Annotated in this window: 60 protein-coding genes (2 of these 60 cut by a window edge); 54 read left to right on the top strand and 6 right to left on the bottom strand. The window is 32.3% G+C overall.

Annotation, left to right across the window (positions count from 1 at the left end; all coding sequences use genetic code 11):
- From DIS07_RS02555 to DIS07_RS02505, 11 genes are all read left to right on the top strand, one after another.
- Nucleotides 1-2,319: the 3' portion of a hybrid sensor histidine kinase/response regulator transcription factor gene (locus DIS07_RS02555; protein ID WP_109403645.1), read on the top strand. The gene continues 1,746 nt to the left of window position 1, outside the view; the window shows 2,319 of its 4,065 coding nt (coding positions 1,747-4,065); the start codon falls outside the window, past its left edge; its stop codon occupies nt 2,317-2,319.
- A gap of 127 nt (nt 2,320-2,446) precedes the next feature.
- Entirely contained in the window at nt 2,447-3,412 is a 966-nt protein-coding gene (locus tag DIS07_RS02550) for a T9SS type A sorting domain-containing protein (protein WP_109403644.1), read from the top strand.
- A gap of 137 nt (nt 3,413-3,549) precedes the next feature.
- On the top strand, nt 3,550-5,115 hold the full coding sequence (locus DIS07_RS02545; RefSeq protein ID WP_109403643.1) for a T9SS type A sorting domain-containing protein: 1,566 nt from the start codon (nt 3,550-3,552) through the stop codon (nt 5,113-5,115).
- Nucleotides 5,116-5,302: 187 nt separating this feature from the next.
- The gene (locus DIS07_RS02540) at nt 5,303-7,489 is read left to right on the top strand and encodes a beta-xylosidase (protein WP_109403642.1); all 2,187 of its coding nucleotides are present in this window, start codon (nt 5,303-5,305) and stop codon (nt 7,487-7,489) included.
- A gap of 136 nt (nt 7,490-7,625) precedes the next feature.
- The gene (locus DIS07_RS02535; RefSeq protein ID WP_109403641.1) at nt 7,626-10,094 is read left to right on the top strand and encodes a T9SS type A sorting domain-containing protein; all 2,469 of its coding nucleotides are present in this window, start codon (nt 7,626-7,628) and stop codon (nt 10,092-10,094) included.
- Between the two features lie 181 nt (nt 10,095-10,275).
- Nucleotides 10,276-13,662: a T9SS type A sorting domain-containing protein gene (locus tag DIS07_RS02530; RefSeq protein WP_109403640.1), complete on the top strand. Its 3,387-nt coding sequence runs from the start codon at nt 10,276-10,278 to the stop codon at nt 13,660-13,662.
- Nucleotides 13,663-13,682: 20 nt separating this feature from the next.
- Entirely contained in the window at nt 13,683-14,174 is a 492-nt protein-coding gene (locus DIS07_RS02525; protein WP_109403639.1) for a hypothetical protein, read from the top strand.
- Nucleotides 14,175-14,202: 28 nt separating this feature from the next.
- A complete protein-coding gene (locus tag DIS07_RS02520) occupies nt 14,203-17,661 on the top strand; it encodes a glycosyl hydrolase (RefSeq protein ID WP_109403851.1) in 3,459 nt (1,152 codons plus the stop codon).
- A 109-nt stretch (nt 17,662-17,770) separates the two neighbouring features.
- The gene (locus DIS07_RS02515; RefSeq protein WP_109403638.1) at nt 17,771-19,771 is read left to right on the top strand and encodes an RICIN domain-containing protein; all 2,001 of its coding nucleotides are present in this window, start codon (nt 17,771-17,773) and stop codon (nt 19,769-19,771) included.
- A gap of 150 nt (nt 19,772-19,921) precedes the next feature.
- Nucleotides 19,922-23,119, top strand: a complete 3,198-nt coding sequence (locus tag DIS07_RS02510; protein WP_109403637.1) for a BNR-4 repeat-containing protein — start codon at nt 19,922-19,924, stop codon at nt 23,117-23,119.
- Between the two features lie 131 nt (nt 23,120-23,250).
- Nucleotides 23,251-25,167, top strand: a complete 1,917-nt coding sequence (locus tag DIS07_RS02505; protein WP_109403636.1) for a hypothetical protein — start codon at nt 23,251-23,253, stop codon at nt 25,165-25,167.
- Here DIS07_RS02505 and DIS07_RS02500 read toward each other — a convergent pair.
- Nucleotides 25,160-26,044: an AraC family transcriptional regulator gene (locus tag DIS07_RS02500; RefSeq protein WP_109403635.1), complete on the bottom strand. Its 885-nt coding sequence runs from the start codon at nt 26,042-26,044 to the stop codon at nt 25,160-25,162. The two genes, DIS07_RS02505 and DIS07_RS02500, sit on opposite strands and share 8 nt — an antisense overlap.
- A gap of 193 nt (nt 26,045-26,237) precedes the next feature.
- Between DIS07_RS02500 and DIS07_RS02495 the strand changes: the two genes are divergently transcribed.
- The 24 genes from DIS07_RS02495 to DIS07_RS02380 all read left to right on the top strand — a co-directional run bounded on the left by DIS07_RS02495 (nt 26,238) and on the right by DIS07_RS02380 (nt 73,392).
- Nucleotides 26,238-29,507 carry a family 78 glycoside hydrolase catalytic domain gene (locus DIS07_RS02495; protein WP_181374514.1) on the top strand — a complete coding sequence of 1,090 codons (3,270 nt, stop codon included), beginning with the start codon at nt 26,238-26,240 and terminating at the stop codon, nt 29,505-29,507.
- Nucleotides 29,508-29,537: 30 nt separating this feature from the next.
- On the top strand, nt 29,538-32,009 hold the full coding sequence (locus DIS07_RS02490; protein WP_109403633.1) for a family 78 glycoside hydrolase catalytic domain: 2,472 nt from the start codon (nt 29,538-29,540) through the stop codon (nt 32,007-32,009).
- A gap of 3 nt (nt 32,010-32,012) precedes the next feature.
- Entirely contained in the window at nt 32,013-34,343 is a 2,331-nt protein-coding gene (locus DIS07_RS02485; RefSeq protein ID WP_109403632.1) for a glycoside hydrolase family 78 protein, read from the top strand.
- A gap of 52 nt (nt 34,344-34,395) precedes the next feature.
- Entirely contained in the window at nt 34,396-37,632 is a 3,237-nt protein-coding gene (locus DIS07_RS02480) for a family 78 glycoside hydrolase catalytic domain (protein WP_109403631.1), read from the top strand.
- A gap of 26 nt (nt 37,633-37,658) precedes the next feature.
- Nucleotides 37,659-40,031 carry an alpha-L-rhamnosidase-related protein gene (locus DIS07_RS02475; protein ID WP_109403630.1) on the top strand — a complete coding sequence of 791 codons (2,373 nt, stop codon included), beginning with the start codon at nt 37,659-37,661 and terminating at the stop codon, nt 40,029-40,031.
- Nucleotides 40,032-40,054: 23 nt separating this feature from the next.
- On the top strand, nt 40,055-40,759 hold the full coding sequence (locus DIS07_RS02470; protein WP_109403629.1) for a 3-keto-disaccharide hydrolase: 705 nt from the start codon (nt 40,055-40,057) through the stop codon (nt 40,757-40,759).
- 98 nt (nt 40,760-40,857) lie between these two features.
- Entirely contained in the window at nt 40,858-42,408 is a 1,551-nt protein-coding gene (locus tag DIS07_RS02465; RefSeq protein ID WP_109403628.1) for a sulfatase, read from the top strand.
- 2 nt (nt 42,409-42,410) lie between these two features.
- Nucleotides 42,411-43,499 carry a PKD domain-containing protein gene (locus tag DIS07_RS02460; RefSeq protein WP_109403627.1) on the top strand — a complete coding sequence of 363 codons (1,089 nt, stop codon included), beginning with the start codon at nt 42,411-42,413 and terminating at the stop codon, nt 43,497-43,499.
- 18 nt (nt 43,500-43,517) lie between these two features.
- Nucleotides 43,518-44,474, top strand: coding sequence for a hypothetical protein (locus tag DIS07_RS02455; RefSeq protein ID WP_109403626.1), 957 nt, complete (start codon nt 43,518-43,520; stop codon nt 44,472-44,474).
- Nucleotides 44,475-44,538: 64 nt separating this feature from the next.
- Nucleotides 44,539-47,781: a glycosyl hydrolase gene (locus tag DIS07_RS02450; protein ID WP_235869079.1), complete on the top strand. Its 3,243-nt coding sequence runs from the start codon at nt 44,539-44,541 to the stop codon at nt 47,779-47,781.
- A 28-nt stretch (nt 47,782-47,809) separates the two neighbouring features.
- Nucleotides 47,810-50,575, top strand: coding sequence for a glycoside hydrolase family 78 protein (locus DIS07_RS02445; RefSeq protein ID WP_109403624.1), 2,766 nt, complete (start codon nt 47,810-47,812; stop codon nt 50,573-50,575).
- A gap of 225 nt (nt 50,576-50,800) precedes the next feature.
- The gene (locus DIS07_RS02440) at nt 50,801-52,288 is read left to right on the top strand and encodes a sulfatase family protein (RefSeq protein WP_109403623.1); all 1,488 of its coding nucleotides are present in this window, start codon (nt 50,801-50,803) and stop codon (nt 52,286-52,288) included.
- Nucleotides 52,275-53,519, top strand: a complete 1,245-nt coding sequence (locus tag DIS07_RS02435; RefSeq protein WP_109403622.1) for a mandelate racemase/muconate lactonizing enzyme family protein — start codon at nt 52,275-52,277, stop codon at nt 53,517-53,519. The genes DIS07_RS02440 and DIS07_RS02435 overlap by 14 nt, the downstream gene beginning before the upstream one ends.
- A 54-nt stretch (nt 53,520-53,573) precedes the next feature.
- A complete protein-coding gene (locus DIS07_RS02430; protein WP_109403621.1) occupies nt 53,574-55,922 on the top strand; it encodes an alpha-L-rhamnosidase-related protein in 2,349 nt (782 codons plus the stop codon).
- A 65-nt stretch (nt 55,923-55,987) separates the two neighbouring features.
- Nucleotides 55,988-56,704 (top strand): SGNH/GDSL hydrolase family protein, encoded by a 717-nt coding sequence (locus DIS07_RS02425; RefSeq protein WP_109403620.1) that lies wholly within the window; start codon nt 55,988-55,990, stop codon nt 56,702-56,704.
- A 430-nt stretch (nt 56,705-57,134) separates the two neighbouring features.
- Nucleotides 57,135-58,571 (top strand): sulfatase, encoded by a 1,437-nt coding sequence (locus DIS07_RS02420; RefSeq protein ID WP_109403619.1) that lies wholly within the window; start codon nt 57,135-57,137, stop codon nt 58,569-58,571.
- 34 nt (nt 58,572-58,605) lie between these two features.
- Nucleotides 58,606-60,018: an L-fucose/L-arabinose isomerase family protein gene (locus DIS07_RS02415; RefSeq protein WP_109403618.1), complete on the top strand. Its 1,413-nt coding sequence runs from the start codon at nt 58,606-58,608 to the stop codon at nt 60,016-60,018.
- An 11-nt stretch (nt 60,019-60,029) separates the two neighbouring features.
- Entirely contained in the window at nt 60,030-63,512 is a 3,483-nt protein-coding gene (locus DIS07_RS02410) for a glycosyl hydrolase (RefSeq protein ID WP_109403617.1), read from the top strand.
- Nucleotides 63,513-63,576: 64 nt separating this feature from the next.
- Nucleotides 63,577-64,965: a sulfatase gene (locus DIS07_RS02405; protein WP_109403616.1), complete on the top strand. Its 1,389-nt coding sequence runs from the start codon at nt 63,577-63,579 to the stop codon at nt 64,963-64,965.
- A 24-nt stretch (nt 64,966-64,989) separates the two neighbouring features.
- Nucleotides 64,990-66,042, top strand: a complete 1,053-nt coding sequence (rhaT, locus tag DIS07_RS02400; protein WP_109403615.1) for an L-rhamnose/proton symporter RhaT — start codon at nt 64,990-64,992, stop codon at nt 66,040-66,042.
- Between the two features lie 79 nt (nt 66,043-66,121).
- Nucleotides 66,122-68,959 carry a DUF1549 domain-containing protein gene (locus DIS07_RS02395; RefSeq protein WP_109403614.1) on the top strand — a complete coding sequence of 946 codons (2,838 nt, stop codon included), beginning with the start codon at nt 66,122-66,124 and terminating at the stop codon, nt 68,957-68,959.
- Between the two features lie 11 nt (nt 68,960-68,970).
- The gene (locus DIS07_RS02390; protein ID WP_109403613.1) at nt 68,971-70,434 is read left to right on the top strand and encodes a DUF1501 domain-containing protein; all 1,464 of its coding nucleotides are present in this window, start codon (nt 68,971-68,973) and stop codon (nt 70,432-70,434) included.
- A gap of 14 nt (nt 70,435-70,448) precedes the next feature.
- Nucleotides 70,449-71,552: a 6-bladed beta-propeller gene (locus DIS07_RS02385; protein ID WP_235869078.1), complete on the top strand. Its 1,104-nt coding sequence runs from the start codon at nt 70,449-70,451 to the stop codon at nt 71,550-71,552.
- A gap of 76 nt (nt 71,553-71,628) precedes the next feature.
- Nucleotides 71,629-73,392 carry a T9SS type A sorting domain-containing protein gene (locus DIS07_RS02380; protein WP_109403611.1) on the top strand — a complete coding sequence of 588 codons (1,764 nt, stop codon included), beginning with the start codon at nt 71,629-71,631 and terminating at the stop codon, nt 73,390-73,392.
- A gap of 58 nt (nt 73,393-73,450) precedes the next feature.
- Here DIS07_RS02380 and DIS07_RS02375 read toward each other — a convergent pair whose 3' ends face one another.
- Together DIS07_RS02375 and DIS07_RS02370 are read right to left on the bottom strand one after the other, a co-directional pair.
- Entirely contained in the window at nt 73,451-74,617 is a 1,167-nt protein-coding gene (locus DIS07_RS02375) for a sensor histidine kinase (protein WP_181374513.1), read from the bottom strand.
- 192 nt (nt 74,618-74,809) lie between these two features.
- Nucleotides 74,810-76,177 (bottom strand): sigma-54-dependent transcriptional regulator, encoded by a 1,368-nt coding sequence (locus DIS07_RS02370; protein WP_235869077.1) that lies wholly within the window; start codon nt 76,175-76,177, stop codon nt 74,810-74,812.
- Nucleotides 76,178-76,362: 185 nt separating this feature from the next.
- Between DIS07_RS02370 and DIS07_RS02365 the strand changes: the two genes are divergently transcribed.
- The 8 genes from DIS07_RS02365 (at nt 76,363) to DIS07_RS02330 (ending at nt 90,689) form a co-directional block, all read left to right on the top strand.
- Nucleotides 76,363-77,694: a TolC family protein gene (locus DIS07_RS02365; protein ID WP_109403609.1), complete on the top strand. Its 1,332-nt coding sequence runs from the start codon at nt 76,363-76,365 to the stop codon at nt 77,692-77,694.
- Between the two features lie 9 nt (nt 77,695-77,703).
- Complete coding sequence (locus DIS07_RS02360) at nt 77,704-78,954, top strand: efflux RND transporter periplasmic adaptor subunit (protein ID WP_109403608.1); 1,251 nt, start codon at nt 77,704-77,706, stop codon at nt 78,952-78,954.
- Nucleotides 78,955-78,959: 5 nt separating this feature from the next.
- Nucleotides 78,960-79,634: an ABC transporter ATP-binding protein gene (locus DIS07_RS02355; protein WP_109403607.1), complete on the top strand. Its 675-nt coding sequence runs from the start codon at nt 78,960-78,962 to the stop codon at nt 79,632-79,634.
- Between the two features lie 34 nt (nt 79,635-79,668).
- On the top strand, nt 79,669-82,098 hold the full coding sequence (locus DIS07_RS02350) for an ABC transporter permease (protein ID WP_109403606.1): 2,430 nt from the start codon (nt 79,669-79,671) through the stop codon (nt 82,096-82,098).
- Nucleotides 82,099-82,235: 137 nt separating this feature from the next.
- Nucleotides 82,236-85,088 (top strand): glycosyl hydrolase, encoded by a 2,853-nt coding sequence (locus DIS07_RS02345; protein WP_109403605.1) that lies wholly within the window; start codon nt 82,236-82,238, stop codon nt 85,086-85,088.
- A 112-nt stretch (nt 85,089-85,200) separates the two neighbouring features.
- Nucleotides 85,201-88,068, top strand: coding sequence for an alpha-L-rhamnosidase (locus DIS07_RS02340; RefSeq protein ID WP_109403604.1), 2,868 nt, complete (start codon nt 85,201-85,203; stop codon nt 88,066-88,068).
- Nucleotides 88,069-88,141: 73 nt separating this feature from the next.
- On the top strand, nt 88,142-89,086 hold the full coding sequence (locus tag DIS07_RS02335; RefSeq protein WP_109403603.1) for a T9SS type A sorting domain-containing protein: 945 nt from the start codon (nt 88,142-88,144) through the stop codon (nt 89,084-89,086).
- Nucleotides 89,040-90,689, top strand: coding sequence for a sulfatase (locus DIS07_RS02330; RefSeq protein WP_235869076.1), 1,650 nt, complete (start codon nt 89,040-89,042; stop codon nt 90,687-90,689). The genes DIS07_RS02335 and DIS07_RS02330 overlap by 47 nt, the downstream gene beginning before the upstream one ends.
- A gap of 46 nt (nt 90,690-90,735) precedes the next feature.
- Here the strand turns inward: DIS07_RS02330 and DIS07_RS02325 are convergent, their stop codons facing one another.
- Nucleotides 90,736-92,049, bottom strand: a complete 1,314-nt coding sequence (locus DIS07_RS02325) for an FG-GAP repeat domain-containing protein (protein WP_109403849.1) — start codon at nt 92,047-92,049, stop codon at nt 90,736-90,738.
- Nucleotides 92,050-92,087: 38 nt separating this feature from the next.
- Nucleotides 92,088-92,501: a c-type cytochrome gene (locus DIS07_RS02320; RefSeq protein ID WP_181374512.1), complete on the bottom strand. Its 414-nt coding sequence runs from the start codon at nt 92,499-92,501 to the stop codon at nt 92,088-92,090.
- A 128-nt stretch (nt 92,502-92,629) separates the two neighbouring features.
- Between DIS07_RS02320 and DIS07_RS02315 the strand changes: the two genes are divergently transcribed.
- The 3 genes from DIS07_RS02315 (at nt 92,630) to DIS07_RS02305 (ending at nt 97,083) form a co-directional block, all read left to right on the top strand.
- Entirely contained in the window at nt 92,630-94,453 is a 1,824-nt protein-coding gene (locus tag DIS07_RS02315) for a tetratricopeptide repeat protein (protein ID WP_109403600.1), read from the top strand.
- Nucleotides 94,454-94,479: 26 nt separating this feature from the next.
- Entirely contained in the window at nt 94,480-95,241 is a 762-nt protein-coding gene (locus DIS07_RS02310) for a 3-keto-disaccharide hydrolase (protein WP_235869075.1), read from the top strand.
- A 156-nt stretch (nt 95,242-95,397) separates the two neighbouring features.
- Nucleotides 95,398-97,083, top strand: a complete 1,686-nt coding sequence (locus DIS07_RS02305; protein WP_109403598.1) for a GH39 family glycosyl hydrolase — start codon at nt 95,398-95,400, stop codon at nt 97,081-97,083.
- 63 nt (nt 97,084-97,146) lie between these two features.
- Here the strand turns inward: DIS07_RS02305 and DIS07_RS02300 are convergent, their stop codons facing one another.
- Complete coding sequence (locus DIS07_RS02300) at nt 97,147-98,025, bottom strand: hypothetical protein (RefSeq protein ID WP_109403597.1); 879 nt, start codon at nt 98,023-98,025, stop codon at nt 97,147-97,149.
- 172 nt (nt 98,026-98,197) lie between these two features.
- Between DIS07_RS02300 and DIS07_RS02295 the strand changes: the two genes are divergently transcribed.
- The 8 genes from DIS07_RS02295 to DIS07_RS02260 form a co-directional block, all read left to right on the top strand.
- Nucleotides 98,198-99,928: a sulfatase family protein gene (locus DIS07_RS02295; protein ID WP_109403596.1), complete on the top strand. Its 1,731-nt coding sequence runs from the start codon at nt 98,198-98,200 to the stop codon at nt 99,926-99,928.
- Nucleotides 99,929-100,248: 320 nt separating this feature from the next.
- Nucleotides 100,249-103,299: a SusC/RagA family TonB-linked outer membrane protein gene (locus tag DIS07_RS02290; RefSeq protein WP_109403595.1), complete on the top strand. Its 3,051-nt coding sequence runs from the start codon at nt 100,249-100,251 to the stop codon at nt 103,297-103,299.
- Nucleotides 103,300-103,311: 12 nt separating this feature from the next.
- Nucleotides 103,312-104,886 (top strand): RagB/SusD family nutrient uptake outer membrane protein, encoded by a 1,575-nt coding sequence (locus DIS07_RS02285; RefSeq protein ID WP_109403594.1) that lies wholly within the window; start codon nt 103,312-103,314, stop codon nt 104,884-104,886.
- Nucleotides 104,887-105,024: 138 nt separating this feature from the next.
- The gene (locus DIS07_RS02280) at nt 105,025-106,428 is read left to right on the top strand and encodes a cellulase family glycosylhydrolase (RefSeq protein ID WP_235869074.1); all 1,404 of its coding nucleotides are present in this window, start codon (nt 105,025-105,027) and stop codon (nt 106,426-106,428) included.
- 19 nt (nt 106,429-106,447) lie between these two features.
- The gene (locus DIS07_RS02275; RefSeq protein ID WP_109403593.1) at nt 106,448-109,048 is read left to right on the top strand and encodes a glycoside hydrolase family 2 TIM barrel-domain containing protein; all 2,601 of its coding nucleotides are present in this window, start codon (nt 106,448-106,450) and stop codon (nt 109,046-109,048) included.
- An 11-nt stretch (nt 109,049-109,059) separates the two neighbouring features.
- Nucleotides 109,060-111,807, top strand: coding sequence for a family 78 glycoside hydrolase catalytic domain (locus tag DIS07_RS02270; RefSeq protein ID WP_109403592.1), 2,748 nt, complete (start codon nt 109,060-109,062; stop codon nt 111,805-111,807).
- 259 nt (nt 111,808-112,066) lie between these two features.
- Entirely contained in the window at nt 112,067-112,939 is an 873-nt protein-coding gene (locus DIS07_RS02265; RefSeq protein WP_109403591.1) for a T9SS type A sorting domain-containing protein, read from the top strand.
- Between the two features lie 224 nt (nt 112,940-113,163).
- Nucleotides 113,164-115,343, top strand: the 5' portion of a protein-coding gene (locus DIS07_RS02260; protein ID WP_109403590.1) for a BNR-4 repeat-containing protein. Its footprint extends 13 nt past the window's final position; the window shows 2,180 of its 2,193 coding nt (coding positions 1-2,180); the start codon lies at nt 113,164-113,166; its stop codon lies off the right edge, out of view.

The raw sequence follows: 115,343 nt of genomic DNA, 5'->3' as shown, positions 1-115,343 counted from the left end.
GTTGAAGCTGAAAACAATACATTTTGGATAAGTACTTACACACAGGGGCTCTTAAAGTACAACCATCATCAAAATAAAATCGTTTCTTATTATACGAATAAAGAAGGTTTAATTAGTAACCAATTTAACCGAGATGCTAGTTTACGAGTTGGTACATCAGAATATTATTTTGGAGGTCCGTCTGGTGTAACCTACTTTAATGAAAACAATTTAGTTGAAAACACCTATACGCCTCAGGTAATTATTACAGATTTTAAAGTAAATAATCAATCTATTTCTGTTGATAAGCAAAAAAGTGTACTTAAAAACACCATTTCTTACACTAAAGAAATCGAATTGAATTACAATCAAGGAAACTTCAATTTATCTTTTGCCATACCAAATTTTATTAATCCAGAAAGTAATAGTTATGTATATCGTTTAAAAGGTTTAGATACAGATTGGATTAAAACTACTAACAATTATGCATCTTATACAATTCAAAAACCTGGAAATTATACATTTGAAGTAAAAGGCATTAATAGTGATGGGTTTATAAACAACACTCCAACATTATTACAAATAAAAGTAAACCCTGCCCCTTGGTTTAGCTATTGGGCATATACTTTTTATGCATTAATTATTGGTATAACATTGTATTTTTTGTTTAGGATTTTAAAATCAAAAACAAAACTAAAATATCAACTAGAGTTAGAGCAAATTAAAGCAGAAGAAATTGAGAAAATAAACAATTCTAAAATTGAGTTTTTTACAAATTTATCACACGAATTTAGAACTCCATTAACATTGATTACTGGTCCTTTACAACAAATATTAGATAATTATAGAGGTGGTAGTCAAATGTTTAAAAAGCTAAAAGTTATCGAAAATAATTCCAATCAGCTACTAAATTTGATCAGTAGATTAATGGATTTTAGAAAATACGAAAAGAAATTAATGACTTTGCAAGCATCAGAAAATAATATTGTAGAGTTTGTTAAAGAAATATATTTGTCGTTTTCTGAGTATGCAAAAAGTAAAAACTATGAGTATACGTTTCATACTTCTTCAGAAAATATTAAGATATATTTTGATAGTGTAAAACTAGAAAGTGTGTTTTTTAATTTAATTTCTAATGCATTTAAATATACTCCAGAAGAAGGTGTCATAGGTATTAGTATTATTGAAAAAAATGACAAAGTAATTATAAGTATTTCAGATACTGGCATTGGAATACCTGAAGATTATAGAAATAAAATTTTTGATCGCTTTTTTGAAATTTCAAATAAAAAAGTGAAAAATGATTACAAAAAAGGAACTGGTATTGGATTGTCAATTGTAAAAAACATCCTCAATTTACATAAAGGAAAGATACATTTAACCAGTAATACAGAAGAAGAAAACTCAGGTTCTGTTTTTTCAGTCGAATTTTTAAAAGGAAAAGCACATTTAAGTAGTAAAGATATTGCCAAAGATAATTTTTCTAATCACGATATCTCATTTTATGAAAATCAGTTAAAAGAAAATCATTCTATTGAAAAAAATGAGAATTATTTTGAAGAAGTTTTTTCAGAACAAAAAGCATCTATACTTTTAGTAGAAGATAATGAAGAACTACGAACTTTTATGCGTAATTTTTTGATTGAAACGTATAATGTCTTTGAAGCAGAAAATGGAAAGATAGCCTATAAAATAGCCAAAAACGAACCTATAGATATTATTGTTAGTGATGTTGTAATGCCCATTACAAGTGGTACAGAATTATGTACTTTAATTAAAGAAGATATCAGAACAAGCCATATTCCAGTAGTTTTATTAACTACCAGATCTTTATTAATGTATAAACTAGAAGGTTTAGAATATGGTGCAGACGATTACATTAGTAAACCTTTTAATATTAAAGAATTCAAATTACGAATATCTAATATGTTAAAATCAATAACTCGTTTAAAGAGAAAAGTAATAAATCATCCTATAACACTGCCCGATGATTTGATAATGTCTTCTTTGGATGAAAAATTGTATAAGAAAGCGCTTAATATTATTGAGAAGAATATTAGTAATGAACAATTTGATATTCTATTTTTTTGTGAAGAATTGGGCGTAAGTAAAACTGTATTATTTACAAAAGTAAAAGCTTGGACAGATTTTACACCTAAACAATTTATACAGTATATCAGGTTAAATCGTGCAGCCATATTATTAGAACAGGGAAAAATGAATATTACTCAAGTTAGTACTAAAGTAGGGTTTAGAGATCGTAAATATTTTAGTAGAATTTTTAAGAGTAAGTTTGGTAAAACGCCGAAAGAATATGCAGAATCTTTTTTAGAGTATTAATTTCCTTTTCATCCATTTAAATTTACTACTTAAGCTGTTAAAAAGAAGTTTTATCCACCTTTTTAGGAGTTTTCTACCCTGTTTTCACAGTAATTTTGATGTATAATTAATTACTAAACACATAGTCATGAAAACAAAATTACTTTTTTATAAAGCAACAGCAGTTGTTTTTCTTATTGCTAGCCAAGTAGGATTAGCCCAAACAGGAGGGTCATTTGCAGGTGCCACACCACCTAATATTGTTAATGGTACAATAATTCAATTTGAAAACTTTGACATAGGTGGCAATGCAGATACTAATGTTGGAGGCACAGCTCCTTTTGGATATAGAGATACTACTTCTGGAAACGGAGTAAATACTGACTCTAGTTGGGAAAAAAATGATACTTATAGAGCTGGTACAGATGTTGATTTAGCTACTCATATTAAAAATCTTGCACCTTGGGATGCATATAATGGTGATATTACATTAAATTCGAATTCTGCTAACGAATTCCAGTATTACACTGTTACTGTTGGAGAAACATCAAGTGATTATTATATTAGAATAAATTATGGACACGGAAGTGGTACTCCAAAAAGATTTTTAATTGAGAAATTAGACTTGAATTTAGAAAACAAAGTAACATTAGTTGATGGAACAGATAGAGATAGTGAAGATTTTACAGCATTGCCTAAAACTGGTAGTAGTTGGAAATTAGAAACTAATGACGCAGGTCCAGTTAATAGTGGTCCAACTAAATTTACTTTGACTGCTGGAGAGACTTTCGTGATAAAATTTTCGCATAAAGATGGGGGGCCTGCATTTAATTGGTTTCAATTTGTGAATGACGCTAGCACTCTTAATACTGAAAAATTTGATTTAGGCGCTTTCTCTCTGCTTAATCCTGTAAATCAAGAATTAACGATTAAAGGCCTTCCTTCGAATGTTAATAATATTTCAGTTTATTCTTTATTAGGTCAAAAATTATTAAGCAGAGAGGCTAAAACAGAATCATTAAGTATTAATGTAAGTTCTTTAAAAAGTGGAATGTATATTGTAACTTTTTCAGGAGAAAATGGAAAATTTACGAGGAGAATAATTAAAAAATAGAAAGTAAAATATTTTAATTTAATTCCAATTTGAAAGCAGTTTGATTCTTAAGAATCAAACTTCTTTCTTTGTTTTTAATTCAAATTTAAATTGTAAAACAGTCAATCATATTTATTTTATTAGATAAAGCAAAAAAAATGAACATAATTACAAAATTTTTAATATTAAGTATTTTTATTTTTTTATTTGGTTCAGCATCAAATGCACAAGTTTTGTGGTATGGAGATCCAGATTTATCTGTAAATGATAACTTTAGAAGATTAGATCCAAATGGCAATTCTAATCCTACAGGAAATAGTTGTGTAGACGACCCAAATAATAAACCTTTTGTGACTACTCCAATAGACAATGTCCATGGTAAGTTTTGGAGAATTACAAAACCTACTTCTCGCAAAAGAGCTGAATTTGCTAGAACCACAGGAGACCGCAATTCTTTTACACCCCAAAAAGGAGGAACATATTATTATGGTTGGAGATGGCGTATTAATAGTACACCAAATATTAATGATGATGTAACTGTATTTCAATGGAAAACAGATCAAGGAAGTGATATCAATACAAACAAACAGCACTATCCATTTAATATGGAATACGATGGAACGTTTTTAAGTTTACATGCTTTTGGTCCTGCTGAACCTAATTTTAATAGACCTGGTTCAATTACTCAAAGAAGGACGACGTTGTGGAAACAAGCAATTCCAGAAAATCAATGGGTAAGTTTTGTTATTAAAGTAAATTTAGACAGTGCCTATGATAATGCTAATAATCGATATCAAGGTTATGTAGAGTTTTGGTTTAATGGTGAACAGCAAACATTGTCTAATAGAGATTTTAATCAATATCAAGTAGTCCTCGCAAATTCTAATACAAGAGCCTATCATAGAACTTATGATGGTATAGAGGTGTATCCTAAGTGGGGTGCTTATAATGAAAACGCTTGTGATCTTGAGATAATCACCGATTTTGATGAAATGAGAGTGGCCACTACTTTTGAAGCTGCCTTGCCAGAAAATTCCACAGATGATAATCATGAAGAAGAATTAGAGGGTACTTATAAAATTAAACATAATTTAACAGGTAAATATTGGACTGTAGAGAATGCAAACATTATAACTGCAGATGAGACATCATCAAATAACGCAGCACAAATTTTTGAATTCAAATCTGTGGGTTCAACAGGTTACTACAATATTTCATCCACAATCGATAATTGGGATGCTATCAGATTCCATGAGGGAAATGTTTATCCTACTGCAGTTTCAACACCAACTGCAGACACAAATAATACAAGAATTTTTCAATTTATCGCAAACGGTTCTGGTGCCTATGATATTCATACTCCACAAACAACAACAGGTAGATACGCAACAGAAAGTTCTGGAGATGTTACATATTCAACTTCACCAAATGATCAAACAAAATGGATTTTAGAAAATCAAACTTTATCAGTAAATGATAATAAATCAATAAACAAGTTCAAGTTATGTCCAAATCCAGTAAAAAACATGTTAAAGATTAAGACAAATCATATAAAACTAGATAAAATAGAAGTTTTTAATCTTTTAGGAAAAAAAATGATAGTTGAACAGATTAATAATGAAAAAGAAATTATAATAAATGTATCTTCTTTAGTTGTCGGAGTTTATTTTGTAAGACTTTATAATGCTGGTAATGTTATTACAAAAAAACTGATAAAAGAGTAGAATTTAATTTAATTAAAATGAATTAAATCTCTTTGCTTAAAAAAATTAAGTGAAGACTTTTTTTAATATTAAAATCTGAATTTACAGGATATTGCAGGATGCTAATTCATAAAGTGAAACATAGTTTTGTTAGTAACAGCTTTTAGTAAAGGCTAGAACTTCATAATTTAACTAATTATAACTTAATATGAATACTATAAAAAAAGGAAAAATAGTTTTAGCGCTGTTTTTAGTCAATCTATTTTTTGCATGTAACTCATCTGATAACAATAATTTCAAGAGTTCAAAAGACAAAGAAATTGCAGATAAAGTTCAGAGCTTAATCAGTAAAATGACCTTAGAGGAAAAAATTGCTGAAATGATGCAAGATGCTCCTGCAAATGAGCGATTAGGAATTCCGTATATGAAGTATGCAGAGGCATTACATGGAATGTGGCTTGTTCTTGATTATTATGGTAATACAACTGTGTATCCTCAGGCTATTGCAGCAGCTTCTACTTGGGAACCCGAGCTTGTTAAAAAAATGGCTTCTCAAACAGCAATCGAAGCACGTGCTTTAGGAGTTACACATTGTTATTCGCCAAATTTAGATGTAATTTCTGGTGATCCAAGATATGGGCGTGTAGAAGAATCTTATGGAGAAGATCCTTATTTGGTATCTAGAATGGGTGTTGCATTTATTCAAGGTTTGCAAGGTATGGGTGATAAGCAATTTGATGAAAACCATGTAATGGCTACAGCAAAACATTTTATTGGATATCCTGAAAACAGACGTGGAATTAACGGAGGTTTTAGTGATATGTCAGAACGTCGTTTAAGAGAGGTTTATTTACCACCTTTTGAAGCTGCTATAAAAGAAGCAAAGATAGGTTCTATTATGCCAGGTCATCAAGATTATAATGGAGTGCCAAATCATATGAATACGTGGTTGCTAAAGGATATTTTAAGAGATGAACTTGGTTTTGATGGATTTATTATATCTGATAACAATGATGTTGGTCGTTTACAAACGATGCATTTTATAACAGAAACTAGAACTGAAGCAGCTATCTTAGGATTAAAAGCAGGTGTAGATATGGATTTAGTTATAGGTAAGAATGAAAAACTAGCAACATATCATGTCAATGTTTTAAAAGATACAATTACGAAGAATCCTAAATTGATGAGCTATATTGATAAAGCTACATCTCGTATTTTAACCGCAAAATATAAACTAGGTTTATTTGATTCAGAACCTAAAGAAATTGACCCAAAAACTGTAAATGCTGGTAAAAAAGAACACCAAGAATTTGCATACGAAATGGCTAAAAAAGCCATCATTTTATTAAAGAATGATAATAATGTATTGCCTTTAGACATGTCTAAAATTAAATCTTTAGCAGTTATAGGGCCAAATGCACACGAAAATAGACCCAAAAGAGGTACCTATTCTTTATTAGGTGGTTATTCTGGTTTACCTCCATATTATGTTTCTGCTTTAGATGGTATCAAAGCAAAAGTAGGTAATAAAGTAAAAATCAATTATGCAAAAGGATGCGATTTATTAAGCAATTCTAAAGCTGGTTTTCCTGCAGCAATTTCAGCAGCTAAAAAATCGGATGCTGTTATTTTAGTAATTGGTGGTTCTAGAAGAACAGGTGGTGAAGGTGCAGATAGAGATAATTTAGATTTATACGGTGTACAAAAAGAATTGGTAGAAGCAATACACAAAACTGGTAAACCTGTTGTGGCTGTTTTAATTAATGGTAGAGCATTGTCAATTAATTATGTGGCAGAAAATATTCCATCAATATTAGAAACTTGGTATTTAGGAATGCACTCTGGAGATGCTATTGCAGATGCTATTTTTGGTGATGTAAATCCTGGAGGAAAATTAACGGTTTCTTTCCCAAGATCTGTGGGTCAAGTTCCTGTAACATATTTAATGCGTCCAGATTTTATTGGTTCTGGAAAAGGATTGTATATAGACAGTGATAAATCACCTTTATTTCCTTTTGGATTTGGGTTAAGTTACACAACATTTAAATACAGTACTCCAAAATTCGAAAATGCAACGATTGGTGTAGATGGAAATACTACAATTTCTGTAGATGTTACAAATACTGGAGATAGAGCAGGTGATGAAGTAGTGCAAATGTATGTAAGAGACGATATTGCTTCTGTAGGTCGTTATAACAAGATGTTAAAAGGTTTTGAACGTATTTCATTACAACCAGGAGAAACAAAAACCGTTACTTTTAAATTAGGTTTTGATGAATTAAACATTTTAAATCAACAAATGAAAAAAGTGGTGGAACCAGGAACATTTACAATTTCTGTAGGGGCATCATCTCAAGAAAAAGATTTACAAAAAGCTACACTTACTGTAAAGTAAATTTTAAGTTTTTATATAATAGAAGCCTCATTTTTTTAAGGAAAATGAGGCTTTTTTTGTCAGGAGTGTTCAGGATGGAAATGGTGTAAATAAAGATGAACTTTACTACAATTATTATTTTGCAATTTTTATTAAGATGAAAAAATACCAGCTCAAACAGCTACTTTTCATAGGATTATTTCTTTTTACAATAGTGCTACACGCACAAGTTACATTAGAAAAAGAAATAAAAATCACAGATTTAGCCATGTACTTTAATGGCGAAAGAAACCAGAATAGTACAAATAATGGTGAAACTACACCTCATGATTATGCCTATGGTAGAACGCTAACGCCACATGGAGATTGCTTAAAAACGTATAAAAACTTTGTCTTTATGTCTTGGTATAGAGGTGGTAAAAGCGATAGGCACGTAATGTTAACTCGCTATAATATGGAAACAGGTTCTATGAAAACCATTGAATTTCCTCATCAACATACCGGTTTTAAAGGAAAATGGTGGATTGGAGAAACCCACAACACTATTGCCATTGCTATCAGTCCTAAAAATGGTACAATTCACATGGTATACGACATGCACGCTTATACAAATAGCGGAGTTTTTGTAAACGATTATTTTAGGTATTCATATTCTGTGGAGAATGCTGCAGAACTTCCGGACGAAGAGTTTACCTTAGATAAATTTGTAAAAGATCCAGTTGACGGAGACTATAAGCACACCACAATGGATGGCGTAAGAAATGCACCAAAATATGACAGATTTACGTATCCTCAGTTTTTTTTAAGCGATGAAGGAGAACTTTTTTTAACCGCTAGAGATGGTACATCACATGATGGTGCGCAAGCATTTATAAAATACGATGCCACTGCAAAAAAGTGGGGAAATTTCTTTTATTTTAATGCATTGGGAGCTGCAAGTAAAGGAGAAACTCATGATTGGAGTATTTATGGTAGTATGAAATATGTAGATGGTAAAATACGTATTGGTTTTCAACGTAGATTGAGAAATGGTTCTGATAAATATCAATATCAAAATGGAGTTTACTATGCGTATTCAGATGATCCTACTGGTGCTTCGAAGTGGAAAAATCATAAAGGAGAATTGATAACTTTTCCGATAGTTAAAGCAGAAGAAGCTTTAGTTTTTGAACCAGGTGACTTAGTAGAAACTGCATTAAAAGACAATGTGCATATTGTTGGTGGTTTCAATTGGACAGTAACCGAAAATGGAGATGTTCATATCATTAGTAAAGTAACAGATAAAGAAAATAATGTTACTAAAAATATTCATAGTTATAAACCAAATGGGGCATCAGAATTTATAATCAGTACAGATTTCTCTGGCGCACAATCATTATATACCTCTGGTAATGATGTTTTTGTAGTTGGTTTGAATTCTTCTGGAAGACCTTTTGTAGATAGAACTGTTGGAGGAACAAATAATTTTATTAGGGTTTATGAACAAACTTCAGGTAGACAATTTAATAAAGGGAAAGTGCATATTTCTAATGGGAAATTATATTATTATTTGTTAGAAACTAAACCAAACAATAATGATGACGTAAGAACAACCTATTTACAGGTAATTGATTTAAGTATTTTCTCAAGTCCTAAAGAGTTAGCTGTTAGTTTAGTATCACCTACAAATAACCAATCCTTTAATGAAGGGGAAAATGTTCAGTTATTTGCAACAGCAACATCAGATGAAAATCAAACAATTACAAAGGTTGAATTTATAGTAAACGGAAGTGTTTTATTTGAAGATACAGCAGCACCATTTACCTACAATTGGGTGCCAAATGGTTTTGGTAATTATACAGTAAAAACTACGGCATATCAAGATGATGGTAAAAGTATTACTTCATCAGAAATCTTTATTGAAGTTAAAGAAATAGATAAATCAGATTTAACGATAGATACTTATAGGTTGCAAAACATGGAAAGTAAACAGTTTTTAGTAGCAGCTGCTAGTGCGCAACCAGTAACAATGAGTAATACAGCTGAAACTGAAGATAAACATTGGGAGTTTGTAAAAAGTAATGTTAATGAAAAAATAGTTTATAATATCGATAGCAAGCAAAGTGGTATTTTAAGAGCTACTGGAGGTGGTTTTTCGGCAGGTGCTTATCTAGTTGTAAGTACTACAAAAGCCTCTTTTGCTAGTGATTCAGATAAAATCTGGACCGTTCATTACAATGAAACTGATGAAACTTTTAGATTTGAAGCAGGAAATAGTAAGAGATTTATGTATCATGATGCAGATGGTAAGGTTTATACAAAAAATTTAGATGAAACTAATACAAGAAGTATTTGGAGAGCTATACCAATTAGTCAAACATTAAGTACAGAAAATAAAAATTTTACTTCAGCTTCAATCAACGTATTTCCAAACCCTGCAAAGAATAATTTTGTGATAAAATTTAATAATCTAAATAAAGTAAGCGTTAAAATTTATAATCTTTTAGGGATGTTGGTTTATGAAAATTCAACAGAAGATAATGTTCTAGAAATAGAAAATAATAGTAAATTTTCTTCTGGTTTATATTTGATAAAAGTTACAGGTCATAGAGATAAAGTATATCATACAAAATTAATGATTGAGTAAAGTTTGATTCAGAATTTTAAACTAAAGTCAGAATATCTCATTTTGACTTTTTTATTTTAAAAACATCTGTAAAAGTAAATCTGTATTCAGGTCACAACAGGATAAGATTATTTTGATTTTTATATATTTTTAAGAATTATCTAATAATTTAGACCTCACAAAATATAAAAGTTGTTTACAGATGTTAAAAAGAATACAATTGGTTTTGGTATTATTATGTTTTTCAGCATCCATAAAAGCCCAATTATTTAAGCAAGATTTTAATGCTTCAAATTCAATTTTAGATTACATCAGTACTGCTCCAAATTCTGGGCAGTTTAATGAAATTTCTAGAAATGGATCTAATTTTATAACCAGTATAACCAATGGTGCTTTGCGTTTTAATAGAACTGGCACAGGTACAATGTATGCCTATAGAAATATAGATTTTATAACAAAACCACAGTTTGTGCAGTTAAAATTCGATTTTGAAGCCACAAATCACGAGTTGAATAAAAACAATGTTTTTGCAATTTTTGTAGGATCTACTTTTACAAGTGCATCAAATGGAAGTACATCAAATTATGCTAGTAGATTTGGAATAAGTACTAGAGGAAATCAAGGCGAGTTTAGAATTGCTACAATTGATAATATTGGCGGTGCTCCTAGTTCTGCAAATTTTTCAGGAAAACAAACCATCACTTTTATTGTAAATAGCAAAGATTCAAATCAAACTTATACAGCACCAAACGCATTGTCGGAAAGTGTTGCCAGTGGGAAAATGGATATTTGGATTGGTAGTGTAAAAGTGATTAATGATTTTTCTTTAAAAAATACGGATTCACCAAAAGGAGATATCACAGGTTTTAAAATTCAAGCAACTTCAAGTACAGGAACAGGTACTTTTGATTTTGACAATATAGAAATGTTAGATTTGTTGAATGAATCTAAGCAAGTATCTTCAGGTAAATCTTTGGTACATCCCCATATTTGGGTGTCCCCTTCAGACAGACAAGGTATTTTAGACAATATTTCAAATCATACTTGGGCAAATAGTTTGTTTAATCAATTGAAACAACGCAATGCTACCAGATTAATAAATCACGCCAATAATCCTTCAGCAGAAATCAACTTAATTCCTGCAATTCCTGGAGATAGAACAACTCACAGATCTAGACTTAATATTGGTGCAGAATGTGCCATATTGTATTATATAACTGAAGATGAAAGGTATGCGCAAATAGCTGCAGATATTTTACATCAATATGTAAAAATGATTAGCACAAAAGATCCGCTAACCTTTCAATTTTATACAACAAGTTTCAATCATTTAATTCCTCCAAGAGAATTGTTTCCAAGAGTGGCAATAATTTATGATTTTGTGCAACCTTTCATATCAAAATCAGGAAGTAAAGTATATGATTTAGGTTCAAATACACAAGTAGTTTTCAACTTCCAAATTGCACAAAAAGCGTTTGAAGTAATGGCTGATAATGTTATAAAATTAGGAGGAAATGCTTCTAATCATCCAGTTTTAGAACTGCCAGGAGCATTGTATAGTGTTATGTGTATGGAAGATGATGCAACTAGAACAACGTTTTTCAATCAGCTTTTAAATGGTGCTGCAAATTCTAAACAACCAGGTATAAATTGGATGTTAAATAGGTTTAGTCCAGAAGATCGTTTATGGCCAGAATCTGCAGGTTATGGTAAATTCACCCATGCACTGTTTATTCAATTGATGAATATTATTGATGATTATGAACCGGATTTAAAAATTATTGAGAATAATAAAGACATTTTAGAAAGTATTTTTATTTATGAAAACTTTTTATATCCCAATGGAAAAACGATGGCTTATGGAGATATTGGCAGAGGTTTTACAGATCATGCACATATTTTTAGAAGTATTTTAAAGATTGCTGATAAAAAAGGATATAATGACTTAAAAGTGAGAGCTGCATCTACACTCAAAAAAATTTATAAAAAAGAAGGAGGGTATCAACCAGAAATTACAAACCAAAGGTTAGAGTGGCACAATCCTTTACAGTTGCTTTGGGGCGTAAATATTGATGCAACTGTGAGTGATGCAGGAGAACCAAATTACGGAACCGTAAAAGCAACGCACGCTGGTGTTGTAATGCAAAAGAATTATTCTGGTGTAGATGATCAGCAAAATGGATTGATGTATTATACAGGAGGAGGCACTTATGTGCACACTCATGCAAGTGGATTAGATTTAGAAATTTACGGAGCAGGTTATGTAATTGGTCCAGATTATGGTGATGATTCCTATGGTTCAGACATTCATGAGCAGTATGCCGTTTCTTATGCAGCACATAATACAATTATTGTAAATGGTGCTTCAGGAAGAGGGACAAAAACAGAAGGTAATAGTACTTGGCAAAATATTGTAGACCCAATTGTTTTACAAGCATCAGAACCTAAACCCTACGCAAATTCCATAGCAGCAAATTTTAGTTTTTCTACTCAGTTTTTAGATGATAATATAAATGATGTAAATCAACAACGGACCAATAGTATTATTAGAACTAGTGCAACTTCTGGCTATTATATTGATGTTTTTAGATCAGTTTCTACCACAACTAATAATTTTCACGATTATGTATTTCACGGTTTGGGAGATAATTTACAGTTAAAAACAGGAGATATTCCATTAAATTTATCAGCATCCCCAAATCGTTTTCAAAATGATATTGGAGATGACAGAAAACAACCAGGTTGGAGGTGGTTTTCTGATGCAAAAACATCGGCATCAACCAATAATGCAATCACTGCAAGATTCGATTTACAAGTCACAAACGATTATTTGCACGTTGCCATTCCTGGAGGAATAGCCAAAGAATACAGTACTGCTTTGTCGCCTCCAACTAAAGAAGTTAGTAATGGTTATGATGCAAAAGATACACAAGTGTTTGTAATGCGTAAATATGGTGAAGCTTGGAATCAGCCATTTGTTGCCATTTATGAGCCTTCTGCAAATGCAGAAAGCACCATAAGATCAACAGAAAATATTGTTGATAATAATAAAATTGTGGGTGTAAAAGTAACATCTGTAGTGAACGGACAAGAAATAATTGATTATGTATTGTCTAATGATGATGATAATGTTGCTGTTAATTTAGCCAATTTAAATATTGCTTTTACTGGAAGATTTGGAGTGGTGAGAACCATTTCAAAAACAAACACAACAGACGTTTCCTTGTATATTGGTAAAGGAACTCAACTTACTTTTTTAGACAATACTATCAACGCAGATACAGAGGGTAAAGCATTTTCAACCTATAGATTAGGGTATTCCTTATCTGTTTCAGACCCATCTTTTCAGAATAGTATTTCAATTTACCCAAATCCAACAAAAGGAAATTTAAATATTAGAGTACCAAAATTAATACTGAATGAAATAGATGTAAAAATTTATAACATTCAAGGAAAGTTGATAAAATCGAATGTAGAAAAAGTGAAAAATGGAAATATAAATCTTATTATTTCTTCCATAGCTAAAGGTGTTTATTTTATCAAACTAAATTTAGAGAAACCTATTTTTCTAAAGTTTATTAAAAATTAGTAAACTCACAAAAAAAATAAATGGAAGTAAAGAATAAAAATCATTTTAAATTTAAGCTAATTCTCTTAACTCTTGTAGTTTTAGAAATAGTAGGATGTTACTATGCCTATTATACTTTGGGTGAGGTGAAACAGTTCTTTTGTTTTTTAATTTTATTTTTAAATATAATTCCAATATTACTCTATTTTTTTAGAAAAAAAACGATCTCTTTAGTACTTGGGGTTGTAATTGGTTTACTATTAATTCCTTACCACGCTTTTTTACTTTTTCAATGGCGAGAATTAAATAGAGAATCATCGATGATAATCGAATATATTTATTCTTTCCAAAAAGATAAAGGAGAATTTCCAAACAATATTTCTGGTTATGAATTTGAAAATAGAAGATTATCTGATAACTTTTCTTACAGAATAAATTCTAAAGGCTTTGGGTTACATTATTATGTGGGAACTGAAGGCACTACTCATTTCTATTATTATAATGTTGGGAAATGGGAATATTATCCAGATTAATAATAAAATCAATTCAAAACTAAAAAAAATGAAATTCAGTAAACTATTATTTTATTCAGTAATTTCTGTATTGATAAGTTGCAATTCATCACAAAAAGAAATTTCTAAGGATGATAGATCTCCATCAATTCAAGAATTAAGTACTAATTTTAAAAATCCAGCCAAAGAATATCATCCAGAAACTTGGTTTCATTTAAACGGAAATAATATTAGTAAAGAAGGTTTAAAACTCGATTTACAAGCCATAAAAGATGCAGGTTTACAAGGCATTCATTTATTTAATAAATCTGGTCGTGCTTTTCCAAACGTAAAACCTGTTAAAATTTTATCTCCAGAATGGGAGGAATTAATTCGTTTTGCTGCGGATGAATGCAAACGATTAGGATTAAAATTTACGATGCAAAATTGTCCTGGTTGGTCTATGACTGGTGGTCCTTGGGTGCCTGCTGAAGAAGCGCAAAGAGAATTGGTAGAAACTGTTTATCATATTTCTGGAGGAAAAAATGTTGAAAAAGTATTAGAAATTGATTCTTTGTACTTTACCAAAGATTACAATTATAAAGATGTACAGGTTTTAGCTTTTCCAACCGTAGAAGGTGATGATTCAGAACCTCACAATCCTTCAAAAATTGAAACAAATAATAATTTAGTTCCTTGGGCAGACATTTTTAATCCCGATTCAAAACTAATTGTAACCCGCAAAACAACGCATTTAGACAAACCTCTTAAAGACTACAGAAAACAAGGAATTTCTCAAGAAAAGAAAGAAACTTGGGTAAAAACTACGTTTGATAAAGAGACAATTATACGTACAATTGTTTTTCCACAAGTACGTCATATGATATTAAATACACAATATCCAAAAATAGAGGTTGCTATAAAAGTAGAAGCGTTGTTAAATGGAAAATTCACAGAAATTACCACTGTAAATTTTCCTGATGCCAATTGGAATGACAGAAGAAAACACTTAACACTTGCCATTCCAGAAACGAGTGCAAAAACCTTCAAATTTACATTTCAAGGAGCACATTCTATTTCCCCAGAATTTATCAGATTAAGTGCTAAACCAAAATTGCACAATCACGAAGCAAAAGCAGCAAAGGTGTTACGTCGTTTAGAAAAAGAGGTAGATTATGAGTATGCTGAAAACACGATTATTAAATCCAACTCAATTCTAAATCTAACAGATAAAATGAATTCTAATGGAAAATTGATGTGGAATGCACCTAAAGGAAATTGGACAATTGTTCGTTTTGGACATATTAATATGCGATTGACAAACAAGCCTGCTGTTCCTGAAGCTACAGGTTGGGAATCTAGCAAATTAGATAAAATAGCCATAGAAAATCATTTAAAAAATGGAATGATTGGTAATTTAATGAAAGATGGTGGCCCAATTAGTGATGGGAAATTACACGGTTTGTTAATTGATAGTTGGGAAAGCCACGTACCCACTTGGACCATGAATTCAGATGATTTGTTTAAAGAATTTGAAACAAGAAGAGGTTATTCTATGAAAACCTTTTTACCTGCTACAATGGGTTACATTGTAGAAAATAAACAAACTACGACTAAGTTTTTAAGAGATCTGCGTCAAACTATGGACGATGTTTTTATCGATAACTTTTTCAAACATTTTGCTACAGTTGCGCACGAAATGGGCGCAGACGTTTATACAGAAGGTGCAGGAGGAGAAGTGTTGCCTATAGATCCAATGCGTTATTATGGTGTTAGCGATATTCCAATGACAGAATTTTGGTATCCAAAAGCGCCTTCTGCACAAAACGAATATGCCAAACCAATTTACAATGCTGCGTCAGCAGTGCATTTATATAACAAACCAAAATTGGCTGCAGAAGCTTGTACACAAGTGGGTGTGAAATGGAATGAACATCCTTTTTCGGTAAAATATTTAATCGATTACAATTTTGCAAAAGGTGTCAATCATTTAGTGTTTCACACTTTTTCGCATACACCACAAACAGATGTTTTTCCAGGATCTAGTTTTGGTGGAAATATTGGTTTTCCTTTAGTTCGCGAGCAAACTTGGTGGAAATATATGCCTGAATGGATTGAATATTTATCTAGAAACCAATACGTTTTGCAGCAGGGAGAATACGTTGCTGATGTGTTACGCTATTATGGGGACGATTTTGATAGACCTCCTTTTGATTTAGATGCGTTTCCAAAAGGATACAAATTTGATTATTTAAACGAAGAAATTCTACAAGAAAAACTAAGTGTTAAAGATGGTAAAATTCACGTTGAAAATGGAGGGGATTATAGAATCATTACTTTAAGAGATTCAGAAAATATACTATTATCAACCTTAAAAAAGGTAAAAGAATTAGTATTAAATGGTGCTGTTGTTTTAGGCGATAAACCTAAAGATTCTCCAAGTTTAATGGATGATTCAACTGATTTAGATGAATTAAAATCAATTTCTAATGAGTTGTGGGGAAACACTAAAAATGGTGTAAAACAAGTTGGTAAAGGAAAAGTATATTGGGGTAAAACTCTTGATGCGGTTTTAAAAGAAGAAAACATTACAAAAGATGTAATTGTACCCGAAAATTTAAATATCAATTGGATTCATAGAGAAACCAAAGACGCACACATTTATTTTGTAGCCTCTAAAGATGATGACCCTGTAGATGTAGCTTTAAGTTTTAGAATTGAGAATACATCTCCACAAATTTGGGATGCTTTTACAGGAAATCAGCAGGAAGCGAAAATCTGGAAAAACGAAAATAATAGAACGAATGTTGCGATTTCTTTACCTAAAAACGGAAGTAAAATAATTGTATTTTCTAAAAGTGATGCAAAACCATTTGCAGAAAAAGTGACCTTAAATGATAATACAATTTTAGATACCAAAACAGGCTGGTATCAAATTCATAAGACCAATAATTATCCAGCACTATCTTGGAATAACTATGAGTTTACAGCGTCTACTTCTGGAGATTATATTTTTCACCAAAAAGGGAAAAAAAATCAAAAAACAGTGCTTCTAAAAAAACGATCATTACAAAACGACTGGAAGTTAACTTTTGAGAAAGGATGGGATGCTCCAAAAACTATTGAGATTGATGAATTAAAATCGTTAACGGAGTTAGAAAACGATGCTGTAAAACATTATTCAGGTACAATAACTTATACCAAAACTTTTGATGTAAAAGAAACAGGAAAATCCTCAATTTTAGATTTAGGCGAAGTTGCAAATATTGCAGAGGTTTGGCTAAATGGAAAAAAAGTAGGTACAAAATGGGCACCTCCTTTTCAGTTTGATATCACAAACGAAATTAAAGTTGGAAAAAATCAATTGGAAATTAAAGTAACTAACACGTGGAGAAATCAGTTGATTTTTGACATTAAAAGACCAAAAAATGCTAAAAAAACTTGGACCACATCAGGCCCTAGAAAAAATGAAGTAACATTAGAAAAATCAGGATTAGTAGGCTCTGTTGTATTAAAATTGATTTTCTAATAAAAATAATATTGCTATTCAGGATAGTTCAGGATACTTTTATCAAGTAAATTTCATTATTTTATAAACTTGTTTTTTAAGAAATGAATAGTTTAATCTCAATAGAATTATGAAAAAAAATACTTTGAAATCAATATTGTTTTTGGTTTTTACATTTTGTTCTTTATCTATAATAGGTCAAGGTGTTTTACCTTCAAATGGCGTTTTTAGATTACAAAATGTAGCTACAGGAAAATTTTTAACATCTTCAAATACAAGTGCAACTGCCGTTTCTATGTCCGATTCAGGTGAAACTGTAAATACACATTTTAAATTTGTAAAAAGTGGAGATTTTTATAATATTGATAGTGAAATTTTAGGAATATTGCGTGCACCAGGTGCTGGGGGTCCAGGAGGAGCTTTTGTAGTAGTAAGTACAACGAAATCTTCGCCAGCAAGTGACACTGATAAAACTTGGAAAATAACGCATAATGATTCAAATGATACCTATAGATTTGGTTCGAGAACAACAGGTAGATTTATGTATCATGAAGAAAACGGAACAGTAACTCATGCTGTTGCTTCTGATACTGATGATAGAAGTAATTGGAAACTAGTTCTTTATGTACAAACTCCTGTAGTGATTGCTTCTGACGAAGATACAAGTTCAGATATAAGTTGTTCAGATGAATTTCGAAATGCAACTAGAACATCTTCAGATTTAGCTAACCGTGTAAATGTGGGAACTATTGACGATAGAAGTTGCTATTCAGATTATTCAGAAAGTAATGTTAACGATAAAACTTGGGGTGTCTACAATATTACAGATGATTCTAATCATATAGATACAAATGGTTTACAACCAAGAATTGAGCGTTCTTTGCCAAGATCTGGAGAAACGGGCGTTGGGAGTTATGCAAGATTCACTGGAACTCTTAGAATATTAGAAGTAGGAGATACAGGTTCTTTTAGTTCAAGTGGAAGTTATCTAGCACAAGCAAAAGGGAAACACTCTGGAGGAGGAGGTTCTAATGATCCTGCAATTCTTTTATATAGGGCACATGCTGTTTATGGAAATGGTATTAATGCAGGCAAGCAAGTTGCATTCGATATTTATGCTGAACGTATTTTAGAACGTGGAGGAGAAGGTAGTGGAAGAGAAGTTGTTTTTTTAAAGCGAGTAAATAAAAATGAAGAGGTAACTTTTGAATTGGAAGTAGGTTTTAGACAAGATCCTAATGATGCTTCAAAAAAGATTCATTATTGTGATGCGGTAATTGGGGGTGAAGCTTTTAATTATAATATCCCAGAACCTGAGAAAGGTTTAGAGTCTGGTATTAGATATGGTGCATACAGAGTAAGAAGTGGTAGGGCTCAATTTAGATGGGCAAATACTACATATCAGAAAGTTGAAGTTGAAGATACTAGTGATGATTTTACTCCATCTGACGATGTTTTTAGGTTAAAAAATGTTGCTACCGGAAAATTTTTAACAGATGCCGGTTCAAGTGCAACAGCTGTAACAATGACAGATTCAGGAGAACCTACAAACACGCATTGGACTTTTGTGCAAAGTGGATCTTATTATAATATTGATAGTGAAACTTTAGGAATATTGCGTGCACCTGGTGCTGGAGGACCAGGAGGACCTTACGTAATAGTTAGTACAACTAAATCTGCACCAGCTAGTGATGCAGATAAAACGTGGACAATCTATCATAACAAATCAGAAGACACTTATAGGTTTGAGTCAAGAACAGCAGGCAGATTTTTATATCATAATGCAGATGGAACTGTAACCCATTCTATTGCATCTTCAGACGATGATAGAAGTAAATGGAAGGCTATTCCAACTAGTGAATCTTTAAGTGTGTCAGATAATGTTTTGAATACAGCTTCTTTAAGCGTGTATCCAAATCCTACAAAAGGTAATTTTAAAATTAAGTTAAACAATATTGAAAATGCATCAATAACAATATATAATATTTTAGGTAAAATGATCTATCAAAAATCTAATGTTAAAGAAAGTTTAGAGATAAGGAATAACAATAGATTTGAAACTGGAGTATATTTAATAAAAGTTATAGATAATAACAAAAAAGTATACAATAATAGATTGATTATTAATTAATCTTCACATAATTGTAATTAAAACTCAGAAGAAATTCTGAGTTTTTTTATGTTTAATGTTTTTTTTCTGCAGGATACCTCAGGATGCTTTTTTTTATCAAAATTTATAAATTTATAACTTTGTAAATTGATACTAAATCTTCTAGTAATTATGATTACCAGTACTAAATTAAAACCTAACCAAAAAAGCATTTTATTTTTAATGCTTTTATATGTCTTTCTATTAATACCAAACAAAGTTTCTGCACAAGTAACTTTTTTAGAAAATTCAAAAATAACAGATAAAGCATTTTATTTTTGGAAAGCAGATGACCCAAAACCATACCATTATGGAGCAAGTATAAACCCACATGGTAATTGTATGAAAGTATCAAATGGCTTTGTATTCTATACTTGGTATAGAGGAGGTTGGGCAGACCGTACTTTAATGATTTCAAGAAAAAAAATTGGAGAAGGTGCATGGGTACATGTAGCATTACCAGCAAAGTTAAGTTTGGTGGGGGGTAAAGGAGATACCCATTTAACAACAAATGTAGGTGTTTCACCTATAGATGGTACTGTACATCTAATGTTTGATCACCATAATGAAGATTTAAACTATATAAGGTCTAAGAAAAATATTGCTTATGGTCCTGATAATGATTTTACAGCAGCAAACTTTTTACCTCAGCAAAATTATTTAATTCCTGGAAAAAAGATAACTAGTGTAACTTACCCAGATTTATTTAACAATGACAAAGGCGAAATGTATTTTGAAAGAAGATTAGGTTCTGCAGTTGGTGGAGACATTATTATGACTTATTATAATGGAAATACTTGGTCTCCTGAAACGACTATCATTAGAGGTAGAGGTGCATCAGTTTCTCAAGGAGAAAGACACTTTGCTTATGGAAGTGCTCATTTTATTAATGGTAAATTTTATTATGCATATTCACCACGTTGGGCAGAATCACCGACAACATTAAATGAAGGTGTTCATCTAATGGAATTAGGTGAAAGAATGAACAATAAAGCAACTACTGTAGATGGTAAGAGTTATGATTTACCTATTACAGATCACGCACCGTTTTTAATAGCAGATCCTCGTAGTGTACCAGATAAAGCAGGTTGGGCAGGTGGGCCTCAAGTGGCTATTTCACCAAAGAATGATATATATATGTATCAAAAACCTAAAAATACAAATCCTTATAATTATCTTAAGAAAGATGGTGAAACCGAATTTAAGGAAGATAGAAATAAAGGCTCTTTAGGTATATTTTATGGTAAACGAATGTATAAATTTAATATTTCTGGAGGTAATTTCATAGTAACTAGTGCTTTGGCAGGCACTTATACTTGGCGTGAGGACTTTAGAAAAAGTATTGGCTTAAGTGTAAAAAAGAGTTTAACAATAATGAATGATGGAATTATTGCTGTTGTTTTTAGTGAAGTAAAAAATAGCGCAGAAGTTCCTGTACATTGTTTTGTGTTTAAATTAGAAAAAGAAGAATATACACCACAAACCATAAGTTTTAATGCTTTAGGAGAAAAAACAGAAGGAGATGCTGATTTTACATTAAATGCTTCTTCAAGTTCTAGTCTTCCAGTTTCATTCGAATCATCAAATACAAATATTGCACGTATTGTAGATGGGAATAAAGTAAAAATTATGGGAGTAGGTTCTTGTAACATTGTTGCAAGTCAAAAAGGTGATGGTACTTATGATAATGCACCAGAAGTTTCACAAACCTTAGTGGTAAATGCAAATGCATCGAAATCTAATCAAACTATTAATTTTAGTTTGGCTACAACTAATTATGTTTGGGGAAGTGCTGATGAAATTTTGAATGCCACTGCTAGTTCAGGCTTACCAGTAATTTATGAAAGTACTGACACAGAAGTTGCAGTTATTGTGGATGGTAAATTGCAAGTGAAACGTGCAGGAAAAACTACCATTAATGCATTGCAGCTTGGTAATGAAACCTATAATGCAGCTCCAATTGTAGGATATCAATTATTAGTACCAAAACGTAAGCAAGAAATTACTTTTCAAAATATTCCATCGGTAACCTCAGGAGATCCTGCTTTTAGTTTGGTGGCAACAAGTAATAACCCTGATGCTCAACTAAGATTTGTAGCTCCTAATAACCAGGTAGTTATTGTTTGGAGTAATAATGTAAGACATGCTTTAGGTGCAGGAACAGCAACGATAACAGTTTCAGATACTGGGAATGAGTATTTTACGGCTGCTCAAGCTTCAAAAACCATTACAGTTAAAGCCAAAACACATCAAATTCCAGTAGAAATTGAAGCTGAACATTATACCTCAAAAAGTGGAGTAAATGTTACTAGATGGAGTAATTCGGTGTTTTATTTAAATTCTTGGGAAACAAATGATTATGCAGAGTATACTATTAACGTACCAGAAGATGGTGATTATCCATTAGAAATTTTTGCTGCAACTCCTGCAACTGGGAAAAAGTTAAAAATAATGAAAGGCTCTACGCTACTAAAATCTATTACGCTTAATAAAACTCCAAATTTAACGAGGTTTTTATCTACAAAAACAACAATTACACTTCAAAAAGGAGTACAAAAAATTAGAGTTGTAGGAGAAGTAGGTGGTTTTAACTTCGATCGTATGGTAATAGGTAATGCTACTAGTGGCGGCGGAGGTTCAGATAATATTTTCTGGTTTAGAAATGTCGCAACAGGTAAATTTTTAGGAGAAGGAACATCTAGTGCGCAACCTGTTGTAATGCATGATGCAACTGGTAATAAGTCTAGACAGTGGCAAATAATAGAAGTCTCTGGAACAAACTTTATTAATATAGATAATATGGAAAGTGGTATTATACGTGCTACAGGTGCAGGTTTTGCAACGGGTGCTTATCTTGTGGTGAGTACAACAAAAGCTCCACCTGCTACAGATGGAGATAAAGTTTGGACATCACATTATAATGAAACAGACAAAACATATCGTTTTGAAGCGGGTACAACTGGACGTTTTTTATATCATGATGAAAATGGAAGTGTAATTACTAAAGCTGTTGATGAAACAGATGCAAGAAGTAAGTGGCAAGTATTACCAACAAGTCAACCATTAAGTGTTTCAAATGAAGAATTGCTTAAAACTTATATAAGAGTGTATCCAAATCCTGCAAAGGATAATTTTACTTTAAAATTTCAAAATATTAATAATGCAAAAATTGAAATTTATAATATGTTAGGTAAAGTAGTATATAAAAACGCTACGAATAATGGTATTATTGAAGTTAAATCAGGTCATAATTTATCATCAGGAGTGTATTTCGTCAAGGCTTTAGCAGAAAATAATAAAGTATATCAAACTAAACTAATTATCAAATAAAAAAAGGTTTAGAGTTTACATAAGCCAGAGGAATAAATTTCTTCTGGCTTTTTTATTTTTATGAATCAGGATGAAACAGGATAGATTTTTAACAAAATCTTCATAATTTCAAACTTTAAAATAGAATTTAAATGAAAAGACGAAACTTTTTGCAACTATCAGCAATAGCAGGTGTAGGTTTGTCATTACCAATGTCAGGTTTTTTAAATGCTTGTACTAACCATCCAGAACACTCTCTGGAATTTAAAAATTTAATTTCGGGTCTTTTAAAAGATTGGACTGATGGTATGCTAAAAGTACAAATCAATAATCCATCAAATATAGATGAACATGGTGCTTTAGGGTGCCCTTCTTGTTCTCATATTCACGGACGTTGTATGGATGCTGTTTACCCTTTTTTATATATGGCAGATAAAACAGGAGATCCAAAATATGTTGAAGGAGCAAAATTAGTAATGCTTTGGGCAGAAAATAATGTTTCTCAAGAAAATGGAGCTTGGACGGTAATTAAAAATCCAAAATCTTGGAAAGGAATTACTGTATTTGGTGCCATTGCTTTAGCAGAAGCATTGTATTATCATGGACATGTTTTAGATGATGAAACTCGAGCGGCTTGGACCAAACGTTTAGAAAAAGCAGGACAATATATTTATAATACGTTTACCATTGATTTTACCAATATCAATTACCCAGGAACCGCTGTTTACGGTTTAAATCTAATTGGTAATGTTGTAAAAAGAGATGATTTTAAAGCGAAGAGTAAAAAATTAGCTAAAGAAGTAAAAGTTTACTTTACAGCAAATGAAGGTTTGTTATTTGGGGAATGTAAAAAGAGTTCAAGTAAATTAAGTGAAAAAGGATTGCATGGAGTAGATTTAGGTTATAATGTAGAAGAAACGCTGAATAGTTTAGTCATGTATGCGCTTAAAGAAAAAGACGAAGAGCTATTACTAATTCTTACAAAATCGTTAAACAGTCATTTAGAATTTATGTTACCAGATGGAGCTTGGGACAACAGTTGGGGTAACAGAATGTATAAATGGAGTTATTGGGGAAGTAGAACTTGCGATGGTAGCCAACCTGCATTTGGAATGATGGCGCACATCAATCCTGTATTTGGAACTGCTGCTGTAAAAAATACAGAATTACTACAACGTTGTACTGCAGATGGATTAATTCACGGTGGTCCAGGTTTTATTGAAGCAGGAATTCCACCTTGTGTGCATCACACATTTACGCATGCTAAACCTTTGGCAGCTTTACTAGATCATTGGGGTCATTTACCAGAAATTAATTCAAATACTAATCTTCCTAGAACTACAGCAGATGGCGTAAAACACTTTAAAGATTTAGATGTTTTTCTTTTTGCGAGAGGAGACTGGAGAGGAACTGTAAGTGCTTATGATGCAGAATACCACTATAAATACGATTTCCGTCAAGCTTCAGGAGGTGCCTTAGGTGTTTTATATCATAATAAAGTAGGTTTATTGTGTGCTGCAAGTATGGCAGAATATCACATGGTAGAGAAAAATAATCAACAACTGCAACCCGGAAAAGATATTTGTTTAACACCTAGAGTTGAGGTTTTTAAAGATACTATTTGGTACACAAACTTATATGATTTACCAGTAACTATTGCTTCTAAAGACGAAAATGGAACTGTTGAATTGGTAGCAAATACAAAGTTGAAAAATGTAGACAGAAAAGAAATTACAGGTACTGCTTCTGCGTTTGATATTGTTTATAATTGTAATATAGAGAGAGTAGAAATAAGAGTAAATACAAAACAAGATATTGCAGAGCAAACCGCTTTTGTATTACCAATCGTTTCACCTTCAAGCGAAGTTGTAACAAATATTAATAAAAATGAAATTACGATTCATAAACCTGAAGGATTGGTAACTATTAAAGCTAATGCTCCAATTAAAGTGAAAGAAATTTCAGGAAAAAGAACTTTTAATATGGTGCCAGGAGTTGAGGCTTTGCCTTTAGAAGTTTATTTTGAAGAAGGAACAAAAAGTTTAGAAATAACAGTTCAAGTTAGTTAATGCTAGCTTTAGAGTTTCTAAATATACCAGGAGCCAATCCTGTTTTTCTTTTAAAGAGTCGATTAAAATAAACATCTGATTCAAAACCCAATTCGAAAGCAATTTCTTTTTGAGACTTGTCAGTATTTAATAATAATTCTTTTGATTTTTCAATCTTAAGTAGTAAGTAATATTGTAATGGTGAGACACCAGTTTGTTTTTTAAAATCTATTCTAAATTTAGAATAACTCACTTTTAAATCAGAAGCAATTTCTTTTAAATTAATAGTTGTATTTATGTTTTTGTACATTACACTTTTTGCAGAAGAAACCATAGAATTTATGTGATCTATATTGTTCCCAGCACTTTTAATATTGTGTAATTCTGCCATCAATTGAAGACAAACTCCAGAAGCCAAATGTTGATAACCATAAGGGGTTTCATCAAATAATTTAAAAAGAGTATTAAAATAATGTAAGATAGAAGGCTTGTTACATTTAGAAATAATAGGGCTTTGAGCATTAAAAAAACCGTTATTTAAAAATTGATTGGCTATTTCTCCAGAAAAACCCACCCAACGTTCAGTCCAGCCGGTTTTTTTGTTAGGTTTATATCTGTGCCAAATCCCTGGAAATAGTAAAAAAACATCACCATCAGTAACTTTTAATTTTCCTGTTGCTTTGCTTTCAAGAACTCCTTCGCCTTTTGTAATTAAGACAATATGGAATTCATTTAATATTCTTCCATTTTTCCAAGTAAAAAGATATTGATCTGGATGATCTAAAGCAGGATATTCGGCGTCTTTTTTTATAACATTTCGTCCTAGATTGTTAATGTAAAACCCCCAATTTTTGTCTTTATCAGATGTAATTAAATATTTTCTGTAGGTATTATTCATATCATTTTGTGTAACTAATATATCAAATTGTCAATTGATAATACCATAATTATCTTAGAAATTTACAATCAACAACAATTAACTATTAATCTTGGCTTTACATCAGTATTATACAGGATAGTGAAATAGAAGATTAAACCTACATTTATAGAATACTTGGTATAATACTGATGTAATGTTTAGCTATAATACTATGAAAACTCAAAAATCTAAAAAAAACAGATTTAAAATTATAATTTCTTTAGTTATCCTGATTATAGTGTTTACACTTTTAAGTTGTGAATCATTATCAGTCATAAAAATCGAAGAATTAAAAACAGAATATCGTTCTAACCCTTTAGGTTTAGATAATACATTACCTAGACTAAGTTGGCAATTAGTAGATAAAACAAATGTTCGAGGTCAAAAACAAACTGCTTATCAAATTTTGGTAGCAAGTACTTTAGAAAATTTATCCAATAATATTGGAGATGTTTGGAATTCTGGAAAAATAACCTCAAATGAGTCAGTAAATATAAAATATGATGGCAGTGATTTACAATCAGCACAACAGTATTTTTGGAAAGTAAAGGTTTGGGATACATTAAATAAAAGTTCTCAATGGAGTAAAATCGCAAATTTTTCTATGGGATTACTAAAACAATCTGATTGGAAAGGAGAGTGGATTTACAAAAAAGGTCAGAACAAAAAAGAGCACAATTGGTATAGAAAGAATTTTTCATTAGAAGAAAACCCACAATCAGGTTTTATTAGTGTGGCTTCTTTTGGTTACCACGAAGTTTACGTTAATGGTGAAAAAGTTAGTAATGCTGTTATGAATCCTGTTTATTCATTCTTAAAAAAAAGACTTCCATATTTAACTTATGATATAAAAAAATTCCTCAAAAAGGGAGATAATGTAATAGGTATTTGGCATGCAGCAGGTTGGGCAAGATGGGGAAGAGTTAAAGCTTATTATGATGCGCCTTTTGTGTTTAAAGCACAGGCTGATATTAATTTAATAGATAAAAATATACTGTTAAAAACAGATGCTTCTTGGAAGTGTAAAAAAAGTTTTAGCTCATATATTGGACCTTGGGATATTTTAGATTTTGGGGGAGAAATTATTGATGAACGTTTAAGAGAAGATAATTGGAATACATCAGATTATGACGACTCTAATTGGGAAAATGCAGTTGTTTTTGACAATGACAAAGCTCAAGAAGTTGGAGTTGCCAATATAAACCTTGGCCCAAAAGGAGCAGTTGTAGTACCCAGTACAGATGCAAGTCATCCAACTAGTAGAATTACTGCTGCCTTAAGTGCTCAAATAGTAGAGCCACAAGTAAAGTTTAGGGAGGTTATTCCTATTGATGTTTATAAGAATCAAGATGACGATTATGTAATTGATATGGGTGAAAATTACACAGGGTATTTTGAAATGAACCTTTTTAATGGAAAAGCAGGAGATACCATTACTTTTAAAATTGCTGACCATAAAGAAGTTGTATCCTCTTGGAACCAACAAAGCAAGTATGTTTTTGATAAAACTGGAAAAGGGCATTTTACCAATCGTTTTAATTTGGCAGGAGGAAGATGGGTAACAGTTAGTGGTATCAATTATAAACCAGAATTGAAAGATATTAAAGGCTATGTAATTACTAATAATCGTAAGCAAATTAGTCAGTTTGAAAGCTCTAGTAAATTATTAAATCAAATTTATCAGGTAAATTTAAATACCTATATCGCCAATACTATTGATGGTATATTGGTAGATTGTCCTCATAGAGAACGCCGTGGTTGGGGAGAGGTTACCGTAGCAGCTATGTATGGAGATGCACTACCAAATTTTGAAAGTGGGGCGTATATGACGCAGTACGCACAATTTATGCAAGACGCACAAGCTGAAGATGGTAAGATGAGAGCGGTAATTAATGGTGATGATTTTGAGTTTTTAATGTGGATGGCAAACAGCCCAATTACCATTTGGGAAACCTACAGAATGTTAGGCGATAAAAAACTGTTGGAAAACCATTATCCAACGCTACAAAAATGGATGCATTGGTTATACGAGCATTCAGATTATGAAACGGGAGGCGCACTAAAAATTGGTACACGAGGTTCTTTAGAATTTCCTGGTTTGGGAGATTGGTGCACACCTAGAGGTAATTTTTGGACATCAAGTAACTCGCCAGAATCGGCGCATTTTAACAACTGTGTATATGCATTTATGTTAGAAAATGCCCTCAATATTGCAAAGACTTTAAACAAAACAGAAGATGCTGAGGTTTTTAAAAAACGCTTAGACGTCCAACGAAAAGCTACTCATAAAAATATTTATGATGCTAGTACAGGAAAATATGGTAAAGGACATCAAGTAAATCAGGCTTTTGCGCTAATTTCTGGAGTAACTCCGGATGCTGAAAAACAAAAAGTATACAATAATCTAGTAGATCAAGTTTTATATAAATTTCCATATTACGATACAGGTAGTTCTGGTCAGGCATTATACACGCGTTATTTTACAGAATATGGAGAACGTATGGATTTAATTTATGAGCTTCTAAAAGATAAACGTCACCCTAGTTATGGATATTTTATAGAACAAGGTAAAACCGTATGGCCAGAGCGTTGGTCTGCAATTGGTAATAGTCAAATTCATACCTGTTATACAGGTATTGGTGGTTATTTTATAAAAGGTTTTGCGGGAATTCGACCAGATCCATTAAAGTTAGGAATGCAACACTTTATAGTAAAACCATCACCAGTGAGGGATTTAACTTTTGCAAATACAAGTTACCAATCTATGTACGGAAACATTGTGGTGAACTGGAAAAAAGAAAAGGAAAATGCAACTTATTATATCGAAGTTCCTGTAAATACTTCAGCCAAAATATACATTCCTGCTAAAGAAAGTAAACATGTTTTTGAAGGTGAAATCATTGCAGAAGATGTTGAGAATATCAAATACTTAGGGACCGAAAAAAGTGATGCAGTGGGTAATTACGTAATTTATAATGTAGGTTCTGGTGTTTATAATTTTAAAGTAAATGAATTACCAAAAGTAACTTATCCAGGTCCTATTAATAAACCCGATAACTTAGCATTAATAGGTCGCATGAATGCATCTTCCATGACCATTCAATCAGAAAAACTTCCTGTTTTTGAAGCTTTCAGAGCCAATGATACAAATAAGGAAACTCAATGGAAAGCAAATACAACTTTAAACGAATGGCTAGAAATAGAGTGGTTTAAACCGCAAACATTTAATAGAGTAGTTCTTCAAGAAAAAGGAGATTATATTTCGAAATATAAGATTCAATATTTTGAAAATGGTGTATGGAAAGATATTGTTAGCGGAACTTACTGCGGAGCCAATAAGTCTCATGATTTTAAAGCAATTACAACATCGAAATGTAGATTGTTTATAGCAGATGCAAAGAAAAAACCAATGATTTCTGAATTTGAAATTTATAAAAGATAAATTGAAAATACTAAAACTAAACAATATTAAATGAAATTTCAACTATTTTTAATAACCCTACTTTTTTTAATAGTACCACCTTTAAAAACTTTTGGGCAATCCAAAGGAAATAATATTGATTGGGATAAAGCAAAATGGATAGGTTACACAGAAGACAATCGTTTAGAAAAGTGGGCAGCTAGAGATTTGATGAGAAATCAGCCACCCATGGATATTAATACATGGCAACCCACCGAAAAAGAACTTAAAGTAGTTAGACGTAAAACATATCCATCAGTACTTTTAAGAAAGTCGTTTTTTATTGAAAAAGATATTTCTTCTGCTGAAGTTGCTATTTGTGGTTTAGGACTTTACGAATTATACCTTAATGGAAGTAAGGTTGGAGACAGAGTTCTTGATCCTGCGCAAACTTCCTATGAAAAACGTGCTTTTTTTGTCCGTCATGACGTTACAAATATGCTTAAAGAAAAAAACAGTCTCGGAATCATGCTAGGTAATGGTTTTTATGGACAAAATATGGCCTTTTCACCAAGACTTGCTTATGGTAAACCTCTTTCCATTATGGTTTTAAATATCGATTATGCAGATGGTACGAAAGAAAGTATTGTAACTGATGAAAGTTGGAAAGCACATAATAGCCCTATTCTTTTTGATAATATTTATCATGGTGAAACCTATGATGCTAGAAAAGAAATCAAAAATTGGTCAAGTTTTGATTACAATGATACTTCTTGGGGTAGTGCTGAATTGATGAAAGCACCTACCAAAAATTTATTGGAGCAGCAATTAGAACCCATGAAAAAGGTTAGAGAAATTTCTCCAATAGCAATACTTCCAGCAGAAAAAGGATGGATAATTGATATGGGGCAAAACATGACAGGTTGGTTGCAAATAAATGTTGAAGAAAAAGAAGGCACAGAAGTTAAAATGCGTTTTTCAGAACATTTAATGCCAGATAAACGAAATATTGACCCTGCATCTACAGGAATTCATGTTACAGGTAATACGCAAACAGATGTTTATATTTGTAAAGGGGGTGGTGTTGAAACTTGGGAACCACGTTTTACTTACCATGGTTTTCAATATGTACAAATAGAAGGGTTAAAAAATAAGCCTAAACTAGATCAATTTAAAGGATGGTTAGTGCGTTCGGATGTAGAAAGAATAGGTACTTTTAAATGTTCTGATGACCTTATCAATAGTTTTTATAATGTGTCTATGCAAACCATAGAAGATAATCTTCAAGGATTATTGAGCGATTGCCCTCATCGAGAACGTTGTGCGTGGATGGGAGATGCTTATATTGTTGCCGAAGCTGCAAGTTTTAATTTTAACTTGAAAGGTTTATGGCAAAAAACTGCAGATGATATAGAAACAGTTTTGGGTATCTCTAAGGCTCATTTTAAAGATACTTTTCCATATGATTCACGGGCTCCTTCTAATGTTTCCGTTGGAAAGCGATTAAACCTGCAGGCTAGACCCGATTGGGGAGCTGCTACGGTAATGATTCCCTACTTTTCATATATCTATTATGGAGATACAACCATTGTAAAAAAGTCATGGAACATGATGGAAGGTTGGATGGCATACCTAGATGAAAAAGTACAAGAAGATGGAGTTATAAATGGCGGATATGGAGACTGGTGTCCTCCAGGAGGAAACGTAAATATGGACACTCCTCCAGCATTAACATCAACAGCATTGTATTATCAGTCATTAATTGCCATGCAAAAAATGGCCATTTTCTTAGGAAGAAAAGTTGATGCTTCAGTTTATAAGCAAAGGGCAAATACTGTAAAAAAGGCATTCAATACTAGATTTTTTAATGAAGAAACAAACTCTTATGGTTCTCAAACAGGAAATACATTTGCGTTGTATGCTAACTTAGTTAATGAAGATAAAAAACAATTGGTTGCCAATAATTTATCTGATCTTATCATGAAAGATAAACATGGTCATTTTAGTACAGGTATCTTTGGTCATCGCCCTTTGTACACAATCTTAAATGGGTACGGGCATAGTAAAGTTACAAAACACTTATGGGAAATTACAGATTATCCTAGTCTAGGTTTTGTTACTAAAGAACACAATTTAACTACTTGGCCAGAACATATAGCTAATTGGGATAAGACAAAGCGTTATCACCGGAATTCATTTAATCATCCTATGAATAGTGGCTTTTCTGCTAGTTTTCACGAAAGTTTAGGAGGTATAATACCGGATGAAGATCACCCAGGATTTCAAAAGTTTTATTTAAAGCCTACTTTTTTAGAAGGATTGGAATGGTGCGAAGTAGGATATAAATCTCCAAAAGGAGAAATTAAAAGTAATTGGAAAAGAAATAAAGGAAAGATAATATGGTCTGTTACTGTTCCAGAAAATTCGGTTGCTTCTATTCAACTACAGATGTATACATCAAAACAAATCAAACTAAATAAAAAAAGAGTTAAAAGTAACACGTTCGAATTGACTTCTGGCGAATATGTAATTACTATCAAATAAAATATGGCAATAATAATGAACTACCGAAATGTGCTTTTAGTGAGTCTATTATTTATTTATTCCTTTGCATATAGTATTGAGGTAAAAGATATAAAATGTAATAATATTATAAACCCATCTGGGGTTATTACTCCATACCCGTTTTTTAGTTGGACATATATTGGGGATGATAAGAGTCCTAAACAAGGCGGATATCGTATTTTGATGGCAACCTCTTTAGAAAAACTTAAATACCCAGACATTTGGGATACAGGACCAACTAGTACATCAAAAATGGGACCTTTTAAATATCGTGGTGCTCCACTAAAAACGGGACAGCGTGTGTATTGGAAGGTAATGGTTTGGGGTAACAATCGAGGCGTTGCTCATAGTGAACCATCTTGGTTTGAAATGGGAGAAATTAAAAATCCAGAAGTAGTATTTCAACCTCATGTATTCCCAAAAAAAGAAAGTGTTTTGCAAATTGAATTAAATATAAGTGACAAAGGGAGAACTTTTGAGGGTATTGGAGGTGTGAGCGCAGGAGCTTCTACTGATTTATTGTATGATTACAAAGACCCAATTCGATCTCAAATATTAGACTATCTTTTTAAACCAAAATTTGGTGCTGGTTTTCAACATTTAAAAGTAGAAATGGGTGGAGGAGAAAACTCAACTTGTGGCTCAGAACCTTCACATGCGATTACACGAGAAGAATTAAAAAATCCAGTATCTCGGGGTTATGAATTTTGGTTAATGAAAGAGGCGAGAAATAGAAACTCTAAGATTATTTTGGAATACCTTCCATGGAGTTTTCCAGCATATTTAAAGCCAAATATTTTCACATCTGAATCTGCAGAATATTTTGTAAGTTATTTAGATGTTGCCAAAAAAGAATGGAACTTAGATATAGATTGGGTAGCAGCGGCCGAAAATGAGAATTATACTAATGGCGATTGGATTGTAAACAATGTTCGCCCGTTGTTAGATGAGCGCGGGTATAAGAATGTGAAAATACAAGGACCTGATGATAATAGTGGAGATTGGAAAATATTTGAAGAATTTGAAAAAGATAATGCTTTTAATAATGTTGTTGAGGCTGTAGGCTATCACTACGTTACTGGTAGAGAGTTTAATGAGAATATGGTAGATGGTCGCGGAAGGCCAACAACCAAAAAAGCAAAAAATAGCGGTAAACCGCTATGGGCAAGTGAAGACTGGAGTTGGACAGGAAAAGATTGGGGAGGCGCAGGAGCTTTAAATTTAGCTCGAATGTATAATAAGTTTTATATACGAGATAGAATTACTAAATCTTTGATATGGGCACCAATAGGGTCTATATATGAATCGGTAACTTGGGATAAAGCTGGTGCTATGAAAGCCAATAGTCCATGGAGTGGTTATTACGAGGTTTGGCCAACCATTTGGGCCACAGCACATACCACTCAGTTTGCCGAACCTTACAATTGGCAGTATTTAAATAATGCTTGTGGCCTTTTTGATAAAAAAACTTATAAAGGAAGTTGTGTAACCTTAAAAGAAAAAGAGAGTTCAAATTGGAGTATGATTATTTGTACTGAAAAGCAAGAAGAAATTGAAATTAAAATAGGAAAAGGATTCTCATTAAGTAAAGTCAATGTTTGGAAGTCGGATGAAAATGAACAATTTATTAAACAAGAATCTTTAATTCCCAAGGATGGTATACTTAGACTTTCATTAAATGCAAAATCTATCTATTCTTTAACTACAACATCTGGACAACAAAAAGGAACATATGTAATTCCAAAGAAAAAAGCATTTCCTTTTCCTTATAAAGAAGATTATGAAGATCGAAAACTCGGTGATTTACCTAAATATCATTCAGACCAAACAGGAAGTTTTGAAATAGCATTAAAAGAAGATGGATCTCATTGTTTAAAACAAATTGTACCAAAACAAGGTTATGATTGGATGCGGATTTATCGACGTTCTAATATTAAACCCAATACACTTGTGGGTGATGTAAACTGGGAAAATTATACCTGTAAAGTAGATGTTTTTATTGATGAAGGTAATGTAGAATTAGGAGGACATGTTAAAGGAAGTTACCTAAAAGGCTACCGTTTTCAAGTTGCAAAAAATGGTAATTGGAAATTAATCTTTGACAAGAAGGTTCTAAAAGAGGGTGTTATTTATAATTTCGATGGAAATCAATGGCATGCCCTTAAACTTACTTTTCAAAACAAAGAAATAGAAGCATTTATTGATGAGGTTTCTGTAGTAAAGCTACCACATAAGAAAACCAAAGGTTATGTAATGTTGGCTAGTACTTATGATGAAAACCTATTTGATAATTTAGAAATAATTAATGAGTAACAGGTATTAACCCAATGAGGTTTAAGCGCTTTGAAGGTAAATAAATAATAACATGAAAACAAAACTATTAATTACTTTAGGTTTGGTATTGACGATTAGCATTGTAAGTTGTAGCAAATCATCTGTTTATATTGAAGATCTACGTTGTGAATATAGAGTTGATCCCTTAGGTATTGATAATATGAGTCCTAGATTGAGTTGGAAGCTCGTTGAAGCTAATCAGACTAGAGGACAAAAACAAACTGCTTATCAAGTTTTAGTAGCAAGTACTTTAGATGCTCTAAATAATAATAAAGGGGATATATGGGATTCTGGAAAAATAGAAAGCAATTCATCTGTCAATAGTACATATGATGGAAAATCGTTAGAATCTGCGAAGCAGTATTTCTGGAAGGTCAAAATTTGGGATGTTTCAGGAGATGTTTCTGCATGGAGTAAACCGGCCATGTTTTCAATGGGATTGCTAAAAGAATCTGATTGGAAAGGTGATTGGATTTTAAAAGAAGACCAGAAAAAAACCGACCATAACTGGTATCGAAAGAACTTTGAATTAGAGGAAGATGCTACTTCAGCGTTTTTATTTGTGGGCTCTTTTGGGTATCATGAAGTTTATGTAAATGGAGAGAAAATCACTGACGATGTAATGAATCCGGTATCGTCTTACATGAAAAAAAGGATTCCATATTTAACATATGAGATTTCAAATAAACTAAAAAAAGGAACTAATGTAATCGCTATTTGGCATGCTGCTGGTTGGGCGCGTTGGAGACGTATTGCAGAGTACAGAAATATTCCTTTTGTATTTAAAGCGCAAGCTGAAATTGAAACTGGTGGAAAACAACTAACTCTAAAATCTGACACAAGTTGGAAAACTAAAAAAAGTTATAGTTCTTATTACGGAGATTGGGATATTTTACGTTTTGGTGGTGAAACTATTGACGACCGAAAAAGAGAAGATAATTGGTGTGCTGCCGATTACGATGATAGCAAATGGGCTTATGCCAGTGTCTACAATCATGAAGTTTTAAACGAAAAAATTGCGAAAGGAAATAACATTAGTTTTGCTCTAAATAGCAATAAGAATAAAAGGGTAAGAGCTAAATACGGTAAAATTACAGCTGTTTTAAGTGCGCAAATAGTAGAACCTCAGGTTAAGTTTAAAGAAATTAAAGCAATTGGGGTAAAGAAAATAGATGACAGCACCTATTGTATTGATTTGGGTGAAAACTACACAGGTTTCTTTGAAATGGATTTATATAACGGAGCTGAAGGTGATTCCATTCTATTTGAAATTAGTGACCAAGAGGGGCAAACATCCTCTTGGAATCAAAAGAGTAAATATATATATGGTAAGTCAGGTAAAGGAACATTTAAAAACAGATTTAATGTTGCTGGCGGAAGATGGGTTACCGTTTATGGATTGAGTTACCAACCTAAAGCAACAGATGCAAAAGGTTATGTGGTAACAAACAACCGTAAGCAAATTAGCAAGTTTGAATCGTCAAGCGAGCAACTCAATAAAATTTATCAGATAAATCTAAATACGTACTTAGCGAATACTATGGATGGTATTTTAGTGGACTGTCCGCATCGTGAACGCCGTGGATGGGGAGAAGTTACTGTAGCTGCTATGTATGGCGATGCCTTGCCAAATTTTGAAAGTGGTGCTTATATGGATCAATATCTTCAATATACTCGTGACGCACAACTGTCTGATGGTCAGATAAGGGGAGTGATTAATGAACAAGACCGTCCGTTTCTGATGTGGAAAGCGAACAATCCATTAACTGTTTGGGAAACGTATAGAATGTTAGGTGATAAAAAAGTACTTGAAGATAACTACGCGTCAATGCAAAAATGGATGCAATGGATGCTAGAACATTCGAATTATGAAACGGGAGGTGCTATCAAAGCAGGAAAACAAGGAGCAAGAGAATTTCCTGGTTTAGGAGATTGGTGTACACCTCGAGGTAATTTTTGGACAAGTAGTAACTCACCAGAAGCATTACATTTTAATAATTGTGCCTATGCATATATGTTGCAATGTGCTTATAATATGGCAAAAGTATTGGGGAAAACTGAAGATGAAAAGGAATTTGCTAATCGATTAAAAGTACAGCAAAAAGCGACTCATGAAATGTCATACAATCCAACAACAGGAAAATATTTGGATGGTATACAAGTGAACCAAGCCTTTGCATTACTAACAGGTGTAACCCCTACGAAAGAAAGAGAAAAAGTTACTGCACAACTTGTAAATAATGTCTTGTATGACTTTCCTTATTACGATACAGGAAGTTCTGGTCAGGCACTATATACAAGATATTTTATTGAATCAGGTGAACGTATGGATTTAATTTATGAATTACTCAGAGACAAGCATCACCCTAGTTATGGTTACTTTTTAGAACAAGGTAAAACCGTTTGGCCAGAACGTTGGTCTGCTATTGGTAACAGTCAAATACATACATGTTATACTGGAATTGGTGGGTATTTTGTCAAAGGTTTTGGTGGAATTCGTCCAAATCCAGAAAGTTTAGGGATGCAAAATATGATCATAAAACCAGCACCTGTTGGTGATTTAACTTATGCAAATACAGAATACCAATCTATGTATGGAAATGTAGTTGTGAATTGGGAAAAAGAAGATAATGGTGCAGCATTTCATATTGAAATTCCTATAAATACAACTGCAAAAGTGTATTTGCCAGCCACGAGTAAAGAGGTTGTAAATGAAAGTGGTGCTGTGGCTGATAAATCTGAAGGTATTACCTTTTTTGGGACAGAAAAGAATAAAGCTGTTGGGAACTATGTTATTTATGATGTTGTTTCAGGGGTTTATGATTTTAAAGTAGATGAATTGCCTGTAACACAATTTCCAAAACCTATTGAAAATCAAAAAAATCTTTCTAAAATAGGAAGGATAAATGCTTCTTCTATGTTTATTAAAACGGAAAAGCTACCAGTTTTTGAGGCATTTAGAGTTAATGATGAAGATGAAGAAACACGATGGTTGGCCACTGAAACTAAAAATCAATATTTAGAAGTAGAGTGGGTAAAACCGCAAACGTTTAATCAGATTATTGTGGATGAATTTGAGAATAACATCACGTCATATAAATTACAATATTGGGAGAATGGTGTATGGAAAGATATTTTAAAAGAGACAAATTGTGGGGTAAATAAAAACCATCAATTTAATGCTGTTAAATCTATAAAATGTAGGTTGTTTATTTTGGATTCGAAACAACCTCCATCGATTAAAGAATTAAAAATTTTTAATAATTAAAAGCAGTCAATCAAGTATTTAATCTAATGAACAAAAAAAATAAAACTAGAATAAAATTAAATTTTTTCATTGTCTTAATCTGTATAACTTCAATAAGTTTTACAAATAGTTCAAACTGGGGAGATGCAAAATGGATTTGGCAACAAGAAGATGGACCAGCAAATAGTTGGGTAGCATTTCGAAAGTCATTCAATCTTAATAAAATACCAAAAGATGTAGTAGCAAAAATTGCAGTAGATACAAAATATTGGCTTTGGATTAATGGTGAAATGGTATTGTTTGAAGGCGGATTAGCAAGAGGTGCTGCACCAGATACCAATTATTATGATGAGGTTGATTTAAAAAGCTATTTAAAAGAAGGAGAAAATACCATCGCTGTTTTGGTTTGGTATTGGGGTAGAACCCGAAAAGTACATGATGACAGTGGAAAAGGAGGACTTTTATTTTATGCTGATTTGGGAGAGGAGCAAATTATTTCTAATGCCGACTGGAAGCTAAAAGTACACCCCGCTTACGATGCCAAAAGTGGAGGAGGAGGAAAAAGTGCAAATAGAGTAAATGCATATAATGTAAAGTTTGATGCCAGAAAAGCTTTGGGAGATTGGTCTAATCAAGCTTGGTACATGAACAATTATAATGATAAAAATTGGGATAAACCTATCATAAAAGGTGATGCCAATGGCAAACCTTGGGGAGCTTTAGTAAAAAGAGCAATTCCTCAATGGAATGACAGAGGTTTGGTAAAATATGAATCTCTTACATTAGAATCTAGCAAAGAGAAGATTAATCTTCCTTTTACAAATACATCAGATTCTTTAGTTGTAATTCGAGCAAAACTCCCTTTTAATCAGCAAATTACTCCTTATTTAAAAGTGAATAGTAAAGAAGGTAAAACCATTATCGCAGATATGGATAATTCGTTTAATATGCTTAAAGGGACTTACATTACTAAGGATGGTGTGCAAGAATTTGAAAGTTATTCTTGGATAAATGGTCATAATGTAGAGTATACAATTCCGCCAGGTGTGGAAGTGTTAGAACTAAAATACCGCTGGACAGGTGTAGGAGAAATGACAGGTACTTTTGAAACGAGTGATCCTTATTTTACACGTTTATGGTGGATGGCTAGAAACACATTGTATGTTTGTGCTAGAGATGGTTATATGGATTGCCCAGATAGAGAACGTGGTTTGTGGGTAGGCGATGTAGCAGATCAAACAGGAGCTGTTTTTTATACTCTTGATGAACCTGGGCGTTTGCTATTAAAAAAAGGAATTGATAATACCATTGCTTACAGAGCTGGAGATACATTACAAGGATTAGCTCCTGGATTTGGTGCTTACCGTGGAAAAAGCAGTGAGTTAACTGGGCAAAGTTTGCAATATATAGACCAAGGGATTTGGCAATATTACTATAACACAGGAGACAAAGCTACGCTTGAAAATGCATATCCAGCCGTTTTAAATTATTTAAAATTGTGGAGCATGCAACCTAATGGATTACCAAAACACAGAAAAGGTTACGCAAATTGGGTAGATTGGGGTATAGATACTGATCCAGTTGCAACAAATGTGGTGTTGTATTTTATGGCTTTAAAGGCTACTAAAAAAATGGCATTAGCTTTGGGTAAAACTAAAGATATTCCTTGGTACAACAGTCGTATAAATAGTATTCAAGAAAATTTTGAAAAAGAATATTGGCAAGGTAATCGTTATGGGTCTAAAAAAAAATTGATTGAAGAACGTGTGAGTGCCTTAGCAATTATTAGTGGATTAGCTAAAAAAGAACATTACAATATTTTAGTAGATAGTGTGTTAGTTCCTGTAAAAAAATCAAGTCCACATATGGAGTGGCTAGCTGAAGAAGCAATCATGATTACAGGGCAATATGATAAAGGCTTGCTGCGAATGAAAGACCGTTATCAAGAACAAGTTGATCGCAAATGGCTAACAACACTTTATGAAAAATACCTTCCTAAATTAAGAGGAACGTACAATCATGCTTGGAATGCACCAAACTATGTGCTTTCAAGATATATAGCAGGTATAAAAGCAATAGACGTAGCTTGGACTAAATATGAAGTAAAACCAAATTTAGCACACATGACCTCTTTAAAACAAATAGTACCGTCAGTTAAAGGTGATATTAAAGTTGAAGTAAATAAAACAGACAATATTTATCAGTTGGATTTAATTTCTCCAGAAAAAACCACAGCAACAATTTACATACCTAAAGCGGGTAAAATCATAAAAAAAATTGAAGTTAATGGTGAATTGTTGTGGAAGAAAGGTAAGTTTAACAATAAGATAAAAAAAATGAAACTAGCAGATGAGGATGAAGAATATGTAAGTTTCAACGTTCAAAAAGGAAACTGGAACTTTAGAGCCATATATAAATAATAATATTTAAACAAATAGTTTTAATGAAAACAACCAAACAATTTTTTATGCTACTTAGTGCAATTTTATTGACACTAAATACTTTTTCGCAAAACAACCAAAAAAGTAAAACACGATTCATAAATACTGATAAAGAACCGAAGATTAAGAGTAGAAAATTCAAATCACTTTTTGATGGAAAAACATTAAAAGGTTGGTCAACTAAACAGGGTACTATGAAATTTGAAGTGGTAAATGGAGAAATTGTAGGAACCTGTAGTAAAGGACCAAGCACTTTTTTATGTACAGATAAAGAATATGTAGATTTCATTTTTACTTGTGAAGTTAAATGGGAGGTCGATGGAAATACCGGTGTTCAAATTCGATCAAGAATTAGAAAGGATGATAACGTTGATAAGGTAATTGGACCGCAGGCTGAAATGGAAGATTTAGGCAAAAAAGGACGTGGCTGGTCAGGTGGTATTTATGGACAAAATTGTGGTGGTTGGTTTTATCCTTTAAAAGCTCCAGAACATGCTCCTTTAAAAAATGCTATCGATCGTAATGATTGGAATAGATTGACTATAAAAGTGGAAGGGAATGTTTTTAAAACCTGGATAAACGGTTTACCCGCGGCTCATTGGATCGATATAAAAAATGAATTTCCAAATGGATTTATCGGATTGCAAGTTCATGGAGGTAAAAAAGGTATTATCCATTGGAAAAACTTAAAAATTAGAGAGCTGTAATTATTGATAGAAGCACTGTCAATGAACTTAAAAACAGAAAGTGTAATTTTAAAAGAAGTAATTAACACCTTATAGATACAATTAAAAGACAACTAGTGATGAAAAAAATAACAGCCCTTTTACTATTTAGTTTGGTGTTTATGACAACGAAAGCACAAAATACGAACAATAATAAAATGAATATTGTGTTTATTTTAGCAGACGATTTGGGATGGGCAGATGTAACACTTTACGGAAAAACAAAGTTATACGAAACACCAAATTTAGAACGTTTGGCAGCGCGTGGGGTGACTTTTAATCGTGCATATGCAGCAAGTCCATTATGTTCACCAACAAGAGCAAGTATTTTAACAGGACAAACACCTGCACGAACAGGAATTACCTCTCCTGCGGCTCATCAACCTAAAGTACAATTAAAAGCGTCAGTTCCTAAAAAGGCAGCTCCTGGCTTTAAATCTGTTGCATGTAAACCTGCCACTAGGTTAGATACAATATTGCCAACACTTGGAAAATTATTGAAAGCAGATGGGTATAATACAGCACATTTTGGAAAGTGGCACTTAGGTAGAGAACCTTATACACCCATACAACATGGTTTTAATGTAGATATTCCACATTGGCCAGGTCCAGGACCAGCTGGTAGTTTTGTGGCTCCTTGGAAATATCCAAAGTTTAAAGCAAAATATAAAAATGAACACATAGAAGATAGAATGGCAGACGAAGCTGTAAACTGGTTACGCTCACAAGATTTAAGTAAACCATTCTTTATGAATTACTGGCAATTCTCGGTTCACGCACCTTTTGATGCCAAAGAAAGTTTGATAAAATATTATCAATCTAAAATAGATTTTACAGATTTACAACATTCACCAACCTACGCTGCTATGGTACATTCTTTAGACCAAGCAGTTGGACGGTTATTAGACGAAATAGATAGATTAGGAATTAGTGATAACACAGCTATTGTTTTCTTTAGTGATAATGGAGGAAACATGTATAATGGAATTCGTGAAACTTCGCAGACTGGAATAGAATTTATCACTGAACCTACAAGTAATCGTCCTTTACGAGGAGGAAAAGCAACCATTTATGAAGGAGGAACAAGAGTGCCTTGTGTAATTGTATGGCCTAAGTTGACAAAGCCAGGTTCTAGGTCGAATGTTATGATTCAATCCACAGACTTTTATCCAACCATATTAAATCAGTTAGGAATTAAAATCCCTAAAAAACATAAGATTGATGGTGTAGATATTACAAAAGCGTTAAAAGGCGATACGCAGGATAGAGGACCAATCATTACCTATTTTCCGCATAATCCAAAAATACCAAATTGGTTGCCACCATCTGTTTCTGTTCACGATGGAGACTGGAAACTAATACGTGTATTTCATAATGGAAAAGATTTTAAACATCAATATTTTTTATATAATTTAAAACAAGATATCGGAGAAGTACATAATCTAGCATCGAAGTATCCGAAAAAAGTAAAAAAACTAGATGTTTTAATCGAAGAACACCTAAAGGATGCTAATGCTGTTCTCCCAATTATAAATCCTGCATTTGATCCACAAAAATATCATCCAGAAGATATAGGAATTCAAAAAGGAGGACTGCGTGTTGCGAAAAGAGTTGAACATAATAAAAAATAAAAATGCGTTTACTGTTTTGTTTTGTATGGATTTTAGTTTTTGGGTTTGGTTTGTTAAAATCTTATGCCCAATCTAGTCGTGATACGATTTATCCCATATTTCAATTTCCGCAGAACAAAATACCAAGAATAGATGGAGATTTTTCTGATTGGAATTTAGTCCCAAGCACCTATGCCATCGGTCTGGATCAAATGAAAGAATCTATCAATGGTATTGGGTTTAATCTTGATGCAAAAGATTTGGATATTACAGTTAAGGTGGGATGGGTAAAAGACTTGAATAGATTATATTTCTATCTTGAGGTATTTGATGATTTCTGGGAATTTGAGCAATTGGATATTAGGCAAGATATTTTTGAATTGGTGGTAGATGCTGATGTCTCTGGAGGTAACTTTATAAAAAAGTGGAACGCCAACAAAAGAAATATTCCAATTGAAGAACTACATTTTAGAGGACATGGAGCACACGCGCAGAACTACCATGTTTTCATTCCTGCTGTAAATAAAGATTGGGCTATGGTTTGGGGAAATACGCCGTGGATTAAAAATTTCCCTTATGCCAATTCAGCTTATAAGCACAATTTAGAGCAAGGTAAATCAGGTAAACTTCAACTGGAATTTTGGATAACGCCATTCGACTATGCCGCTATTGAAGGCATTAATCGTTCTGCAGTTTCTAACTTAAAAGAAAATGAAATTATTGCAATGTCTTGGAGCGTTCTTGATTATGATGATGACAATAAGGAAAGAAAGGATTTTATAAACCTAGCACATAATATTAAAATGATTCATGATGGCGACTATATGAATGCATTCAGATTAATGCCATTGATAAAACCCTTGCAACCAAAATTACAAGCTAATTGGTCTTTTGTTGAGGTAGATAGAGACAGGCGTATTTTCGCATTTAAAGATGAATCGTTGGGCATCATTGAAAAATGGACATGGGATTTTGGAGACGGAACTACCTCTAAAGAACAGAGTCCAGTTCATCAATACAAAACTGCAGACCATTGGACTGTTGTCCTCACTGTAGAAAATAAAGATGGAAAATCAATACATTCAAAAGTTTGGGATGTGGTTACTAAATAAGTTGAACTAATTTTTACTATGATTAAATTAAACATATATGTTATTCTACTGTCGCTTTTCGCGCTTTCTGATCATTCCTATGCACAAAAAGATTCAGCCCGAATCAATTCTGCTATTCCAACTTTTATGGAATTGAGTAATGACTCATTGCGTCTAAAATTAGATTTAACAAGAGGTGGTGCTATTGCTTATATTTCTAAATCTGATGTGGATAGAAATATTGTAAACGTTCATGATGAAGGTAGATATATTCAGCAATCTTATTATGGCGGTAACATTATCAACAGACAAAGCGAAGGTCAGAAAAAAGCATGGTCGCCTTGGTCTTGGAATCCCATTCAAGTGGGTGATTGCTATAAAAATCGAGCAGAAATTCTAGAATACAAACAAGAAGGAAATACATTGTATGTAAAATGTATTCCTATGTTGTGGGATATGAAAAATAAACCTGCAGAAGCAATCATGGAGCAGTGGACAACATTAGAAGGTAATGTAATTAAAGTTCAAAATAAATTATCCTGTCATAGAACAGATACTATTTATGGAGAAGGAAAATCTCATAATCAAGAATTACCAGCAGTTTACCCAATATCAGCCTTAAATAATTTGTATTCTTATTTTGGAGATAAACCTTTTACAGGAGAACCAATCAATAAACCAAAAGTAGTAAACTTAACAAGTGGTTTCTGGGGAAAATATAAAAATGATATGGTTACCGAAAGTTGGATGGCTTTTGTAAATGATGATTTATGGGGAATGGGAGTGTTTTCTCCAAAATGTACTAACTTTTTAGCAGGAATGTCTAGAGAACCTGGTTTTGAAGCGCATGATAGACCAACATCCTATATGGCGCCATTAAACAGAGAAACATTGAATAAAAATACAGTGTATGAGTATACTTACTATTTGATAGTAGGTGATTTAAATGATATTAGAAAAAATGTTTATGATTTAAATCAATCAATAAAAAAATAACAATTCAAAAGAGTTAGTAAAACCAATTTCGCATATGTTTTTAAAAAATAATTTAAAGTTTTTGATGTTATCATCAGTATTGTTTTTAGGCTTATTGTCATGCAATAGTTCTAAAAATACCGAAGTAGAAAAATTAAATTACGAAATAATAAAATCAAATTTTGCAAATCCAACAGAAGAAAACAACCTCTGGTGCTATTGGTATTGGATTAATGATGATATTTCTAAATCAGGTATTACCAAAGATTTAGAAGCCATGAAAAAAGCGGGAATTGGAGGAGCATTAATTGGTAATATAAACCCAGCTCGTAAAGACGGAAAAGTACCTATGTTAAGTGAAGAGTGGTGGTCGCACATGGTACATGCTGTCGTAGAAGGAAAAAGAATAGGTGTAGAGATAGGTGTTTTTAATTGTCCAGGTTGGAGTCAGAGTGGTGGACCTTGGGTAGATTCTGAAAAAGCAATGCGGTATTTAACCTTTAGTGAAACGAAAGTTGAAGGCGGTAAGTTAGTGAACGTTAAATTAAAACAGCCAAACGAAAAATTTCAAGACACACATACCTTAGCTTTTAAAACAGCTAAAATTGAGAAAAAAAGCACACAATTTATTCCAACAAAAGTAACTGCCAATTGGAATGATTTAGACGTAAAAGAGTTGATTGATGGAAACACAGAATCAGACACTCGTTTTAAAGTTCAAGGAAAGCAAGCTTTAGAGATAACTTTCAATTTAGATGAATCAATTAAAGCGCGTTCCATTTCAATAGTACCAAGTCAAGATTTTAAGTGTAAGGTAGAATTATCTGCTATTGTAAATGGAAAAGAACGTGTAATCAAAAAATTCACTTTCGACCGTTATAAAAGCACTCCCAATGTAGGGCCAATTTTAAAAGGGGCTTATGCAACAACCTTACCAGATGTTAAAGCACAGCAATTTAAATTAAAATGTAGTCAGTTTAGTTCTCGTAAAAAAACATTCGGTTTTGCTGAAATTACAATTTCTGAAGCACCAGTATTAGATAAATATATCGAAAAACAATTGGGTAAAATGCACCCAACGCCAAAACCAAAATGGGACACTTATGTTTTTAGCAGGCAAGAAGAACTTCAATCTAAAGAATTGGGTTTAGATCCAAATCAGGTTATTGATATAAGTAATAAAATTGATGAAAATGGAAATTTAAATTGGAAGGCACCCAAAGGAAATTGGACTGTTTTACGAATAGGAATGTCGCCTACAGGAACTAAAAATGCACCAGCAGCCCCTCAAGGGGTAGGGTATGAAGTTGATAAAATGAATAGCAAGCTTGTCCAATATCATTTTGATAATTTCGTGGGAGAATTGTTAAAACGTATTCCAGAAGAAAGCAAATCTGCCTTTAAATATGTGATAGCAGATAGTTATGAAATGGGTTCTCAAAATTGGACTGACGATTATGAAGTAAAATTTCAAGAAAAATATGGCTACGACCCTGTAAAATATTTACCTGTACTTTCTGGTAGAATTGTTGGAAGCGTAGAAGAATCAGAGCGTTTTCTTTGGGATTTACGTCGCTCTATTGCTGATGATGTAGCGTATGAATATGTTGGAGCTTTAAAAAAAGCAAGTAACAAACACAATTTAAAAACCTGGTTAGAAAATTATGGACATTGGGGCTTTCCTGGGGAGTTTATGATGTATGGTGGACAATCTGATTTGATATCTGGAGAGTTTTGGAACGAAGGTACATTGGGTAATATAGAATGTAAAGCCTCTTCATCAACATCTCATACATATGGAAAACCTATCACTTCTGCAGAAGCATTTACATCTTCTCGAAAAACATACCTTAGGCACCCAGCCATGTTAAAAAAACGAGGCGATTGGTCGTTAACAGAAGGTGTCAATCATTTTGTCTTGCACTTATACATTCAACAACCAGACGATAATCGTAAGCCAGGAATGAATGCTTGGTTTGGTACAGAATTCAATCGCCATAACACATGGTTTAGTCAAGCTGATACTTATTTTGATTATTTAAGACGTTGCCAACATTTGTTGCAACAAGGTAAATATGTAGCAGATGTGTGTTATTTTATTGGAGAAGATGCACCAATAATGACGGGAGGTCGTGTGCCTGAAATTCCAAAAGGCTATTCGTATGACTATATCAATGCCGAAGTAATTCTAAACAGATTGTCTGTAAAAGATGGACGTTTTGTGTTACCAGATGGTATGTCTTATAAAGTAATGGTGTTACCACCTTTTAAAACCATGCGACCAGAACTGCTAAAAAAGATAGAAGAGTTGGTGCAACAAGGAGGAGTCATTTTGGGACAAAAACCTGAAAAATCGCCAAGTTTACAAAATTATCCAGAAAGCGACGAAATTGTTAAAACCATTGCTAACAAAATGTGGAGTGGTACCTACAATCAAGGTAAAATGGATAAAGCATTCGGTAAAGGTAAAGTGTTAGACGGTTACGAATTATCTGAAGTCTTTGAAAAGCTAAAATTAGCTGAAGATGTGAACGTTTCTGAAGATACACCTGTGTTATGGACACACAGAACTACGCCAGAAATGGATATTTATTTTATCACAAATCAAAGTGATGAAACCATAGAATTATCTCCAGTTTTTAGAGTACATAAAGATTTGAAACCACAACTTTGGGATGCAGTTAGTGGAGAAATCAGAGCATTACCAGAGTTTGAAATCACGAAAACGGGAGTAAAAATACCTTTACAATTAAAAGGAGCTCAGAGTTGGTTTATTGTATTTACTAAAGATAATAAGTTATTAGAAAAACCGGCGAGTACAGAAAATTTCCCTGCATTTGAAACAATAAGCGAATTGAAAAATCCGTTTTCTGTAGATTTCTCAAATAAGGAAATCGGACCTAAAGAACCAATCGTTTTTAATGCTTTAGAAGATTGGTCTACATCAGAAAACGAGCAAATTAAATATTATTCTGGTACAGCAACGTATACAACCACTTTTACAATAGATAAACTCCCTAAAAATAAAGCGTTTTATTTGAATTTAGGAAAGCTTTCTGTGATGGCTAAGGTAAAACTAAATGGAAAAGATTTGGGGGGGCTTTGGATAGCGCCTTATCGTTTAAATATTTCAGAAGCACTAAAAAAAGGAGAAAATCAATTGGAAATAGAAGTGGTTAATTTATGGCGAAACCAATTGATAAAAGACAAACAATGGTCGGAAAATGAAAAATATACTTGGTTAGTTATAGATGATATCAAACCGAAATCAAAATTACAGCCTTCAGGATTATTAGGTCCAGTAAGTATTGAAATGACTAAACATTAATAAATAATACACACAAATATAAAATAACATGTACATAATTTCTAGCAATAGATTGGCAACAGTCATACTGGCAATACTATTTTTGGTTTCGTGTTCTTCAGTTCAAAATACTATTCCACCACAGGAGTTGGTAGTAAGTGAGCAATTTAAAAATCCAATAGGTTTTTACGATGCTACACCTTCTTTTTCTTGGAAACTACCACAAGATAAAAACATCAAAAAGCAAACAGCTTATTCCATTGTAGTGGCCTCTAAACCTGAACTACTACCAAATAATGCTGATTTATGGGAAAGCGGAAAAGTGGAAAGTCAGCAAACTCTATTTGTCAAATACAAAGGAAAAAAACTCTCTTCGCGACAAAAAGTGTATTGGCAGTTAAAGTTTTGGGATCAAGATAAAAAGGCTTCTGCTTGGAGTGAGGTAGCCAACTTTGAGTTAGGACTACTCCATAACTCCGATTGGCAGGCCAAATGGATTAGCTTGCCAAAAGTTGATAAAGCAAAGTCGCCAAAAACGAATAAAACCTCTTATAAAGTACAGTACTTGCGAAATGAGTTTACTCTTGACTCTAAAATTGAATCTGCTAGATTGTACATTACGGCAAAGGGACTTTTTGAAGCTGAACTCAATGGCAAAAAGGTTGGCGACGATGTAATGGCTCCAGGTTGGACCCCTTACAATAAACGCATTGAAACGTTAACTTATGATGTAACAGATCATTTGCAAGATGGTTCTAATGCCATTGGGATTGCTCTGGCAGAGGGCTGGTATGCAGGTCGATTAATGCTTAGAGGCTATCCAAAAGTTTCGCCTAAAGTAATGTGTCAACTTGAAGTAAAATATACCAATGGCGATGTTAAAACCTTTATTACTGATGAAAGTTGGAAAGCTAGCCAAGAGGGAGCAATTGTTTATGCTGGAATTTATGATGGAGAGCAATATGATGCACGAAAAGAACAAAAATCTTGGTCGTTAACATCATTTGATGATGCAAATTGGCAAAAGGTGGTTGCTGAAGATATAGATACACAAATTAGTTTGACACCTAAGCGACACAATACAGTTAAATCTGTAGAAGAGTTAGCACCAATTGCTATTACAGAGATTGATAAAGGTGTGGTAATTTTTGATATGGGACAAAACATGGTGGGTGTACCTCGTATTAAAGTGCCAATGGATAAAGACGGAACTTTAAAAATACGCTTTGCCGAAATGCTTCAGCAAGATGGACGTATGTATACTAAAAATTACCGAGGTGCAGTTTCAACTGACTATTATACCGCTAAAGAAGATGGACAAATTGAATATCAACCAACATTTACGTTTCACGGTTTTAGATATGTAGAGTTAAGTGGTTTTGATGCAAATGCCACAACAGATAAATCGTGGGTAACAGGTGTTGTGCAGCATTCTAATTATGATTTGAATGTTGAGTTTAACTCGTCACACGAAAAACTAAATCAACTACAAAGTAATATTATTTGGGGATTAAGAGGTAATACACTTGATATACCAACCGATTGTCCGCAACGTGATGAAAGAGCAGGCTGGACAGGAGATGCTCAGGTCATTGCGCCCACCTCATTTTTCTTAGGTGATGTGCATTCCTTTTGGATGAGTTGGTTGCAAAGTGTACGAGACGATCAGGATGAAGATGGGGCGGTTCCTGTAATGGTGCCTTCTTTAGGTGGTAGACTTAGAGCTGGAGCTGGTTGGAGCGATGTAATCACTATTGTCCCTTGGGAAACTTATCAACGTACTGGTGATGTAGGTGTTTTGGAGGAAAACTATGCAAGTATGAAAAAATGGGTAGGATTTTATCAGTCAAATGCTAAAGACCATATTGTTAAAATGTTTACACATGGCGATTGGTTGCAACCCTATTCAACACACAAAAGAGATGAGCGATTTGGTGTAACCTCAAATAAGCTAATTATTACTGCTCATTATGCACATTCTGTTAATCTAACTGCTCAAGCAGCAAAAGTGCTAGGATTTAAGTCCGAAGCCAAAGAATATGAGCTTTTATTCCATGCTATTTGCGATGTATTTCAAAATAGTTTTTTCGATACCCAAGGACGCATTATTGAAGGTCCTGAAACTCAAACCGCTTATTTATTAGCCTTAGCATTCGATTTGTTGGATGATGAATTAGTGCAAAAGGCAGTACCTCATTTATTGGAACAAATAAAACTAACCGATAACCATTTGCGTACCGGTTTTTTAGGTACACCTTTATTGCCTCTAGTACTTGATAAAATAGGCGAGACTGACTTGATGTATGAAATTTTGTTTAAAGAAACCTACCCATCTTGGTTCTACTCCATAAATCAAGGGGCAACTACCATGTGGGAACGTTGGAATAGTTACACCCATAAAGATGGTTTTAACAAAGGCGGTATGAATTCTTTCAACCATTATGCCTATGGAGCTATTGGTCGTTGGATGTACGAACGTATTGCAGGTATCAAACCTGTTAAAGTAGGTTACAAAGAAATTGAAATTGCTCCTATACCGGGTGGTCCTTTAACGTCTGCGGCAGCTACTTACAATTCGCCTTATGGCAAAGTAAGTTCAAGTTGGAAACTAGTCGGCAAGCAATTTAATTTAGATATAATAGTACCTCCAAATACAACAGCTCAAGTTTTTGTACCAGGAAATACACAAGAAAGCATTAAGGTAAACGGAGTAGAATTTGAGAGTAATTCGGATATAAAATTACTAAGGAAAACAAATAAAGCTTTTGTTTTTCAGGTAAACCCAGGTACATATTCATTTAAAGCTAAGTATTAAGCGAATATGTATTGCAAAAGAAAGGAGAAAATTAAATGGAAATAGAAGTGGTTAATTTATAGAGGAACCAATTGATAAAGAACAAACAACGACCAGAAAATGAAAAATATAATTGGTTAGTAATTAATGATATGAAACCAAAATCAAAATTAAAGCCTTCGAAATTGTTAGGTCTAGTAAGTATTGAAACTATAAACGATTAGTTAGTTAAACTTTACATTAAAAATGAACAGATTAAATCAATATACAAAAAAGACGATATCTAAAAATCTAATAATTCTTGGATTAATTCTATCTAGTATATATTCGTGTAAAAACACATCCAAAGAAGAAAAAGAAATTGTAAAAAACAAACCTAATTTACTGTTCATTTTTGCAGATCAGTACAGACAAGCCTCATTAGGATTTTTAAAAGAAGACCCTGTACATACTCCCAATTTGGACCAATTGGCAAAAGAAGGTGTGTTTTTTTCTGAAGCAGTAGCCAACAATCCATTATGTAGCCCGTACAGAGCAATGCTTATGACAGGCCGTTACTCGCTATCAACAGGAGTTGTGGAAAATTGTAATTCTCAAAGAACAGCATTAGGGAACTATTTAAAGAAAGATGAAATCTGTTTTTCTGATGTTTTAGTAGATAATGGATACAGTGCAGGTTACGTGGGTAAATGGCATTTAGATGGTCCGGAGCCTACACCTCCAAATGTAAAAAGAGTTTGGGATACGTGGTGTCCACCAGATAGAAGACATGGCTTTTCTTTTTGGTATGCTTACGGAACGCACAATAGGCATAACGTGCCTTATTATTGGACGACCAATGCCAAAGAAGATGAAAAAATATATATCAAAAAATGGTCTGCAGAACATGAAGCAGATGTTATTATTGACTATCTAAATAATAATGAAAAGCAAAGAAAATCTGATGAGCCTTTTGCTTTGTTTTGGTCAATAAATCCACCTCATACACCTTTTAAACAAGTGCCAGAACGCTACAGAAAACATTATGAAGGGATGAGTCACAAAGATGTTTTGAACAGACCAAATGTTCAGTTTAATGACAACTATGATTTAAAAAGAGGAGACCATGGTGTAGAAAAGCGTTTGGATCAGGCTACAGATTATTTTGCCTCTGTAAATGGCGTTGATGACCAGATAGGTCGTGTCATAGCAAAACTAAAAGAAGCAGGGTTATATGAAAACACCATCATCGTTTTTTCTGCCGATCACGGTGAAATGTTGGGAAGTCAAGGATTGATGCATAAAAATGTATGGTTTAAAGAAGCGTTTAAAATTCCTTTAATAGTACATTACCCAAAAACTGTAAAACCAAAAACCGATGATATTTTATTAAGTGTGCCTGATTATATGCCTACTTTATTAGGATTAATGGGAATGGAAGATAAAATACCAAACGTAGTTGATGGTAAAAATTATGCAGATTTATTTTTTGATAAGCCTGTAAATCGTCCAGAAAAGCAATTATACTTTGGAGGGAAAAGCTTTGCCTCTAAAGGAGATGCTCGTGGTTTTAGAACAAAAGATTATACATACGCGGTAGTGAAACACGAAAGTGGGGATAAGTTTCATTACCTCTATAATGATGTTAAAGACCCTTATCAGATGAAAAATATTTGGGGAGAAAATCCAACTTTAGATGCCCAAATGGAAAATGAATTAGCACGGTTACTAACTTCTATGAATGATTCTTGGTAAAATGAAAACAAACAGACGCGATTTTATAAAAAACATGTCGGCACTTGGCATTTTAGGTGTAACATATCCATTATTATCCGCTTGTGGTAGTAAAAATGGAACGGAATATTTAAATGAAAAGATTACAAAAATTGAGTTGTTTCGATATGATATAAACATTCCTCGATATTTTTCTTGGGGAACTTGGCACAACCGTCAGCATTTGTTTATTAAAATATCTGCAGGTGATTTTTATGGATGGACAGAAACGCCAGCTTCAAAAAACAATCCAGATTATAAACCGACTGAATGGGTTGCATATTTAAAGCAATTTAAAGGTTTGACAATTGGAGAGGCTCAAAAATTATTAGCATCAGAGCAAGTTTTAGGTTCAAAACGTTCTTTAAAAATGTTAGAATCGTTAGACATGGGGCTTTTGGACTTATCGGGAAGAATTCAAAATAAATCAGCAGTAGAGTTATTAGGTTTGACTGGACGAAATGCGGTTCCGGGTTTATATTGTATACTAGACAAAGACGAGAAAAAAGTTAGAGAGGAGGCTGAAAAAAGTATTGAACAAAACTTAGGGCATCACATGAAATTTAAAATGTATGGAGATGAAACTGTGGATATGAAGTTGCTCAATACAATTAGAGATGTTTTAGGCGATGAAGCAGTCGTGATTTCAGATGTTAATAAGGGATATAAAAAATGGGAATCATTAGATGGGTTGAAATCTATTTTAAACCGTTTTAAGGAAAATGGTTTGAATGCTATTGAAGATCCAGCGCATTTAAAAACAAAGCAGTGGATAGAGCTACAAAAGATGGTTGGAGATTTAACCCTAATTCCAGATGCCCCCATGCGACCTGCTTGGAAAGGTATAAATACAATGAAAGCAGGAATGGGACGCATTTACAATTTACATCCTTCTACAATGGGAAGTTTTACCCAAACAGCCCAACTAGCAAATAAAGTAAAAGAAATAGGCGCAAAAGTCATGATTGGAGACGATAGTTTGGTTGGGCCAGCTTGTTCTGCTTGGCAACAAATAGCCATTGGTGTGGGAGCGACTTGGGTAGAAGCCATTGAGAAAAAGGAAGATTCTAAAATCTATTTAGAGTGTTTACAAAGTTTAGCTACTAAAAAAGAAGCAAACGGGTATTATAGCTATAATCCTGCACCTGGATTTGGTGTAGAAATAGATGCTGACCGTTTGAAAAAAGTAAGTGAGTTACACATAGAGGTTTAGAAAATAAAACTAAGTAGTAAAATAATACAAACAGAGAAACAAAGCACAACAATTATGAGAAAAAATATATTATTAATACTCTTTACTTTTTATTTTTCATTTGCATTTTCAAACGAATGGAATAATGCCCAGTGGATATGGCAACAAGAAGATGGCCCTTCTAATACTTGGATGAGTTTTAGAAAAATAATCACTCTAGATGAAGTACCTGAAAAGGTAGAAGCATTAATAGCCGTAGATAGTAAATTTTGGCTATGGATCAATGGTGAAATGGTCTTATTTGAAGGTGGTTTGTCACGAGGGCCAAGTCAAGCTGGAGAATGGAATAGAAAACAGAAAATTACACCAACAAATTCTTGGTATGATACTGTAAATATTCAACCATATTTAAAAAAAGGAGAAAATACAATCGCGATTTTAGCTTGGTATTGGGGACGAGAAACACACAAAGGGACACATATTGATAGTGGAAAAGGAGGATTGTTGTTTTCTGCTAATATAGGAAATCAGCCCGTTGTTTCTGATGCATCTTGGAAAGCATTACAACACCCTGGGTATGATAATACAATTGCCCCATCTAGCAAAGCAATAGTGCAATATAATGTATTGTTTGATGCGCAAAAATCGATAGGAGATTGGTCGGAAAAAGCATGGTATAAAACTGATTTTAATGATGAAAATTGGCCAAGAGCTGTTGAAAAAGGAAAATTAGGAGTCGCACCATGGTATAACGTAGAACCTAATATAGTTCCGCACTTAATTAATCATGGTTTGGAAAACTATGAAAATCATGAGACTTTAAAACTTCCATTTGTAAGCGATGGAAAAATGTTAAAAGCAAAATTGCCTTTTAATAAACAGATTACACCCTATTTAGAGATTGAAGCGAAAGCTGGGGATACTATTTTTATAACTACTGATAATAGATTGAATAGAATTAATGCAACTTATATAACGAAAGAAGGCAAACAATCTTTTGAAAGTTTTTCTTGGATGAACGGTCATGAAATTAGATACACCATTCCAAAAGGGGTTAAAGTAAACGCTTTGAAGTACAGGTGGATGAGTGTTGGTGAAATGGCAGGTAAATTTGAAATTGATGATCCGTTTTATCAGCGTTTATGGTGGATGGGTAATAATACTTTGTTTGTGTGTGCTAGAGATAATTTTATGGACTGTCCGGATAGAGAACGAGCATTGTGGATTGGAGATGTTGCAGATCAAGTTGGGTATTTGTTTTATTCCATGGATAATGCTGGACGTCAATTGTTAAAAAAAGCAATTTTGCAAACCACAGCATTTAGCGAAAACGGAGTCATGGGAGCTTTAGGCCCATTAAGAGTTCGAGAATTGGTAGCGCAAAGTTTGCAATTTATTGCTCAAGGAATTTGGCCTTACTACTTAAACACAGGAGACAAAGAAACCTTAGAAAAAGCCTACCCGTTTGTGTATGATTATTTAGCATTGTTTCCAATGCAAGAAAATGGATTACCAGAATATCGTAAAGGAAAAAGCCCTGATTCTTGGAATTGGGTAGATTGGGGAGTAAAAAAGACGATAGATGAACAACCTATTCAAATGGCATTCTATTACTTAGCTTTAAAAGAAGCTAAAAAAATGGCAGAAGTTTTAGGTAAGACCGAAGATATAAAATGGTATTCAGAAAGAATGGATGTCATGAAACCTGCGTTTGATAAAGCGTATTGGAAGAATGGGTTTTATAGTACGAATGTGGATAAATTTAAAGATGATAGAGCAAATGCGATTGCTATTGTTTCTGGAATTGCAAATCCAGATTATTACAATCAAATCGTTGATAATGTCTTAATTCCAAATCGTTTTTCAAGTCCACATTTTGAATGGATTGCAGAAGAAGCTATGTGTATTGCAGGAAGATATAAAGCATCTTTAGAAAGAATGAAAGTGCAATATCAAAGTCAAGTAGATAAAAAAACGATGTCTACCTTATATGAAATGTTTCCAAGAGGAGGTAGCTACAATCATGCTTGGAATGCTCCAAATACTATTTTATCTAAACATATTGCAGGAGTTAGACCAACAAAAGTGGCTTGGAGTGAATTTGAAATTATGCCCGCATTGGTGCATCTTGAAAATATAAAGAAAACCATTCCTACTGTAAAAGGAGATATAGATGTCGAAATACATGTTAGTGAGTTAGAATATCAACTAAACTTAAGTTCACCAAAAGAAACAGAAGCAATTATCGGAATTCCGAAAACAGAAAAAACAATTGACAAGGTTTATGTTAATGGAAAATGTGTGTGGAGTAAAGGTAAAATAAAAAAGAAAATCAAAGGTGTTCTTTTTAAAGGAGAAGATATGAGGTATTTGAAATTTGTATTATTATCGGGGAATTGGGAGTTAGAGGCTATTTATAAGTAATTAAATATTTTAGTTATACCTTTTCAGAATTAGAGATTTATTATTAGGTTAATTTGTTTTAAAATATGTTGAGAAATTATTTTTATGCGGTATTTCTTTTATGCCAGTTCACTTTTGCTCAAGTTGTAGAAATCGAAAGTAAAAAAGACCAAGATTATTTATTGGAAATAAAGAAAGAACTCAAAAAGAAATGGCCAAACAATAAAACTATAAACATTGTATTTCATGGGCATAGTGTGCCTTCGGGATATTTTAAAACACCTATGGTAAACACGTTGTCTTCTTACCCGTATCAGGTTTTAAGAAAAATCAAAGAAAAATATCCTTATGCTGTAGTAAATGCTATTGTTACAGCAGTTGGTGGAGAAAATTCAGTAAAAGGTGTAAAAAGGTTTGATAATGAAGTCTTAAATCATAAACCAGATGTCTTATGTATAGATTATGGCTTAAATGATAGAAAAATAGGTTTGGAAAAGGCAAAGCAAGCATGGGAATATATGATAGAAAGCGCTTTAAAAAATAACATACATGTTATACTGTTAACACCATCCCCAGACACTAGGGTTGATTATAATAACCCTAAAAATAAACTCTGGCAACATGCTAATCAGATAAGAAAACTAGCTCAGACTTATAAAGTTGAATTAGTTGATAGTTATAAGGCTTTTGAATTCTTATATTCTAAAAAGAAGAAACTTAAAAAGTATATGGCACAAATAAATCATCCCAATGAAAAAGGTCATGAGTTGATTACTAAAGAAATTATGAAGCATTTTAAATAGATTTAAAGGATTGGTGTTTTAGTGAATAAAAATGATGAAGTTTAGCTCCTAAAAAGGAAGCAATGGTTATTACTCTTATAAATCAGAACCAGGTTTTGGTGTAGAACTGGATAGAGATAGATTAAAAAAAGTAAGTGAATTGTATATTGAAATCTAAATAAGATAATTTAGAACAACGCATTGTAATAATTGATATCATTTTGTGTAATAAATATATCAAAACGTCAATTGTTATTTGTGTCGTTTTCTACGTAATTTACTTTTAACTATTATAAGAACTTTCGTTTTGAATAAATCAAAAAATGCTATTAATGATCAAAAATCTTTTTCAATATTTAATTATTTAGTATTGATTCAGGAAGTTTAAATCAAAAAGAAAATTTGAGAAGACAATTGAAAACGATAAAAAAAATTAATTAAGAATATAATAATGAGAGTTAAAAAAATACTGCCTTTTTTTTACACTATATTTTCTTTTTTTATAATAACGAATTGTAAAAAAGTACAAGTTACTCAAAAACCTAATGTTTTACTCATTTGTGTGGATGATCTCCGTCCAGAGTTAAAGAGTTTCGGAGCTAAGTATATCAGTTCTCCAAATATTGACGCCTTAGCAGAAAAGGGAGTTAAATTTCAAAGACATTTTGTAAATTCTCCAAGTTGTGGACCATCTAGATATACCTTACTGACAGGACAATATGGTCCAGCAGGAAATAATGCACTTTTTCGAAGAGCAAATAAAATAAACGAAGGTAATCAAGAAATAGATAAAAGTATGCCAGAGTGGTTTAAAGCACATGGTTATACGACAATTTCTGTAGGGAAAGTTTCTCATCACCCAGGAGGAAGAGGTGGTAAGAATTGGAATGATAGTACAAAAATTGAAATGCCCAATGCATGGGATAAACATTTGATGCCGGTTGCAGAATGGGAACATCCGCGCGGAGCAATGCATGGATTAGCCAATGGACAAATTCGAGTAAAATCAGGCAATATGGATGTTTTTGAGACAGTAGAAGGAGATGACAATATTTATCCAGATGGAGCAATTACAAATGAAGCTATAAACCAACTAAAAACACTTACTAACAATAATGAAAATCCATTTTTTCTAGCTGTTGGAATTATAAAACCACACCTACCTTTTGGTACACCAAAAAAGTATTATGATAGGTACGATGGTGTAGCCCTTCCCGAAATAAAAAACCCTCAAAAACCAAAAGGGAAAACCACATGGCATGAATCGGGTGAATTTATGAAATACAAACGTTGGGGTAAAAATCCTAATACAGATGCTGATTTTGCTAATGATGTGCGTCGTCATTATGCTGCATGTGTGAGTTTTGCAGATGCTCAAGTTGGCAAAATTCTTGCAACATTAAAAAAAACAGGAGCAGACAAAAATACTATTGTTGTACTTTGGGGAGACCATGGTTGGCATTTAGGAGAACATGCAATTTGGGGAAAACACAGTTTGTTCGAGGAATCGTTACATGCGCCTTTAATAATTCATTATCCAGAAATGAAACATAAAGGTGCTAACGCAAATGCCATTGTTGAAACAGTCGATATATTCCCAACTCTATGCGATTTAGCTGGAATTGAAATTCCTGAACATAGCTATGGTGTGTCACTAAAAAAGATATTAGAAGCACCGAATACTACTGGACACGACGCTATAGCTTACAATAATAAAGCTTCAACGATTAGAACATCAACACATAGGTTGACTCTTCATAAAGATGGATTTGTAGAGTTGTATGCTCATACATCAAAAGAAAAGGAAACAAAAAACATTGCTGAGGAACAAAAAGAATTAGTCAAAGAGTTAAAGAAAAAGTTGAATGCTCGATTAGACAAAAACTAGTTTTCAATGCAAATAAATATAAAACAAAATTAAAATGATAAAAGTAGGATTATTTGGTATTGGCTTAGATACCTATTGGCCGCAATTTGAAGGCTTATTAGAACGGTTAGAAGGTTATCAACAACAAATAGCAACTAAAATGGAAAGTTTTGGAGCTAAGGTAGTCAATGTTGGTTTGGTAGATTCTCCAGTGGTAGCAAGAGAAAAAGCTCAGATATTAAAAACAGAAGATGTAGATATCTTGTTTTTATATATATCTACCTATGCCTTATCATCTACAGTTTTACCTGTGGTTCAGAAAGTAAAATGTCCGGTAGTGATTTTAAATATTCAACCTGTAGCAGCTATTGATTATGAGAGTTTTAATGCTTTGGGAGATCGTGGAAAAATGACAGGTGAATGGTTAGCACATTGTCAAGCTTGTTCTGTGCCAGAGTTTGCAAATGTTTTTAATCGTGCAGGAATAGATTACGAATTTGTAACAGGTTATTTAGGAGAGCAAGTAGTTTGGGACGAAATTCAGGATTGGATAGATGCTACAAAAGTCGCTTCGATAATGCAAAATAATAGACTCGGTGTTTTAGGACATTATTATGCAGGTATGTTAGACGTATATTCCGATTTAACAAAACAATCTTCAGCTTTTGGAACGCATATAGAAATTGTCGAAATGTGTGAGGTGAAAAAGTACAGAGATGCAGTCACAGATGACGAGGTTGATGAAAAAATAACTGAATTCCAAAGTACCTTTGAAGTGATTGATGCTTGTGAAGAAGAAGAATTGGTACGCGCAGCAAAAACCTCAATAGCTTTAGATAAATTGGTTGAAAATCATAATCTAGGTTCCATGGCTTATTATTACGAAGGTGAAACTGCTAATGAATATGAAAATATAGTAACGTCCGTAATTGCAGGAAACACCTTATTAACAGGAAAAAATGTGCCAGTTGCAGGCGAATATGAAGTGAAAAATGCCCAAGCCATGAAAATTATGGATGCTTTTGGGGTAGGTGGTTCGTTTTCAGAATTCTATGCCATGGATTTTAATGATGATATCGTTATGCTGGGGCATGATGGGCCAGCACATTTTGCTATTGCAGAAGGCAACGTACAGTTGGTGCCTTTGCCTGTATATCACGGAAAACCAGGAAAAGGCTTGTCCATTCAAATGACGGTAAAACACGGCCCAGTAACTTTGTTGTCTGTTGTTGAAGGTAAAGATGATGTGTTTTTATTGGTTGCTGAAGGAGAATCAGTTGAAGGGCCAATATTACAAATAGGAAATACAAATAGTCGTTACCGGTTTTCAATAGGAGCAAGAGCTTTTATGAATGAGTGGTCTAAACAAGGTCCATCTCATCATTGTGCTATTGGTGTAGGTCATATTGCAAACAAAATTGATAAATTAGGAAAAATATTAAATCTTAGAGTAGTTAGAATCTGTTAAAGATAAAAAGGATGAAAATACTATATAAAACGCTGTTTTTAGGGTTAGTTCTGAGTTTATTTGTGCCAGGTTTAATTGCCCAAAGTATATCCTTAGAACAAAATTTTCAGAATCCACCAGCATCTGCGAAACCACGTACTATGTGGTTTTGGATAAACGGAAACGTTACAAAAGAAGGTATAACAGCCGACCTAGAAGCTATGAAAAACGTAGGCATTCAGGGTGCTCTGATTTTTAATGTAAACTTAGGAAATCCAAAAGGTTTTGCTGATTATTTAAGTACGTCATGGCTAGATTTATTTCATTTTGCAGCCTCGGAGGCCAAACGACTAGAACTCGAGTTGAGTTTTCATAATGGTGCTGGTTGGTCGTCAACGGGCGGACCATCAATCACCCCAGAATATGCCATGCAAGAATTGGTTTTTTCTGAAATAGTGTACACTGGGAACAACACATTTAATGCTAAACTGCCTCAACCTAAAACCCACCTAAATTATTATAAAGATATTGCAATTCTTGCTTTTCCTAAACCTAAAAACGATCAAAGAATTGACGAATTAGATACAAAAATTCTTTCGCATAAAGTTAGAAATCACCTAACGCCTGATAATAAGAATGTTTCTGATTTGGCAATAGTTAAAAAAGCAGAAATTATTGATTTGACATCAAAACTTACTAAAGATGGGGTCTTAAAATGGCAAGTACCTAAAGGCGAATGGGTTATTTTACGTATTGGACACACGCCTACCGGCGAAAAAAATCGTTTTCCGAGTGATGGCGGACGCGGTTTAGAGTGTGATAAAATGAACAAAAAGGCTGTAGATATTTTTTGGCAAGGAGGCATACAGCCGATTATTAAAAAATTAGACACTTTAATAGGTACTGCTGTTACAAGATGCCATATTGATAGCTACGAGGTAGGTACAACAAACTGGACAGCAAATTTTGCAGAAGAATTTAAAACCCTTCGTTCTTACAACTGTAAAGCATATTTACCCGCTTTAGCCGGTTACTATATAGAAAGTGGCGAAGAAACTGAACGATTTCTATGGGATTTTAGACGTACGATTGGAGATTTAATCGCTAAGAATTATTACGGTTATTTCGGAGAACTTTGCCATAAAAACGGCATGCAATTTTCTACAGAACCTTACTGGGGACCATTTGATAGCATGCAAGTTGGTGCAACTGCTGATGTGGTGATGTCTGAATTTTGGAGTGGAAGTTTGGCGTTTTTTGACTCGCCTAAATTTGTTGCTTCGATTGCCAAATTAAATGGAAGCCCCATTGCCGAAGCAGAATCTTTTACGGGTATGGGCGGCTGGAACCAACACCCAGGTACACTAAAAGCGATGGGCGACTTGGCCTGGGCACAAGGTATCAACCGTTTTGTTTTTCATTGTTATGTACATCAACCTTGGAATGTTGGACCTGGATTGACTTTACAGGTTTTTGGAACAGATTTTAACCGTTTAAATACATGGTGGAATCAGAGTAAACCTTTTGTAAATTATATTAGCAGAGGTCAGTTTTTACTACAACAAGGCACCTCGGTAGCCGATGTCTTGGTTTTTACAGGAGAGGCATCTCCAAATGATGCGCTTTTAATGCCAGAAATAAAAGAACTTGGATATGATTATGATGTGATTGGGTCAAACAAAATACATACATTAACAGTAAAAGACGGTCTTATTCAAACTTCTGTAGGAGAAAAATACAAAGTTTTGGTATTGCCTTCAATTGAATGGATGACACCAAAAACACTAACTAAAATTAAAGAATTAGCTAACTTGGGCGCACAAATTATTGGCTCAAAACCAAAAAAATCGCCAAGTCTTGAAAAGTATCCTACTTGCGATGAAAAGGTAGTTGAGTTAGCTGATAATTTATGGAATTCGGGTATTGTTAAAGACAACTCGATTTTAGATGTTTTAAAAAACTGGGTATTGCTTCCAGATTTTTCAATTGAAAACGATACCGATGCCGCTATCGATTTTATTCACAGAAAAACTAAAAATAGCGACATCTATTTTGTAGTAAATTCAAAAAAAGAAAGTCGAGAATTAGACTGTCGTTTTCGAGTTACAGGAAAACAACCAGAACTTTGGAATGCAGAAACAGGAGAAATTACTAATGCTTCAGTATGGAAAAACAATGGTGATGGTACCACAACAGTATCAATTCCTTTTGAATCTCAAGGCTCTGTATTTGTTGTGTTTAAAGAACCTATAACTTCAGAAGATCACATTGTAAGTGCTGCCATCACTACTCAAAAACCTAAATCAACTTCTCCTTCTACTCTAAAAATCATAAAAGCTGAATACGGAACATTTTTACCTGATGGCTTGGTTGATGTTACAGAAAAAGTTGCAAAAAGCGTTGTTGATAATAAATTATCGATACATGCAACTCGCAGTCTTTGTTCTGGAGACCCAGCACCTGGCTATAAAAAAGAATTACGTGTTCAATATAAAGTTGGTGAAACGCTACACGAAAAAAATGCCATGGAAAAAGAGTGGTTACATATAGATGCTACCAACAAAGGAAAATTAGTCGTTGTAAAAGCGGTCTTCGGAAAATTTGCGAGAGGAATAAATAGCATTCCTTCTAACAAACCTATTTACGATGTTACAGAAAAAGTAAAATCAATCGTAGAATCTGGTACTTATGAAATTTCTGTAAACGATCGTTTTTTAAAAGAAAAAAATGATACTAAGAACTCTTTACGTGTTAGCTATACGATTAATAACGAAAAGAAAAGCATTATTGTTTCTGAAGGAAATATTCTAAAGTTGACACAGGAAAGACCTAAATCTAAAATAATTTACGACAACAATGGAGTTGCTTGGGTTACCCCTTATACTGGTGAAATAACCTATCGTTCGTCAAAAGGAAAAACGAAAACATTAAAAGTAAAATCGATACCTAAACCTATTGATATCTCTAATGATTGGCAAGTAAGCTTCCCACTAATAAACAAAGATATTTTAGAAACTACATTTAATCAATTAATTTCTTGGTCGGTTGCTTCAGAAAAAGATATTCGTTACTTTTCGGGGACAGCTAGCTATAAAAAAGAGTTTCAAATCCCTACAAAACTTATAAAATCGTGTTATTCTTTTGAATTAGATTTAAGTAATGTTATGGTAATTGCTGAAGTGATTCTTAATGGAGAAAACCTTGGAATTTTATGGAAAACCCCATACAGAATCAATCTTGATAATGCAATCTTAAAGGGCACCAACACACTTGAAGTAAAAATTACTAACCTTTGGCCAAATAGATTAATTGGCGACGAGCAGATGGAGTTAGATTACGAGCGCAGAGGACCACATATAAAAGATTGGCCCAAGTGGCTTTTAAACAATACCAATAGACCAACAGAACGTATAACTTTAGCTGGGTTTAAACATTACAATAAAAACTCAGAATTGTTGCCCTCTGGTTTAATAGGTCCGGTTAGAATTATTGTTTCAAAAGTCAAGAAGTTATAGAAAATTAAAATAAAGTCTATTGAAGTTGATTTATATTTTAAATTAGCTCATAAATTAAAATACAATGCGAAAAATACCTTTGTACATATTAGTATTAATTAGTGTAGCATGTGCTACAAAAAAAGAGAATGTAGTACCAAACATAATCATTATAAATGTTGATGATATGGGCTGGAAAGATGTTGGTTTTATGGGAAGCAAATACTATGAAACACCTAATATAGATTACCTATCTAGCTTAGGAATGGTATTTACAAATGGGTATGCATCTGCTTCCAATTGTGCCCCTAGTAGAGCTAATTTAATGACTGGGCAATGGGCACCACGTCATGGGGTTTATACAGTGAGTCCGTCAACTAGAGGTAAATCTGAAGACAGAAAAATAATCCCTATTAAAAACACTCATACTTTATCACCAGAACATCATATTTTACCAGAGGTGTTGCACGAAAATGGCTATATAACCTGTCATGCAGGAAAGTGGCATTTAAGTGATAATCCTCTAGAATATGGATTTGATGTAAATATTGCTGGAGGACACAATGGTCTACCCAGAAGTTATTATCCACCCTATAAAAATGTAAAGATAGAAAAAGGCAATAGCCAATATTTGACTGATTTGGTGATGGAAAATGCTTTAAAGTTTGTAGATACTGTTCAAAAACCTTTTTATTTGAACTATTCGCCTTATGCAGTTCATGTGCCTATAATGCCAATAGACAGTATTGTTCCTAAATATGAGAAAAAAACACCTTGGCAAGGTCAAGGTAACGCGGAATATGCTTCTATGGTAGATAATCTAGATAGAAACATAGGACTACTTATCAATAAGCTAAAAGAAAGGTCTCTTTTAGAGAATACCTTAATTGTTTTTACTTCCGACAATGGCGGTTTGTATGGAATTACGAAACAAAAACCATTAAGAGCAGGAAAAGGTAGCTATTATGAAGGTGGTATTAGAGAGCCTTTTTTCTTTGTATTAAATAGTAAGATTCAACCGAATACGAAGAGTGAAATTCCGATAACGAATTTAGATATTTTTCCAACGGTATTGCAATATGCAGGTATTGATGCTAGCTCACTTCAATTGGATGGTAATAATTTATCACCTGTTTTAGAAAAAGAAGTAGAAGTTTTTGAACGTCCTTTATTTTGGCATTTCCCTATTTATTTACAGGCTTATAATGTAAACGATAACGAAAATCGTGATCCTTTATTTAGAACGCGTCCAGGATCTGTAGTAAGAAAAGGGGATTGGAAACTTCATTATTACTTTGAAGACAATGCTATTGAGTTGTATAATTTATCTGAAGATATAGGAGAAAGAAATAATCTTTCAGAAGTAAATCCTGAAAAAGCAACTGAATTATTAACGTTGTTAAAACAATGGTGGAAAGATACCAATGCGCCAATACCAACAACTAAAAATCCAGAATACATAAGTAAATTATAATAATAAATTTTATATTCAAAAGTTATGCAAGCAATATTAGGGGTTATATTTCATTCTTTAGGAGGCGTAGCCGCAGGAAGTTTTTATATGCCATACAATAAAGTAAAAGGTTGGGCATGGGAAACCTACTGGATGGTAGGAGGTGTTATGTCTTGGCTTATTGTACCTCCAATAGCTGCTTATTTAACGGTTCCTGGTTTTGTAGATATCATTGCATCAAGTTCAAGCATAATTTTAGGTTTTACATTTTTAATGGGGCTACTTTGGGGAGTTGGTGGTTTGTCTTACGGCCTTGGAGTACGTTATCTAGGGATGTCTTTAGGTAATTCAGTAGTTCTAGGGTTTTGTGCAGCATTTGGGGCTGTTGTACCCTCAATTTATTATAATTTAAATCCTCAAGATGGTAAAATATCTTTTACAGATATGATATCTTCTTCAGGAGGAAGAGTCGTTTTGCTTGGTGTTTTAGTTTGTTTAATAGGTATTGCAATTTGTGGAAAAGCAGGTATGTTAAAGGAAAAAGAACTTTCTGAAGAAGAAAAAAAGAAGAGCGTAACAGAATTTAATTTGGTAAAAGGGTTAATAGTTGCTGTGCTTTCAGGTATATTAAGTTCATTTTTTAGTTTTGGTATAGAAGTAGGGAAACCTTTAGCAGATGCAGCAGTTGCTGCAGGCTATGATCATCTATTTGCCAATAATGTGACGTTTGTAGTGATACTTTGGGGTGGTTTAGCAACTAATTTAGTTTGGACTACCATGTTGAGTATCAAAAAAAAATCATACAAAGATTTTATCAATACAAATACTCCAATTCGTAAAAATCTTTTGTTTTCTGCTTTGGCAGGCACCATATGGTTTTTACAATTTTTCTTTTATGGTATGGGAGAAAGCAAATTAGGTAATGGTGCTAGTTCTTGGATTTTACATATGTCCACCATTATTTTAACGGCTAATCTTTGGGGGATTTATAGAAAAGAATGGTTTGGTGTAGCTAAAAAAACAAAATTAACTATAACAACCGGAATTATAGTAATTATTCTTTCCGTTGTATTAGTGGGTGTTGGAAATTCTATTTAGATTTAATCAACCTGACACAACAGGATAATCTAAAAAAAAATATAAAATAATTTTAGAATCAATATTATTTGAATAATTTATGGATACTTCAAATTGGGTATTACAATTTTTAGGGCGCTTGCATCCACTATTTGTACATTTTCCAGTAGGTCTTTTGGTTGTTGCATTACTATTAGAAATTCGAACTATAGGAGGTAAACGAAAAGGACTTAGAGAAGGCATCAATTATATGGTTTATATTGGTGCAGGTTTTGCTGTTTTTTCAGCACTTTTTGGTTGGTTTCTAAAAACACAAGATGAATATTCTGGAAATTTGGTAGATAACCATCAATATACAGGAATAGCTACAGCGGTTTTGTCGCTTATTACTGCAATAATTTTAAGAAATGCTCTAAAAAAAGCTACAATTAATTTAAAGGCATACCGATTTATGCTTTTTATAACTGTAATATTGCTAACTATAACTGGACATTTAGGAGCTAATTTAACCCATGGAGAAGATTATTTAACAGCAATTTTGCCAGGAAATAAAGAGGTTTACACTGCTAAAGAATCAAGTGTTTTATTATCAGAATTAAAAGGGAATTCAGAATTATCGGATTTACAAAAAGACAAATTAAGTTTAGAAGTACGAGGACTTTTTGCACATAAATGTTATCAATGTCATAGTGAAAACAAGCAAAAAGGGGAGTTAGTACTTGAAACTAAACGAGGAGTTTTTAAAGGAGGTAAATCAGGATTGGCAGTTGTACCCGGTAAACCTGAAGAAAGTGAAATTTATAAACGAATTATTCTTTCGGCTAATGATAAAAAGGTAATGCCTACAAAAGGTAAACTATTAACTCCTGATGAAATAGCATTGGTAAAACTTTGGATTAAAGAAGGTGCACATTGGTCAGATAAAGCAGTAAAAGTTTTTCCAGAAGCAGAGTTAGCTTTAGTAAAGCCAGAGCTACCTAATAATATTCAAGGTATAACTCATCCTATTGATAAATTAGTAGCTATTTATTTTGATAAAAATAATCTGGATTGGCAAGAAGTTATTAACGATAGAGCTTTTATAAGACGTGCCTACATGGACGCCATTGGCTTGTTGCCAGAACCAAGCGTAGTTAAAGATTTTATAAATGATAACAATCCAAACAAAAGAGAAGCATTAGTTGATACTTTGTTAAACGATAATCAAAATTATACACAACATTGGTTAAGTTTTTGGAATGATTTATTACGAAATGATTATTATAGCGTTGGAGGTAAAAAACAAATTACGCATTGGTTATATTCATCACTAATGAAAAATAAATCTTATGACCAATTAGTAACCGAGTTAGTAAATCCAGTAAAAGGTTCAGAAGGTTTTATAAAAGGCATAAAATGGAGAGGTGTTGTTAATGCAAGTCAAAGAACAGAAATGCAAGCTGCACAGAATATTGGCCAATCTCTTATGGGGGTTAATGTAAAATGTGCTTCATGTCATAACAGTTTCATCAGCAATCTAACCTTAGATCAAGCCTACGGATTTGCAACAATTTTTTCTGATTCTATTCTAGAGTTGAATAGATGTGATAAACCCATAGGTAAACTCGCTAAACCAAATTTTCTATATCCAGAATTAGGAAGTGTTGATGGTGAAACGGTTAAAGATAGATTATTAAAACTATCAGAAGTGATGGTTCAGAGAGCTAATGGAAGGCTTTACAGAACCATTGCCAATAGGTTTTGGGACAGATTGATGGGACGTGGTATAGTTGAACCTTTAGATGAAATGGATAATACGCCATGGGATGCTATGGTGCTAGATTGGTTGTCAGCAGATTTTATAGATTCAGGCTCAGATTTAAAGCATTTAATTAAGCGTATCATGACGTCTAAAGTTTATCAATTGCCTATGGTCAATTATAAAAAAGAGGAAGACTTAAAAACCAAGTACGTTTTTAAAGGGCCAGTAACGCGCAGACTTAGTGCGGAGCAATTCTCTGATGCTGTAAGTCAGATTATTGCACCTTTATATCCACAAGTAGCATTCAATCCAAATGGAGATGATATCAAAGCCATACGGATATGGCATCTAGAAGAAGAGTTGGGAAGAGTAGTACTACCTGAACCTGGTAAAAGATATTTTAGAAAATCATTTAATGTTTCAAAAGAAACTATAAAAAAAGGAGAAGTTTTAATTTCAGTTGACAATTCTTATGTCCTTTATCTTAATGGAAAAAAGATATTGCAAAATAAAAATTGGAAGGTAGTTGATAAAATTGATATTACAAGTCATCTAAAAGTTGGGAAAAACACCATAGCGATTATAGGAGAAAATGGAGGTACTATTGCAAATCCAGCAGGTATATTATTTGCTTTAAAGATAGATTATGCGTCGGGTAAGAGTACACTTTTAAAGTCCGATAAATCTTGGGTGAGTTCTCGTGAGTTACCAGAAGCCAACTGGGTAGCTGTTGAATATGATGATAGTTCATGGAGAAAAGTTAGAAATTACAGTACTAGAAATTTTAAAAATTGGGGACAACTACTAGATTTTACTTTTAAACCACACACCGAAAAATTTGCGCGTGCTAGTTTGGTAAAGCAACACCCGTTTATGAAAGCTTTAGGAAGACCCAGTAGAGAAATTGTAACGACCTCTAGAGAAGATCAAGCAACCTTGTTACAAGCTTTAGAGCTTACTAATGGTGAGTTTTTTAATGGGATCTTAGAAGAAGGAGCACAATCGTGGTTAAAAAATTATGGAGAGGATAGTCGTGTTATTGTAAAAAACTTATATCAAAAAGCATTTAATAGAGAACCGTCAAGTGAAGAAAAAACAATGATGCTTAATGTTTTAGGAAAGAATCCAAAACAAGAACAATTACAAGATGTATTTTGGGCTGTTTTAATGTCGCCAGAATTTCAGTTTATTAACTAAAAATAAAAAAAATGGATACAAATAAGTCACGTAGAGATTTTTTGAAAAAAATGAGTGCTGCTAGTTTATCAGCAGCAGCAACTACAATTCCAGGATTTAGTTTTTTAAGTTCTTGTTCGCCTGAGGTTCAAAAAATGGCATCTACAGCAGATACTGTTATTTTACTCTGGATGGCAGGAGGAATGGCACATACCGAGACATTTGACCCTAAAGCTTATGTGCCTTTTGAAAAAGGTGTAGAAAGCAAGAGAGTGCTAAGTACTTTTCCTAAGAAACCTACTGTAGTTGATGATTTATATTTTTCTGAAGGATTAGAAGGTATAGGGAGTGTAATGGATAAAGGTGCTATAATTCGTTCATACAAATCTGCAGATTTAGGGCATATTTTGCATACGCGTCATCAATATCATTGGCATACTTGTTATGAGCCACCACAATCTGTACAAGCACCTCACATTGGAGCTTGGATAGCTAAAGAGTTAGGGCCTGCAAACCCTGTTATTCCCCCTTTTATTGCTATGGGGCAACGTTTTACAATGGGGGAGTCTGAAGAGCTCAAGGCATTTCATTCTGCAGGATTTTTAGGTACAGAATATGGGCCTTTTTTAATTCCTGACCCTTCAAGTGGTTTGGAAAGTGTGCGCCCACCAAAGGGTATGTCGCTTAAACGTTTTGAAGCACGTTATAAATTATTTAAAGAACTAGCAAATAAGAGCGAGGTGATGGAGCAGGGTAGCGATTACCAGCGAGAGTCTTTAATGCGTTCTATGGAGCAGTCGTATCGCTTATTGAATTCTCCAGAAGCTAAAGTTTTTGATTTATCAGAAGAACCAAAAGAAGTTTATGATACTTATAATACAGGACGTTTTGGTTTAGGATGTTTGTTGGCAAAACGATTAGCGATGAATGGAGGACGATTTATTAGTGTATCTACAGAATACGAACCATTTTTAGGTTGGGATACGCATGAAAATGGGCATACGAGGCTTAAAAAAATGAAAGCGCTTATTGATAGGCCTATAGCTCAACTTGTTAAGGATTTAGATAAAACAGGGCATTTAGATAGAACACTTATTATTTTGGCAAGTGAGTTTAGTCGAGATGCTATTATGGAAGGGAGACCAGGTAAAAAAGTAAAAGACCAAGTGAATCAACCAGATATTATAGAACACGAAAAACACTATGGAATGCATCGTCATTTTACAGATGGTAGTTCTATTTTAATGTGGGGCGGTGGTGTAAAAAAAGGATTAGTTTATGGTAAAACTGCAGACGAAAGACCTTGTTCATCAATAGAGAATCCAGTAGTAATAGATGAAGTGCATCAATCTGTTTATCATGCTTTAGGGATTCATCCAGAAACCCATTATGAAATAGAAGGTAGACCATTTTATACAACGCCAGATGGTAAAGGAAAACCAATATTAGATTTATTTGGGAATCCTATGAAATCATCAAAAGAAAACATCGCTTAAAATTTAATTTCGTTATGACAAAGTCTAATATGAATCGTAGAACGTTTATAAATACAACAGCAAAAGCAAGTTTAGGTTTGGCAGTTGTGCCTCATTTTAACATATTAAAATCTAAACCAGAGATGTATGATGATATTATTGGTCATGGCGATTTTAAGTATAAAGTGCATAAATCTTGGGGAGATTTAGATAGGGCTATTACCCCTGTAAAGAATTGTCATGAAATGGTAATGGATTCTCAAGGCAGACTTATAATGGTGGGTGATGACACGCATAATAATGTTTTAATCTATGATAAATCCGGTAAATTGTTAGATGCTTGGGGAGTGCGTTACAAAGGAGGTCATGGATTATCTTTATGGAATGATGGCTCTGATGATTTTTTGTTTATTGCAGATACTAAAGGAGGTGAACTTATTAAAACCACAACTGATGGTAAAGAATTAATGATAATAGGGCATCCATCCTTATATGGAGCATACGATAAAAAGGATAAATTTAAACCTACTGAAAGTGCCATTGGACCTAATGGAGATATATACATAGCCGATGGTTATGGGTCGCAGTACATACTTCAATTTACAAAAGACGGAGAGTTTATTAGAAAAATTGGAGAAGGAAATGGCACAGGGCAAAATCAATTTCAAACAGCACATGGTGTTTGTATAGATTACAGAGGAAAAGGAGAGCCAACATTGCTAATAACCTCTAGAGCTAGTAATTGTTTTAAGCGTTTTACATTAGATGGCGTGTATATAGAGCAAATAGACTTACCAGGAGCCTTTGTTTGTCGTCCTGTTATTCATAATGATAACTTATATTCGGGTGTATGTTGGTCTTCAGAAATCGACTATGATGCTTCAAGACGATTGAAAACACACCCAACTAAAACTAGTCCAGGTTCAGGATTCGTAACTATTTTGGATGACAAAGGTAAAGTAGTTTCCAACCCTGGTGGTACAAAACCAAAGTATAAAAAAGGAAAACTACAGCGCATGGTACAAGAACAACCTATTTTTCGCCATTGTCATGATGTGTGTATTGATAACGATGAAAACTTATATGTATGCCAATGGAATGCAAATAAGACTTACCCTATAAAGTTAGAAAGAGTTTAAGTTTTTGTATTCAGGTCATTACAGGATTACTTTAGAAAAGGTATACACTATCTTTGAATAATCCAAAGTCATAATTATGTTAAATAAGTTTTTTGTTGTTTGTTTTCTGATGCTAATATCAATAGTTGTATCAGCTCAAGATTACCCTTTTAGCTTGCCATCTAACATGAAGGCAACTATTAATATTAATTCTTCATCACAAGAAGCGTTTAATAATTTATTATTAGGTACAAATACACATCATTTTTCAACCACAAAAGAAAAAGATTTAATTAATAAATTAAAACCAATAACGATAAGGTTTCCACATGGGTTATGGGCTAATTGGTATGACTGGAGAAGAGATGTAACCAGGCTTTTTGGAGCGGAAAGTTTTCAATATGAACAAGGCGTAAATAAGACTATTAAAACAAAATCACCTGACCTGTTAGCAAATATAAAAATATTTGATAGCAATAATATCAAAGTTGGTATTGACGGATTAACAAGTTTAAATGCCACTAGGAAATCAACAACAGGTAAGGGGTTTGATATGATGTGGACTTTTAATATGAGTGCAGATGGTACTGATTTCAATAATGGAAGTCCAGAAACTATAGCAAGATACAATAATTTGATTTCTAGAGGTTTTGAAGTAAAAGTTATAGAATTGGGGAATGAAAACTTTTATCCTGGTCAACGTAGCTCAATCATACCTAATGCCGAAGATTATATCGCTAGAGCAAAATCGATGTCTGCAGCACTAAAAACCAAAGACCCAAATATAAGAGTTTCTATACCATTATTGAGAAGAGACAGTTGGGCAAACCCTAATTGGAATAGAGATGTAACCCAAGATCTTAGTTATTTTGATGCGGTTACTGTACACACCTATGTGGGTTCAGATCCTGATGACGTGAATAATAGTGATGAAGCTTTCGGTACAGCACTTACTGCCAGAAAATATTTAGGAAATTCTATTTATGATTATGCGCACAAAGTAGCACCTAATAAACCTATTTGGTTAACTGAGTGGGGTGTAAAATCTGGTGGACCAAATGCAGTTTCTGTTTTAGGAATGGCAGATTGCTATATTTTTATGAGTCAAAACCAAGATGTTTTTGAACGTGCCAACTGGTTTAGTGTTAACGGAAAATTGAACTCGCATTTTGTTTGGGAAACCTATATTTCTAATAGTGGAGTAGAGCGTCCAAGAATAAAGTATCCATTAGAAAAAACATTGTTTGGCTCTGCTTATGAAATTATACGTTTGGCTTTAGAAAATACCACTTTAATTGAAAGTAACGTAGAAGTATCTAACCTTGTTGATGGTGTAAAAGCTGTTAACGCAAGAGTTGTAACAAAAGATGGTAAAACTTCCATTTTTGTTGTAAACCTTAGTAATCAAGATGTGCCATTTAATGTAAATATAGATGGTGTAGCTTATACAGATACTAAAGTTCATAAAGCTATTACCTTTACTAAAATGGATGAAGAGAGAGTTATGGGGATTGATGTAGATCCATTAACTCTAATTAGCCAAGGAACTGAAGGAATTACGTTACCTAAATTTTCAATAAATATTATAGAATTAAGTAACGCAACATTATCTGCATCCAAAAAAATAAAAGAAGATGTGGTAAATATATATCCAAATCCTAATAGAGGTGTCTTCAATATAAATTTAAGCCATGGAGAAGAAATGCAATATAAAATTTATTCAATTAATGGTGCAGAAATCCAAAAAGGAAGTGTATTGTCAACTAAAGAAATTCGATTAAATAATCATAAAGCAGGTATCTATATTTTAAAAATAGAAGGAAATAGAGGCACATCAATGCATAAAATTGTATTGAATTAATATTCATTTTATAGAGAGGAAGCCTATTATAATTTTTTAAAATTTAATAGGTTTCTTCTTAAAACAGCAATGTAAAAACAGTTTCCACATCAGGTGTAGATTTTACCATTAAGTGCCCTTGATGCAATTTCATTATATGTTTAGAAAGACTTAAACCAATTCCTGTACCTTTTTCTTTGGTTGTAAAAAACGGAATAAAAATTTGCTTAAGATTGTTTTCTGATATTCCAGTTCCGTTATCTATAACTTGTATTTCTATATTTCCAGAAGTTGTTTTTATAGCTTGTAGTTTAATTACTCCGTTAGCATGATGAATTAAAGCATCTATCGAATTCTTAATCAAATTGACTAAAACCTGCATAATCTGATTTTCGTCTGCAAAAAGCTCTAAATTAGTTGGTGTAATTTGAGTTTCGAGAGATATGTTTTTATGTGCCTTTTCGTTACTTACTAACGTGATTATTTTTTCGAATAATGCAGGCACTTTTATAAGTGTTTTATCGGGTTTAGGAATTTTTGTTAAAGAACGATACCCTGTAACAAAATCGGTTAAACCTAAACTTTGTTCTTGTATTACGGCCAATCCTTTTTTTACTTTTTCTAAATCACTTTCTTTTAATTGGTCCAATTGAATTTTACCATTATCAGTTTTAATGACTTTAGATAAACTATCTGAAATAGAAGTTATTGGTGCCAAAGCATTCATGATTTCATGGCTCATTACCTTTATTAATCCCATCCAAGAATCGACTTGTTTAGTGTCTAATTCGCTATAAATATTTTGAATACTAACTAATAAAAGAGACACATTGTTAACTTCTATAGGTTTAGATTCAATTTTTAATTCAACTGTTGCACGTTCGTTCGTTATAGAAATTACCTGTTGCTTAAAAGGTTGTAGTTTACTAACTAAATTATAGACGCTGTTATCTATTTTTTTAAGCTGTTGAATATGTGTAAGCACATCGCAATTCAATAATTTTTTTGCACTTTCGTTGGCAAATAAAATATGCCCTTTGGCATTAATAGATAATAAGCCAACATTGGTGTATGCTAATAAAGTTTGGTAGTATTGCTCTTGGGCTTGGGTATTCAATTTTTCATCTTGAATAATTCTATTAACTCTATTTAAATGCGCATTTAATTGATTTGTTACCGAGTTATTTGTGTTTTCTGAAAAGCTAATGGTAGAATCTGAGTTTTCTATAGCATTAAAAAAAAACATGAGCTTACGGTTGGTGCTGTTTAGAAAATTGACAAGTGAAATTATTTGTAAAATTAATACGACTCCTAATAATACAGCAACGCCTTTTATATCATTTAAAATAAAATACACTACGCTAGCACATACCAATACTAGCAATAGTACTCTTAAAATTATTTTTAGATATAAATTTTTAGATAGCATTTTAGAATATTAAATTTTATAACGCTTTGTTTTATTGTATAAGGTTTGACGAGTGATACCTAACTGTTCTGCAGCAGTACTATAATTACCATCGTATTTTTTTAGCGCAGTAATAATCATATTTTTTTCCATTTCGTCAATGGTTATGTCTGCCGTGTTTAATGCTTTTGTTTGCCGCTGATTAAACATAAAATCATTTACCTTTAATAGGTTATTCTCACTTAAAATAACACAACGTTCCATAGTATGTTGTAGCTCTCTAATATTTCCAGGCCAAGTATATTTAAGTAGTTTTTTCTTGATGGCACTACTCAATTTTAATCCTTTTTTATCATATTTATTTGCATATTTATTTAAGAAAAATTCTGCCAATTCTATAATATCATTGCCACGTTCTCTAAGTGCGGGTACTTCAATATGTATAGTATTTATTCGGTACAACAAATCTTCTCTAAAAAGTCCTTCATCAACCATTTTATTCAAATCGCAATTGGTAGCGCAAACCAATCTAACATTTACAGGAATAACTTTGTTAGACCCAATGCGAACGATTTCTTTTTGTTGAATCACTTTTAATAATTTAGACTGTAACTGTAATGGCAAATTACCTATTTCATCTAAAAAAAGCGTACCATTATGAGCAACTTCAAACTTACCTGCTCTATCATTTTTAGCATCGGTAAAAGCGCCTTTTACATGTCCAAAAAGTTCACTTTCAAAAAGGCTTTCGGGTATGGCACTTACATCTACATTTACTAAAATTTCTTGATGTTGCGCAGATTGGTTGTGAATGGCTCGTGCAATTAACTCTTTACCAGTACCATTTTCGCCAGTTATTAAAACATTTGCAGAGGTTTTTGCAACTTTTTCAGTAATTTTTAAAACTGCATTTATCGCTGAAGAAGTTCCGATAATTTGCTGCTCTGTTTCGTTGATAAGGTGCTTTAATTTTTTTTCGCTTTGTTTTAGTAAACTTACTTCTTTCTTAGATTTTCCTAATTGAAAGGCTGCATGAATGGTGGCTAAAATCTTTTCGTTATCCCATGGTTTTAATACAAAATCTATAGCTCCTTCTTTTAAGGTATTTACAGCTAATTCTACATCGCCAAAAGCAGTCATCATTATTACAGAAGCATCGGGTGCTATTTTTTTTAATTTTCGTAGCCAATAAAAACCTTCATTTCCTGTATTTATTCTGGATGAAAAATTCATATCCAAAAGAATAACATCGTAGCTTTTTAAATCGGTAACCGAAGATATTCCGTTTGGGTTTTGAAGCGTAGTTACAGTTTTGTAAACATCTTGCAACAACAATTCTAAGGCGCTTAGCACCCCTTTATTGTCGTCTACGATAAGTATTTTTCCAGATTGCAACATAATAATCCAAAGCTACAAATAAGAACAATACTCAACTATAAAGTGTAAAATATTTTTACACTTTGTATAAAAATATTTTACATAAAAAGGATAATTAGATATTGATGATGTTTGTAACCTGTTGAATTGTAGTGTATTGATTTTTTGGCACGCATATCGTTATATAAAATGCAAAACAATAAAAAATGAAAAACACTTTCCTAATTTTTGTAACCTATATTGCCTTTTCTTTAAATGGTAATGCACAAAAATTATGGACTTTAGAGGAATGCATTGTTTATGCTTGTGAAAATAACTTAGACCAAAAAACAAAAATTTACAATTCGGAGATTGATAAGGAATCGTTTCAACAATCTAAACGAGATTTTTTGCCAGACTTTAGTGCTGTATCAAATTTAAACAGACGATTTGGTAGGTATGTAGACCCAAATAATAACAACGTTATCAATACTGCAACGTCATCAAACACCTACGGAGTAACATCGTCTTTAAATCTGTTTAATAATTTTAAAAAGTGGCACCAAAGGTCGCAGAAAAAACTACTATATCATGCAAGCTTAGAAGCTGTTTTGCAAGCAAAATACAACCTTTCTTTTGATGTGATGAATGCTTTCTATCTTGTAAAATTTAGAGAAGACTTATTGCAAATAACAAAAGAAAAATTAGAAATTTCTAATTTAAATTACAAGTTGGTAACTTCAAAAATAGAACTAGGATTGCTAGCGAAATCTAATTTATACGATATTGAATCTGAATTGGGTACTAATAAATTAGAAATAGCTCAAGCCCAAAACGCCTTAAATGAAGCGACTTTAAATCTTATTCAAATCATGAATTTTAATGGCACGAGTATAAAGCTAAAACCCGATTTAGTAGCGTTAAAATCTCTTGATAGTTTAACCTTAGAAACTGTTTTTTCTAAAGCAATTGCATTTCTTCCGTCTATTAAACAACAAGAATTACAGGTAAATGCTTCAGAAAAAAACTTGGCTATTAGAAGGAGTGATTTTTATCCATCATTAGTATTAAATGCGGCGTATAGAACAGGTTATTTTGAAACGAGTATTGATGAAAATGGATTGATAACGCCTTTTTTAGACCAGCTATCTAATAATGCAGCCAAATCAATTGGTTTGTCTTTAAGAATTCCGATTACCAATAAATGGTCAAAACATTCCAATGTAAAAATTGCTAAAATAAATATCTTAAAAGAAAAGAATATTCTGGAGCAAAAGAAGCAAGAACTTTATAAAGAAATACAAAAAACAATTCAAAAAAACACTGCGCTTTTAGCGGAAAAAGAGGAGAATGAGTCTAACCTAAAATCTAAAGAACTCGCTTTTAACTTTGCTCAAAAAAAGTTTAACAAAGGGCTGGCTACGATTTACGAATTAGAGGTTGCCAAAAATAATTTAGCACAAGCTAAAATAGAAAGAACCAGAATTAATTTACAATTACAATATCAAAAAAAGGCAATAGATTTTTATTGTGGTATTGCTGTTTTTCCTTTTAAATAATAACAAAGAATGGATACTAAAATAGAGAAGAAAAGAACACTACAACCTAAACATATTGGCATAGGATTACTTGTAATTATTTTAATCGCAATATTTCTATACAATAGTTTAGGCACGCCTAGTACATCATCAGAAGTTAAAAAAAATGAAATTACGATAACAGAGGTTAAGCGCTCTAATTTTAATGATTACATTACAATTAATGGCGTTGTAAAACCCATTACTACAGTATATCTTGATGCCTATGAAAACGGAAGAATTGTTGAAAAATATATAGAAGAAGGCAGTATTGTAAAAAAAGGAGATATTATATTAAAGCTAGAAAACAGGCAGTTATATGAGCAAATTTTAGCAAGCGAAAACAACCTAGCCATTAAGCAAAACAATTTAAGAGAAACAAAAATAAATTTTGAATCGCAACGTGTTTTTAATCAAAAAAGTTTGCTTGAAGCAGAATACCGAGTTATAAAAGCAAACAGGTCTTTTGAGCAAAATAAATCGTTATTTGAAGAAGAATTAATAGCTAAAGAAAATTATATAAGAGCCAAAGAAGAAAAAGAATTGGCGTCTAAACAGTACGATGTTATCAAGTTTAAAGCAAAGCAAGATTCATTGTTAAGTGCTACAGGTATAAAAGAATTAGACAACGATTTAATACGAATGAAAAAAACCTTAGCCATGGTTTATGAAAGAATTGAACACTTAAATGTTAGGGCAACGATAGATGGCCAATTAGGAATGCTAGATGCCGAAATTGGGCAAAGCATTTCCCAAGGACAACGTATAGGACAGATACACGTGTTAACCAATTTTAAAGTACAGTCTAATATAGATGAGCATTATATTGATAGAGTTACGCGACATGTTTCTGCATCTTTAGAACGCGATGGAGAAACCTATGCCTTAAAAACTAAAAAAATATATCCGGAGGTAAGAGATGGAGAATTTCAAATAGACCTAAGTTTTATAAACGAAAAACCAAACAATATTAGAACAGGGCAAAGTTATTTTATAAAATTAGAATTGGGGACACCTACAAATGCGATACTTGTTAGCAGAGGAGCGTTTTCTAATACTACTGGCGGAAATTGGATTTACGTTGTAGATGCTTCTGGTAATTTTGCAACTAAACGCCAAATAAAAATAGGCAAACAAAACCCTCAATATTATGAAATTCTTGAAGGCCTACAACCTAACGAACGTGTAATAACATCTAGCTATAAAAATTTTGAAAACAGCGATAAACTTATTTTAAATTAATAACCATGATACAGACAAAAAACCTAACTAAAATATTTATTACAGAAGATATACAAACTAAGGCATTAAACGATATAAATCTACATGTAAAAGACGGAGAATTTATTGCTATAATGGGACCTTCAGGTTGTGGAAAATCTACCCTTTTAAATATACTTGGACTAATTGATATCCCATCCGATGGTAGTTATATGTTTCATGGAAAAGAAATAGGTAACTTAAAAGAAAAGGAGTTAACCAAAGCAAGAAAAGGTAATATTGGTTTCATTTTTCAGAGCTTTAATTTAATTGATGGTTTAACAGTTTACGAAAATGTTGAATTGCCATTAACGTTTATGAACATCAATCAAAAAGAACGAAAAGAAAAAGTAAAAGCTGTTTTAAAACGTATGAAAATAGACCACCGTTCTAACCATTTTCCGCAACAATTATCTGGAGGGCAGCAACAACGTGTTGCTATTGCTAGAGCTGTAATTACTGAGCCTAAATTATTGTTAGCAGATGAACCTACGGGAAATTTAGATTCTAAAAATGGTACCGAGGTTATGAATCTATTAACAGAGCTAAGTCAAGAAGGTGCAACTATTATTATGGTAACACACTCCGAAAGTGATGCAAATTACGCACACAGGGTCATCAACTTATTTGATGGAAAAATTGTAATGGAAACAAGCAATTAGTAATACAGCCAATTAACTAAATAACTAGATAAAAATGAACTTTATCAAACTAAATATTTTCTATCGTAATTTAAAAAGAGATAAACTTATTTCTATAATTAATGCAGTTGGTTTAATTATAGGTATACTAAGTGCCTTGTTTATTTTAGAGTATGTGTATTACCAAAGAAGCTACGATAACCATCACGAAAATGCCAAAGATATTTATCGTGTTGCTTACAATCGTTATCAAAATAACGAAGTGTTATGGAAAACAGCCAATTCATTTCCACCAACCGGAAAATGGTTAAAAGAACATTATAGCGATGTTGTAAATCATGCGAGGATAACTCCAAAAAATGAAATAACCATAAGCTATAACAATGCCTCTGGAAGCAAAATTATTTATTCTGAAGATAAAACGTACTATGCAACCTCTTCTATATTTGAAGTATTTACAATTCCATTATTGCAAGGCGAAAAAGACCCTTTAAAAGCGCCAAATACTGTAGCAATATCACACCTCGCAGCAGAGCGTTATTTTGGAGAAGAACGTCCGTTAGGGAAAACAATAAAAGTAAATGGTAATGAAGATTACATGATAACTGCCGTATATAAAAAGATGCCAAAAAATTCGATTGTAAAATCCGATTTTTTGTTTTCTATGGAAACCATTTACAAACAACGTCCTAGAATTAGAACAAGTTGGACTTATGATTATGGCAGTACTTTTATACAACTAAAACCAAATAGCGATTATAAAAAGCTAGAGAAAGAAGGTCTTCCTGAAATGATAGCTGCTAATTATAAAAAGCGTCTAGATTCGCAAGGCAAAAGAGATACATACTATTTACAACCGTTGCAGGATATTCATTTAACCTCTAACATAGAATATGAATCGGAGCCTCCTGTTAACGGAAAAATTATAAGTATTCTTTTTGGATTTTCTATTTTTCTTTTAATTATAGCTTGGATTAATTTTATAAACCTAACTACAGCACGCTCTATAGAAAGAGCCAACGAGGTAGGTGTTAAAAAAATTAATGGAGCCTCTAAAATGAATTTAATAACTCAGTTTTTAAGTGAAGCTTTTCTTTTTAACATACTTTGCTTAGCCATAACTATTGTATTATTTTATGCTTTAAATCCTTGGTTTAAAACCATTACTCAAATAGGCGATTTTAATTTATTTGAGCACTCTAAATTCTTAGGTACATTTATTGTAATTTTTGTTTTAGGCATTATAATTTCCTGTATTTATCCTGCAGTTATATTACAATCTTATAAACCTGTAACTGTTTTAAAAGGGAAATTTAAAAACAAACGCGAAGGAGTCTTTTTTAGAAAACTATTAGTGACTCTGCAATTTGTAATTTCAGTTGTATTGCTTTGCGGTACACTTATAGCATACAAGCAAGCTACGTTTTTAATGGAAAAAGATATGGGTATTAATTATGCTCAAAGTATAGTAATTAAAGCGCCCAAAACAGGAGAAAAACAGAGTGAATTACAAAGTAAAATTCTGTTAATGAAAGATGAATTAACTCAAATTCCTGAAGTAAAAGGGTTTACTTTTTCATCTGATATTCCTGGTCAAGAAATTCAACATTGGTTTGGTTGTCGAAGAAAAGGTTACGACCATACTGACTCAAATGGTTATTTTCAACTCTCTGTAGACGACCAATTTCTAGAATTTTACAATGTAAAACTGCTTGCAGGAAGACTATTTAGGAAAGGCGAAAAAGAAACTGGAACCAAGAGTATTATTATGAATGTAAAAGCTATGGAACGTGTTGGTTATAAAACACCAGAAGAAGCTATTAATAACTTTGTTGTAACAGGTAGAAATGAAGAGTTTAAAATTATAGGCATTGTTGACGATTTTTATTATCAATCCATCAAAAACGAACCAGTACCAACGGTATTAAGACTTACCGATAGTCACAAAGCCTTTTTAATCTTAAAAGTAGCTAGTAATAATACCACCGAAATTCTTCAAAAGTTAAAAACCATTTATGAGAACTATTTCCCAGAACAACCTTTTGATTATTTGTCTCTAGAAAATAAGATAAGTAATACCTTGAAATCAGACCGAACGTTCTTATTTGTCTTTAGTTTATTTTCAATACTTGCTATTATAATTGCCGTAATTGGTATTGTGGGCTTAATATTAATCACTATTAGCCAACGTATGAAAGAAATAGGTATTAGAAAAGTCCTCGGCTCGGAATTAATGGATGTCTCTAAGTTACTAGCTAAAGAAGTTGCTTCACAGATTATTATAGCTATAATAATTGCCATTCCTTTAGCTTGGTATGGTTATCAAAATTGGTTTTTAAAAACCTATATTAATAGTATAGAGTTGCAAATATGGATGTTTTTAGTTCCTGTTATTGTGCTTTTTATAATCGTTTTTTTAGTGATTCATCTTGTGGCTTTAAGAGCGTACCAAATGACTTTGTCTGAAGTATTGCAAAATGAATGACATGAAATAGTTAAAGTTATATTTTAAAAGCACATGATAGTACAGGACGTTTTTCATATTTAAAGGCTATAAATTTCATCTGTTTTAAGTAGAAACTAATTCTTAAAGGTTAGTTTTTAAACTAAAATCTTTTATTTATGAGGCTGCTTAACTTATTAAAAACAACTAGTGTTGTTTTATTTATAATATCACTTTTTTTACTATCCTGTGATAATAAATTTACTGAGAAAACGGCACCTCAAGATTTATTCAGCAAATTTCAAAACCCTCCTGCAGAAGCTAGGCCATTTGTGCGTTGGTGGTGGAATGGTAATAAAATTAAATCTGTAGAGATTGATAGACAATTAGAATCTCTTAAAAATGTTGGTTTCGGTGGAGTAGAAATAAACCCAATTGCTATGCCAATGGCTTTTAATAAAAGCGAAAAATCTTTGGTTTGGATGAGTGATGAATGGGTTGATATGGTAGTTCATGCTGCAAAAAAAGCCAAGGATTTGGGTATGATTACAGATATCATTGCTGGAACAGGTTGGCCATTTGGAGGAGAGTTTTTAAAAGATGAAGAAACGAGTCAGCGAATGGTGTCAGACTACATTGAGTATCGTTCTAAGGATATTATTAAAGTTGATGAAGAGCATTTAATTAGTTTATATAAAAAAAAGTTTGGAAAAACTAGAGCTCAAAGGCATGTAAGTAAAAGAACAACTTATAGGTTAGCTGGTCTTGCTTTGATTCCTAAAAATTGTAATGATAAAGATCAAGTAATAAATCTTTTAGATCATTTAGATAAGAATAGGAAACTAAACTATATAATTGAAAACTCAGGAGAATATTATTTAAGCTATTCGCTAATTCAGCAAAATTTTAGAGATGTTACTTTGGGTGCTCCAGGAGGGGCAGGTCCTGTTATGGATCATTATAAAAAAGAAATGACTTTAGCGTATTTAAATAGGTTAAAGAAAATATCGGAGCGTTCTGGTATTCCATTAAATCAATTAATTAGAGCTATTTTTTGTGATAGTATTGAGGTTTCTGGCGCAAATTGGACAGATGGTTTTCAGTCAATTTTTTTTAAAACCTATGGTTATAAATTGGCACAATGGATGCCTTTTATTTTTTATGCTTCAACAGGTAATTATGCTGATGATCACTATTCAAAGAACTTTTCAGTAGACTTTAAAAATAAATTAAAAAGAGTTCGATATGATTACAATAAACTATTGGTAGAAGTGTTTTTAGAAAATTTTACAAAAACATATAAAGATTTTTGTGAAGCAAACGGAGTACTTTGTAGATACCAAGCTTATGGGACGCCATTTTTAATGGGTATGTTAGATGGGTATATGATACCAGACATTCCAGAAAGTAACAATTGGATTTATTCTGCGGCAATGAAAGATTCTTTATGGCAATGGAATCAAAGTCATGGGTATATGACTTGGAATATGTATGCTTCTGCTGGAGGTCATTTAACAAATAAAAAAATTGTAAGTTCTGAGGTTATGACCAATACAAGAGGTGTTTTTAAAACTACTCTAGAAGAAATTAAGCAACATGATGATATGAATTTTATCACAGGTATCAATCATTCTATTTTACACGGTTACAATTATTCTCCAAAAGAAGAGCCATTTCCAGGTTGGATACGTTATGGAGCTTATTTTAGTGAGCAAAATACCTGGTGGAAACATCTATATAATTGGGTAGATTACAATGCAAGATTATCAGCGGTATTTCAAAATTCTCAAGCCGATAAATCTATAGCTATTCTTGGACCTACTGCCGATTTATGGGGAGACAAAGGTTTGGCAAGAGCACCTTTCCATTTAGAACCAAAGTATTTATATAAAATGTGGGAACCCATTAGTCAGTTAGGGTATTCTTGCGAATATATCAATCAAAAAGTTTTAACAGAAGCAACCATAGAAAATGGTGAAATCTCTTTTGGAAATATGAGCTATAAATTGTTGATTTTGGCTAGTCTAAAATCTATTCATCCAGAAACAGCTCTTTCAATTCAAAAATTTGTTGACTCTGGAGGTAAAGTTGTGGTAATAGATAAATTGCCTAAACAGTCATTACATTTTAAAGATTTTGATAAGAATGACAGCCGTGTAAAAGAAATTATAGAGAAGATTTTGGCAGAGAAACCGAACTCTATCATTCAAATAAAACAACCAAATTCGTTAGCGCAATTATATACTTGGACAGAGAACTTGCTTAAAAAATCTGAAGTTACTCCAGATGTAATTATCGATAATCCTACTAAAAAAGTATATCAAATTCATCAATATACTAAAGATAAAGACCTATATTTTTTTACAAATGTACATAGGTTTACCAGTGCAAACTTTAATGCTAAATTTCCTGTAAATCATAAATATCCTTATGTGTGGAACCCAGAAACAGGAGAAAGAAAACCATTCTATTATGCTAAAAACACCAATGAATTATCTATTTCACTTAAACCATTAGAGTCTTTATTGTTGGTTTTTGAAAATGAAAAACCAATAGAAACTCCGATGATGAATCCAACTAAAGTTGAAAAATCTAAAGCAATTACTGGAATTTGGAATGTTACAGGAAAAAGAGTAGATGGCAAAATACTTACTTGGCAAATGAATGAATTGATTGATTTTAGTAAATCTGAGGATAAAAACCAGAGTTCATTTGGTGGAGAAATCAGTTATAAAATTACTTTAAATAACAACGTTAATTATACACATTTAGATTTAGGAAATGTAAACGGAGGAGTTACAGAATTATATGTAAATGGAAAAAAAGTAGGCAAACGTTGGTATGGAGAAGCGGTTTATGCTATTGCAGATTATTTAGAACAAGGAGAAAATAAATTAGAAATTAAATACACTACTGTGTTAGCTAATTATTGCAAATCTCTAGATAATCCATTAACAAACAGATGGACTAGAAATTATAAAGACAAAGTTTCTACAGGAATGGAAGGGCCTGTTATATTAGTTAGATATTAATATTCAATTAAAATTAGTAACATGACTGTACAGGACAACGATTTAAATAAATTCAAATAATTTTATTTTTTCATAGAATCATAACAAAATAAATAAATTTAAGATTTATCTAATGATCAACAAACAATCTCTTTTTTCAATAGTTCTTTTAGCTATTTTCTGTGTATCCTGTAAACAGGTTTATATCTCAAAAACACCAATGTCTTTTGAGAATTTATCAGTAAACACAAAGCATAACCCTTCAGCAATAGAAAGTAAACAGCCTTTGTTTTCTTGGGTTATAAATGTAGAAGAATACAATAAGTCACAATCTGCTTTTCATATTTTAGTAGCATCATCTAAAGAAAAATTAAATGATAGCGATGCTGATATTTGGAATTCTGATAAAGTAGCAAGTAACAAATCTACATTTGTTAAATATCAAGGAAAAGATTTAGAAGCTTTACAAACGTATTTTTGGAAAGTAAAAATTTGGGATGAAAAAGGTTCATCTTCGAACTGGTCAGATGTTCAAGAATTTACAATGGGTTTAATGAATTCTAAAAACTGGGCAAATTCCAAATGGATTACTTTAAATAAAGATACGAGAACTTCTGAGCATCGTTTTAGAGGGTATAAAAGAGGTAATATGAAAGAGTCAAAGGCAGTAAACGGTTTTGCTGCTAGTTATTTTAGAAATGAATTAGAGCTTGATAAAGAAGTAGAAAATGCACAAGTTTATATTTGTGGTTTAGGGTATTACGAGTTGTATTTAAATGGAGATAAGGTGGGTGATCATGTCTTAGACCCAGCACCGTCTAACTACGATAAGCAAGCATATTATGTAAATTATGATATTACAGAACAATTAAAATCTGGGAAAAATGCTTTCGGAATTATATTAGGAAACGGATTTTACGGACAAAATATTTCTTGGAGTAGAGATCCAGAATCGAATAAAAAAGGAGTTTCTTACGGGAAACCAACAGTGCGTTGTTTGGTAAAATTAAATTACTCAGATGGTACATCAGCAGATTTTTATACAGATGAAAACTGGAAAGAAGCTACAGGACCAATTGTTTTTAATAATATTTACGGAGGTGATACATACGATGCACGTTATGAATTGGGTAACTGGAATACTGTTGGCTATGATGATGCAAAATGGGGTAATGCAAAAGTAACATCACCTAATGTTAAAAAAATAAGTGCAAGTCAAATTCCACCAATTAAAAAATTAAAAGAGTTTGAACCGCAAAAAGTTTTTAAAGGGTCAGATGGTAACTGGATTGTAGATTTTGGTCAAAATATTGCGGGTTGGGTAAAACTAAATGTTAAAGAAAAAGAAGGGCAATTAATAGAAGTTGTTACTACAGAAGCCTTGTTAACAAATGGAAAAGATATTTTTAAAGGATCTACAGGAGGTGGAGCAAACGGAATGGCTCAAATATACAAGTACATTTGTAAAGGAGATGATTTAGAATCTTGGGAACCTAAATTTAGTTATCATGGATTTAGATACGCTAAAATTACAGGTATTTCTAGAAAACCAGATGCAGACATGATTAAAGCTGTTTTGGTGGCTACAGATATTCAAGAAACTGGAAATTTTACCTCTTCGGATGAATTGTTAAATAAAATGCATAGCATTAGTAAATGGACTATTGTAGATAATGTACATGGAATTCCAGAAGATTGCCCACATAGAGAAAAATGTGGTTGGTTAGGAGATGCACATGCTTTCTGTGAGTATGCGTTGTACAATTATGATATGTATGATTTCTATAAAAAATATATGGAAGACATCAAAACACAGATGCGACCTACTAAAGGACATAATAATCCAGAAAAAAAATGGTTAGTACCAACTATGATTGCTCCAGGAAAACGTACATCTACCTATGCAAAAATAGATTGGGGAGTAGCTACCATGTATTTGCCTTGGTATAACTATAAGTTTTATGGAGATGAAACTATTGTAAAAGACTACTACGAACCTATGAAAGGGTTAACAGATTTCTATTTGAACTACAAAGGAGAAAATGGAATTATGCAAGATGGTATGGGAGATTGGTGTCCACCAAGATGGGACAGACGTAAAAATCCGAAAGCTATGGAATGTGACCCAATTATTTCTGCAAATGCTTATTTCTATGACGTGTTAGGTATTATGGAAAGATTTGCTAAAATGAATAACGATGCTAGCTATGAAACCTATATAAAACAAGAAAAAGAAGCCTTAAAAAAAGCATTTAATAAAGAGTTTTTAGTTTCGATTCCTAATACCAGCTACAAATGGTATCAGAGTCAAACAGCAACTGTACAAGCATTACAATTTGGTATTGTGCCAGAAAATGAAATAGAAAATGTGGTAAATGGTTTAGCCTATGATATTGTTGCCGTAAAAGGAGGCCATCATTCAACTGGAATTCATGGAAATAGATATATCTATACCGTGTTAACAGAAAACGGAAAAGGAGATTTAGCACATGAAATCTTAACAACACCAGAATTTCCTAGTCAGACGTATGTGATGAACTCTGGTTTTACAACATGGCCAGAGCGTCAATTTGTTTGGGAAGAAATGGAAGGACCAACAAATTCGTTAAATCACCCAATGCATAGTGGTTTTGCAACCTATTTTTATGAATCTTTAGGAGGAATAAAATCGTCAACAGAAAAAGTAGGATTTAGACAAATTATTGTAAACCCTGAGTTTCCAAATAAAATTACTAGCACTAGTGTTAGTGTTCCTACGCCTTACGGAAATGTTAAGAATAATTGGAGTTCAAAAAATAATACACTAACGATGAATGTTGAAGTGCCGTTTAACACAACAGCTAAAATTATATTAGATAAAAAAGAATATGAATCTTTAAAGATAAATAGAGTGTCTTTTGTTGATTATAAAGAAAAAAATAAAGTAAAAATTGAAGGAATGTCAAATGTAATTTTGGGTTCAGGAAAATATGAAATTCAGTACCAAAGAACCTCAAAATAAAATCAATATACCACAGGACACTTTAAACACTTTTGTGAATTAATTTTGAACAAATCATTTTAAAAATCTTTTTATGAAAAATAACATTCTACTTTTTATATTTTCAATTGTGACAATACAATTGTATGCTCAAACAGCTACTTGTAATGGGGTATTACCTTTTGAGGAAAAAAATGGAATTATAACCATTGAAATGGAGTCTGGAATTATTAACGATAGCAGATGGAAAATTGCTTCAGAAACAGTAAGTGGAGAAGAGATAACATATTTACATTGGACAGGAGCAGAATCTTTTAATGCACTTTCTGGAGCACCTATTGTCTATAAAATAAAAATAAACAATCCAGGAACATATCGATTTGCATGGAGGATGAGAGTAGGAAAAGGTACTAGTAAAGGAGAGCATAATGATGCTTGGTTAAAGGTTGATGGTGAAGATTTTTATGGTATAAAAGACGGCGCAAAAGTATACCCGAAACCATTTTGTAACTCAAGTGAAAATTTAACTTGTGCAGCAGGTAGCTCTACTCAAAACTTTATCAAAGCATTTGGTAATCGATTAGATTGGGGGTTTGTAACCAATACAAATGACCATGTTGCCCATAGAGTTTTTGTTACTTTTAATGAAGCAAAAGAATATACGATTACAGTAGACGCAAGATCATCGTATTTGTTTATAGATAAAATGGTGCTTAGAAAAAACGGTATTTCAGACAGTACTGCTTTTAATTTAAATAATCCTGAATCTACTTGTTATGATGCTTCATTATCAACAAATGATTTAAATAAAAATGAATTAAAAATTTACCCAAATCCAACAAAAGGTAAAATTCAAATAAAAAATCTTCCTTTAAATTCTAACTTAACAATCTCTAATATATATGGAGCTGTTGTTAGAAAATTTAAAAGTGAAAAATCTATTGAAACAATAGATATTAGCGACTTAAAAAATGGTGTTTACTTTATTTCTAATGATGACAAAAACAATCATTTTATCAAGAAAGTTGTTAAATTATAATGTATTAAAAGTTAAGTTGTCTAGAGTTTATAAATGCTTTTTATTAATATCAATTACTATTCTTTTTAATTGCAAAAAGGAAGAAATAAAGAAGCATAAAACACCAAATATCCTTTTTGTACTTGTAGATGATTTAGGTTATCATGATTTAGGATTTACAGGAAGTAAGTTTTATGAAACCCCAAATATAGATAAACTTGTAAAGCGTTCAGTTTGGTTTAAAAACGGTTATGCTGCAAGTAGGGTTTGTAGTCCTTCTAGAGCAAGTATTTTAACAGGTAAATTTACTGCTCGTCATGGAATTACAGATTGGATAGGTGCAAAAGTTGATGAAGATTGGAGAGCAAGAAATAGATATGATAAACTATTGCCTGCAGATTATGTTCGTTCTCTGCCTAAACAAGATATAACTATTGCTGAGGCTTTTCAAGATAAAGGATACGCTACTTTTTTTGCAGGAAAATGGCATTTGGGAGATAAAGGTTCTTATCCCGAAGACCATGGCTTTGAAATAAACAAAGGAGGTTTTCATAGAGGGGGGCCAGCAGGAGGTTTTTTTAGCCCTTGGAATAATCCGAAACTGAAAAACAAGAAAAGAGGAGAAAATTTAACAATTCGATTAGCAGAAGAAACTACAAACTTTATCACAAAGAATAAAAAGAAACCTTTTTTTGCTTTCCTATCATTTTATGCGGTACATGCTCCTATTCAAACTACAGAAATAAAATGGAGAAAATATAGAGAAAAAGCAGAACATATGGGAGTCGCTGATTCGGGTTACATTATGGAGCGTATCTTACCTATTCGTCAAGTTCAAGATAATCCAATTTATGGAGGATTAGTTGAAACTATGGATACTGCTGTTGGAATTGTAATGAAAGCGTTAAAAGATAGTGGGTTAGATAAAAATACGATTGTTGTTTTTACTTCAGATAACGGTGGTGTAGCTTCTGGAGATAATTACGCTACCAGTAATTTACCATTACGGGGAGGAAAAGGTTATCAGTGGGAAGGTGGAATTAAAGAGCCTTACTTTATTAAAGTGCCTTGGTTAAAAACAAATGGTAAAACTTCTAATTTTCCTGTTACTCACGCAGATTTTTATCCAACTTTATTAGATTTAGCTAATATACCTTTTTTAGAAAACCAACATAAAGATGGTATTAGTTTAAAACCTATTTTAGAAGGAAGAGAAATAAATATTGATAGGCCATTGTATTGGCATTATCCACATTATGGTAATCAAGGTGGTGAGCCATCTTCAATTATTCAACAAAATGGTTGGAAATTAATTCATTATTGGGAAGATGATCGAGAAGAATTATTTAAGTTGCCATCAACAGAAAAAGATGAATTAAATGTAGTTGATGAATACCCTGAAATTGTGAAAGAAATGAGTAATCAATTAATGATATGGTTAGAAAGTGTTCATGCTAAATATCCAAAGAAAGATTTGTTATATGATGCGAATAAGCAAAAATTACGACTGAATAGTATTAAAACTAAAAAGCTGCAATCTCTCGAAAAAAATAGATTAAATGTTCTTTCTAAAGATTTTAAACCCAATGAAAATTGGTGGAAAAGTAAAGTTATAAAAGATTAATTAGTTTTCAATAGATCCAATTTTTTGATTCTAAAAGTATTGTATATTATTCACCTTTATTCATCCAAAGTGTAATACGTTCTAATTTATCAAAAGGAGGGTAAACATATATACCGCCAGTAACTATATCCATAAATCCATCATTATTAAAATCACCCAATTCTAGAGTAATTAAATGTGTTGGAGCTTTTGCAATGGTATGTTTTTTAAAAGTATTATTACCATCGTTTTCTAACAATACTAAGCTTTCTGCGGTTGGTTTGTCCCAATAATTAAATCCACTTACAACAAAAATATCTTGGTCATCGTCTTTGTCAATATCAGATGTTCTTGCACTAAAAGCACCTGGAAAATTGGTAATATGATGGTATTTAAATTTTAAGTTACCTAAGTTTTCAAGCCACTGCACACCATGCCAAGGTCTTGGTAATGGAGGTAAATAATCGAAAGCGTCTCCGTTTGTGTATAATATATCTGGTTTGCCATCTTTGTTTATATCGGAGATTGAAATACCACTAGACCCAAAATCTTCATTACTAGAACCCCATAATTGTTTGGATTCAAAGTTGCCTTTACCGTCATTTTCAAAACAATAAATTTTTTCCCATTCTTGCGTAACCAAAGAAATAATATCCAAATCATTATCAAAATCAATATCAATTAATTCTACATTTATAGGACCAGAAAGATTTTGTAAGCTATGATTTTTAAATGTCCAATTACCTAAATTTTCTATCCATGAAGTTTCTCCATCGTCATAACCAAACTGAGCAGTAACTAAATCAATATCTCCATCACCATCGATGTCTCCAGCTCTTACATCAGCAGCGCGAGCAATGTTTTCAATAACTATTCGTTTGGTAAAATTATTTTCCCCATCATTTTCAAGAACAATAATAGAGCCGATTCTGTCATTATTTGGAAATAACATACCCAGTAGCGCTACAATTAAATCTTTGTCTCCATCATTGTCAAAATCAAAAACCTGAACATGAGAAGGTGCTTTTATATTGTCTGCAACTATTTTTTCTTTGAATATGTTTTTTGGATCTTGACTAATTACTGAAATTGTATTGTTTTTAATATCGCATACTACAACATCTAGTAAACCGTCTTGGTTAACATCATCAACTGCAAGGTTTGATATTTGAGGAGGTTCTTGGAAAGAGTTACCAATGGCTATTGGGGTAAATTTTTTTGAAATATCTGCAGCTAATTTATTTTTAGTTTCAACTAAGTTGTTGGGTTGTTTAATGGTATTTGATTCTTTGTTTTTACAATTAACAAGTAAAACTGAAAAGGAAAATAGAAAAAGGAGAGTGATTTGAATATTTAGAAATAACCACTTTTTTAATTGCATATAACTTAGTAGAAAGGTGAACTTATTTTTTAGCATAGTTATTCTATTGATTTATTATTAATACTTATCAAATAGTCAGTAATACACTCTACTTCAAAATTTGTAAGACTAGGTTTTGGCATTTTGTTACTCTTAAATAAAAGAGGTTTTTCGTAATCAGGATCTATGATGGACTTTTTTATGTAGTTTCTATCAATAAAAAAAGAGTACTCTTTATTATTTCGAATAACTTTAGTTTTAGTACCTAAAATTGCGTTTAAAGAAGGTCCGTAAAGTTTATCTTTATCTCCAGATAATGAATGGCAAGTTGCACAGCCAACCGAAGTAAATAATTCTTGCCCTTTTTTTAGATTAATTTTTTCTTTAGAATCTTTGCAACTAAAAACAAAAGCTGTAACGGATATAAGTAAAAAATAAGTAGCTTTTTTTAAATGAATTTTCTTAGAATACAACACAGAATTTTATTTTCATAAACACGGATATAAAAGTAAGTAAATTTAAAAATTAAAGCGTGTTAATTCTCTATTTTTATTGATGCTAACCTATGTTTTTGCTACTTTAGCAAATTAATTGATTCGTAATGAACAGAAAAAATAAATTTTTTAATATCTCCTTTATCGTTGTTGTAGTATTGGCTTTATTATATTTTTTAATCAACAATTATATTGATAGTCAATACGCTAAACAACTCCCTGAAATTTCAGGTTTAAACGAAACATCAATATCATTTCAAAAATATATTACAAAAACTAATGATAAAACTTTAAGTAAACCATCTGTTAATAATCTTGGAAAGTTGGGAATGGTTTATCATGCCAATAATTATTTTAAAGAAGCAGAAGTATGCTACCAACTAGCTATTGAACGTGACCCCAAAGAATGGAAATGGAGTTATTACTTAGGATGTTTAAAAAGAGAACTTGGTGATTCGGAAAACGCGATTAAGAATTTTGATAACGTTTTGGCTATTCAGCCCAATTTATACATGGCTTTATATTACAAAGCTGATGCTTATAGTCAAATTGGAAAGTCAGATAAGTTTTTGCAAATACTTAAAAAATTGTCTGGAATGAATAAGAAGTATTTTGTGTTAAATGACACAAAAAGAAGGTCTTATTTTCCGTTACCAGTTTATGCTAGTTTGGAGTTGGCAAAGTTTTATGTTAGTGTAGGTAAAATTAATTTGGCTGAAAAGCAGCTAAAAATCTTGATTTCTAGTAATATTTCATTTGGTCCCGCCTATAAACAACTAAGTGTTTTACACGCTGAAAAAGGAGATAAGAAGTTGAGCAAATATTATTCAGACCGATCTAAAGACTTAGAAGATTATGTTCCACCAGCAGATCCTTTATTAGACAAGTTATGTTTTTATTCTAGATCTGAAACGTATTTGCTAAAACAAATTGAAGACGCAATTAGAAGTAGCAATTTACTTTGGGCTTTAGATTTGGTAAACTTTGGTTTAAAAAATGTTCCGGAGAGTAAATATATTGTTTCTAAAGCTATTAGGCTTTATATATCTATGAATATGGCACGAAGAACTTTGCCCTATATAGAGAATCACATAGAAGCGTTTCAAGATGATTATAAAGAGTTAATTGACGTTGGTAAAGGTTTATCTAATTCAGGTTTAAAAAGTTCAGCAAAAAAATACTTCTTAACCGCTGAAAAGAGTAAAAGTGAAAAGCCAGAAACAAAATCTAGATTAGCAGGAATATTTTTTGAAAGGCTTGGTATGAAAGAAAAGGGACTAAGCTTAATGAATGAATTTTTGGAACAGTACCCTAATAACCCTGCGGTATTAGGTGGAGCAACATTTTTATCTATTCAGTCTGGTGATATGGTTAAAGCAAATAAATATTTATCCAAATTAAAAAGAGTTGATTCTAACAACCCTCGAATAAATCTTTTTAATGGTATTCTTGCTAAGAATGCTGGTAATGAAAAAGAAGCTATAGTGTATTATGAAAAAGCATTTAATGATGTTCCGGATCAGGTATTTATAATTAATTATCTTTCAGATTATTATAAAAATAATAAAATGTGGAAAAAATTAGCTGATTTATATGAAGCCGCTCTAGAGTTTTCACCTAATAACCCAATTCTTCAAGAAGGGTATGGTTCTTTTTTAATTAATTGTCCAGATAAAAGCATGCGAAATTCCAAGCAAGCCAGAGAATTTAGCGAGAGAGCATTAATAAATTTTAGATCCGATATCCAAACACAAGTTGCAGCCGGTAAGTCTTTAGCGATGTCTTATTTTCAATTAAATGAAAAAGGTAAAGCACTTTATTATATACATAAAACCATAGGGGTGGCTAAAAGCGCTCGATTTCCTAAAGAATACATTTCAAACCTAGAAGCTATGTTAAGTAAGTTTCAAAGGATTGTTAATTCTAATTAACGATTAAATTTTAAAAGACTATAAAGATGATGAGAATTTTACCTTTAACAAGTTATACTTTATTTTTTTGTTTTTTATTATGTTTTCTATCCTGTAAACATAAAAGCGATAATAACTTCAAATCCATTTTTAATGGTAAAAATTTAGAAGGATGGAACGGTGATAAAACTTATTGGTCTGTAAAAGAAGGTGTCTTAGTTGGAAAGGTCACATCAGAAACTATTTTAAATAGAAACTCTTTTATTATTTACAATAAAGAACAACCTACTAATTTTGAGTTAAAATTAGAATATAGAATTTCAAAATCTGGAAATAGTGGGGTGAATTACAGGAGCGAAAAAATTGATAACCTTCCTTTTGCATTAAGAGGATATCAATCTGATATTGATGGTAAAAACAAATATACAGGACAAAATTACGAAGAGAAAAAGCGAACTACTTTGGCCTACATTGGTGAGAAGGTAATTATTGAATCTATGCCAGATAGTATTCCTTTAACTAACCTTAGAAAAAATGTAAAAAGGAATTGCTGGCAAACAAGAAATGTAGTTGGTTCTTTAGGAGACGCAAAAGAGTTAAAATCTTCCATTAAAGATAGCGATTGGAATACCATGCATTTAGTTGTAAAAGACAATCGTATGCAACACTTTGTAAATGGTGTTCTAATGAGTGATGTTACCGATTTGGACACTAAAAACATGAGTAACAAAGGTTTTATTGGTGTTCAAGTACATGTAGGTCCTCCAATGAAGGTTGAGTATAAGAATATCTTATTAAAAAAACTATAAACAGTATTATTTAGCTGTTGTTTTCTCTCAAGTAGATTCAGTTTTTTCAGAAAGTCACTATAATTAAAAAGAATTAATATTAGTATCAGTAGACTACAGGATTACAATCAATATTTTATGGTGTATTTTTGATTTCTATATATTAATTCTATGTTTATGAAAATAGCTGATAAGTTAAAAGTTCTAATTTTTGTACTTTCTATAACATTCGTGACAATAGTTTCCTGTTCTAAAGATGATCCTTTTTTAGAAGATGAGGTATTGGTAGATGATACTGATGACGATAATAATGTGGATTTGGGGGTGAGTATTGATTTTTCGAAAGTAGATCCAGACAAAATAGTAACAATAAATACAGGTTCAACTGAAGGGCTTTTTTATAATTTTTGGTCTACAAGGCCAATGATTAATCAATCTAGATTTAATGGAGCTAGTTTTAGAAATTCTTTAATTAGTATAAAACAGTATGTAAAAAGTTATAATTTGGTTAGAATGATGGGAGGTAGAACAGATGGTAAAAATGCTTTTTATAAAGGTGTAGATGGGTCAGGTAAAATTATCACAGATTTTAGCGAATTACTAAGTAGCTTACGAAACTTTAGACTCACTGGTTTTAAACCAAGAATTGTTTTAGATAATGTTCCTTGGGAGATGAGTTTACCAAGAGTAGATGATACTTATGGAAACTCTAAACCTCCAAATGATTATGATATTTGGAGGCAGTATGTAAATGCGTACATGCAAGCTTTGGTGGATGAGTTTGGTGTTTTTGAAGTAAAATCTTGGCGTTTTAGAATAGCTACTGAACCTAATTATACCCCTCATCATTGGCGAGGAACTAAAGAAGAGTATTTTAAACATTATGATATTACAGTAGATGAAATATTAAAAGTTATACCAGATGCCATTGTTGGTCCTGGAAATTTATTAACAGAAGGAGCAGTAGGTAAGTTTAGTACTGAAATTATAGATCACTGTGCGCAAGGAACAAATTATGCAACAGGACAAACAGGAACAAAAATGGATTTTTTTGCACTTTCTTATTACGAAAAGTTAGATAAAAAAGAAGTACGTTTTGAAAATGTAGTAAAACCTTATAGAGATAAATTAAATAGTTATCCTCAATTTGCAAATATTCCTTTTGATATTCAAGAATTCGGAATTTTAAGAGGAGATAATGGCAAAAGGGGTTTAAGCTTAAGTGATGGTACAGAATTAGGAGCTAGTTGGTATGCAACAATAGCTGATTTAGCCTATCAATATAATGTTACTGAAATTTACGATTGGGGGCAAGAATTAGAATCAAGTGATTTACCTACAGGAAGAAGAAGTGTTACAGAAATGTTTTTAAAATTAGAAGGAGGCACTAGAATGTCTACTTCAGGCAAGTTTTTAGGTTTTTCAGGTGCTATTCCTGTTTCTAATAACGGTAAAATATATGTATTGCTATATAATCATAACACCACTAGAAATAGTTCAAATTCAAAAACTTATTATCCCAAATTAGAAGGTAGTCAAATTTCTAATGTAACAAAATGGAAGATGAACGAGTGGACTATTGACAAAAATAATAGTGTTTTAATGCATCAACTTTATAGTGATGTCAGAAGCGCTGGTGTTGGAGAAAAAACAGACGGACGTATTTATGGTAACAGACCTTCTGATCGTTTTGAAGATGGATGGAAAAATGTTTTAGATAATAATTTATCTAAGTATGAACAATTATCTAGATTATCATTAACAGTTAAAGATTCTATTATAGGAAAGTATGAAGGTGCTTTAATGTTTAAAGTAGATTTAGCACCTCATTCGGTAAAGTTAATAGAATTAATACCAGAATAGAGTTGTATAAACTATAAAATTAAAAAGCTGATTTTTATGCTAAATCGGCTTTTTATTTTGGTTTTATTTTTTCTTTTTTGGACCTCTTTTCTTTTCTGGGTTTTTAGAAATATAATCTAATAGTATTTTTTTAACATCATCAACAGTTCCTTGTTTTAAACCATTATTTACATTAGCACCAGTAATCCAATATAAAATCATTCCTGCATCAGAGCAATCCCATTTTCCTTTTTGAAATTTTACAACATCATCAACTTCGGCTAATTTACCTATTGTCCACAATAGTTGAATACGGGAGTCTGAATGATTTTTAGCCCAATCCCATTTTTCTAAAGATACTTTTAGTTTGATATTTTGGTCTGGAATTCTTACTTCTTCTATACCAAAATCTAAAATTTGTTGCCAACTAAAAAAATCTCCTGCATTGTCATTCGCTGGATGATGAGTAATAATCTTTACAAATTTGTGTTTTTCTTTAGGTGTTTTTTTTAAAGCCATTCCTATAATATCTGGTTCTCCTGCTTCAATAATCCATAAAGGATTGTCTTTTGTAGAAGCATTTATTGCCCAACATAAATCGTTAATAGTTTCTTCTTTTTGCCATATAGCATCGAAAAATGTTAAGTGATTAAAACCTTCCCAACGTCTTGCTGTCATATCACATGCTACTTGCATTAAATGATGGCGCTCTTTTTCAGCTTTTTCCGATATCCTATCATCTCTTACCAAATCGCAACTATGAGAATAATGTACTAACCTATCTTCTAAACCAGCGGCTTTTATTAAAGAAATACTAATAGCTGTACCTCCTAAGTCATCTGGGTCAGGAGAATTACCGTCAGCAACAATCGCAATTCTTCCTTTTGGAGGGTTAATCGTCTGAGCTGTAAAATTATCAGTATAAAAAAGTGTTATAAGTACAATTAATAATAGTTTTTTCATTTTATTTTAAGTTTTAGATAAAATTATAGACATTAAATAGTTTAAGTGCCCTGTGGTATCCTGTCAAATAAATAGTAGTTAAAATTATTATGATAAAGAATCATAACAGTAAAGGACGCTTAAGTTCTTATTAAAGTTTACATTGCATTAATTTTTATTAAAGTACCAAAAAATGAAAACCAAGCAACATTTTCTTTATGTATTCATATCTTTTTTACTTCTTTTTAGTTGTAAAAAAGAAGATAAAATAGTTAAAACTTTTAAACAGCCTAATATTCTTTGGTTAGTAACTGAAGATATGGGGCATTACATTCCTTCTTTTGGAGATTCAACCATTGTTACTCCACATTTAAGTAAATTAGCTAGTGAAGGGGTGGTTTATCCAAATTTATATTCTACTTCTGGAGTATGTGCTCCAAGTAGAGCCGCTATTGCTACTGGTATGTATCCTTCTAGTATTGGTGCTAATCATATGCGTACTACTTCTTACAGTGAGGTTACTGGAGTACCAAAATATGGAGCTGTACCCCCGGCAGAAGTAAAAATGATAAGCGAGTTACTTCGTAAACAAGGTTATTATTGTAGTAATAATTATAAAACAGATTATCAATTTGTACCTCCAGTTACAGCTTGGGATGAAAGTAGTCCTTATGCTCACTGGAGAAACAGAAAAAAAGATCAACCTTTTTTTGCTGTATTTAATTTTACAGAAACACATGAATCTGGTTTATTCGAACCATATGGATTTAGAGAAATAGAAACAAGACATTATCAATCTGGTGATAGAACATACAATTGGAAAAATAAAGGAAAATCTCATGCTAAAAATAGGATGAGTGAAACAGAAACTCCTATTCATATTCCTAAGCATACTAAATTTAAGGTACCACCTTATTTACCAGATAATGCTGTTGTTCAAAGAGATATGTGGAAATTGTATAATAATATCGCAGAAATGGATAAACAGGTTGGTGCGGTATTAAAGCAATTAAAAGAAGATGGATTGTTAGATAATACTATTATTTTCTTTTATGGAGATCATGGAGGTCCTTTACCAAGAGAAAAAAGATTGATTTATGATTCTGGTTTAAAAACTCCCATGATTATTCGTTTTCCTGATAAAAAGAGTGCCGGTACTAAAGATAGTCAGTTATTAAGTTTTATTGATTTTGCACCAACTTTACTTTCTCTAAGTAACCAGAAACCTGAAGAACATCTTCAAGGTCAAGCTTTTTTAGGAAAATATAAAAAGAATAAACGCAAATACATTCATGCAGCTGCCGATCGATTTGATGGATTCACAGATGCAATTAGAGCTGTTAAAGACAAACAATTTAAATATATCAGAAATTACAGACCACATCAAGGATACTACCTTCCTGTTGCTTATAGAGAGCGTATACCATCAATGCAAGAATTGTTAAAGTTAAAAAAAGAAGGGAAGTTAAATGATATACAAAAGCAGTGGTTTAGAAAGCAAAAACCAAAAGAAGAATTATTCGATTGTATTAATGATCCTTTTGAGTTAAATAATTTAGCCGAAAACCCTAAATATAATGAAAAGCTAACTGAATTAAGTAACGAAATGGATAGATGGTTAGCAGATATTGGAGATAATCCTAATTTACCAGAAACAGAGCTCGTAAAAAGGTTATGGAAAGGTGAAAATTCAAAGCCAAAAACAGCTAAGCCTGTAGTAACTTTAAAAAACGGTAAAATTGCAATTAGTTGTGATACAAAAGGGGCTTCTATTGGTTATAAAATAGACCAGAATTCTAATAGTTGGAAAGTTTATTCAGAGCCTTTTGATGTGAAATCTAATAAGGTTTTATTGGTGAAAGCACATAGAATAGGGTTTTTACCATCTAAAGATTTAAAGTTTGAGATTGCTATGTTGAAGTAAAGTTATTTCAATTATTATTAATATGTAAATTTTTTTCTTTTTTATTTTCTGTTTTCATAAATTATTAACTCCTTTTTTAAAAAATAAATAATTTTATTTAAGTGACTAATGACCTAGGTGTTGTTCGTATTATTTAAAAAATATAAATACTTAATTATCAATCATTTATATTATTATTTGTTTTTGGATTTTAGCATAAATTATTTGTTTTTTTTCTTTTGTTAGATACTTACTTTTTAGAAGAAACATAATTGTACAGGACAGTATGTATTTTTTTAATAAATATTTTGCGTAATAATTAACAAATCACACTATAATTTATGAATTCAAAAATTACATTTAAGATTCCCCCTAACTTAAAGGGTTTCTTTTTTATCGCTATTGTAAGTTTCTTTTCAATAGCTATGGCAAATGCACAGACTGTTACAGGAACTGTTTCAGCAGAAGGTGAACCTCTACCAGGAGCTTCAGTTTCGGTTAAAGGATCCACAAAAGGAACAAGTACAGATTTCGACGGGAAGTATACAATTAATGTTAATTCCGGCGCAACTTTAGTTTTTTCTTATGTAGGTTACTCTACTAAAGAAGTAGTTGTTGGAAATCAAAAAGTAATTAATGTTACTTTAGACGCAGATAACCAACTAGACGAAATTGTTGTTATTGGTTACGGTACTCAACGAAAATCAGATTTAACAGGTTCAGTTTCTACCATAAAAGCTGAAAGTATAACTCAAACGCCTGTTGCGCGTGTTGATCAGGCGCTTCAAGGTAGAGCTTCTGGAGTACAAGTAACACAAGTTAGTGGTGCTCCTGGTGCTGGTACTGTTATCAGAATTCGTGGAGGTAATTCTATTACAGGTAGTAATGAACCTCTTTGGGTTATTGACGGTATTGTAGTTGGGACTAACTTTAACTTGAACAATATTAACAGTAATGACATTAAATCTATTGAGATTTTAAAGGATGCTTCTTCTATCGCTATTTATGGTTCTAGAGGGGCAAATGGTGTTGTGTTAGTAACTACTAAAAGTGGTAAAAGTACAGGTTCTGGAAAACCTCAAATTAGTTTAAACTTATTTAACAGTATACAATTTTTACCTGAGTTACCAGACAGATTATCTCAAGCAGAACAAATAGCATTTACAAATGAAAGTGCTGCGTTCAGATCTGCTGCAATTCCATTTCCTAATGATCCATCTACTTATCCAGATAACGATTGGGTAGATTTGGTATTAGGACCAGCATTAATTTATAATGCAGATATTTCTGTCTCTGGAGCTTCAGATAATGTTAACTACTATACTTCTTTTAATTACTTCAACCAAGAAGGTATTGTAAAAAGTTCTGGTTTAGAAAAATATATTTTTAGATCAAATTTAGATATTAAGATAAGTGATAAAGTAAAAGCTGGATTTAGAATAAACTATTCTAGATTAGAACAAGATAATGCTTTGGCTAGCTATAGTCAAGCTGCTTTTGGTATTTTACGTACACAACCTGTTTATAATCCTGATGGTTCTTACAATGGTTTTAATGATGTTGTAGGGTCTCCATTTTCAAATCCAATTGCTAATAGAGAATTGAATACAAACGAAACGTTTACAAATAATTTACTAGCCACTGCTTTCTTAGAATATAAACCAGCAGAAAATTGGATAATTCGTTCTACATTTAGTCCAGAATTTAATAATACAAAACGAAACATTTTTAGATCTAGTCAAGCACCAGATTTACTTTCAGTAGGAGATACTGGACAAGGAAGTGCTAGTGTGCGTACTGTAGCTAGTACTGGATGGAATAACGAAAATACAATTCAATATAGTACGGAAATTGATGAAGATCACAGTATTACAGCACTTGCAGGAGCTTCTTTTCAAAAAGCTTCTACTGAAATTACGGAAGCAGAAGCTTTTGGAATTACTAGTGATGCTACAGGATTTAATAGTTTAGGGAATTCAGATCCAACGAGATCTGTGGTAAGTAGTTCATTCTCAGGTTTTCAAATTGCATCGTTTTTTGGAAGAATAAACTATACATATAAAGATAAATATTTATTAACATTAGTAGGAAGAACTGATGGTAGTTCTCGTTTTGCAAAAGGTAACAAATATGAGTTTTACCCTTCTGTAGCAGCTGCTTGGAAAATTTCAGAAGAAGAATTTTTGCAAGACCAAGATGTTGTTAAAGATTTAAAATTAAGAGCAAGTTGGGGTAGATCAGGGAATCAAGCTATTGGTCCTTACAGAACATTTGGTATTTTAACAGGAGCAAACACTACTCTTAATGGAACAGAAGTTCCTGGTTTAACATTGGGTAGACCTTCAAACCCTAATTTAAAGTGGGAAACTACCAATTCCTTTGATGTTGCAGTAGAGGCATCATTTTTAGGTGGTAAAATTTTTACTGAATTCAATTATTACTACAAGAAAACAGATGATTTATTATTAGATGTTACCATACCTAGACAAACTGGATTTACTAGTCAATTACAAAACGTAGGATCTTTACAAAATCAAGGATGGGAACTTTTAGTAAATACTAAGAATGTTAGAACTGATGATTTTAGTTGGAATTCTACTGTAACATTATCATCTAATAAGAATGAAATTTTAGACCTTGGAGGTGTTGATTTTATTGATGTGGTTGTTGATCCAATTATAGGATCTGGTAATACACGTTTAATTGTAGGAGAATCAGTTCCGGTATATACAGGAGTTAACTATTTAGGAACATGGAAAAGTCAAGCTGAAATTGATGCATCTGGTTTAACAGCTCAAGTAGTTGGTGGATCAAGATTTGAGGATCGTAACGGAGATAAAATTATTTCAACTGAAGATAATGTAGTATTAGGTAGTCCTTTTCCAGATTTAATCTTTGGATTTGAAAATTCATTTTCTTACAAAAATTGGGATTTCTCATTTTACTTTCAAGGAACTTTAGGGAATGAAGTGTTTAACTTAAATATGCGTAATAATTATTTTAATCGTGGAGAGACTGTAAAATTTGGAGATTTGCGTGATCGTTGGACAGTAAACAATCCAACATCTGATATTCCAAGAGCAGGTGCAGATTCTGTAACAAATACTCCGCCAAACTCAGAATATGTTGAAGATGGATCACATTTACGTCTAAAAACAGTTAGATTAGCGTATAATTTCCCTGTTGATGAAATAGGATTTTTAAAGGGTGTTAAGAATGCAACTTTTTACATGTCTGGATCTAATTTGTTTTTATTATCTAAAACAAGATTAATAGACCCAGAGGCAAGTAATTTTGGTAGAACTGGATTAGGTAATATAGCTCAAGGTTATTTAAGTGCTCAATATCCTAACCCAAGAGTTGTAACATTTGGTTTAAACGTAACTTTTTAATAACAAACAGACATGAAAACAAATAAAATATTTATATACATCTTCATAATTTTCACAAGTATTAGTTGTGAAAGCTTTTTGGAAGAGGACCCAAAGTCGTTAATATCTCCCGATACCTTTTTTGCTTCAGAAAATGACGCAAGACAAGCTGTTCAAGGTATGTACGCTATTTTAAAAAATAATTCCATATATGGACAGGTAGGGTTAGATCATTTTTATGATAATGGAGCTGATATTATAGAACCTAACCGTGCTGCTAATTTTGTGCAGCCAATTGGAAATTACACATTAAACGAAGCTTTGGCAGATGTTTCTGTTCAAAAGATGAGTGTTTCTGATACTTGGAAAGATTTGTATAGAATTATATTAAACGCAAATCTAATTATAGATAGAGTTACAGGTAATGAAGCTGTAGGAACTCAGGCTGTTAGAACAGATATTATTGCAGATGCAAGGTTTATTAGAGGTTTATGTTATTGGCATATCACTAACCTTTGGGGGGCAGCACCTTATTACACTGAAGTACTTACACTTGAGGAAATTAGTAAATTAGGTAGAACTGATGAAGCTACTATTCTTACTGGAACTTTGGAAGATTTACAATTTGCACAAGATAATTTACAAGATTCATATACAGGAGATCAAAGTGGTAGAGCTTCGAAATGGGCTGCGGCAATAGTGATGGCAAAAATTTATATGAAGCAGAAGCAATGGCAATTAGGTTTGGCTAAATCTGAAGAAATTATTAATCAGTCACCTCATGCTCTGTTACCTACTTATAATGAAGTGTTCGATCAGTTTAATGAATATAATGCTGAAATTATTTGGTCTTTAGATTTTGCCAGAGATATTAATAGTCAATTTGACCCAGCATTCCCAGGTAGATCATTTGCAGGTAATAATAACTGGAGACCAAGTATGTTTAATCCTCGTTTAAGAGATGAGCCTCTTAATACTAGTGAGAGAGGTGCTTTAGGTGCAGCTCTTAAAGCTAGAGGAGAAGCTTTTAATGGAACAGGTTTACAGGTTGCATCTAAAGATTTTGCAGCAAAGTTTCCATTAAACGATAAAAGAAGAGAATTAAATATTGTCGATAATTATTTAGGTTTTGATTTAGTATTTCCATACATGGCTAAATTTTGGAACTTAGAGTTAGATAGATCACCTCGTTTTAATCACTCAGATAATAGAATGGTTTTTCGTTTAGGAGATGTTTACTTAATGGCAGCTGAATGTGAAAACGAATTAAACGGTCCAACAGCAAAAGCATTAAATTATATGCATGCTATTAGAAAGAGAGCTTATGATAATCAAGCTGATTGGGATATTACCGGTGTAAGTCAAACTGGTTTTAGAGAAGCTATGTATGATGAGCGTAAATGGGAATTGGCAGCTGAATGTCATAGAAGATATGATCTAATTAGATGGGGTATTTTGTTAGATGTTGTTCAGAATTTGCAATACCGTTTCTGGCAACCAAATGTTAACATTAAACCTTATCATGTTAAATTGCCTATACCTTTACAAGAATTAGAATTAAATCCAAAATTATTAGAGTCAGATCCAACAAACAATGGATATAGATAGAATTTAGTTTGAATTGATTTATTTGAATTGAAAGCCGAAAGAAATTTTTCTTTCGGCTTTCTTTTTTTAATCTAATATTCAGTACTGTGCAGGATAGGAGAGGATTTTTAAAAGCGTAATTTTATTAAAAGTTTTCTCATGAATAAAATTCTTTTAAATAGCTTAGTTATATTATTACTTTTTGTTACTGTAAAATCATTTTCTCAAATAAAACACGGTTTAAGAGATGAGCAAGGTAGACACATAATTCCTAGAGGCTTTGTAATAAATACCAATGATCACAAAGGAGAAGTCTTTTTTAATAGCGATGATTATGCAAGACAGGTGAGAATGGGTGCCAACCATCAAGTTGTGCGTTTGGAACTGGGTAAAGTAAGCGAATTTCCAGGAGGTAAGGTAGAACCCAATTATTTGTTGAAGTTAGACTCTTTAGTTGCATTAGGTAAAAAACAGGATATAAAAACAGTTTTTAAAATGACAGTTTATGGGGTTGATAAGTTTGTTTGGGAAGAGTTTTGGGAGAATAAAGACGACTATCAATACAGAACTTATATTAATGCTTGGAAAGTAATTTGGGAAAGATTTAAAGATGAACCTTATGTTTTAGGTTACGATATCGTGAATGAGCCCAGAAAATTAAAAATGAAGATTTCATATAAAGTTTTAACAGACAAATATCTCATTCCTTTATACCAAAGAATCATTGATGAAAGCCACAAGATAAACCCAAATAAAAAGATTCTGTTTCAGTCTGTTTTTATGAATAAAGGTGAGAAAATAGACAACAATCAATATGCAGAAATATCATCCCCAATCAATAGGAAAAACATCATTTTTGCACCTCATATTTACCAAAGTAATGTAGATTTTATTAAAAAAAATATGGATCGTTTTGATAGAGAATCACAGATGTTAAAAGCGCCAATTTTAATTGGTGAATGGGGTTTTCCAACTTTTGCGGTTACAGATACCACTTTAGTTGGCAATTGGGGACAGTTAAAATATAGAGAAATGTATATTAGAACTGCAGAAGTTTTTGATAGAATGGGTGTAGGTTCTATAAAAGCTTGGTTTTTAGGTAATAGAACTATGCAAAATTTTCTAAAACCAGGGCCGTCAACTTGGTCTATTTTTAGCGATAAAACAGATGCAGGCACAGTAGAAAGAAAGTATATCACAGATGTTATTTCAAGACCTTTTCCACAAGCAATTGCTGGAGATATTCAATCCTTCTTCTTTAATTTTGCGAAAAGAGAATTAGATATCAATATCATTGCTGATAATAGTAAAGGAGTTTCAAAAATATTTATTGGAGCAAACAGGCATTACCCTGATGGATTTTCTATCATCATAAATAATGACTTTATTATGTATTATAATCCTCTAAAAAATGTTGGTTTAGAATTGCATAAAACAACCAAAAACTCTAATCCTTCAGATTTTATTTGGGATGAAAAAACTCAAAAATTAACTGTTTTTAAGTGGCCGGAGAATAATAAAAAGTACAACATAAAAATAGTACCGGGACTTCGAAATTTTTAGAATTTAGATATAGAAAATAATGATTAAAAAGAATTTATTACTGCTTTTTTTAAGTGTTGCATTTTTAGCAAGTGCACAAAATATAAGACACATTGAAACCATAAATGATTCATGGAGTTTTTATAAAGGTAAAATCGAAAAACCTTTTGATAGTAATACCAAACTAGAATGGGAAAAAGTAACTATTCCGCATTCTTGGAATACCCAAGACATTTTAGATGATAAAGATGGATATTATAGAGGAGAAGGTTGGTACAAAAAGACAATGACTATTCCTCAAGTTTATGAAAATCAACAAGTATTTTTATTTTTTGAAGCTGCAAACCAAGTAACTTCTCTATTTGTTAATGGTAAGCCAGTTGGAGAAGATCACATAGGAGGATATACTTCGTTTGCAAGAGATATTACGTCTTCGTTAAAAGAGGGTAAAAACGAAATTATTGTAAGGGTTGATAACGCTCATAATGATGAAATTGTACCACAATCTGCAGATTTTTCTTTTTATGGGGGTATTTATAGAGACGTACATTTAATAATAACTAAACCAATTCATTTTGAAGTTGCTAATTTAGGAGCAAATGCAATCTTTATAAGAACTCCTGAGGTTTCTAAAAATTTAGCAAAAGTAAGCATCCAATCTAAATTAAAAAGACCCAAAAAAGGAACCTATTATGTAAAACAAACTTTATTAGATTTAGATAACAATGTTGTAAAAGTGGTAAAAACAAAATCTAAATTTAGTAAAGATGTTTTTAGTAATTTTTCTGTTGATAACCCTAAATTATGGTCTCCAGACAACCCTTATTTGTATAGATTAATTACAGAAATTGTAGATAGAAAGGGAATAATTTTTGATAGAGTTGAAAATCCATTGGGTTTAAGATGGTTTAGTTTCGATGCCAAAAAAGGTTTTTTTATCAATGGAAAACAGACCAAATTATTAGGTACTTGTAGACATCAAGATTTTTATGGAAAAGCAAATGCCGTAAGTGATGAAGTTCATAGAAATGATATGAAGTTGTTAAAAGAAATGGGCTCTAATTTTTTGCGTATTGCACATTATCCGCAAGATCCGGCTATTTTAGAAATGTGTAATAAAATGGGGTTTGTAGCTACTTTAGAAATTCCTTTTGTAGATAAAGCAGCAGCCAATGAAAAGGGTAAGCAAAATAGTATTAACATGCTAAAAGAAGCCATTCGTTTTAACTATAATAACCCAGCTATAGTAGCATGGAATTTAGGTAACGAAACAACGATGAAAGCTCCATCTAAATTAGGTGAAGAGTACACAAAACATTTTATAGAGACTCATAAGGCTTTAGCCAAAACAATAAAAGAAGAAGATAAAACAAGAAGTTCATATTCAGTATTTTTTAGAGAACCTGCATATCAAGATAAATTAGGAATTAGACTCACAGAATTAGTTGGTTATAACAAATACTATGGTTGGTATATAGAAGAGTTAGAAGATATTGATAAAAACTTACGAAGTCTAGTTAAGCGAACATTGGAAATTAATCCAGATAAACCTTTTATTTTAAGTGAATATGGTGGTGGAGCTGACCCTAGAATTAGATCTTATAACCCGACACGTTTTGATTTTAGTGTAGATTATCAGTTTTTATTACATAAGGCATACATGAAAACTATTTTAAATATGCCTGAAATTGTAGGTGCAAATGTTTGGAATTACGCAGATTTTCAGGTAGAACATAGAAAAGATGCAGTACCACATATTAATAATAAAGGATTAGTATCTGCATCAAGAGAAAAAAAAGATGCTTATTATTTTTACCAAGCAGTGTTAGGAAAAAAACCTTTTGTTGCGATAGCTTCAAAAGGTTGGACTAAAAGGTCTGGTATTGCAGATAATCAAGGTGGTTCTTTTACGAAACAACCTATAACAGTAGTGGGTAATGGTAAAAATGTTGAATTGTTTTTTAATGGAAATTCTCAAGGAAAACAAACGTTTGATTTTTCAACTGCAACATTTAATGTGCCATTTAAACAAGGGCAAAATTTAGTTGAAGTAGTTTCAGAAAAAGATGGGAAAAAAATAAAAGATTTCGCCATTATAGATTTTACGCTTCAGCCTAAAAATTTAAAAAGTAAAATCAATCCATTTAAAGAAATTGCAATTAACGTGGGCTCTTATTGTTATTTTATAGAAGAGGATAATGTAGGTTATTTATGGATGCCAGATAAGGCTTATGAAAAAGGTGGTTTTGGTTATGTAGATGGTGATTATTTAAGGTTTAAAAGTAAAAGACGTAATAACGTAGGTGTAGATGTAAGTGTAAAAGGAACTAAAAATGATCCTATTTTTCAAACACAGGTAATAGGCTTAAAGGCTTATAAGTTTGATGTTCCTAAAGGTACTTATGAGTTATCTTTGTCTTTAGCAGAATTAAAAAGTAGAGGGGAAAATGTTATGGATATTTTTGTGAATAATAAAAAAGTTTGGGAAAATCTAAACCTAAAAAAAGAATATGGTAAAGATAGAGGTGTAACCAAGCGTTTTTTAATTTCTGTTGATGATGATAATGGAATTACAATAGATTTTAAAGCAACCAAAGGAAAAACTAGATTAAGTGGTATTAAACTTAGAAAGGTTAACTAGATTAGGTTATAATGATTAAAAAAAAATTATTTTGCCTTTTTTTTATAATTTGTCTATCAAGTTTTGCACAAATAGAACCTTATGATTTAAAGTTGGAGTATCGAGTCAATCCAGAAGGTGTAGACGTTAAAAAACCACGTTTTTTTTGGAAACTAAAGTCTAATGAATCTAGACAGTTTCAAAAGGAATATAAACTTATAGTTGCTACTTCAAAAAAAAACATAGAAAAAAATATTGGTGATGCTTACAATTCAAAAAAAGTAAAAAGTTCTCAAACTACTCAAATAGTATACAATGGAAAGCCTTTAAAATCAGCAACACAGTATTATTGGAAAGTAAAAGTTTGGGATAAAAATAACATAGCGAGTTGGAGTAAAATAGCAACATTTTCTACAGGTTTGTTTCAAAAAGAAGATTGGAACAATGCTGAATGGATTGCGTGGAAACCACAGAAGCAGTGGGAAAAAGAATGGTGGGAAAGAAAAGACATAGAATCTAAAGCGTTACAATTTCAATTACCAAGCCTTTTTGGGTCTAGTATGAGTATGTTTGAACGTTATCACTTTCATCATCAAAACCCTTACGATGCTGTCCCTCTATTAAGAAAACCTTTTAAAGTGAGTAAAAAGGTAAAACATGCTAAAGCTTATATTAGTGGGCTAGGGTATTATGAATTATTTATCAATGGAAAGCGCATAGGAACTCAAGTTTTAGATCCAGGTTGGACAGATTATAGAAAAACAATTCTATATGCGACGCATGATATTACCGAACAAATTCAAAACGGAGATAATTTAGCAGGAGTGATGTTAGGTAGAGGGTTTTATGGGCAATTGGCTTATGACCATTGGGGGTTTTATAAAAAGGATGGTTATGTTGGTCAGCCAAAATTGTTATGTTTAATTAAAGTACAGTATGAAGATGGTACTGAAGAAAATGTAATTAGCGATTTATCTTGGAAAGTAACAGGAGGTCCAATCATATATGATGGTCCGCATATGGGCGAAATTTATGATGCCCGAAAAGAAATTGAAAATTGGAATACAGCCAGTTTTGATGATGCCTCTTGGGATAATGTAAATCCTGCACCACATCCCGGAGGAGAAGTTGTCTCGCAAATGTGTCAACCCATTCGTGTTACTAAGACATTTCAGCCTATAAGTATTAGACGCAAGGGAAGTTATGGGCAATGGATAGATACAGGAACGAACAGTGCTGGATGGATACGTTTACGATTAAAAAACCTTAAAAAAGGACAACAAGTTACCATTTATTATGGCGAACATCTAGACCCAACGTCTAGTGGACAACCTGGAAGATTACAGCAAATGGCTTACATTGGTAAAGGGGAGGTCGAGGAATTTGCCGAATGTCGTTTTTCTTATAAAGGCTATCGTTATGTGCAAGTAAAAGGATATAAAACAAAAATAACCAAAGATGATGTTGAAGTAAAATATGTTCACTCAGATGTACCATTGGTGGGTAATTTTGAATCTTCAGATAAAACCGTAGGTGCTGTTCACAATATTTGCCGTAAATCATTAATTTTTAATTTGCATAGTATTGTTACAGATTGTCCAAATCGAGAGAAAAATGGTTGGTTAGGTGATGCTGTAACTGGTGTGGAGTTTGGTATGGCTAATTATGATTTAGCTGCCTTAATAACAAAATTTACACGAGATATTTTTGATACGCAAACTACAGAAGGTGCTTTAAGCCCTATTGCACCTGCTAATAATTATAGAAAAGGAAAATCGACCTTATGGTCTTCTGCAGGGGTGCACATTCCTTGGTACATGTATCAATATTATGGAGATACAAGGTTGTTTGAGAATTATTGGGAAAATATGATGCGTTGGGTTGATTATTCTTGGAAAAACAACAATTCTAAAACAAAAGACGGCATGTTTGCCGAAATATATAATGACTGGGTACCACCTTATGATGTAACTTACAGAGGTGGGGGCAAACCAGGAGGTAACGAAGTTATCGCTTCTATGAATTTTTATTTGGTATTAAAGCGTTTGACTTATATGGCAGATAAGCTAGGGAAAAACAAAGACAAAAAACGTTTAGAAAAACAACTCAAACGCATTCACGCAGGTATTCAAAAATATGCTTTTGATTTAGAAAAATTAGAATATATAGGTTTAAAACCATTTCCAGAATTTTTACCTGTAGTTAATATTCTAGCTCTCGATTATGGTATTGTTCCAGAAAAATATAAAGCGCAACTAGAGAAAAGAGTTGTAGAAAATATTGCAAAAGAAAAAGATTACCACTTATGGGGAGGTATTTTTTCTATACATTCTGCTTTTGAATATTTGCCTAAAAACGGTTATGCTGATATGATGCATAAAGTAGTGGTTGACGAAGAATGGCCTTCATTTGGATGGATGATAAAAGAAGGCGCTACAACATTACCAGAAGGTTATAAATTTACATCTTCAGATATGCATCATTTTATGGGTGCTGTAGATAACTTTTTTTACCGTCATTTAGCAGGTATCAATGTAGATGAATCTCATCCTGGTTTTCAAAACATCATCTTAAAACCAAATTTTATCAAATCGATGGATTTTGCAAAAGCAAGTTACAATTCTATCCATGGAGAAATTAAAGCAGAATGGAAGAGAATTGATGAAAATACTTATGAGTATTATGGTACAGTTCCCGCTAATTGTAAAGCTAAGGTAGTTTTACCTAATAAATCCGTAAGGATACAATCAGGTAATTTTAATTTTAAAGTAAAGTTTTAGTTTTACTGTAAGTCTATTAGGTGCTTTTTGTGTTATTTCAGTTTATGTCTGTTAAATAACAGAAAGGAAGTATGTTTTAGTTGAAATATTTGATTTTTTTAAGGTTTATACATCTTAAAATAAATACTAAAAATTGTTAAAAAATTACTATTTAACTAAAAATTTTAAAAAAACAATTTAAAACAGTATAGTGCAGGATAGCTAAAACAGGTTAATGCTCTATTTTGTGCTCTAAATTAACATTTATAACTTATTTATTATGAAAAAACAATTACTTAAATTTACTTTACTGGCATTTGTAGTGCTTTTTGGTGCATCAGCTTCTTATGCTCAAGCTGACTTGCTTTATACTAAACCGGGTTGGTATAAATTAGGTGCAAGAGGTACTAATTTATTCATGACAATTAATGGTGGTACTGGTCAATTAGAATGGGCAGAAGAAATAACATCAGGTGACACTTCTACTCAAGAATGGCTTATAAAAGATCATAGAACTCAAGCAGGAGCAGGATTTGTAGAAATTACTTCAAAAGCAGGTGGAGTTGATTGGACAATGACTACTTCTGGTGTTGAAGCAGATGGTAAAAATCTTACAATTACTGTTGAAATGAGACTTCCAAAAGAAGTTGTGGTTTCGAGTGGTGATCTCTCTGGTAAAGACCAGTTTCAAAGAAGAAAAGCTAAAGTAGATGCAAACGGAGACCCTGATGCTAATGGGGCTAACCCAGCTGCAGGTAATAATGCATTGTTTATTAAAGTGCCTTGGGATGGAGGTTCAAGATATGGTGTAATTCCTAGTGCAGCAGGTGAAGCTGTAAAGTTTGATGGTGGAGGAATCGATGTTCTTGATTATCATTTTGTTAAAGATGATGCGACAGCAAGCGTTAACACTTTTGGTGCAGATGCATTTGTTATTTCTAATCCTGTGAAGAACCAATTAACTATTAAAGGAGCAACTTCTAAAGTAAACGAAATTTCTGTATATTCTGTTTTAGGTAGTAAAGTACTATCTCAAAAAGTAAATACTCAGGGTAATATTAGTTTAAATACAAGCTCTTTAACTAAAGGATTATACATCGTTGAAATTAAAGGTGATAATGCTAAGTTCACTAAAAAAATTATCAAGCAATAGTTTGTAATTTTATAAAAATTAAATAATTTTATAAAAGCCTTACACCTATATTAAGTGTAAGGCTTTTTTTATGTAATATATTTTCTAATTGTTATAAGGTACTTAACCTCTGAATCTATCAAGAATTTCTTTATTTAAAATTTAACAATGATTCGGGATACTCCATGATGGTATTTTTTTTTTTTTAAATTAAATTTACCAAAATAATTTTTATAATATTAATTATGAATAAAATCGTTCAAAGAAAATTTCTAGTTTTAGTGCTGTTTTTTTCTATTAGTTTAAGCTCTTTTTCTCAAGTAACTTTTGAAAAAGAAGTAAAAATTACAGATATAGGTTTACATTTTAATGGAAGTAAGGTAGGGAGTACAGCAACAAACTCTGGTGATAGTGCGCCCTATGATTATTTTTTCGGTAGAAGTATTTCTGCACATGGAGATTGTATAAAAACATATAATCAATATGTTTTTATGACTTGGTATAGAGGTGGGAAAGGAGATCGTCATGTAATGCTTACGCGTTACAATACAATTACAGGTAATAGTGTAGATATAGAATTTCCGCATAGACATACTGGATATCAAAATAAATATTGGATAGGAGAATCTCATAATACGATAGCAGTTGCAGTAAGCCCTTTAGATGGTACCATTCATATGCTTTATGATATGCATGCTTATGGTAGAACGAGACCATCTGATGGTAGTTTAAGCAAAGATTATTTTAGATATTCTTACTCTGTCAAAAACGCTGCTTCACTTCCAGATGCTGAGTTTACCTTAGATAAATTTGTAAAAAATAGCTCTAATGGATACAAGCATTTGAGTTTAAATAGTGGTAGATCAGGTTTTCCTGATGAAGAATATTCTAAATATTCAGCGTTAACTTATCCACAGTTTTTTACAAATGATTTAGGTGACATATTTATGTATATGCGTGAAGGGGGAAACAATAATGGGGCTTACAAGTTCTCTAAATACGACGCAAGTACTTCGAAATGGTCTAATTTTACACATTTTAATGTTTTAAATGCTAAAAATCAACAAGGTATAACATATAATTGGGGGCTATATGGTAACATGAAATATGTAAATGGAAAAATTAGAATCGGTTTTCAACGTAGATTGGCTAATAATAATGACAAATATCAATATCAAAACGGAGTATATTACGCCTATTCTGATAACCAATCTGGATTTGATAGTTGGAAAAATCATTCTGGAGAAGCTTTTTCCTTACCACTTTATGATGCTGATAAGATAAAAATATTTGAACCAGGAGATTATGTAACAACAACTCAAACAGATAAAGTTTATATTGTTGGAGATTTTGATTGGACTGTTACAGCAAATGGAGATGTACATATAATTAGTAAAGTAAGAGACCTAGAAAATAATGTTACCAAATATTTACATACCTACAAACCATCAGGTGCTTCGGATTTCATTACATCAGAAGATTTTGCAGGTGGTACTTCTATTTATACGGCTGGAAACGATGTTTTTATCATAGGTCTTAAAAATGATAGAATTTTTATTCAAAAAACTGAAGGAGGGACAAATAACTTTAACACTGTATATCAAGCTACTTCTGGAAAGACATTTGATCATGGTCGAGTTCATATCGCAAAAGGTAAACTTTATTACTATTTAATGGAGAAAAAAAGTGGTAATGCTCAGCCTTTATACCTACAAGTTATTGACTTAGATATTGATCCAACAGACCCTACTTTGCCAGATAATTTCACAGTAAAGGCTGAGGGAGAAACCTGTAGTGGTACTAATAATGGTAAATTAATTATTAAGGGAGGTGCTACTTCTAATTATACAACTTCTATTAATGGTGTTACTTATAGTTTTACTAAAGACAAAACAATAGAAGGATTAAGTCCTGGAACTTATGATTTTTGCATTGATGTTGATGGCAAAAATTTTAGCCATTGTTATCAGGTAGTTATTGAAGAAGCTCCAAAGTTATCAGGAAAAATTAGTGTAAGTAAATTATCTGCAGAAATTTCAATAAAATCAGGAACAGGCCCTTTTAAAGTAATTAAAAATGGAGAACAAGTTTTTGAAACTTATCAGTCTAAATTTTCAATAGATGTTAGTCATGGTGATAATATTCAAGTTAAAAGTAAAGAAGCTTGTCAAGGAGAGATGTCTAAGACTATTAATATTTTTGAAAACATTAAGGCATACCCTAACCCTTCGAGAGGTCTATTTGAATTATTTATCCCTAATAATATAAAAACACTTGATATCGAAGTATATAATATACAGTCTCAATTAGTGGTTTCTAAAACACATATTGTAAACAATGGTAAGGTTCAGTTGGATCTAAAAGACAAACCAAATGGAATCTATTTTATTAAAGTTAGTTCAGTAAAACCAGTATTTATAAAAGT

The sequence above is a fragment of the Polaribacter aquimarinus genome (assembly GCF_003129485.1).
GTDB classification, from domain to species: domain Bacteria; phylum Bacteroidota; class Bacteroidia; order Flavobacteriales; family Flavobacteriaceae; genus Polaribacter; species Polaribacter aquimarinus.
The sequence above is the reverse complement of the archived record's forward strand: the minus strand, read 5'-3'. Positions and strand labels throughout refer to the sequence as shown.

Coding starts and splice junctions, on each gene's coding strand:
- DIS07_RS02550 (WP_109403644.1), top strand. CDS start 2,447: ATGAAAACAAAATTACTTTTTTATAAAGCAACAGCAGTTGTTTTTCTT.
- DIS07_RS02545 (WP_109403643.1), top strand. CDS start 3,550: ATGAACATAATTACAAAATTTTTAATATTAAGTATTTTTATTTTTTTA.
- DIS07_RS02540 (WP_109403642.1), top strand. CDS start 5,303: ATGAATACTATAAAAAAAGGAAAAATAGTTTTAGCGCTGTTTTTAGTC.
- DIS07_RS02535 (WP_109403641.1), top strand. CDS start 7,626: ATGAAAAAATACCAGCTCAAACAGCTACTTTTCATAGGATTATTTCTT.
- DIS07_RS02530 (WP_109403640.1), top strand. CDS start 10,276: ATGTTAAAAAGAATACAATTGGTTTTGGTATTATTATGTTTTTCAGCA.
- DIS07_RS02525 (WP_109403639.1), top strand. CDS start 13,683: ATGGAAGTAAAGAATAAAAATCATTTTAAATTTAAGCTAATTCTCTTA.
- DIS07_RS02520 (WP_109403851.1), top strand. CDS start 14,203: ATGAAATTCAGTAAACTATTATTTTATTCAGTAATTTCTGTATTGATA.
- DIS07_RS02515 (WP_109403638.1), top strand. CDS start 17,771: ATGAAAAAAAATACTTTGAAATCAATATTGTTTTTGGTTTTTACATTT.
- DIS07_RS02510 (WP_109403637.1), top strand. CDS start 19,922: ATGATTACCAGTACTAAATTAAAACCTAACCAAAAAAGCATTTTATTT.
- DIS07_RS02505 (WP_109403636.1), top strand. CDS start 23,251: ATGAAAAGACGAAACTTTTTGCAACTATCAGCAATAGCAGGTGTAGGT.
- DIS07_RS02500 (WP_109403635.1), bottom strand. CDS start 26,044: ATGAATAATACCTACAGAAAATATTTAATTACATCTGATAAAGACAAA.
- DIS07_RS02495 (WP_181374514.1), top strand. CDS start 26,238: ATGAAAACTCAAAAATCTAAAAAAAACAGATTTAAAATTATAATTTCT.
- DIS07_RS02490 (WP_109403633.1), top strand. CDS start 29,538: ATGAAATTTCAACTATTTTTAATAACCCTACTTTTTTTAATAGTACCA.
- DIS07_RS02485 (WP_109403632.1), top strand. CDS start 32,013: ATGGCAATAATAATGAACTACCGAAATGTGCTTTTAGTGAGTCTATTA.
- DIS07_RS02480 (WP_109403631.1), top strand. CDS start 34,396: ATGAAAACAAAACTATTAATTACTTTAGGTTTGGTATTGACGATTAGC.
- DIS07_RS02475 (WP_109403630.1), top strand. CDS start 37,659: ATGAACAAAAAAAATAAAACTAGAATAAAATTAAATTTTTTCATTGTC.
- DIS07_RS02470 (WP_109403629.1), top strand. CDS start 40,055: ATGAAAACAACCAAACAATTTTTTATGCTACTTAGTGCAATTTTATTG.
- DIS07_RS02465 (WP_109403628.1), top strand. CDS start 40,858: ATGAAAAAAATAACAGCCCTTTTACTATTTAGTTTGGTGTTTATGACA.
- DIS07_RS02460 (WP_109403627.1), top strand. CDS start 42,411: ATGCGTTTACTGTTTTGTTTTGTATGGATTTTAGTTTTTGGGTTTGGT.
- DIS07_RS02455 (WP_109403626.1), top strand. CDS start 43,518: ATGATTAAATTAAACATATATGTTATTCTACTGTCGCTTTTCGCGCTT.
- DIS07_RS02450 (WP_235869079.1), top strand. CDS start 44,539: ATGTTATCATCAGTATTGTTTTTAGGCTTATTGTCATGCAATAGTTCT.
- DIS07_RS02445 (WP_109403624.1), top strand. CDS start 47,810: ATGTACATAATTTCTAGCAATAGATTGGCAACAGTCATACTGGCAATA.
- DIS07_RS02440 (WP_109403623.1), top strand. CDS start 50,801: ATGAACAGATTAAATCAATATACAAAAAAGACGATATCTAAAAATCTA.
- DIS07_RS02435 (WP_109403622.1), top strand. CDS start 52,275: ATGATTCTTGGTAAAATGAAAACAAACAGACGCGATTTTATAAAAAAC.
- DIS07_RS02430 (WP_109403621.1), top strand. CDS start 53,574: ATGAGAAAAAATATATTATTAATACTCTTTACTTTTTATTTTTCATTT.
- DIS07_RS02425 (WP_109403620.1), top strand. CDS start 55,988: ATGTTGAGAAATTATTTTTATGCGGTATTTCTTTTATGCCAGTTCACT.
- DIS07_RS02420 (WP_109403619.1), top strand. CDS start 57,135: ATGAGAGTTAAAAAAATACTGCCTTTTTTTTACACTATATTTTCTTTT.
- DIS07_RS02415 (WP_109403618.1), top strand. CDS start 58,606: ATGATAAAAGTAGGATTATTTGGTATTGGCTTAGATACCTATTGGCCG.
- DIS07_RS02410 (WP_109403617.1), top strand. CDS start 60,030: ATGAAAATACTATATAAAACGCTGTTTTTAGGGTTAGTTCTGAGTTTA.
- DIS07_RS02405 (WP_109403616.1), top strand. CDS start 63,577: ATGCGAAAAATACCTTTGTACATATTAGTATTAATTAGTGTAGCATGT.
- rhaT (WP_109403615.1), top strand. CDS start 64,990: ATGCAAGCAATATTAGGGGTTATATTTCATTCTTTAGGAGGCGTAGCC.
- DIS07_RS02395 (WP_109403614.1), top strand. CDS start 66,122: ATGGATACTTCAAATTGGGTATTACAATTTTTAGGGCGCTTGCATCCA.
- DIS07_RS02390 (WP_109403613.1), top strand. CDS start 68,971: ATGGATACAAATAAGTCACGTAGAGATTTTTTGAAAAAAATGAGTGCT.
- DIS07_RS02385 (WP_235869078.1), top strand. CDS start 70,449: ATGACAAAGTCTAATATGAATCGTAGAACGTTTATAAATACAACAGCA.
- DIS07_RS02380 (WP_109403611.1), top strand. CDS start 71,629: ATGTTAAATAAGTTTTTTGTTGTTTGTTTTCTGATGCTAATATCAATA.
- DIS07_RS02375 (WP_181374513.1), bottom strand. CDS start 74,617: ATGTTTTTTTTTAATGCTATAGAAAACTCAGATTCTACCATTAGCTTT.
- DIS07_RS02370 (WP_235869077.1), bottom strand. CDS start 76,177: ATGTTGCAATCTGGAAAAATACTTATCGTAGACGACAATAAAGGGGTG.
- DIS07_RS02365 (WP_109403609.1), top strand. CDS start 76,363: ATGAAAAACACTTTCCTAATTTTTGTAACCTATATTGCCTTTTCTTTA.
- DIS07_RS02360 (WP_109403608.1), top strand. CDS start 77,704: ATGGATACTAAAATAGAGAAGAAAAGAACACTACAACCTAAACATATT.
- DIS07_RS02355 (WP_109403607.1), top strand. CDS start 78,960: ATGATACAGACAAAAAACCTAACTAAAATATTTATTACAGAAGATATA.
- DIS07_RS02350 (WP_109403606.1), top strand. CDS start 79,669: ATGAACTTTATCAAACTAAATATTTTCTATCGTAATTTAAAAAGAGAT.
- DIS07_RS02345 (WP_109403605.1), top strand. CDS start 82,236: ATGAGGCTGCTTAACTTATTAAAAACAACTAGTGTTGTTTTATTTATA.
- DIS07_RS02340 (WP_109403604.1), top strand. CDS start 85,201: ATGATCAACAAACAATCTCTTTTTTCAATAGTTCTTTTAGCTATTTTC.
- DIS07_RS02335 (WP_109403603.1), top strand. CDS start 88,142: ATGAAAAATAACATTCTACTTTTTATATTTTCAATTGTGACAATACAA.
- DIS07_RS02330 (WP_235869076.1), top strand. CDS start 89,040: ATGATGACAAAAACAATCATTTTATCAAGAAAGTTGTTAAATTATAAT.
- DIS07_RS02325 (WP_109403849.1), bottom strand. CDS start 92,049: ATGCAATTAAAAAAGTGGTTATTTCTAAATATTCAAATCACTCTCCTT.
- DIS07_RS02315 (WP_109403600.1), top strand. CDS start 92,630: ATGAACAGAAAAAATAAATTTTTTAATATCTCCTTTATCGTTGTTGTA.
- DIS07_RS02310 (WP_235869075.1), top strand. CDS start 94,480: ATGATGAGAATTTTACCTTTAACAAGTTATACTTTATTTTTTTGTTTT.
- DIS07_RS02305 (WP_109403598.1), top strand. CDS start 95,398: ATGAAAATAGCTGATAAGTTAAAAGTTCTAATTTTTGTACTTTCTATA.
- DIS07_RS02300 (WP_109403597.1), bottom strand. CDS start 98,025: ATGAAAAAACTATTATTAATTGTACTTATAACACTTTTTTATACTGAT.
- DIS07_RS02295 (WP_109403596.1), top strand. CDS start 98,198: ATGAAAACCAAGCAACATTTTCTTTATGTATTCATATCTTTTTTACTT.
- DIS07_RS02290 (WP_109403595.1), top strand. CDS start 100,249: ATGAATTCAAAAATTACATTTAAGATTCCCCCTAACTTAAAGGGTTTC.
- DIS07_RS02285 (WP_109403594.1), top strand. CDS start 103,312: ATGAAAACAAATAAAATATTTATATACATCTTCATAATTTTCACAAGT.
- DIS07_RS02280 (WP_235869074.1), top strand. CDS start 105,025: ATGAATAAAATTCTTTTAAATAGCTTAGTTATATTATTACTTTTTGTT.
- DIS07_RS02275 (WP_109403593.1), top strand. CDS start 106,448: ATGATTAAAAAGAATTTATTACTGCTTTTTTTAAGTGTTGCATTTTTA.
- DIS07_RS02270 (WP_109403592.1), top strand. CDS start 109,060: ATGATTAAAAAAAAATTATTTTGCCTTTTTTTTATAATTTGTCTATCA.
- DIS07_RS02265 (WP_109403591.1), top strand. CDS start 112,067: ATGAAAAAACAATTACTTAAATTTACTTTACTGGCATTTGTAGTGCTT.